Consider the following 115,343-nt stretch of genomic DNA (forward strand, 5'->3'; position numbering starts at 1 on the left):
GTTGGTACTGAAAATCTTACCAATGTTTCTTTTTACAATGGCAACAAATAAAGAAACAGTTACAACGACACTTATTTCGATTGAACTTCCAATCATCATCACAATGGTGCTTGTCTTTAGATTTCCACCAATCGTCATCACAATGGCGCTTATCTTTAGATTTCCACCAATCATCACAACAATGATTTTTCTTAGAACTCCAGCAATCATTATTCCAGGACATTCTTTTATACCTCCCTTCAATTAGGGTTAGTATTATTCTATGTTTTAGTAAAAAAACTGCTTGTTTATTAACCTATTATTATACTTTTATATGATAGAGAGCTTTCTACTAGATATAGAATTCATAAAAACTATGCTAATTTTCATGGGAGAATAGAAGAAATAAAAAAGTGCTAACAAGTTTGCAAACGAACTTGCTAACACTTATACGAAATAGACATAAATTACCGCTGATATATCATCTTCAATAATAGCCATAATCAATTAATACACACTAACAAGAAATAATCATAAAAACAGTCTTAATATCAAGAATATAATCATCCAGATATTCCTTTACTTTTCAGACGAAAACGAGGGATGATATTGATTTCTACCCCAGAGTTTGCATCAAATAATAAAAAAATACGGTTTGTAAAACTAAAAATGCAACAAGCTACAACCGGCATGAAATGGATTAAGATATTTAGAAATTTAAAAGATGATTTTCAAATAGGTGGAGATTTGGATTTAGACCATATTCTCCAATATCCGAAAGATTATATTGTCGGGGAAAATAAAAGGGTGTTATTTCCATACAATGAAAGAATATATAAAGTCCAAGGTACTAAAATAGAACCAGGTATAAAAGTAAAGGAAAGAGAGTATTTATTTAAAGAATTCCAGCGTAAATTCTCTTATTTCACAATACTTCCAGAATGTAAAAAGGTAGCAACAAATAACAAAAATGAATTATTTCCTTTATTTGCACCAAAAGGATTAGAGACATTAACATTAGAAGTTTGGTCTGAAAATATAGCGCTGGAAATAGAACAAGTATTACTTGATAGCGAAATTGTTTTGACTAAAATTGGTGAAAATTCTTATGTATTGAATACAGATTTCCCAGTATTATTAAAGATTGTGAGATACAATATTGAAAAGGTGTTACAAAATCCATATAAAATGCAATATTGTCAAAAATATAAAACAAATCTTGTAGATGATGTTACGAAAGCTGTCTATGCTACCGCGGGTGAGCGCAGTGATGCGACATTAGCATTAATCGCAATGAAAAATTGTGATGGACGCGAAAAAATTGATCCAAAACAAATCATTAGAGAGGGATTTGCACGAACAAATCGTATTTCAACATTTATTAATTTATTTATAGGCCAAAGTGTATCTCGTAAAACAATTGTAAATAGTGTTTTTAGTCTATTAGAACAAAAAGGATTTTTGAAGCGTAGTTGGAATAAGATAAATTTACCTTGTACATATGTTAATTTATCAATTGAACGAATATCGAAATTTGATTTCTTACCTATTCTTTCAAAAATAAAAGGAAAAGAAATTTTATATAAATTATATGGGAATACAGAGTGGCAAAAGATTGATTACGTATTATTAAATATAAATAAACATAATGCATTTTTATCACAACCATCAAAGAGAAATGATATGGGGGCTCTTTTTAAACAATATGTTTTCGAAACATTAATGGAAATTGTACAATATGCAAAAGAACAAAATGAACAAGTTTACTTCATTGTAGATGCAAATTTGAGAAAATATTGGATAAAAGAGTTACAAAATAAAGAAATTAATACAGATATTTTACCTGATATTGTTCCAGAGGTATTAAAGGTTCCCAACTTAAATATTATTAGAATAAATACAGGTTTTGATGTACCAAGCTACGGTGTAATAGAATGTGATGATGCTCTAGATAGAATAGGCTTATATGCAGATCAAAAAGGGATGTATTATAGCACTGGTGAATATTCACTTAATTGTAGTGAAGTTTTTCAGCGATATATAATTGAAATTCTACCATTAGGTGTAAAACCTGTAGAAAGGGATTATATCGCTAAAATGATACATTACATGTGCTGTAATTCTAGTATGCTTTCGAAAAAGAATGTACACATGACATATTCCGTACATATGGAAAAAGTAATAAAGAGTTATATTACTGACATAGATGCAAGAGAATTTAAAGAATTTGATGATGAATTGGATGTAGATGTAGTAAAAGTAGAAAAGAAAGATTCAATTATTCTACTTTAAATACTAGTAAACAAATCCTGCTCGTTATATCGATCAGGATTTGTCATTTTTTTATGCAAATAAGGATATCATTTGTCAAGTATCTTTTCGTTTACATATTTACTTTATGTGCAGACAGGATTAATATGTTTTTTAGAAATACAAAAACTATACCAAATGGAAAAGCGATTTTTATTAATTGAAAAAATTTGAAAGGAATGGGGAATGGTGAAGAAATTAGATGTGCTCTTAATGCTACTGAGCGTCCTCTTTCCAATTGCAGGACTTACAAAGCAAATCCCTCTAGAACAATCTGTATATATTGGAGGGCTTTTATTTTTTACTAGTTTCGGTAGTTATTTTGCTAAAAAGATGTATTCACGTATATGCAGCTGGATAGCGTATGCGCCATTTATAACATTACTGTTAGTTATTTGGCATCAGGATATTACAACAAGCTCAATCATAGCAAATGCGAAAATTGCTGCATGTGTCGCGTTAATTCCATGTTTATTTCGTTTTCGTACATATGGACTTACTTTGGGATTATTCTCATTATGGGCCGCTTTACTATGGGATATAAAAGAAGTACAGTCGTTAGTCATACTTGAACGCATGACGAGTTTAATGACAAGCCATTATGTATATATATTACTATTAATTGGAGGACTTGTATTAGGAGGATTACTTGCGATGTTCATTCACCGCAAAGAGAAAGATAATAATAAAGAAAATATAAATCTACTTGGACCAAAAAAGAAACGCAAAAGATTATCATTTAAGATTCGTCTTCCGAGATTACCGAAATTAAAGATGAAACTATTTAAGTTTGGTGGGAAAGAATCTAAAAGTAAAATTCCAGAAAAGATACATGAGCATAAGTACGAAGAACCAGTTGCAACATATAAAATGACAGAGAAAATAGATCCATACAAAGAAAATGAAGTTCAAGGTCAAACAAGGATGGAACGCCGAAGAAATAGGTTTAATGCATAATGAAGTTTAATAACCCCGTAATGACTTATCTTAATATTGATAAATCATTACGGTTTTTTTATGTAATTAAATAAAGGTTGCTAATGAGGGGGGGATAGCATATTTTATAGGTGAGAAGTTAAATAAAATAAGGGGAGGATAAAATGCTTATCATTACATATATATCTGCTTGTATATTATTCTTAGTTAGCTTTTTACATGTATATTGGGGTTTCGGAGGTAATTGGGGGACAAATAGTGTTATACCAACTAAATCAGGGGAAAAGGCGTTTACACCTCGTGCCGGAATGACATTGTTCATTGCATTATTATTAAGTATGGCAGCGATAATTTTGTTGCAACAAGCAAATATTGTTCATTTTGCAGTTCCTAATGTTATTATTCAAGTCGGTTCCTGGATTTGTATGAGCGTCTTTTCTATTAGAGTAATTGGTGAGTTTAATTATTTTGGTATCTTTAAACGACAAAAAGATACGCACTTCGCTAGAATGGATACTGGTTTATATATTCCACTTTGTGCATTTTTATCTTTATCTTTCTTATTAGTAATAATTTTGTGAGTAAATAATAGTAGTTTCTTTTCTCAAAATATATGTAAACGTGAGAAATCCAAGAGTAAATAAAAAAGGGTGTAAGCGCCTTCTTGTCGAAATGTAAATTATTATGAAAGGCGGTGACACTATGAAGTATGTAAAAGTTAGTATGAATGGTGGAAGTGAACACAAATTTTCAATGACTTTAGATCGGTTTGAAGAACTTATTACTACAGAGAATGGGATATTAGAAAATAAATTAGTATGTATTGAAAATGTAATGATTAATCCTACTAATATATCTTCTGTAGTTGAAAAAATTGGTGTACCGGCTAAGTTTATGGAAGCTTAAAATCGTTAGATAAAAAACATCCCCAATGGATGTTTTTTAATTTATAAATATGAAATTGTATAGTGAATATTTGAGTAGATTTTTTTAGCAATGACTATGCATATATTAAGTACCTGAACATGGTGCTTAATATATGCACGAAATAATAAGTATAAGCATATATTATGTAGTAGGACAAGATCTTCGTGTCCTACTTAATACTCAGAAAAAACCTCTAATCACATAAGAGCATCCAATTGCAGGGTGCTCTTATTTTTGTAAAAATTTACTGCAAGCCTTATTTTATAGTAGGATGCAAGAATAAAGGGCTATTTTTAAATAATGTTCTTTAGCCTTTAATGTTAAATTTATCTTTAACATTAGTAAATATTAAAAATAATATGATAGCAGAAATTAAGTTAGATAAGTAGAAATCTTGATGAAACAGTAGTTCGAAGATGACATAGAAAGTAACGAATAAGGCGATAACAGGTAGTATGCAAATAAATATAAATCTCCAATTTTTTAAGTAATGTCTATAATTAGTAAGTACTTTCTCCATAAATGTAGCTCCTATATTTTTGTTTTTATATAATTATACATTTAGATACAAGGATTTTCAAAGTAAAAATATTTAGCAATTCAAAAATATAAGGAAAGTATTTGACTTTAAAGAACTATACTAAAATGATACACTATAATCTACGTTATTTTTGAAATGAATAGAGGGATTTGTGTGATAGATAAAATTAAAAATGCTGTAGAGGATATGTACGAGGATGAGGTTAAAGATTTACTTCAAAGTATTCTCATACAGTTAAACTTATTAGAAGAAAACTATAGTGAAGATACAATTAAAAATTTGATGGATATTCCGAAACAATTAACGAGTAATCCTACTTATAAAAGAAATGTAAAAGAAAGTACGCACGTACATATTGCTTTTGATGATTCAACGGCTGGTTGCTTAACATATATGTTAAGTCAAGAAGAATTATTTGAAGAGAGTGTTGTTGCTTTTTCTGAATTCTTTTCAATTGGACCGATATATAAGTTGCATACGAATGGGGGGCAACTAGCAAGACAGAAGTGGTTAATAAATAATTTAACTGCTTATGATAGTTATTTTGAAGAAGAATATTTATCAAGATTTATAGCAACTATAGAAGAACTACATACTATTCCTGTTGAAACGCCTATTACAATTTGGAAGGCTGATAATGCACATGAACATGTAGGCCTAAGTTTTGTAATGGCACAATTAAAGGATAAGAAAAACATTCGAGTTATTAATACATCTGAAGCAAGTCGAGAAATATTAAAACAAGAGTATGATATTCGTGGAACTGGAGAATTACCACCTGAAAGTTTAGCTCTATTCCAAAAAAGTTTTGCAAAGTTACCTTATTTAACTGAAGAGAAGCGAATGAAGTTTGAACATGAATGGGATAGAATATCGGGAAGCGTAGAATGTTTAAGAGTGTGGAAAGAAAATGAAGTATATTCTGTACAAGAAGATTATTTTGATCAATTTATAATTGAATGCGCGAAAAGTGTGGGTGCTGATCGAGAATTCCTCAAAGCTCCTAGAGTAATTGGTGAAGCACTTGGTCTTGTTGAACAATTGGTTGGAGATACTTTCTTAGAATATCGCTTGAAACAATTAATTAAACAAGAAGTATTTGAATTTGAAGGTTCGTTAGATGAAATGCGTTTTTATAGTGTGAAGTTAAGGAAATAATAAACACCTTCTATTTTTGAAAGGCTCGTATTTTTAATAATACGAGCTTTTTAAGTTGAATTTGGGCTATAACATAAGCTTCCCAGAGAGGGCATATCACATATAAATGTTAAAGGTAATGAATGAAAAGTAGGTGATTTGTTAATATGTATAACCAACAAAATTATCCATATGATCAAGCGATGTATTATAATCCACAAAACTACGGGTATGAATCTGTAGATGAAGCGAGAGATATGGAACAAGAAGATTACAGACCAGATGATGCGGAAGATGCTCCAACGTCACCACCGCCGTCGCAAGCTCCGTCGTTACCGTCTACCTTTGCGTCTCCATCTCAAGCGGGCAATATGAAATCATGGATGTGTAATTGTCTAGGAAGATGGGGCTATTTACGTTTACATCGTCCTGGTCCTTTCGGAAGGGACTTATGGTTCTTTCCGACTGAAGTGAGAAGAAACGGAGTATCAGGTTACACTTGGCAAGGTGGTCGTCGTCGTAAAGTAAGTTATCGCTATCAACAAATTAGTAATTTTATGTGCTTCGCATAAAGAGTAGTGGGAGAGTGAAACGATTTTACTCTCTCACTTTTTTATTTTTCAATATACGAAGTAAGATTTTGGTTAAAAATTTACAATTTTCACGTTTTTATTAGAGTATAATGCATATGTTGGGTTGGTTTTCAAAAACAAATGAGAGTGAGGGAATACAATGTCAATGAAAAACAAGGTTGGACTAAAAATAGAGGAGGGCATTAATTTAGCTTCAGCTCAATTTAAAGAAGATGCGTATGAAATTTATAAAGAATCTAGAAAAATGCAACCTATCTTATTTGTGAATAAAACTGAACTAGGTGCGGAATGGCTTATCACAAGATATGAAGATGCTTTGCCACTTTTAAAAGATAGTCGCTTAAAAAAAGATCCAGCCAATGTATTTTCTCAAGATACATTGAATGTGTTTCTTACTGTTGACAATAGTGATTATTTAACTACTCATATGTTAAATTCAGATCCACCTAACCATAATCGTTTACGATCACTCGTACAAAAAGCTTTTACACCGAAGATGATCACGCAATTGGAAGGAAGAATACAGGATATTGCAGATGATTTGTTAAATGAAGTCGAGCGAAAGGGTTCATTAAATCTTGTTGATGATTATTCGTTCCCTTTACCGATTATTGTAATAAGTGAAATGCTTGGCATTCCAAAAGAAGATCAAGCGAAATTTAGAATTTGGTCTCATGCTGTCATTGCTTACCCAGAAACACCAGAAGAAATAAAAGAAACTGAAAAGCAACTATCTGAGTTTATTACATATCTTCAATATTTAGTTGATATTAAACGAAAAGAGCCAAAAGAAGACTTGGTGAGTGCTTTAATACTTGCAGAGAGTGAAGGGCATAAACTTAGCGCTCGGGAACTATATTCAATGATAATGTTACTAATTGTGGCGGGACACGAGACAACGGTAAATTTAATAACAAATACGGTATTAGCGCTCCTCGAAAATCCAGATCAATTACAGTTATTAAAAGAAAATCCAAAATTAATTGATGCCGCTATTGAGGAAGGACTACGATATTATTCTCCAGTTGAGGTTACAACTTCAAGATGGGCAGATGAACCTTTTCAAATTCACGACCAAACAATCGAAAAAGGAGATATGGTTGTCATTGCCTTAGCTTCTGCAAACCGTGATGAAACTGTATTTGAAAACCCAGAAGTATTCGATATTACTCGGGAAAATAATCGTCATATTGCCTTTGGTCATGGTAGCCATTTCTGCTTAGGCGCTCCACTTGCTAGGTTGGAAGCAAAGATTGCTATTACTACTTTGTTTAATCGAATGCCTGAACTACAAATAAAAGGGAATCGTGAAGAAATTAAATGGCAAGGTAACTATTTAATGCGTTCTTTAGAGGAATTGCCTTTAACTTTCTAGAATAGTAAAAGGAGACATGCATACATCGAAAATGATTTACATAGAGTATGTATGTGTTATTTAAATTCGAAACGGAAGGGTGAAGACATCCCAATGATCAACTAATTCTATTTGTAAGAGATCTTCGTTAAAAAACGAAATATTCTTCTGAATAGGGTTAGTCTGTACATTTATAGAAAAGGGATGTATTTCGCTCTGCGAATATATAGTCTTTTTATATGATTTGTGCTGCCTCCTGTTCAGAACATGAAATAGGAGGCTTTTTTATGTCGACAAATGTAGTAACGAAACAAAACAATGGGGTATCACAAGTATTAAAAAATCGGTTTGTTCAAGGGATTTTAGCATCAGCATTATTTTTACAAATAGGAATATGGGTTCGAAACTTTGCGGTATTACTATATGTAATGGAAATGACAAAAGGTGATGCTTTTGCTATTTCGATGATTTCAGTTGCTGAATTCGCTCCAATTTTTATTTTTTCATTTATTGGCGGTACTTTTGCTGATAGGTGGAAGCCAAAGAAGACAATGATATGGTGTGAGACGTTAAGTTCCATTTCAGTATTCGCTGTATTAATTACGCTTATGTTTGGAACGTGGAAAATTGTGTTTTTTGTGACACTCATCTCTGCAATCCTTTCACAGTTTTCACAACCATCTGGAATGAAGTTGTTTAAACAACATTTATCAACGGAACAAATTCAATTAGCAATGTCTATATATCAAACGATATTTGCAATATTTATGGTATTAGGACCAATCCTAGGGACATTTATCTTTCATAGTTTTGGAATTTATATTTCAATCATCATAACAGGCATCTCGTTTGTACTTGCGGCAGTTGTATTGTTATTTCTTCCGAAAGATCTTGAAAACGACGTAGAAAAGAAAGATATCACTCTGTTGCAGGAGATGAAGGACGGTATTAAGTATGTCAAAAAGAAAAAAGCATTAACTTTGCTGGGGCTTTGTTTTATGGCTGCAGGACTAGGTATAGGATTAATTCAGCCATTAGGTATATTTATTGTGACTGAGCAGTTAGGATTATCAAAAGAGAGTTTACAGTGGCTACTAACAGTAAATGGTGCGGGAATGATTGTTGGCGGGGCATTAGCGATGGTATTTGCGAAAAACGTTGCTCCGCAAAAGATGTTAATTATCGGTATGCTTGGTCAAGCAATTGGTATTAGCATTATAGGGTATTCTACAAATTTATGGGTTACACTTACAGCGCAGCTTTTTAGTGGTTTAGCTCTTCCTTGTATCCAAATTGGTATTAATACGCTTATTATTCAAAATAGCGATACCGATTTTATAGGTCGTGTAAATGGTATTTTAAGTCCGCTATTTACCGGTTCAATGGTAGTAACGATGAGTATAGCTGGCTCATTAAAAGAGATGTTTTCATTAAGTATGATGTATGAAGGGACGGCTTTACTTTTTATAATTGGATTATTGTTTATTATACCTATATACAATTTAAAGCCAGTAATAGCGATAGAAAGTGAAATAAGTGGTAAAGGAAGTGCTGTACAGAATGAATCCTAATCCAAATATTAAATACCCTATTGAAGGAAATCAAAACGTTCAATTTATAAAAAATACAATAACAAAATCTAATATACTTGTTGGTGAGTATTCTTATTATGATGCGAAAGATGGAGAAAAATTTGAAAATCGAGTATTACATCATTATGAATTTCTTGGAGATCGCCTTACTATTGGAAAGTTTTGTTGTATTGCATCTGGAGTTAACTTTATTATGAACGGAGCGAATCATCGGATGGATGGATTTTCGGCATATCCATTTAATATCTTTGGAAATGGGTGGGAGAAGTATACACCTAGTTTGTCTGATTTACCTTACAAAGGTGATACAGTTATAGGAAATGACGTTTGGATTGGTATGGATACAACTATTATGCCTGGAATAAAAATAGGGGATGGTGCAATCATTGCAGCTAAATCTGTTGTGACTAGAGACGTCACACCATATACAATCGTTGGTGGAAACCCTGCAAATAAAATAAAAGAGAGATTTTCAAATGAAATAATAGAAGAACTATTGCAAATTCAATGGTGGCATTTTGACATTGAAAAAATAACTGAAAATATAGATGTGATTGTACGAGGAGATATTGAATCATTAAGAAAACTAAAAAGGTAATAAAAAATGCATGACAAAGAGTATCATACCTCCGAATTTTGTTAATGATAATAGAACAAGGAGGTGTGATACTATGGCACAAGACGTTTTATGTGAAGTAAACAACTGTAAATTTTGGGCGAATGGTAATAAATGTAGTGCAGAGGCAATTTACGTAGTAAGTCATAAAGGTAAACATGCATCTACAACGGAAGAAACAGATTGCAAAACTTTCGATCCAGAAGTGTAAATTTTTGAAGGGTAGCCAAATCGTGGTTGCCCTTTTATTAATTATAGTATTGATAATAAATATCATTTTCATTCATTGTTTTTAAATTTTCTTGTTATTTTTTCATATTTTTTTCATAAGTGATGTAATCCAAGTCAACTCATGTTCAATTCGTGATTTACTAAATTCAATGACTTCAGTAATAAAAGATGAGGTAACCTCTAGAGACTGAATAGCAGTAAGCTGATTATGTAGTACGTTTTGGCGTATAGTTAAAATCTCTTTTCTAGCCTCATAGTCAAGTTTTTCAAATAGTGCGATACGAACAAGGAATTCTGCATTGTTTGTCGCAAGTTTTTCGGGAAAATCTCGTAACATTTCAGAAAAAATTTCTTCTCCTGTTTCTGTTATATCGTACATATTTCGGTTTGGTTTTCCGACTTGTTTATGTATTTTTTTCGTTATAGCACCCATATTTTCAAAGCGCCGAAGGGCAGGGTAAAGCATGTTGTGATTTAATTCAAAATTCTCACCTAAACGATTTTGAACATTTTTTTTGATTTCATATCCATGTTTTGGTCCTGTCGTTAATTCTGCTAGTAGTAAAATGTCAACGTACATAAAAATCCCCCTTATATATTTCTCAAGTTCTCTAATGAAAAATCTCCTTTAGTATATGTTAAAATAACATATGATAGTTTATACAACTTTGAACTGCCGACCTATCACTTTTATTGTAAAAGAAAAGGGAGGAAAGAACTATGGCTTCACCTGAAAATGTTATTTTAGTTCATGAAATTTCAAAGCTGAAAACAAAAGAAGAATTATGGAATCCATATGAATGGTATCGTTTGATGAGGGATAATCACCCAGTTCATTATGATGAAGAGCAGGATGTATGGAATGTTTTTTTATATGATGATGTAAATCGTGTTTTATCAGATTATCGCTTATTTTCAAGTAGAAGGGAGCGCAGACAATTCTCAATCCCTCCATTAGAAACTAGAATAAATATAAACTCTACAGATCCACCAGAACATCGCAATGCACGTTCCATTGTTTCTAAGGCATTTACTCCAAGAAGTCTAGAACAGTGGAAACCTCGAATACAGGCTATCGCAGATGAACTTGTACAGCATATCGAAAAATATAGTGAAGTTAATATCGTTGAACAGTTTGCTGCCCCTTTACCTGTTACCGTTATTTCTGATTTATTAGGAGTCCCAACAACAGATCGTAAAAAAATTAAAGAATGGTCTGATATTTTATTTATGCCGTATAGTAAAGAAAAGTTTAATGATCTGGATGCTGAGAAAGGGATAGCATTAAATGAATTCAAGGCATATCTTCTACCGATCGTTCAGGAAAAGAGATATCATTTAACTGATGATATCATTTCCGATTTAATTCGAGCTGAATATGAAGGAGAAAGATTAACCGATGAAGAAATTGTAACCTTTTCATTAGGTTTACTAGCGGCTGGGAATGAAACCACTACAAATTTAATTATTAATAGCTTTTATTGCTTTTTAGTAGATTCACCTGGAATTTATGAAGATTTAAGAAAAAACCCTAGCTTAATTTCAAAAGCGATTGAGGAAGTATTACGCTATCGCTTTCCTGTTACATTGGCCCGGAGGATTACAGAGGATACAAATATATTTGGCCCTTTAATGAAAAAGGATCAGATGATTGTTGCGTGGGTTAGTGCAGCGAATTTAGATGAGAAAAAATTTTCACACCCCTCTCAATTTAATGTACATCGAATAGGAAATGAAAAGCATTTAACCTTTGGGAAAGGTCCTCACTTTTGCTTAGGAGCACCACTTGCACGTTTAGAAGCTGAGATTGCATTAACTACCTTTATAAATGCTTTTGAAAAAATAGAGCTATCTCCATCTTTCTGTTTAGAAAAATGTATATTGGAAAATGAACAAACATTAAAATACTTACCTATTCGATTGAAAGCCAAATAAAAATCTCAACAAGGTGCATACATTTGCATCTTGTTTTTTGTTTCTCAATTGTGAGTTTCAGGTAATTACCTTAATATGGAGTTGTATAAAACGTAGAGGAGGATTCCTATGTTGACTTGTAATGGAAGTAAATCATTTCAAAAGTTTATTAAAGGTGTTACAGATCTTATGGAAAACGGTTTATTTGAAGAAGAAATAGTGTGTGGCATTGAAAAGTTACTAGAAGAACTTTTAGAAAAGAAAACATGGCTTCCGTTAGATAAACAGAAGGCGAATTCGACTCAATATGCACGACATTTATTGTATGAGGATCCGCTCAAACGTTTTGAAGTACTAGCTCTCGTATGGAAAGATGGACAATCTACACCTTTACATGATCATGACGGCACATGGGGGGTAGAAGGCGTCTTTTCAGGAAGGATAATGGTGCAGAACTTTATACAAACGAAACAACTTGGAAATTCACTTGTTTATTTAACACATACAGGAAATCTATATTTGGGAGAAGGAGAAACCGATAAAGTCATTCCACCTGCGGATTGTCATATTCTTGAAATTAGCAAAAAGGAAAGCGTTATCACAATTCATATCTATGGAAAACGGTTAGAAAAGTTTAAAGTATATATCCCAACTGAAGAAAAAAATGTGTACATGTGTGAGACAAAATACATTAGTTATAATTCATAGTTTGAAATCCAAAGCTTTTTAAAAAGAAAAGCTTTGGATTTTATTTTTAATTATTTCTTGACCTGAAACGCTTTTCATAAATTATAAATAAGAAGTACCTCACGAGGATTGTATGAAAACGATACCTAATAATTAATTAGAACTCGTGTATTTATAGAAAGTGGTGAAGAAATAATGAAATTAATCGCAATTGATTTAGATGGAACTCTTCTTTCGGGGAATAAAATGATTAGTAAAGAAAATGCAGAAGCAATTCGAACATGTCAAGAAGCTGGCCATGTTGTAGCAATTTGTACTGGACGTTCTATTGTTGATATTGAACGATTATTGTTAGAAGTTGATTTAGAGTGTCCAATCATTGCGGAAAATGGTGCGCTTATATATAAAGATAAGAAAATGATGAAGAGATATCCAATTCAAAATATGCAGGCACTTGAAATTGTGGAATATCTTGAAGAGAATGGTTTATATTATCAGCTTTATACTGATAAAGGTGTGTATGTACCGGATTATGGAGTAGAGAGTGTACGTAATGAAATTGAGTATGTGAAGAATTCAAAAGAAAATTTCGACTTGAAAGAGTTAAAAACAATCGCAGCATTATATCTTGAGCATACAGCGTTTCATAGTGCGGAAAGTTGTAAGCCAATTGTAGAAACAGATATACATGTGCATAAACTATTACCATTTTCTTATGATATTGAGAAATTAAAAAAACTAAAAGAAACATTTATTCATAATACAGATTTAGCAATTACATCTTCATATTGGCACAATTTAGAGATTAATCATAGAGATGCTCAAAAAGGGAATGGATTATATACTTTAGCAGAATATCTTAATATTCCAGTTGAAAACACTGTAGCGATAGGTGATGGGCTAAACGACGTTTCTATGATGGAAAAAGCGAACATATCAATTGCGATGGGTAATGCAGTTGAAGAAATAAAAACAATCTGTAAATACGAAACGTTATCAAATGAAGAACATGGTGTGGCACATGCTTTATATAAATATGTAATGTAATTAAAAAAGAAAAAAGAATCCAAAGGGATTCTTTTTTCTTTTTTATTAGGGGTAAGGTATTCTATGAGATTCATAGAAGCCTTATTACATTTCATTATATAGAATATATTGGAATAAATGTTTATATTTTTCATGAAATTTGTGAATATTTTATGAATTTTATACTTGTTGCATTTTTATACCGTTATTAGTGACGCGTATGACCCTCAAGGAAAAATTCAGTGAATGTAAGGAGGAATGAACGAAATATCTACTAATTAAAGGTATATTCAGTATATACATTCTTTTCTTATTTTAATTGAAAAATAAAATTTGTGCGAATAATTATTCTACAGCTATATACCTACACTAGCTTTCTTCGTATAATGGAGAAGTATGAATTTTAGATTTGTATTAATTTTACATATTGAGGTGAAAAAGGAATGAATTCGCGGCTAATGGAACTTATTGATGTGAGTACAATAGAAACCATGGCAGAACAATTTTATAAATTAACTAACATATCACATCAACTTCTTGATGCTGAAAAAGAGTGTATTTTTTCATTCGGAATGAATGAGATAATTAAGAGTAAACTTCCAAAGATTGAAATCCCCATTTTCTTATACAATCAACATTTAGGATCTTTTGTTGTATGGTCCAAAAAAAGCGAAATTTTCAGTTGTCAAAAATACTTTGAAATGCTCTCAAGTTTAATTTTAGATGGCGCAATAAAAGTAATTCAAAGTAAAAAAACAACGTTGCTTTCTCAGAAAGAGGAGGAACTACATACGATTTTACAAAACATGCCTGTTATGGTCGATGCGCTTGATTATAATGGAGATTTTGTTTTGTGGAACCGAGAATGTGAAATTGTAACAGGTTATACCGCTGAAGAAATAATTGGAAATCCAAATGCACTTCAATTATTATATCCTGATCATAGTTATCGCCAGCAAATACAAAAGAAATTTTTAACTTGTGGAAAAAATTTCAGAGATTGGGAAATGCACTTAACATGTAAAAATGGTGAAATCAAAACAATAATGTGGTCTAATATATCAGAACAGTTTCCTGTAACAGGATATAGTTATTGGGCTGTTGGTGTAGATATTACACATTTAAAAGCGATAGAAGAGCAGTTAAAACAACAAACATCTGAACTGGAATTAATATTTAAAGCTTTACCAGATTTATGTTTCTTAACAGAAGATGATGGCACAATTATAGATTACAAAGCAGGATCTCCTACAAAGTTTTACGTACCCGCAGAAGCTTTTATGGGAAAAAAGTTTTACGAAGTATTACCATCTTCAGTAGTACAGCAGTTTCAGGAAGCCATTAATCAAGTGAAGGAAAAAGGAACGAATGTAATTGTAGAATATCCACTCACACTTAATGGAAGTATTGATTTCTTTGAAGCTAGGTGCTTACCATTATTACATGATAAAATTATGATTATTGTACGTGACATTACAGAGCGAAAAAAGACAGAAGAATTGCTAAACAAATCAGATACGCTTGCAGCAATTGGTCAATTAGCAGCTGGGGTAGCTCATGAAGTAAGAAATCCCTTAACTGTAATTAAAGGTTTTATACAGTTATTCCAAATTAATAAAGAAGATCAAGAAAGATATTTTGATCTTATGCTTTCTGAAATTGAAAGGATAGAAGCGATCCTGCAAGAATTTTTGTCAATTGCTAAAACAGATGAGATAAATACAGAAAAGAAAAATATTTATCAAATTTTTAAAAATGTCGTATCGTTAATGAATACAAAAGCAATTATGACAAATATTCAAGTTGAACTATTTACGGATGACAAAGATATAATTATTGAATGCTCGGAAAATCAATTGAAACAAGTATTTATTAATATTTTGCAAAATTCAATCGAAGCTATGCCAAATGGTGGGGAAATTTCAATTCACATAAAAGAAATAAATGATGATGGTGTCATCATTCATGTAATAGATGAAGGAATAGGAATACCTGAAGAAAGAATTAAGAGATTAGGTGAACCTTTTTATAGTACGAAAGAAAAAGGGACTGGTATTGGATTAATGTTAAGTTATAAAATTATTGAAAGTCATCAAGGGACAATTAGTATCATGAGCGAGGTTGGTGTCGGGACAACAGTAACAATTTACTTACCGAAAGTACAAAGTAAACAATCTTTTTCTAATTGTGACGATAAATGTATAGCAATACGCACTAGTAGTAATTCTTAAATCAATTAATACCCAATAACAAAGCGATTAGTGAAAGCTAATCTTTTTGTTATTGGGTATTTTTTATATTTAATTTAGTAAACTTTATCTTTTCTTTACATTTGTTTTAATTTCTATTAAGTTTTAAACATTATATTAATATTTGTACAAAGCAATGTATAAAAATTGTACATTACTTTTAATATAGAAAAGTGATTATTATTTGGAATATTGTAAGGAGGAGATTATGACAAGGTGAAAAAACAAGAGAAGAAGAGTGGTAGAGTAGTACCTCTCCGGTTAAATATTTTATTCCTTTGTGTTTTTTTATTATTTTCTGGCATCATTATTCAGTTAGGAAAAGTGCAAATCTTTGATGGAGAAACATATAAAAATGAAGTAGAGAAGAGAGAAAATGCAACCGTGGGCCTTTCTGTACCACGTGGGAAAATATTTGATCGTGAAGGAAATCCAGTAGTTGATAATAAGTCTTTACGTACGATTACATATACAAAGGTGAAAGGTGTAAAACAAGAAGAAATATTAAAATCAGCAAGACAACTTGCAGACATTATTGAAATGCCGCAAGAAGATATAGATAAGTTAACTGAGACTGATAAGAAAGACTTTTGGATGCAATTAAATCCAGAACTTACTCAAGACTTAGTATCAAAAAAAGAAATAGATAAGTTCCGAGATAAGGATATTACCGGAAAAGAGCTAGACAAAAAAATAGAAGATTTAAAAAGGAAGCGCGTTACAGATAAAAATCTTCAAGAACTAACGGCTAAAGATATAGAAGTGTTAGCTATTAAAAGTAAAATGACCTCAGGTTTTCAGATGGCACCTCAAATTATTAAAAAGGACGTTAGTGAACAGGAATATGCGGTGATTAGTGAAAATTTAGCGAAACTTCCAGGGGTAGACGCATCAGTTGATTGGGAGAGAATCTATGTAAATGATGGTCTATTCCGTTCCGTTCTTGGTAACGTTTCAAATGCTGATGAAGGATTGCCACGTGAAAGATTAGATTATTATTTAGTGCGTGATTATAGCCGAAATGATAGGGTCGGCAAAAGTTATATCGAACAGCAATACGAAGATGTACTTCATGGTACGAAAAAAGAAGTAAGAAGCATTGCTGATAAACAAGGCAATACAATGAGAACGGAAACGGTTTCGGAAGGAAAAAGCGGTAAAAATTTAACTTTAACCATAGATATGGAATTGCAAAAAAAAGTAGAGGAGAGTATAGAAAAAATATTAAAACAATATAAAGGATCAGAATCAATGTTAGACCGTGCTTTCGTAGTGATGATGAATCCTAAAAATGGCCAAGTATTATCAATGGCTGGGAAAAGGCTTGTAGAAAAAGATGGGAAAATGGAAGTAGAAGATTATGCTTTAGGCACGCTGACAAGTTCATATGAGCTTGGATCAACGGTTAAAGGTGCGACAGTGTTAACAGGGTTTGAAACAAATGCAATAACTCCTGGAACACATTTTTATGATGCACCTATGAAGTTTAAAGGAACTAAGGAAAAGAAGTCTTGGAAAAATTTTGGTGATATAGACGATCTAAGAGCGTTACAAGTTTCTTCAAACGTTTATATGTTTAATATAGCATTAAAAATTGCTGGTGTGGATTATGTGAAAAATAGTTCACTAGATATTAAACAAGAATATTTTGATAAAATGAGATATTATTTCAGGCAATTTGGACTAGGCGTACAAACTGGTATTGATTTACCGAATGAAACTGCAGGACAAATTGGAAGAAAAGATAATCAGCCTGGTTTCTTATTAGATTATTCTATTGGACAATATGATACATATACACCACTTCAGCTTGCACAATATATTTCGACTATCGCAAATGGAGGGTATCGAATGAAACCACAAATTGTTCAAGAGATTAGAGAACAAACCGTTCAAAAAGATGAGGTTGGTAAAGTAGTACAATCAATAGAACCCGTTGTTTTAAATAGAATCGATATGAAACAAGAATATATTAATCAAGTAAAAGAAGGATTTAGAAAAGTATTTCAAGAAGGAGATGGAACGGGAGTAAGAGCGTTCCAAAAAGCACCATATAAACCAGCTGGTAAAACAGGAACCGCACAAACTGTATATGGTGGAGAAAATGAAATTGGGCGAAATGCGAAAGGCGATCGTAGAGAATGTTATAACTTAACATTAGCTGGATATGCGCCATATGATGATCCAGAAGTAGCATTTTCTGTTGTAGTACCGTGGGTTGAAAATGATAAATCGGGCATTAACTCCGATATTGGAAAAGAAGTTTTAGATGCTTATTTTGATTTGAAAAATAAGCGATTAACTGGTGAAGCGCCAAAAACAGATGCCTCTAAAGAGAATTAAAATGGACGAAACGTCTCTAGCATTCATGTGAACTAGAGGCGTTTTTATCTGGGAATAGATTAGAAATGAGGTATATATGAAGCCGTTTATTCTAAAATATTGGAGGAACATATGTAGCTACATCTTAATTATAATAGGGGTTATTTTTATTAATAAGTCATTTTTATTTTGTATGGTAGAAGGAATTTCGATGCAACCTACTTTGAATGAAAAAGATTATATACTTGTTAATAAGGTAAACGTCTGTTTATCGTCTTTTCATCATGGAGATGTTGTCATTATAAAAAAAGAAGACGAGCCTACTTACTATGTGAAACGAATTATTGGATTATCGGGGGATAACATACAACTAAAAGAGGATGAGGTATTTATTAACGGTAAAAAGCGTGATGAATCGTATATACATTTAGATATGTCACAAGTATCCAATCGTTTTTCAAATTTGAGAGAAATAAAAGTTCCTACGCATAAATTATTTGTGTTAGGGGATAATCGTAATCATAGTAAAGATAGTAGGAATACACTTGGACTTATTGATGAGTCAAATATAATAGGTAAAGTAGAAATGGTATTTTATCCATTTGATCATATAAAATGGAAAAAATAATTCTATTAACTATTCACGTTTTATAAAATAAATCATATATTGATAGCATAGGACAAGCAGAGAAGCTTGTTCTAACCTCACAGAACACTCCTTATCACGGTTAGGCATCTACATAGGTAGATGCTTTTTTTATGTTGATGACTGAAAATTATTTATCAACATAATGTAGCAAGCATTTTAGGACTATTAGGGGACGATTACATGTACAAATAACAGTATGCTTTAATTAAAACAGTGAAATGTAAGGAGTGAGGAATAAGTGCTAAATATTTTAGTAGTTAATTTTCCAGCAGAGGGACATGTAAACCCTACATTAAATTTAGTGAAAGCCTTTACTGAACGAGGGGATAACGTACATTATATTACAACTGCAAACTTTAAAGATAGGATTGAAGATTTAGGAGCTACTGTACATACACATCCGGATCTATTAAAGGAGATTTCTATTGATGCTGAAACCTCATCTGGGTTAAATGCTTTCTTTCATGTGCATGTTCAAACTTCTTTATATATATTAGAAATTACGAAACAATTAAGTGAAAGCATAAATTTTGATTTCGTAATTTATGATATATTTGGTGCGGGAGAGTTAGTAAAGGAGTATTTACAAGTTCCAGGTGTAGTGTCCTCGCCTATATTTTTAATTCCTTCAGAGTTTTTGAAGACATTACCTTTTCATCCAAATGCAGATATACCATTCCAACCAGAGGAGATCTCTGAAAAATTACTAAACCAGATGGAACATGAATTTGGAGTAAAACCAAAGAATAATCTTCAATTTATGAATAATAAGGGTGATGTTTGTCTCGTATACACAAGTCGTTATTTCCAACCTAATAGCGAATCGTTCGGAGAAAATAACATTTTTATTGGACCGAGTATTTCAAAGCGTAAAACAAATATAAAGTTTCCACTGGAATCACTTAAAGAGAAGAAAGTTATTTATATTTCAATGGGAACACTGCTTGAAGGACTCGAACCATTCTTTAATACTTGTATTGATACTTTTTCAGATTTTGATGGGATAGTTGTAATGGCAATTGGTGATAGAAATGATATTTCTAAAATTAAGAAAGCACCAGATAATTTTATAATTGCTCCATACGTACCTCAATCAGAAATATTAAATGAAGCGGATGTTTTTATTACACATGGCGGCATGAATAGCGTACACGATGCCATTCATTATAATGTCCCATTTGTAATAATACCGCATGATAAAGATCAGCCTATGATAGCGCAAAGATTAACTGAACTGGAAGCAGCGCGTAGACTATTGAAAGAACATGTTAATGTGCACTCTTTAAAAGAGGCTGTAACAGATGTTCTTTCAAACGAAAAGTATAAGCATGGTATACGAAAACTTAATGATAGCTTTTTAGAATGTGGTGGTTCAAAAGAAGTAATTGCAGTTATTGAATCTCTTTTAAATAAAGTGAAACTTTAATCGTTGGGGGTTTTACTGCCCGTAAATAGCGGGGGAAATAGTCGTAACTATATACAAGCATAGAGGTTCGTACCTTTATGCTTGTATATTCTTATCCAGCAAATTGCACAGCAGTATTTGCATGTAAAAAAGCAGTATCAAAAACGGGAACAGTAAGATCATTTTGGGAGATGAGTAAAGGTATTTCAGTACAGCCTAATAGTATACCTTCAGCGCCGTTTTGAATTAATGACTTTGTAATTTGTAATAGCTTTTCTTTAGATGCTTCTGAAATGATCCCTTTACTTAATTCATCTAATATGACATGATGGATAACTGTTCTTTCCTCTTCATTTGGGATAATTGTCTCAATGTTATATTTCGCTAATCGTGATTTATAGAAATCTTGCTCCATCGTTTGTTTTGTTCCTAATAGTCCGATACGTTTTATATTTTGTTTTACCATTTCTTTAGCACTTACATCGCCAATGTGAAGAAGCGGGATAGAGATTGCTTGTTCTACTTCTTCGGCAAATAGATGTACAGTATTTGAACACATTAATAAACAGTCAGCCCCAGATTTTTCAACCTTCTTTGCAACCGTGACTAGTTCATTTTTTACTTCTTCATATTGATGGTTTTGTAATAAAGTAGTTACTTCTCCAAAGTCCATACTATATAAAACTAGCTTCGCATTTTGATCGTATTGAGAGAGTGTAAGTGTATTAATATGTTTATAGTATAATGATGTAGATTCCCAACTTAATCCCCCAATTAAACCAATAACTTTCATAATGCATTCCTCCCGAAACGATTTTGAATTTATTATTTCATAATTCCGATAAGAATACAATGATTTAAATGTACTATTTAACGAAAAATAAAAATAGTTAGAAAAGTATTGAAATTTATGCTTTTTAGTGCCATAATACGAATTACAAATTAATACTTATCCAGAGAGGTGGAGGGAACGGCCCTAAGAAACCTCAGCAACCCCTATGCAATTTTATAGGAAGGTGCTAATTCCGCAGAGGACACGATGTGTTTTTTGAAAGATAAGAGGATTCTTGAACGTGAAAGAAAATGACCTCTTATGTAAGAGGTCATTTTTTTGTTGTATAGAAAGGAAGTGTCGATGCATAATTCATTTTCAAAATAAATATAGAATAATAAAAGTTGACCAATATGAGAGGGGAATTGTAATGAATAAATTATCAACAAAGTTAGTAGTAGCAATCGGGATTGGAGCAGCCTTATACGGGATATTAGGACTTTGGGGATTTTCTATTGCACCGAATACATTTATTAAACCAGCATTAGCTATATTAACTGTTTTTGGAGCATTATTTGGTCCAGTGGCAGGACTCTTAATCGGACTTATCGGTCATACCGTAACAGATACGATTGCTGGCTGGGGGATATGGTGGGGCTGGGTTATTAGTTCAGGGATTATTGGTTTTTCAATGGGTCTTATTCAAAAAAGAGTTGGTTTTAGTGTGAAAAACGGGTCATTTAACAAGGGAGATATTTCTTATTTAGCAATTACTGGGTTAGTTGGTATTGTCATTGCTATTATATTTGCTGGGGCATTCGATATTATTGTGATGGGAGAACCATTTGACAAAATTGTTATACAAGTATTAGGAGCAACAATTTCCGATGTTATCGTATTCTTAGTTCTTGGATTGCCACTTACAATTGGCTTGGCGAAATCCAATAAGAAACATGCACATTTAAAAATTGAAAAGTAGGGATGTTAACATGCAACCAATTATTTCGTTTGAACAATTCACCTTTCAATACGGGCATGCTGCGCAGCCTACTTTAAGTGATATTACCTTTCATATATACCCTGGGGAAAAAGTGCTAATTGCTGGACGAAGTGGTTCAGGAAAGTCGACATTAGCTCATTGTATCAATGGGCTAATTCCATTTTCTTATGAAGGGATTAGTACAGGTAACGTATTAATTGCCGGTAAAGACCCGAGGGAAGGCAGTATTTTTGAACAGAGTAAACATGTGGGAACAATTTTGCAAGATCAAGATGCTCAATTTATTGGTCTGACAGTAGAAGAAGATGTAGCTTTTTATTTAGAAAATGAATGTGTAAATCAAGAGGATATGAAAAAGATTGTTTCGGACTCATTAAGAAAGGTGAAGATGCATACGTTTCATAAACAAAGTCCACATGAATTATCAGGAGGTCAAAAACAAACAGTTTCTCTTGCTGGTTTATTAACAACAAATGCGGATATATTATTGTTCGATGAACCGTTAGCGAACTTAGATCCGCTAAGCGCCTTACATACGATAGAACTTATGAAAGATATACATGAGCAATATAATAAAACGATTGTTATTATCGAACATAGAATAGAAGAAATTTTAAAGCTGGATTTAGACAAAGTTATATTAATTGATGAAGGTAAAGTCATTGCAATAGGAACACCAAAAGAAATCTTAGCGTCAAATATATTACCATGTATTGGCTTAAGAGAGCCTATTTACATCGAAGCATTAAAGAGATTACATTTTGATAGTAATAATGACGTAATATATCCAATGGAAAACCTTCAAAAGGAAAAGGTAAGCAACGTTATAAGAGAGTGGATGGAGAAACAAGTCATATTAAAAGGTAATACTAAAAACAAGGAATTACTTAAAGTGGAGAATTTATCATTTTCATACCCTAATAAACAAAAAGTATTAGAAAATGTAAACCTTTCAATATATGAAGGAGAAATTGTGGCACTGTTGGGACATAATGGAGCAGGGAAATCAACATTAGCTCATAGTCTTATAGGCATAAACAAAATGAAAAATGGGGAAATCTTGTTAGAGGGTGAAGATATTAGTTCTTGGTCTATTCGTAAACGTGGGGAAACCATATCTTACGTGATGCAAAATCCAAATCATATGATTACACAGCCCACTGTTTTTGAAGAAGTTTCATTTACATTAAAATTAAATAATTTTTCTAAGGAAGAAATTAAGAATAGAGTAGAAGAAACTTTAAAAATTTGTGGTTTATATCCATTTCGTAATTGGCCAATTCAAGCGCTAAGCTATGGGCAAAAAAAGAGAGTAACAATCGCATCTGTATTAACAATAGATCCCAAGCTTATCATATTAGATGAACCGACAGCGGGACAAGATTATTATCATTATAAACAATTTATGTCGTTTATTAAAAAACTAGCTAAAAAGGGAATCTCATTTGTTTTTATCACTCACGATATGAATCTCGCACTAGAATATGCAGACCGTGCAGTAGTTCTACATGAAGGGAAAATTATTGCGGATAATACAGTGTCTAATGTATTTGGTGATCAAGAAACCTTACAAAGAGCCAACTTAAGAGAGAGTTCTTTAACCAAGCTTGTTAAATTTAGTGGGATTGTATGTCCAGAAAAATTTATGGAGCTTTATTTAGACAGTAATAGGAGGGAGGAAGGTGCATAGTACATATTTTCATCGTATGGATGGGGTAGTAAAATTGTTTTTATTTATTTTTTGTATGACGATTACTTTTTTGTTTTTTGATTTTAGGTTGTTGCTAATTTTATTTATTATTGGGTGTATTGGACTCGGAATTGCTAAAATTCCATTTCGTAAAATTTTAATTGTTTTTAGTGTCATATTTACATTTAGTTTATTAAACTCTGTCATGATTTTATTTATTACACCCACTTATGGATCTGAATTAACTGAATCATATACCTCGTTTTTACATATTGGATATGCAACAATTACATATGAAACATTATTTTATGCAGCTACACTTTCATTAAAGTATTTTACGTTATTACCATTTACACTTCTTTTTATTTACACGACAGATTCAAGTGAATTTGTAAGTAGTTTAAGTAAATTTGGTATTCATTATAAGATTACATATGCAATAAATATTGCACTGCGTTATATTCCTGACATCCAGTCTGAGTATAAAATTATTAAACACGCGCAAGAAGCGAGAGGAGTGGCTTTTGAAAAAGGAGAAGCAAGTTTATGGGTTCGTATGAAGAACCGTGTTTTAATTTTCTGGCCACTAATCATTCATTCTCTAGAAAGAATAGATACGGTTTCAAATGCAATGGATTTAAGAGGATTTGGAAAGAAGGATAAACGTACATGGTTTTATACAAGTAAGGCGAAACGTGAAGATTTCATCGCTTTATTTGCCGGTGTTTTCATATTCATTGTTGCCGTATATTTAAAATTAAACGTATTTCAAAATTTTTGGTATCCATTTTAAAGCACTCTTTAAACGAGTGCTTTTACTTATTTTTATGTAGACATGCTCAAAAAAGGGATATACACATAATGTATAATACGAACCAGTTAAAATGATCAACTACCTATTAGTTTTCAAACCAAAAGGAGGAGAAAATATGAGTTACGGTGGTTCTTGTGGTTTTGGTGGAGGTTTCGCTTTATTAGTTGTGTTATTCATTCTATTAATAATTGTAGGATGCAGCTGCTGGGGCGGAGGATACTAATTTTTAATTAGTCTTCACAAATGTAAACTAAAAAACATTGAAGATACTTATGTATCGAAACAAATAAAAAAGGAGCGACTATGCTCCTTTTTTATTTGTTTTAATGCGTATTCTTACTATATTTTGGGAACGTAATCGTTAAAGTCGTTCCTTTACTAACGATACTTCGGATTTTTAAACTTCCATACATCGTCTCAATAATCTTAACAGCAACCATCGTACCTAAACCGGTGCCTTTCGTTTTTGTACTAAAATACGGTTCACCGAATCGATGTATTTGCTCCTGTGACATTCCAACTCCACTATCTTCAATTCGTATTTCAACTTTACTATTATTGATAGATGAGGAAATATTTAAGGTACCACCATTAGGCATTGCTTCAATACTGTTTTTTATTAAGTTTAAAAAACATTGTTGAAAGTGTTGTTTATTACCAACAATGGTTGCCTCAGAAAAATCCTGTGTAATATGTATCGTATTCATATTACACAATGGCAATATCATATTAATAACTCGATTTAACTCTTGTTTTACTGAAATTTGATCTAATTTTTCTGGAGAAGGTTTGGCAAACGTTAAGTAATCATCGATAATTTCTTGGGCACGATTTAACTCTTCAAGTATATGTTTAATATATTCGTCTCTTGATTCAGGAGTTAAATTTGGTGTTTTTAAAAGCTGTGTAAATCCTTTTACAACCGTTAAAGGATTCCTTACTTCGTGCGATATACTTGCAGCGAGTTGGCTAACAATCTCCATTTTTTCCATTTTAATTAATTTTGAGCGCATTAATACAGCATCTTTAATAACTTCATTTATATAAACAATAAATAACATTAAAGTAGTCGGTAATACCATGAAATAAATAATATACAAATTATTCACTTCAAAATCTGATAAAGTTAATACAATTACAGTTGTAAATATTGCTAGGAAAAAGGTTAAAAACATGGAAAAAGCTACTTTAAGCTTTCTATTATATGTATTAAATTTTGAAGATGCGAGTGCTGTAACGATGAACATTATTCCGTAAACAACGACTGTTAGCATATTAAAGCCATAAAATATAAATCTTGTAATTAATAAAATTGTAAACAATATGATACCGACAGGGAATCCACCATAAAGCGTACCTATTATGACCGGAATTTGTCTTAAATCATGAATACAACTTTCATCCATATAGATAGGGTATCGCATACATAAAATAAGCGGGATACTAGAACAAAGGGTAATCAGTAATATTTTGTATTTTTTTAAATAATGCCTGCTATCATATATGAAATAAAAAACAAATATACTACATAAAATGTATAGAAGGTTATTTAATACGTTTTGGTTAATATAAACAAAGTCCATAATATTTGCCTCGTTATTCTGAATTTACTTAACATATGTATTATACATGATAACATGTGTTAGGATGTATAAACCTTGTTCATACAAGATTTATTTAGCTTTTTTTATAAAATGCAAACATTAGCTATTCAAAGATACTTTTACCAAAACTTTTTACTGCTTCTTTCTGCATGTTCGGTAAAACATGGTGGGTTATGTTGCTACTATAAGAAACGTAGGTATTCTTTTTTAAACTCATCCTTTTAATTTCTAGCCACTGAACGAGATAGTCTTTTAAAGTAAGCTTAGACGGTTCCACAAAAGTCCCTTCATTTAAATCCGTAATCTTTTTCGCCACATTTTTTACTGCTTCTTTTTTGTCTTATAACCAGAAAAACACTAAGTACTTATTTCCTCTTTTTCGAATATGTCCTTTCACTTAAAACACTCCTTCATTTTGTTTTGAATTATATTGTATAAGTCTAGTTGTAATGTTGCTACTTTGAAAATTGCATAGTTGGACATATGAGCGATGGATATATTTTACCATATATGAACAAATTCAGTTATAGGATATGATATGTAAGTTACTGCTAATTTTATATTTACAATATACTGAAAATTAAGTAATGCAAAAAATGGAAATATAAAATAATGCAAGGGGGAAAGAAAATGAAAAAGGTTTTTGTAGTGTTTTTTGTACTAGCATTCGCATTTATGTCTATCAATTCTTCAAAAGTTATGGCTTACGGAAATCATAAAGCGGATCTTTATACAAGCGGCGGATCTCAATTATTGAATTATGTTGGATCTAAACAACCTTTATATAATGATCCTGGTAACCCAAATGTAGTAGGTTATGTTGCTTATCAACCTGTTAAAGTAAAACAAGCATGGTATTTAATTAATACATTGTTAGGACAAAAATGGATAGGTTATAACCTTTAAAAAGCACTCATAATGAGTGCTTTTTTTATTTATATATAAGTCTAGTTATAATTTTGGTGCTATGAAAATTACATATTTGGACATATGAGTGATGGATATATTTTATCATATTTAGATTGTTATTAAGGAATAAAAAAAGAGCCATAGGACCTCTTTTTTTGCTGTATTCATGGAAATAAAATTAAAAGCGTTATTTTATTATAAAAAAATAGGTGACTCAACAATTGTGCTAGCCGAGTCACCTAGTACTATCGAACCAAATAATGTACTTTTTCTATATGTAGTTATGGGGAGTTCTTAGAGGCTAGCCCAATAGACAGTTAAGGGACAAATAAAATCATTTTAGAGAGTTTTACATTTTGTTATGTTAATGCTACAACAGCAAGAGTTAAGCCCAACGTATTTAATGTATTAGAATATGGTCCTACATTAACAGTAAGAGTACTTGTTATACCTGGAGGTGTAGTGAAAATTGCGGGTGCTGATACAGAAGTGAATCCGGCTGTATATCCTAGAGAAGTACCTGAGCCAATGATAGGATTATTATTCAGATACATAGTTATACCTGCCGAATTACCTCCTGGTTGAATAATAACTTGCACTTCATAGATTGCCAAATAGGTTCTTCCACCTTCAAGTAAAACAGTTGTTGGTGGTGTGAATGAGATTGCCGTACCATTAGAATTTACCACGGTATCTAGTGGAATCGCAGAGTTTACAGAAACTATTGATGGGGTAGTTTGAACAACATTTAAACTGTTAGCCGTGGGAGATGGACAAGAACAAGGTTTGTGAATGTTAGAGTTGTTATCATTTTGGTAATTCACAAATAATCAAGCTCCTTTGCGTAAGATAATTTTTTATCTTATATAAAACGTAGCCTTTTTGTATCTAAGTTATTTTTAATAAGTTTTTAAAGATAAGTCGAATATTGTTGGTCAGTCGACTTTTGAAATTATTTGAAACTCTGGGATTTTAAAGTGCGTTTAATAAATATATATGAAAAATTTTTTAAGGACATTACTGTAAGTTAGGAAACATAATAAAAAACGGTAAAATGAGGGGAGTAAAAGGAAAAGAACCCTTTATATAAAGGGTTTTTCTGGTGATTTAATATATCAATTACATTCGTGGTAATATTCATCACATGAATCGTTATTATCGTTACAGTATATACAAAATGTTTTTTGAACAAATAAACTAACTACACTAGTAGAACCTTCCTGCTTTGTAAGAGTAAGACTTTGAAAATCTTCAACTTGAAATATTTTTGTTTGAACAGGTTGTAATGTAGTAGTAATTGGTACGCTAGATCTTCTTGTTAGAATAGTTACTTGAACGGGTGCACTCATCCCGACAACGAATAACTGAATTAATGTTTTATTATGATTGTTTGTAAAATCCTCAAATACAGTTTGTGGAGCGGTGGTTTCAAGGAAAACTGACACAGGTATATTTCCATTTGCATTTTCTGCAGAACCAGCTATCGTATGAGTTTCAATAAAACAGTTATTTTTTTGATTGTTGGAATGTGATTGGTTTTTATAATATTTTTTACCATCTTTATAAAAGTAATCAGCCATATGAATTTAAAGCTCCCTTCTTTTGGATATCTATATAGTCTATTTAATAAAGTGAAGTAGTGCTTGTACAACATAATAAAATCCGCTCTCGTAATTATCTAAAAATGTTATTTGGAAATTAAAGAGCGCCATTCAAGGCGCTCTCGGATAAACATTAATATTGAAAAAGAAATACCACATTATATTTTATGCATGTTCTTAATAAATGTGTAGTTTTTTAGCAAAATCCTTATTTGAAAACAAGAAGCCCTAGAGTTAGGGCTCTAAGGCTTCTTATTTTGGTATTCTCACATGGTTTTTCAAAAAGAATAGAACATATTGAAGATAACATGTGAATGTTTCATAAATGTATCAAAAAAGTGAACAAAATTGCTAGTGGAGAAGAAGCAGAAATGAAGTTTCTAATACGTAAGTACGTGAAAGGTATTATTTCCGGTGAATAAAATGCGCATGGGACACCTAATCATTATTTTATCGGGGGAAAAGAATATGTTATGAACTTGGTTGAATGAAAAAATGAAAATTTTACTTTTAGAGTGAAACTAAACAAAAACGCTATTTTATTAGAAAAGGAGAATGAAAATGGAGGTCCAGTTAATTCACGAACAAACATATAAAAGTCAGTATGATTTAGAAAGTGCAGTAGAAAAATTCTACGATAGTCTCCGAGAAGAATTCGGAATGGTTGAGGACGAGGATATCAAGCAATTTGACCATATAAGCAGAGTATTTGAAGCGACGGCCGTAATGGAGAATGGTTTGAAATTGAAGGTAGAAATATTCTTTGCGGATGATGCAGACGAAGATGAATCATGGGTTTGTAAAGCTTATCAAGTAGCTTAATAAAAACTTCATTTGAAAGGAAAGTGATCAGGGTGGAAGTTCAATATGATGCGCAGGGCCGAATGAAGTATCATCCTGATTACGATCCGAATCATAAGAAGCCGTATACAACGAAAGAATTAGCCTACATATGTAAGTATTATGGATTCGGAAAGGTGAAGGGAATTGCTTTAGCATTAGGAAGAACGGAATTAACGATAAGGCAGCTAGTAAATACTCTCCGGAAGAATGGAATGTTTGAAAAATATAAAACTATGGGTGAGTAATTACAATAAAAATTTCATTTTATAGAAATAAAAACCCTAGTTTCCTAGGGTAATGGTATAACTGCCAAATATATTTTATTCGTTTATATCGTAACTTAATATTACGTTAAATACATCAGGTAAATGAAACCAATTGTAGAAAATAAGAGCAGTTAGCAAAAGCTAACTGCTCATCTCCAAGGGGGAACAAGGAGAAAATCTAATGTCATATATAGTATTGACGTAATATTTAGTTTTATTCGTGAAGAATTACATTTAACTTAATGCATAACCAACGATTAAAGTTAGTGTTAAAAACACTGATAATAACAATGTTAGCAGAACTGTTACTATGCTTCTAAGCATTGCTATCCAATTACCTGCTTTAGAGAATCCTTTAATACCAGCAAAAAATTTATATTATGCTTCATAGGTTGCTCCTTTGTTATCAAAATATTTCTATTAAATTTTAATGGAAAATATAAGAAAAAGATAGTGGTTATAAATTGGAATGAATCTTTTAACAAAATAATCCTTTTGTTTAAAGAAAAATAAGCTACCAAGTTACATTTATTAGAAATATTTTCTAAGGTATTCTTAAGAAGATGGGAATAGAAAGAATATCTTCGAGAGGAAAGGGATTAATTTATGTTAGGAAATTGGTTGGGTAAATTAAAAGAACCTAAATGTATACATAGATATAAACTTATTAATAGTCATGACAATGAAGATTTTAAAACTGGTAAGATGGGGATAGTTAGTTATTTCAAATGTGAAAAGTGTGGGAAAGAGAAGGAAATCAGCAAATATACTAATGATGTTAATAGTGACTATTGGGATATTTAAAACAACATTCGAATATCGTCCAGCTAGAAAACTAGAGGACACCAATTCATTAAAGCAGCAATTAAGGCTGTTTTACGAATGGGTGTCCTTTTTATTTTGAAAAGGGAGATGGGGTAATGGAGGGGTTAAAAAATCAGTTACATGAATGGAAAAAGAAATCCAAGCAAGAAAAGAAGAAAAAACCAAAAGAGAAATTAAGTACTCGTGAAATTGAGGATTTAATGGGGATGCATAGACCTTGTTATGAACGAAGACGTGGAGCAATAAGACAAAAATAATCTAAAAATAAAAAGGAGCGGTCTTATATGACTAAACAATTATCTTTCTTACCAAAAATTGATAGAACAGCGAAACAAGAGGAATTAGAAGGCGTGTTGGAAAGTGTACGTATACATAGGAAATGTGAAAATTAGAAACAGATTCTTTCTTCTAGTAGAAATTGAAGTGGAAGTTGGAAATGTAGCCATAGAGGAATTTGTTTTTATTCGAATATCTGAGCAAGAAGCTAGAACATTGTTAGTAGGGGGTATTCAACGTTGTACTATTTCTAATTGTATTCCTAGGTCTCATGATGATTTAGAAGTAGAATTCATTTGTGTTTTAATCGTGGGTGGGGAAGCATTTGCGGTTTTTGATGTAGAAGACGATGTTGATGAAGCTGTACTTGTTCCAATTTCATTAAGAGAAGCCGAGCGTTTAATCTGTAGAGGAGCAAGACGATGTACAGTTATTAATAGATAAGAGTAAGCCTTTTTATGTTGTATATGTTGAAGATCTTTTAAATGAAAACACCCTAAATCACGGATACATAAATCATTTGGTGCTACAGTTGGAATACACAGAGAACCATAGGTTCGATTATGTTGTTTCCCTGGACCTGTATGGATATATAGGAATTGTCCGCTTAATAGGTCATATTCAAGTTGAATTTTCATCCCAGCAGTATGGCTACATCCTCCAGCCCAGGATAAATGGTTGAAAATATATCTGGAAGCTGAAATGCAGTGGAATCTAAAATGCGAATACGCTTGAAAACAGAGGTGTATGGAGAAGAAAGTGGTATAGATGAAGTTAATTTGTTATTTAGAAGGTTAGTCAATATATGTTGCAAAAACTGAACGGCTGATTTATTAAACCTTTGATTCAGTCCTTCCTGACTGATGAGTACTTCTGTGGATGATTCTAAACAGCTAGATAACTGAGCTAAAGAGGTTGTAGCGATATTTTGACTCATCCATATACATAAAGCGACTAAATCTTACTGGTTCGTTGCACGAAACCAACATCTCTAGCAAGATCCCGTAAGGTATTTGGAGATAAAAAACTTTGAATCTCTTGAGCAAATAGTTGTAATTCATCAGATACAGAAATAGACATACAAAAACGCCATCCTTTCCTATGATTCTACAAAAAGAATAGCGTATTTTTTCATTTTAGGGGAGATTTTGTTGAATTAGCTTGATAGCGATTAGTGGTACCCCTTATAGGATAATAGAAGTTTTGCATTTTCAATTTTTTTACACTCTATTAACAAGGCAGTTATAGCATCCTGGTTTAGCGTTAAGAATATGAATATATTCTACTTCTTTATTATCAAAAATTTCATCTATATTTTCTCTTAAATTTACACCTTCTGTAACCCTTGCTTCTACAATCATTGAGTCAGCATTGTAGCCGTGTACAGATAGATACCTATGATGTAACATATGCGGAATTTCATTTACATCTAGCTTAGCAGTAGTTGCTCCCTTTCGTATAAATATAGGACCACTTGCTTTATAAGGCGAATTAACACTATGATATTGGTAATTCAGTAAAATTACCTCTTCTCCTACCTCTGCATCCTTCAAACTTACCCTGCAAGGATATCCAGGATTTTTATTTGCTATTATTTTGACTGCCCCGATATTTTTTAATACTTCTTCATTCATTAGAAATAGGTTATTAAACTCCTTCTCTTGTAACGCAACGATTTGAAAGTTATTTCTCATATTCTATCCCTCCTTAATTAGTTGTTATAAAGCAATTCACTAATGATGCTACCACTAAAGTTCATAAAACTTGTTCAATAATGCTGCCCGTTTGTTGAGGATTGAATTAAAAAGCCTACAATTCTATAACAGAGAAAAAATTGCTTATTATTGTTCAATACAAAGTTGTTTACTTTTAATCAATCAGTAATGATTTATCGAAAAATACGATGAGTACAAAGCACTCTTGTTAATTCATGCTATCTTTTGTTAAAGAACGTGAATTCAGTCAAGTTCTTGGTTTACGGTATTTCCACTATGGAAAGCCCGGAATTGACTCGGTGAAAATCCTGTATTTCTTTTAAATGCATTATAAAAGCTAGATACACTTTGATAGCCTGTTTGATAACCAATCTCTGTACTATTAAAGACCGTTGTCAAGAGCAGTTCCTTTGCTTTCTTAACTCTGATCCTTTCTAGATATATTCGAGGAGTATACCCTGTTCTTTCTTTGAAACTCCGATTTAAATGAAAACGACTAACTCCTACCCTTGATGCAATTTCATTTAAAGACATGTTTTGAACATAATTATTTTTTATCAATCGCATAGTATCTTCTAAAACGCATTCGAACGGGTCGTATATTTTTATATTTAGATCTGATCGGCATCTTTTGCATGGGCGATAGCCTGCCCTTTGAGCTTCTTGCGCATTTAAAAAAAAGGATACATTTTCATAATTAGGAACCTTAGACTTGCAAGAAGGCCGGCAGAAAATTCCAGTTGTCTTGACTGCGTAAAAGAATATCCCGTCATACGCTGAATCACATGATACTGTTGCTTTCCACATGGTATCTCTAGAAAGGTTATTTTGAGCTTTCATTAGATTTTAATCCTCCCTTGTAGGCGAAAATCTTATTACTTAAAATCATATAAATCACATATATAGCCACGACAATTAACGGAACAAATATATACAATTGAAAAAATGGAATCACCAGCAAACATAAAATGAAAGAGATTAACGATGCCCACCATGCCAGTGTGTTCTTCCTAAATAATTTAACGCCTGCCGCCATTGAAAGAACATAAACTAGAATCCCAAGAGAAGTCGGTATAAACAAAATATCATCAAACGTTAGTGACAAAGCTTTTGTCACTAACACACCTGCTACCGAAAAACAGATAACAAACAATACCATCTGTCTTGGAATTTGAGTAGTTGCATGCAGCCTTGAGAAAAATTTTGGGAAAGCACCATCTCTGCTTAATGAATATCCTAATTGCGTTAGGCTGGCTACAAAAGCATTCGCTGTCCCTGTACAAATAATTAAAGCTAAAACAGCTGTAACGACTTTGGCACCTCCGCCTACTGTACCTCCCATTATAACACCGATAGGAGACAGGTTGCTTTCTTGACTGCCATACGTGGCCGTTCCAATAGTGACAAGACTTAGCGCTAAAAATAATAATCCAATGACAACTGCACTAATAACTGCTCCTTTGACAATATCTTTTTCTGGCCTTTTAAAGTGCTCAGCCAGATTACAAATCGCCTCCCAACCGAAAAATGCCCAAAAGATAACCGTTATAGCGTTCCCGACAGAAAACCATCCATTTGGAACAAAGGGAGTAAAATTCCCCCATTGTATTCTTGGAAATGCCACAAATACAGCTGACGCTAAAAGAATCAGTAATAAGGAACTTAAAATCACTGCAACTTTACCACTAACATTTACGCCGTAATAATTGGAAACACCTGCAATTACCAAAATAAAGACGGCAATTATAATTGTTTCAAAATGCGAAAATCCAAATGCCTGACTGACGTAAAAAGCACCAGTTAAAGATACAATCGTTTGACCAACTGCTGCTGTTACAAAGTAAAACCACCCAACGATATTGCCAAGATGATATCCAAAAGAATTTCTAACAAAGGTTGCTGCTCCACCGGAATCAGGATATATCCGTGCCAAACTAGCAAAGGAATAAGCAAGCGGAAAACTAATTATAATAACGATAAACCAGGATACAATAGATGCAGGGCCCGCTATTGAGGCCGTTACCCCCGATAAAAAAAGGACACCTGATCCTAGAATAGCTGAAATGTATAACGCAATTCCTTGAAATAATCCAATGGCTTTATTGTTCATAATCTCCCCCCTTTTATAGCATTTAGTGTACTAGTAAAAAGGGGGGGAATTCTTCTTGTTTTTTGCGGTTTAATTCGTTTAATAAAACAATCAAAAGCATTTTTATTATATTTCTTCTTCAACAATCTGGCCCGATTGTTGAAGAAAGTAGCCTGTTCCAATAAAGAACTTTATTATTCAGTAAACAACTTGTCATGAAACCATAAAACGAACCGAAATTTTTCTTAAGAGTAGAAAATTCGGCTCGCTTTATGTTGGAATTTGCTTAGCGTATATTTTCGTTAAAATGTGGCCGGGATCCCATGCCTATCAAGCTAACATTTTGAGACATCTCCATTACGAGAAATCTTCAAGAAAACAGACTTTGAAGTAAGGATACTATATACACGTATAGTACTCGCTATCATTGGTGCTTTGGCTTTATGGATGCTTATAGTAATCTATATAAAATAATCTTTTTTTATAAATAAAAGGGCCTGATGTGAGAGAAAAGGCCTTTTCAAAAATTGCATATGAGGAAAATCAATGTCAATAGTTTAATACCAATAAATAAGAATTAATTCCAGGTATTAAGTATTGAGAAATAAAAAATATTTAACGCAACAAATTGGTTAACTTTATGAGCTAACCAATTGTTACACAAAAGAAAATTAGGCCCTCTAAGTAATAGATGTGTAACTTAAAGTTACAGTTGTAGTGTAAGCGAGATTGAAAATGTTATACGAAAGTAATTCTGTTAAAAAGTTTCATTTTGTCATAAATAAAAGAGCAGTTAGCCCAGCCTAACTGCTCGATACAGAGGTAATAATCTAGCTACATAGATATTATATGCTGAGTTATTGATTTTATTTGTGTAAAAAACAAAAGAGCAGCTAACAAAACCTAGCCGCTCTAAACAGTGATGTGTCTCTAGATGTAGTTGTAGTATAAACAGAATGCTGAGTTTTATTCATGGGGAGATAGAAATGAGCTTGAAAATAGAATATAGTCCGGCTAGAAAACTAGAGGACACCAATTTTTAGAGCCGCGATAAAATTGTTTTAAGAAAGGGTGTTCTCTTTATTTTGAAAGGGGGTTCGGGAAATGAAGGTATTAGAATAGAAATGTTTAAAAAACGCATAGATTGATAAAAAGTAAAGGGCGAATTCCTTATGAGAATAAGGAATATTATCATTTTTGTTACCATTTTCTTCTATCCTTATATATAATTGATTTGTATTTTATATATAAATTAGGAGGGAATTTATGACTACAAATAAGGACTACATTCGTTATATCCGGGGAAAAGTAGGGCATGATTTAATATTTCTTAATTTTGCTGGAGGTATTGTTTATAACGAACGAAATGAAATTCTTTTACAAAAACGTGGAGATAGAAATGAGTGGGGTCTACCAGGTGGTGCTATGGAACTTGGAGAATCTCTTGAAGAAACCGCTAAACGAGAAATATTTGAGGAGACAGGATTAAATGTTGAGGTTGAACATCTTATAGGTGTCTACTCTAAATATTCTGGTGAGTTTCCGAACGGAGATAAAGCTCAGACTATCACTCATTGTTTTCAATGTAAGCCAATTGGCGGAGAACTTACTGTAGATGGTATTGAGACTTTGGATTTAAAATACTTCCCAATAGACCAAATACCAAAATTATTCACAAAACTACACGAAGATGCCTTAGAAGATTGGCTTTCCAAAAGAAAAGGTGTATTTAGATAAAACACTTTCAAATTAATTATCCATAATCTTTAACTAACGGGCGCTTTAATTGAGTAAGAAAATAAAAACTTTTAACTTCCGCTAAAGATAATTATGTTAATGATTTAGTGATGGCAGTCCTGTTAAGGACAAGAAGAGAAACGTATAAAAATAGAGTTGTAGAAATAGAAAGAGTGGATTCCATGTGAGAGAATAGGGATCCACTTTTTTTCTTGCAACTGATAAAGAGACACTATATCTGACTTACATAAATATCCTAGTTGTTCAAATTTGTCCTTGCTAATGGTACCATTAGAGTCATGGAGGGATATTATGTTTACTTTTAGATAATGCTTTAAGTTAAGTCTTTACAATTAAGCCCATTAAACGAAAGCCTTTAAATATAGAGCGTACAACTTTCATGAAGATGCGCCCTAAAAGAAATATTAAGTATGTATTATTTCTTTTCTTTAACTTCGTATTTAGCTTCAATAAAATTTAATAATTTACCTTTTTGATCATCATTTTCTTATATTTCCTTATCGTGTTGTATAATTGATTACGAGTTACTCTTTCTATTTTGATGTTCCTCTACTTTCTTATCATATACCTTAGAGAAATCATCCTTGTTTTCTTTAGCTAATTGGTAAACTGCTTCTTTCCACTGTTCTCTATCCATGCCTAACAGGTGGGGAGAACTATTCGCAATAACTACACTAACTTCTTTTACATCTTTACCTTTAGCTTCTAATATTGGTTTTGTACCTTTTCTTGCATCCTCTACCCCTTCTAAGATGAGTTTATGCGTGTCTTTATACTTATCAGGTACTTTTACGTTCTCCATTCGATCTAAAGCTTCATCCAAAATACTTGCCGTTTTGAATACCTCTTTATACTTTTCATCACCTTTTAGTGCATAACCTAAACCTATTATTATGTCATCCTTATTAAAGTTAAAATCTAGTAATTGTTCATACATGTAACTTGGATACTGTTCCTCAGATATTGTAGTTTTCAACATTGCTTTACTAGTTTCTTCAGTCTTAGGAGTAGAATCTTTATCTCCTAGCCCACAACCGAACAATAATAGAACTGGCAATGTCAACGCTATGAGTTTCGTTGCTTTCATTATGTATTCCCCTTTTAGAAAGTATTGTAATTAATTAACATATTGTACCATAACATAAATTATGAATATTAGATATACAAATTCCCTATCTTTACCGTGAAATGCATTTATTGTAATAATGAAGAATATGATACACATGCTTGGAATTGAAAAAATTTATAGCTCGTGAAATAAACATATACAAAGAAAAAGACATATTTATATTGTCCTCACCCTTACCGTCCATTTTGTCTAAAATATGGGTAGTCAAACCCACACATTAGTACACAATTGGAAACATAATCAGTATATTAAGAAAAAATGTGTGAATTATTTAAACAAAAAAGTGTTAGCAAGTTTGCAAACGAACTTGCTAACACTTATACAGAATAGACATAACTTATTGCCGATATGTCGCCTTTGAAAATAGCTTTAATCAGTTACATCACACTTTATACGAAATCCTCATAAAAACAGTCTTAATATACATGATAACAGTATAAACTCTATATTTCTTTTAATAATTTAAGGTTATATCCTTTCTGCATTCGCCGCGTTTAACCACGAATCATAGAATTCTGTAACTGATGCATACCGTTCTGCCCGATTTTCATTTACAGCACGATACGCTACCTCATATAATTCCTTACTTGCTTCCCATTTTATAAAGGAACGATCTTTTTCACCGCCTAGAAGTGAGAAAGCCATTGCTCCCATATTAAATACATTTGTTCTTTCATCAATTATAGCGTTTAGTTCAAATTCCTCTGGTGACATAAAACGGGAGGAACCCCATAGCCGGCCCATTTTATTTATGTAAGGTTTCTTACTGTATAAATCTATATCACAAATTTTTGTTTCGTTTGTATTAAAATTATATAAAATACTACCGTCATAAAAATCTATCGCTACATAGTTTTTCTTTTCTACATAAGTATGGAAAGAAAAAATGGAATGTAAGGAATGAATTCGTTTTATAGCAGACAAATGTCTAAATTTATAAAATGGAGAGTTTGGATTTTTATATTTCTCAGGAGGTGGGAAACGCCAATGCGAATGAAGACATTCACCATCAAACCAATCGAAAATTAATACATATCCAGATTGAACTGGAAAATGATCGATTAATCTTATAAGCGAGTCATGCTTTAAATCTTCATAGATAGTAACTGAATTTTTTAGCCTTTCAATAGCATCCCTTGTTGTTCCTTCATATGCAATTGTTTGTGCTCCTGCGTATTTAATAAATTTCTTATGACCATCTTTTTCTATACCAAAACTTATATTACCTGAATCTTGCTGGTCAAAAACTGCAAATACGGTCCCTAATTTAATAAGCCAATCAAAATTATGATATTCTTTCAATTGGAATGTTACGTTATTTAACTGAATTTCCACGGAATTATCTTTCATAGATTACCTCACATTTAATATAATTAAGTTGTACATTCCACTATTTCGACATATTTTATGGAAATCCTATGCTAATAATATAAAATTTTATAAATATAATGATAAACACTTATAAAGAGGTGAATATAATGGACCAACAAATTGTTATTAAAGCATATCAAAAAGACTGGGTTGAAGAGTATATAAAAGAAAAAGAGAAATTCTGTTCCTTGTTAGGACAAGAAATAATTGCTGTTGAACATATAGGAAGCACTGCAGTAAAAGGATTAGGAGCTAAACCTCTTATTGATATGATGATTGGCGTAACGGACTTGCAAATTACTGAAAACTGGATAGAAATTCTATCTGAAATTGGATATGAGTTTGTTCCAAAAGAAGCTACGAATTGGCGCTTTTTTAGAAAGGGAAAATGGAGAGCAGGTACTCATCATTTGCATGTTTATATTTATAATAGCGAAGAATGGAGAAACAATATTTTATTTCGGGACTTTCTAATAAGCCATGAATGGGCACGTGAAGAATATAGAGAATTAAAAGAGATGCTTGCTATTACATATACTTTTGATCGTGTGTCGTATACAAAGGCAAAAGCGCCGTTTATTCGAAAAATATTAGAATTAGCTAGAACTTAATAAATTTATAGATTCTTATCTAACTAGTTTTGAAACCTCTTCCTATACTTTTTATAGGGAGGGGATTTTTTGTTTTTTTCATGACAAAATATATAAGTTCTAATTATTGGAGGCAAACTATTTTATTTATTTTGATATTTCGAGTACATTGGAAATATTAAGGGGGAATTAAGCAATGAAAGCTATTGTACATCAATATAAAAAAGGATTAGAGGGATTAGAATATAAATTTTCACCTGAGATAAGTCCTAATGCAGGTGAAGTAAAAGTAAAGTTAAAAGCTGCAGGATTAAATCATAGGGATTTATTTATTATAAATAATAGAAAAGAAATGGATCTATCATTAGTAATAGGGTCAGATGGATCAGGAGTTGTTACAGAAATAGGAGAAGGAGTTTCAAATATTAAACTACATACAGAAGTTATTATTAATCCTAGTATTGGATGGGAACATGCTACTGAAGTACCGGAGTTACCGGAAGTGCTAGGTGGACCGAAAGATGGAACGTTTGCTGAATATGTAATTGTACCAGCTGAAAATGTAGTAGAAAAGCCTTCATATCTTACTTGGGAAGAATCAGGTGTTTTATCTTTATCCGCACTAACTGCATATAGAGCGCTTTTTACAAAAGGTAGACTGAAGTGCGGCGAACACGTTTTAATTCCGGGAATAGGCGGTGGTGTTGCTACATTTGCCATGTTATTCGCGAAAGCAATTGGCGCAAAAGTGAGTGTTACTTCTAGGGTAGAGAATAAAAGGGAACTTGCTGAGAAATATGGTGCAGATATTTCTTTTCATAGTGCTGGAAATTGGGAAGAGAGCTTACAAGGTGAAAAAGTAGATTTAATAATAGATAGTATAGGTCCGGCAACTTTTTTGAAATATTTTGATGTATTAAAACCAAATGGAAGAATCGTGAATTTTGGTGCAAGCTCAGGAGATAAAATTGAATTACCATTACGCGCGCTATTTTACAATCAAATTGATATTATGGGAACATCCATGGGTAGCGGTGAGGAATTTAATGAGATGATAAAGTTTATAGAAAAACATCAAATTAAACCAATTATTGATAAAGTTTACTCGTTAGAAGAAGCAATTCGAGCACTAAGCCGTATGGAACATGGAGAACAATTCGGAAATATTGTACTTCAAATGAATTAAAAAATATGATTTTGCAATTAGTATATTTAAATGAATATGTTATGTATCCCAAACATGAAAAAATACGAACCGCCTTATTATAAAGGCTTACCAGCTTTATACATAAATAGCGTATAAAATTTGTTTTATAATTGTCATATGAATAATAGTAAAATGAGAATTAGATGAAAAAAGTTTAAGCCTATTTTCATAATGGTATTGTATACTGTGTAAATCAAGAACACTTGTATGTAAGGAGAGAGTTTAATGAATTACACAGTATTTCAGTGGTTTAATAATTTTGCTGATTCATCCAAACTATTAGATACGTTAATGGTTGCTATTACAAATAGCGCTGCATACGTAGCCATTTTATTTATGCTTATCTTATGGTTTAATAATGGAAAGAAAGATAAGGCAATTAGAAAACAATATACAGTTTTATATACGACGCTTTCGGTTATTTTTGCATTATTAGTAAATGTTCTTATACACGCAGTATATTACCATCCGCGTCCGTTCGTATCACATGATGTACATCAATTAGTACCACATGCAGCAGATTCATCATTCGTTAGCGATCATTCTGTACTTGTATTTTCAATCGTCTTCGTATTTATTCTTAGAGGAGAAAAACTGAAATATATCGCGCTATTATGGGCAGTATTAGTCGGTATATCACGTATGTACGTAGGTGTTCATTATCCTTTAGATATACTTGGTGCAGCATTCTTAACACTTATTATGAGCGCATTAGTAATGCAAAGTGCACGTATGTTTGAACCAATAGCGAAACTTGTATTCAAAATGTATGCATTAGTAGCGAGACGAATTCCTTTCTTAGCGAAATATAACCATATCGCATAATTGTATTATAAAAAATTCCCCTTTGGACATCCAGAGGGGAACTTTTTTATAGGAAATACGAAAAGAGTTTAGAGTGCTCTGTAATCAAGTTGTACTAATTAATATTTTGAAATTTCACGCACCGAATTTAAATTATATAAAATAATGACACAAAATAACAACAGTTAGTTTTGCATTGTTTTAAAGGAATTAAAAAGAAAACTTCGAAACATATAGTATCGCAAACAAAAATTACAAATTTAAAAACGTATCTTCGTACGAATCCATTCCAAAAGAGAGGAGATAAGTATGCAAAAACTCCAAACGAATAAAGGCGCTCGATATATGATGATTGCTTTTATTGTTTTGTTTCTTATTATGATTTTGCGTATATTCTATATTCAGGCAGTAGGAGTCGTGCATAATGTGAATGTAAAGGATCTAGCGAATGAACAACATAATAAAAAAGGTGTTTTAGAAGCGAATCGTGGCACTATCTATGACCAAACCGGGAAGGTGTTAGTACAAGATTCTACAACGTATCGAGTTGTTGTGAATTTAAAAGGAAAAGATAAAGTGAAAAATAAAGATGAAACCGCACAACAATTAGCCGATGCGCTTGAAATTGATAAAGAAGAAGTATTGAAAAACTTGCATGAAGGGCGTACACAAGTTGAAATTGGAAAAATTGGTCGGAACTTATCTAGGGAAACGAAGGAAAAAATTAATGATTTAAAAATACCAGGTGTATCTTTTATGACGGAAAAAGCAAGAGTGTATCCGAATGAAGACTTTGCATCCTATATACTTGGTTTTGCTAGACCAGATGATAAAGGGAATACAGAAGGAAAGTTTGGGCTTGAAAAGAGTTTGGATAAATATTTGCGCTCTACAAACGGGAATATAGAATATGTGGGTACACGAAGGGGGATTCCGCTTACGAATGATATAGGTAAAGTAGAACCTGCTAAAAATGGGAATAACGTATATTTAACCCTTGATAAACAAATTAATAGCTTTTTAGAAGAAGCGATGAACAAAGCACAAGAGCATTATGAACCTTCTATGTTAATTGGAATTATTGCTGATCCAAAAACAGGAAAGGTTTTAGCAATGTCTAGTAAACCTAGTTACAATCCTAATGTAGGTGATATCGAATACTTTTTAAATGATCCGATTGCAAATGCATATGAACCAGGTTCAACAATGAAAGTTTTTACGTTAGCAGCTGCCATTAATGAAGGTGTATATAACGGAAAAGAATATTTTCAATCTGGAAAATATTCCGTGGGTTCATCTGATATAAAAGATCATAATGGTGGATTTGGATGGGGATCAATTACGTTTGATGAAGGTTTTGAAAGGTCATCAAACATAGCTTTCTCTATTTTAGAAGATCAGTTACTGAAACCAAATAAATTTAAGCAATATATGAATAAATTTGGATTCAATCAAAAAACAGGAATAGATTTACCTGGTGAAAGTAAAAATACTTTATTATTAAATACGCAAATTCAACAAGTTACAACTTCTTTCGGCCAAGGTTCTACAGTAACTCCTATTCAATTAATCCAAGCGGCTACTGCAATAGCAAATGACGGGAAAATGATGCAACCATATATCGTTGATAAAATTGTAAATCCAACAAACAAAGAAGTTATTATGGAAAATCAACCGAAAGAAATTGGGAATCCGATAAAAAAAGAAACAGCGGACAAGGTTAGAAGCTTAATGGAGCGTGTTATAACATCTTCAAAAGGAACTGGTACAATGTATAAAGTGGATGGTTATCCAATTGGAGGTAAGACAGGAACAGCACAAATCCCGAATCCTGAAAACGGCCGATATATGGAAGGGAAAGAGAATTACATTTTCTCCTTTTTAGGAATGGCTCCAATTGATGATCCGGAGTTAATCGTATACTTAGCTATTAAGCAGCCAAAGTTAAAAGGAGATGAGTATGGAGCTCAGCCTCTTGCTGAAATATTTAAACCTGTTATAAAAAACAGCCTTGAATATTTAAAAGTGAAACCGTATACAGAAAAACAAATAGCTGATGCAGCGAAACAATCTCAATTAAAAGTGCAAAATTATGTAAATAAATCGATGGATACAATAGAGAAAAGTGTAGAAAAAGAGAAGCTACAGCCGGTAATTTTAGGAGAAGGAAAAATAATAAAACAATACCCACAGTCTGGCGAGGTAATAAGTGAAGGAGATCGTATATTTTTATTAGGAAATAACGCACATATGCCAAATGTAAAAGGTTGGTCCATGCGTGATGTTATGTATTTCTCTAAGCTTTTGAAATTAGATTTGAAAACTTCTGGTACGGGTTATGTAACGAGCCAAAGTATTGAAAAAGGACAAGGTTTACAAGAAGGAGATACACTAGAAATAGAATTAGAACCGCCGTTACAACCGTTAACAGAGGCGAATACGAATTAATTCAGGTATTTGGAAGGAGCTATATGAAAATGGCTCTTTCTTTAGAGTTATAAGTAATTTCACGCACCGTAATTTTTAGAAAAAATAATAAATAAGTGAATTAATAATAATACGTTATTAAATATCTGATTATTTTTTATTTACAGTTAAAATCATTTGTGATAATATGGAAAAAATCAAATGCAGTGAAGAGAATAGTAAATAAAATGAATTTTTCACAGAGAGCTCCATTTAGCTGAAAAGGAGTAAAAATTCTTTATTGAATCAAGCCTCTGAGCAGTACACCGGAACCTGTTATGAAGGGGGTGGTGTGACGGGAGCTCCCGTTATAGAGCTATGGTATAAGCATGAATGAGAATGCAGTACCTGATAAGGTTAGTATGGTGACATATTAACAAACTAGGGTGGCACCGCGATGATAATCTCGTCCCTAAGATTAAAAGTCTTGGGGGTGGGATTTTTTTATTGTTGTAAAACAATTTGGAAAGCGGGGGCCAAAAATGAAAAACTTACTTAAAGATTGGAAATATCCTTTATTACTATTGTCCGGAGTTGGTATTGCGAATTTAGGGGCATGGATTTACTTAATAGCACTGAATGTACTTGTCTATAATATGGGTGGCTCAGCCTTAGCTGTTGCTACTCTATATGTAATAAAACCATTAGCCACTTTATTTACAAACGCTTGGTCTGGGAGTATGATTGATCGTTTAAATAAACGGAAGTTAATGATTCACCTCGATATATATCGTGCGTTATTTATCGCTATTTTACCTTTACTTCCGTCACTTTGGATTGTTTATGTATTCGTATTCTTTATAAGTATGGCCAGTGCAATTTATGAGTCAACTGCTATGACGTATATGACGAAATTAATTCCAGTAGAGCGAAGACAACGTTTCAACTCACTACGTAGTTTAATAGGATCTGGTGCATCACTAATTGGACCAGCAGTAGCGGGGGGATTATTAATTGCGGGTACACCAGAATTCGCTATATATATGAATGCTATAGCATTTCTCTTATCAGGATTAATTACATTACTTTTACCCAACCTTGATAAGAAAAAAGATTCGGATACAACTAGTAATACATTATCCCTTACAGTATTAAAAAAAGATTGGAGCACTGTTATAAATTTTAGTAGAAAACATGTGTATGTCGTATATGTGTATTTCTTATTTCAAAGTATGTTCGTATTAGCAACTGCTACTGATTCACTTGAACTATCGTTTGCGAAAGAGGTATTACTACTAACAGATAGTGAATACGGTTTTCTAGTTAGTATAGCTGGTGCAGGCTATATATTAGGTGCCATAACAAATACAATTTTGTCAAAGAAATTAGCACCTTCATTTCTAATTGGAATAGGATCATTATTCATCGCAATTGGTTATTTAATTTATGCCTTTTCAAATGTATTTTTAATAGCTGCTATTGGATTCTTTATTTTATCTTTTTCGATGGCATATGCAAATACAGGATTTTATACATTTTACCAAAATAACATCCCTGTTCATATGATGGGACGGATCGGGAGTATATATGGGCTTATTATTGCGTTAGTAACAATTTTTATTACAATATTATCTGGTGTTGCGACTCAGTTCATTTCTATACAACTTGTAGTTATTGTAGGGTCATTAATAATGTTATTTATCACTATCGTATTGTGTGTGTTTACTTTATTCCCATTGCAATCTAAGTTGTATTCTACTGAATCAATAAAGTGAAACTTTAATCAGTGGGGGTTTTGTTCATCCCCCGCTTAACTTCCACTGAATTTTGAGGTGGGGGTCTTACTGTCCGTTAATGCGGGATAAATTCGAAATAAACTTTGTGTTCTCATTAACAATTTATCGTATTCAATAAGAGGGTTCTTTCCCCTTTATATGGAAAAATTAATAAGGGGAAAGAATAATTTGGAAAGATAAGGGTGGTTGTCGTGATAAAAACAAAAGATGAGATTAATAAAATTGTAAAAGAAATACAAAAGGAAATAGATTTCTCTGGAGTAGTTTTAGTAAAAAAAGAAAAAAACCTAGTCTATGAAAAAGCATTGGGTTACGCAAACCAAAGTGAATGTATAAGCAATACGATACAAACAAGATTCGGCATTGCCTCAGGATGTAAAATTTTCACTGCAATTGGCATCTGTCAACTTGTTGAAAAAGGTGTTATTTCTTTTCATACAAAATTAAAAGATTGTCTAGAGATAAAATTTCCAAACTTTGATGAAGATATTACAATACATCAACTACTAACGCATAGCGCTGGTATACCAGATTATTTTGATGAAAGTATTATGGATAACTTCGAAGATCTTTGGAAACAAACACCTATGTATCTATTAAAGAGCTTAAAAGATTTTTTACCATTATTCCAAAACAGTAATATGATGTTTACACCTGGAAGTAAGTTTCACTACAACAATGCAGGTTTTATCATACTCGGATTAATAATAGAAGAACAGACGGGATTTAAATTTACGGAGTATATAGAAAAGAACATATTTAATCCAATTGGTATGAATGATTCTGGCTATTTTTCTTTAGATAGATTACCAAGACATACAGCACTAGGATATATAAAGGATGAAACTAACCAAAATTGGAGAACAAACGCCTACTCTATACCAATAAAAGGAGGAGCTGATGGAGGTGCATATGTTACTGCACCAGACATGCTGAAATTTTGGGCGGCACTATTTAATAATGAAATTTTAGGAAAGGAATATACAAAGTTACTTTTAACTCCCCACATTCAAGTAAATGATAAACAGTCTTACGGCTATGGAATATGGATTGAAACACGAGAAAACAAGGTATTCAAATATCATATAATGGGATATGATCCAGGCGTCAGTTTTCGCTCGTCTATATATCCAGAATTAGGAATCACTTTAGTTATTCCATCGAATAAAGGGGCAGGACCCGAAAAATTAATGACAGAAATAGAAAGAGCTTTTTAATTATATGGATATTAAAGAAGAGATACAAAAATAATTTAAACGGGTTCATGATAGTTTCTATTTTGAAAAATATTTTAGTTAACGAGAAACCCTTTATTTAGTAAATAAAGGGTTTTATAATTTCATAAAAATATATACAATTATATAGATTTTGGAATTCGAAAACATTACTATATAGTTGTAAATTTTAATTATTCATTCATATGAAAGGGCGTGTTAGCAATTTGTATATGATCAACGGTAGTTTGTTTATTATTTTAGGGGTTATTTGTTATTTAATTGTACGTGGAATATTAATTGGTACCAAAAATAAAAAACATGTGATTTGGTGGAAAGAAATAATAAGTTTTTTATTCGTGGTCTACATTTGTATGGTTGTTGCAGTAACTTTATTCCCTTTACCAATTGGTTTTCCTTCTAATGTTGAAAATCTGAATCGCTCGGTCAATATAATACCATTTGCATCAATTATTAAAGACATCAATCAAATTGGTAGTGCTTATGATGGGGATGCCCTGTTTATGATTGGTCTAATTGTAAGAAATGTAGGCGGGAATATTTTATTATTAATGCCTTTAGGATTTTCAGCACCAATCTTATGGGATAAATATACGAAATTCAAAAATAATATTTTATTAGGATTTGCTATATCAGTTAGTATTGAATTGCTACAATTAATTGAGTCTTTATTTAGTGGAGTGGGACGTATTACTGATATTGATGATGTGATCTGTAATGTTATAGGTTCTATTGTTGGATATTGTATTTATAATATCTTTTTAAAAGCTATTAATAAATTTAACATTCGATTGTTGGGTAAAACTAATTCTAAAGGTGTGGAATTAGTTGATAAATAGGAGTTTAAACGAGTTATTAAAAGCGTACGAGTAAAAAGTACGTCTTTTTATTTTTATAAATAATGCTTAAGGCTGATGAGAACTCACATTTTCCATCTTACACTTGAAAGTAGCTATTGTATTTCAATTATGGAATGAAAAGAGGAGAATATAATCTTTAAAGATAAACAAGTTTATAGGAGGATTCTAAATGGATATTTTACTTGTTGTTCTTATTATTGTTTTGATGCAAAGTAAAGAACGAAAAGTGAAAATAAACCGTATTTGGCTCATTCCGGCTTTGTTGTGCTTTGTAACAGTTCAGTCCATTATTCGTATGGGACAAATAACTTTGCTGCAAGGACTACTGTTTTTTGTAATGCTTGGAATTGGCTTAGGTATTGGAATTATACGGGGGAAAGCTTTAACATTTCGATTAGATAGTGAAACGGGTCATGTACTACGGAAAGGAAATTGGGTAAGTACAATAATTCTTCTTGTTATTTTAGGAGCAAAAATTATTATTAAACAAAGTATGTTTTCTGGTAGCACGCACCAGACACTAATGGTTGTAACAAATGCCTTTTTATGTATTACATTAGGCACCGTAATTAGTAGACGTTATTATATTTGGAAAAAATATAATGAATTAACACAAAAAGCGTAAATACATGCATCCCTTGTTTAACATTGTTGCGAACGGTAATACTAAATAACATTGAACTTTTACAACAAGGGATGATAATATGATATACATTTACACAGACTTCGGCGGTACACATACAACATCACTAGCTGCAGCATATCATTTAAATAAATTACCAACGGATCGTAAGTTAACAAAAGAAGAAATTTTGAATGTAGATTACTTTAATAAATTGAAAACAGAAGATATGGGAAAAATTATTTTTCATGGAATAGACGAAAACGGTCATCCTGTATATACGATTGGATGTGGCGCATCAAAAGTTGTTGTACCAGCGATGAAGCATTTAGGAGAAATCTTGCAAAAACATTATCAAAGTCATGAAAAAATTATTTTTTCTAATACATCACCAACCGTACCTTTACCAATGACTTTTGGTGGTCTGTTTTCTAGAAGGTTCCATATCGATTTTATTGGCGTACCGTTACTCGTATGGGGAGCAAAAATTTGCTGTGATAATATACAAAGGCTTGTTAGTTATACAAAAGAGGCAGGAAGATTAACGAATGATTATGTTGTAATTTTAGATAATGAAACTTTTAAATAGTATATGAATAAGAAGAAAATCGAGCAAATTCCTTGATTTTCTTTTTTATTTGTGGAATAGACAAGAAATAGTCACATTTAATATACATCTACTATAGCCAAAATAATAAAGTCCTGTTACTATTACAGGGATATTCTCTTTTTATAACATAAATATATAGAAAAATTAGAAAAGAGGAATTGAATTAAGGGAGGAACAACATGAAGCGTGTTGCTTGGATTACTGATAGTACAACTGCGAATTTTAAAACAGAAGGAGATAACTTTGTTATCCCAATCGAAGTTATTATTGATGGAATTTCGTACAAAGATTGTGAAGAAGGTGTACGTGAACGGGTTTATAATGCGTTAAACGAAGGTAAAACAGTCACTACTTCACAACCTAATATTGGGGAAATGGTAGAGTTGTTTACAAAATGCAAAGAAGGATATGAAGAAGGATTTGCAGTTGCTATTAGCGGAAAAGTAAGTGGAACCTATCAAAATATGAAGTTAGCTGCAGAAATGGCAGGTTTTCCATTAACTGTATTAGACAGTGAAACAACAAGTTATCCAATGGATGAATTAATTAGAAAAGCGAAATCGTTATACAATGATGGTATGACTTTACAAGATATACACAAAACATTAGTAGATGAAAAAAGAAGACCTTTTCATGTATTCCCAAAGAGTTTAAAAGGTTTATATGCGAGTGGTCGTGTAAAGGGTATTCAATTTTTACTTGGAAGTTTATTAAGTGTGAACTTAATACTAGAAGTAAAAGGTGGAGAGCTTTTACTTGAAAAGAAAGTTCGTAAAATCCAAAAATGTCGAGAATATATTAAAAATGAACTTGAAAAAGAATTACCAAAAGTACTTCATATGTTCCATGCTAACGATAAAGCTGGAGCGGAAGAATGGATTGCAGATATTAAACAAGCATTCCCCGAAATGGATTTCAAATTATATCCATTACCAATTTCATTTGCGGTTCATGCAGGTGAGGGAACAATAGCAATTAGTTATTAAAGTAAAACCCGTGAATCATTCACGGGTTTTTTCAGAGTGTTGGGAAAGACCTTATATACTATAAGGTCTTTTGTACCTCTTAAAATGACTTGAATAGCGTTTATTTGAGGTCATTAGGTAGTTAGAGATTGATGACTATCTTTAACGAAAAAAGTTGAAGTCATATTTTTAAATGCTAATAATTCAGAATATTCTACCTTTTATTTCTACAGTTACAATCTATTTACATATAAGATTATTAGGATTATATTGACAATGAAAGAGAAAACAATAGATGGAAGGGGATGTTTTTTATGTTTAAAAAAGCAGCACTAGGGATTTCATCGTTAGCAATCACAGCGTTCGTCGGATTAGGGATGGCAACAGAAGCTTCAGCTGGACCAGCAGCACCACTTACTTCACTAAACGTCGTACAAGTAGAGTCTGAGCTGGGCGGAGTAGAAACAATTAACCAAAACAGCTTTAGCACAACACGTAACCACGGGGGAAAATACTTATATATTACAACGAAAGAGATGGGATACGGTCAAAATCCGTTTACTAAAATGAATGGTTCTAATGTAAAAAGTATTGGATCCACAATAATCGGCGGAAAACCAATCGTTGGCTGGTATTACAAATGGGATGCGTCTGGACATCAACAAGGAACATTTGAATACCAAAAAACATCTATAAACGCGCCATTTAATACAATGCGTACGTCAATTTATATCCAATAATTTTTGAAAACGTTCGCACATATAGAATAGTTAAAAAGGTACTTCTAGGAGTACCTTTTTTTGATTTGAATCACGTTCATCTATATTTACAATTCCGATTCCATAGCAAGAACACTTCCCATAAAACAAAATCCTTAACGTCTATAAAATTTATATGAACGCGTAGTACAAGTCCGCTACAGTTAAAGTACGTAACTTTACATATTTCAACTCAATAAAAAAGGAAGAAACTGCAGTACTTACGCCGCAGTTTTAAATTCATCCATGAACTCACAGTTTTTAGATATATAGACATAAACGTACTACCTGCTACTCTTTTTTAAATTCAAGATTAAAAAAGAGTAGCTAAACTTATATAAGCTTAGCTTAATGGGTATGTGGCGAAACTTTAAAATTAATTACATCTTTTTCATAGCATAAATAATTTTGTATAGGCAGATGAAAGGATTTTTTAAAATAATAAAGAAGTATGTATAAACAAATATATAAATGGTAGTGATTAGGATGAAAATCAGTAAGTTTGCAGAAGTAAATAATGTAAGTGTAGATACGATTAGACATTATATGGACCTTGGACTCGTTATTCCCGAGAAAAAAGGAAGTCACTATTTTTTTGACGAGTATTGTCAAAAGGATATAGAACTTATATTAGAGTACAAATGGCTAGGGTTTAGCTTGTATGAAATTAAAGAACTGTTTCTTTATAAAAATTTAGGGAAATCCTTAGACTATGAAAAGGATAATTTTTATCAATCTTTATTTAAAGTAAAATATGAAAAGATTGAACAAGAAATAAAAACTTTAGAGGAACGAAAATGCAAATTAAAGGAAGCGTTACATAATTTATCTATAGAAACTGAAATTTCGAGTTCAATTTTAGGGGTAGATTTAAAAGTACTTCATTTATTTAAATGTGTTAAGTGTAACGGAAATTTAATTCTTGAAGATGGCATTATTAATAAGAATCAAATTATTGAGGGAAAGTTAATTTGTAATTGTGGTGAAGAATACACGATTATTTCAGGGGTTTTAACAGCTGGCAACTCAGTGAAAGCGTATGAAAAGAAATCACTTGAAGATTCTATTTCGGATTATATTCATGAAACTGATACTGCTTTTTTGGAAAATGTTCAAAGAGGAGGAGAATGGGCGAAAAAGAAACTAATGCAATTAGATTTAAATGAAAAAATACTACTTGATTTAGGGTCTGGTATTGGGTTCTTTTTACGAAATATTTATGAAGAACTACCGGAAGAGTGTTTATATATTGCTGTTGATCGAGATTTGAATAAACTTTTACTTTTAAAAGATGTAATTGAGAGAAGAAATGTGAAAAGAAATATTGTATTTATCTGTGCCGACTTTCTAAACATACCTATTCAGAATAATTCTGTTGATATTGTAATCGATCAATCAGGTACAAGTAATTATAGTTTTGAATATGAGGAGTTCTTATTGTGTGAATTAAATTCCCTTTTTAAACACAATTGTTATTTATTAAGTTCATTTATTTTATTTAATAAATTTAGTATAAATAGCCAAATTGCACCTAGACTCAGAGAGAATTTTACATCTGCAAAAGTAACAAAAGAAATCGAAAATTTACAGTTTCAATCTATTGATGAAAGTACTTCAAATTATTTGATACGAGGGGGAAGGTACGAGGATTTCTTTGTTCAAGGAGAAGAAATTTATACATATTCATTTTTCGGAAAAAGATGGGGTTAACCCCATCTTTTATTTATTTTCCCTTAAAACTTTTCAAATAGTACATATTGCTATTGGGTTGACCCAAGAACTTACAATGTACGTAACACAAAGTTAGGCAGGGGGAAAAGTGATGGGAAGTTTACGATTACATATAGAAAATAAAAAAAGCAATCAAGAATTAAGAAATATTAGTTTATATTCAATTGCAAAAACAGTATCACTATTTGGTAGCTCTATTTATAGTTTTGCATTAGGATTGTATGTTTTACAAATAACCGGATCTGCGTTAAATTTTGCAATTTCGCTCATATTAGGAACGATTCCAATGATTGTTATGAATCCATTCGCCGGTGTCATTGCTGATAAGGTTGATAAAAAGAAACTGGTTATTTGTATGGATTTACTAAGCGGATTATTATTAATAACTGTTTATATATTAAGCAGCTATTATGGATTAAACTTATTCATCATTTATACTACTACCTTTCTTATGACAGTATTTACAACGTTTTTTGGAATAGGATTAGAGGCCGTAAAACCGAATATGGTTACTAAAGAACGGTTAATGAGTATTAATTCTATAAGTAAAATTATCGATTCTATATCTTTAATTTTAGGGCCTATGTTAGGGGGCATTGTTTTTGCAGTCTTTGATATGAAAACTTTTATAATTATTAACGGTATTTCATTTATCCTTTCGGCTATATCCATATTGTTTATAAACTTTAAATTGTGCGAGCAAAACATAAATGAGGAATGTTCAATTAGAGAAATTAATTTTATTGAAGATATAAAGGAGGGATACTCTTACTTATTGGAGCGGAAAAGCTTAAAAAATACTTTTAGTATTTTAATTTCACTTAATTTCTTTTTAGGCTTTGCTGTAACTGTTCCGTTGCCATACATTATTAACACAGTTCTCAATCTTAGTTCTAAGCAATTTGGTATGATTCAAGGGACTTTTCCGATAGGTATGATAGTTGGTGCAATATTAGTAAAAAAGATAACTGATTGTTTTTCTTATTCTTATCTATTGAAAAAAATAAGTTTTATGTTGGCAATTTTTATGATAGTTTCAGGAATACCTGTTTTATTTAAATCTATTGTAGTAAATAATTTGGTATATGTTACTACGTATTGCATGATTATGTTCTTTTTAGGGTTTATGATAGCACAAATTGATATTCCTTTAATGTATTTCATGCAAAATGAGATTCCTGAAGAATATAGAGGAAGAGTTCTTAGTATTGGATTAAGCTTAGGTAAAATAATGCAGCCAATAGCACTTGCAATATCAGGACTATTATTAAATTTCATTCCAGCCTACACGCTTCCCATTGCAGGGGGGATTGTATTTTTTACTTTGAATAAAATTTTAACAAATAAGTTAAATTTAGAAATTCATTCAAAAGATTATAGTGTTTAACGTAACTTAAAAAGCGCAGGATCAGCATCCTGCGCTTTTCTATCGTAATTCAGCTGTTTTTCTAATAACAATTTTATCAATATCATCTTCTTCATCACCAATAAATAATCCTCGTTCTTTTAAATACGCTTCAAAATATAAATCAGCTTCAGCGCGTTCATCATATGGCTTTACAGAGAGAACGAAACCTAATTTGTTTTGTTCTTCTAAATGAGAAGTGGAGATGTAAGCCGGTACATTATGGCGTAAAAAGAGTTCTTTAACCGGAATAATCATATCTTTCATTAATTTCGTTAGCATACCCATTTCAAACTCGAAATTAAAGCGATCTATACTAGACAAATCAGCGAATACTACACCGATAAAACCTGTATTAAATACTTCTTGATATTCTACATCTTCGTCATGGTCGCCGTAAAAATTCTTTTCGATTAAATAATTTACAAAATAAGCAACGCCATCACTTTGTTCAAATGGTTTCGTTGAAAGAACAAAACCAATTTTCTTTTGTTTATGTAAATACACACATGACATGTATGCTGAAATGTTATGTTCTTTAAATAAAGCACTTGTTGCTCCAGAGAGACCATCTAATACGTGATGAACAATTTGAAGTTTTTTACGAGCGAAATAATAGGATTTCTTTTGTAACTCCAATGTATCAATAAAGACAGAGCCGATAAAGCCTGTATTTGAAATAATAGGTGCTTGCTTTTTTCTTCCTCTGCGCTTTAATGGAGCCATTGTTAAAATCATCCCTTCATGTACGTTTAAAATAAAAAGAACATTTGTTCGTATATTTATATTTTACTATTAAAACGCTATAAAGTAAAGGGTTTTTGATGAAAATATAACAAAAAAGACACCTTATAAAAGGTGCCTTAAACGCTGTAAGGAATAGGGTTTACCCTAACTATTTATATTATGATACAGAAACAATCTCTTCTGTATCTTCTACATCTAAATGACAGTCCATAGTACGAACATCTTGATCTTCATGACTTCCGAAATAAATAGTAATTTTCATATGTATCGCTCCTTTATTCTAGGAATACCTAAAATAATTACTAGTAATGTTAATATTTATTATATACCACTTTTTTCATTCCGACAACGTTATATCATTTTTAATTATTTTAAACTATAGAGCACAATTTAAAGAAGTACTTTTTATAGAAAAAGGTAAATTTCTAATATGTTATATTTAATATAGAAGGATTCGAGTAGTACTTTTTATGAAAAGGAGAACTATTGATGAATTATAAACAATTACTAATAGATAACTTTGTGTTTAAAACTTCATATGTTGCGCAATTTGTGCCCGGAATGAGTGTAAAAGAAACGAAAGATTATATTTCTGTTGATTGCGGATTACCTGCCGATACATTCAATGTTATTACTCTACTAAATAATAATTTAACGGAAGGGATTGAGAAATTATATAAGGAGGTATTCTACTATAATCAAAAAAAATTTCCAATGAGTATTTGGTTATGGGATGAGGAGCAAGAGCGAGATATAAAAAGCGAGTTAATTAAAATCGGTTTAAAAGAAGCGGAACAGAATATTGCGATGGTAGCAGACTTAGAAACAATTTCTCCACCAATAAACATGCCAGTAAGTTTTACAATTCAAGAAGCATCTTCATCTGGAAAAATAAAAAAATTTGGAGAAACATTAGCTAATCTATTCGGCACATCAGAAGAAGGTATACATGTACAAGCATTCTATAATCAAATTTCTAATCTTGATTTATGGAACAGTGAGAATATGAAACTATTTTTAGGATTTTATGAAGGTGAAGTCGTAACTGTTGGTTCATTGATATGTTCAAAAGATAGTATTGGTATTTATGACATAGCAACTAAAGAAGAAATGAGAGGACGAGGATTCGGATCTACTATGTTCAATTTCCTTCTGCAAGAAGCACAAAAATTTAAAAATACTTATTGTGTATTACAAGCTTCACACGATGGAATCAATATTTATAAAAAATCGGGATTTCAAGCTATCGGTAAAATGACTGTATTGGAAAATCGACATTTAATTGAGTAAATCATTCTAGTTAAATCGTCTTTATATAGGAGCTTATAAATCGTTATGAAAAAGATATATCTTGTTACAATAATTTGTGCCTTTATAGTAATAAGTATCTTTGTTTTTCAGAAAATAAATGAACATAAGTATACTAAAGCTATTAATCAATCAAATCATATAAAAAATATCGCACATAGAGGTGCTTCTGCGTACGCACCTGAACATACAATAGCAGCATATAAATTAGGACAACAAATGAATGGAGATTATATAGAAATTGACCTCCAAATGACAAAAGATGGACATTTAGTGGCTATGCATGACGAAACCTTAAATCGTACAACAAATGGTACTGGGCTAGTGAAAGAGCATACATTAGAAGAAATAAAGCAACTAAATGCAGGTTCTTTTTTTAATGAAAAATATCCGAACTTAGCAAAGAAAGAATTTGAAAATGCTAAAGTCCCAACATTAAAAGAAATTATTGAAACGTTTGGGCATAACGCGAACTATTATATCGAAACAAAATCACCTGATGAATATTTAGGAATGGAAGAAAAATTATTAGAAATTATTAATTACTACGAAATACAGGATAAAGTTATTATTCAATCGTTTAGTGAAGAAAGTCTACAAAAGATTCATAGCTTAAATAGTAATATATCCATAGTACAATTATTACCTTATAAAAAAGCAGTTCAATTAACAAAATTAGAGATAGAAAAGTATAAAATGTACTGCATAGGTCTTGGTATGAATTACAAATATATCGATTCAGATTATGTAAAGAAAATAAAGAAAAGTGGATTAGAAGTTCATCCATTTACAGTAGATAATGAAAATGATATGAAAAAGTTACTTGCATGGGGAGTCGACGGGATGTTTACCAATTATCCAGATCATTTACATTCAATATTGGATTTGAAAAATCATGAATAAGTAGTGTTATTCATAAAGGGAAAATTTACACAACCTGTATACTAGGATTATCAATGCAAGAAGGCATGTATCATATCAAAAGAAAATACCAAAAACCGCAACTGGAAGACCTAGGTTGTGGTTTTTTATTGCTTTGATTTCAGTTTACAAAGTTTGAAGCTAGAAGTGAAAACCTTTTTAGATGAATTGGCTTCTTATGTATTTGTACTTCGTATCGTTCTAGGTATATGTACAACCCATGAGACGAATTTTGCATATGATAATAGAAAAGGAGATGTTGCATATTGAAATATCACAATAGAAATGTAAGTAATCTGAATAAATTAGCGGATAATACGAAAGCTGCCGCTTTTAAGTGGTATCAGTACTGCATTGACAATGGTATTGAAGTGTTAATTTACGAAACAATCCGTACGGTCGAGCGACAACGTGAATATGTTCGTAAAGGAGCATCGCAAACGATGCGCTCATATCACTTAGTAGGACAAGCATTAGATTTTGTTCCAATTCAGTCGAATGGTACAGAAGATTGGAATAGCTATAATAAAGAACCGTGGGCATCAGCAATTCGTTATGCTAAACAAATTGGCTTTGAATGGGGCGGTGACTGGAAAGGATTTGTGGATAGTCCGCATTTGCAATATAACTACAAAGGGTATGGAACGGATACTTTTGGAAAAGGTTCTCAAAACGTAGCGACTCCTCCTCCAACGAATGATGGTGTAGGGGTAGCTTATATTAACGGTAGCAATGTAAATTTACGAAAAGGACCTGGTACTGGATATGGTGTTATTCGCCAATTAGGGAAAGGAGAGTCCTACAAAGTATTTGGGCAATCAAATGGCTGGTTAAATTTAGGTGGCGATCAGTGGATTTATAACGATCCATCATATATTCGTTATACGGGAGGAAATGTACCCGCAACTTCACAATCATCAAACGATGGTGTAGGCGTAGTTACTATAATAGCGGATGTATTGCGTGTTCGTACCGGACCAGGAACAAATTACGGTATTGTGAAAAATGTGTACCAAGGTGCAAAATATCAATCGTTTGGATATAAAGATGGTTGGTATAATGTTGGTGGAAATCAATGGGTTTCTGGTGAATATGTTACATTTGTAAAGTAAAAATAAGAGCCGTCCCGTTGGGCGGCATTTTATTATAGATGTTCATAGGACGAGTGCTCATAATATCATTCGTAATATATAGAGTATAATTTTTCATTCTAATAATCAGAAAGTAATCAAAATGTAATTAATTTTAACTACGCTTTTTATATTTTTTTGATACACTGGCTACGAGGGGGATACCAATTAATGTGGGTAAAAACCAAAACCATATTGGCGGAAGTAAATTTATAATGGGAATATGGATGCCGACATTTACTAAAAGTGCGGTGACTGCACCTATATAAGAACCTAACATACCTCTAATGTGGTGATGGAGCCAATTTTTCCAACGTTTTTTTCGTGCGAGGTATCCATAAATTGCAAATGAATAAGAGAAGATTGCTACATAAAATAAATATGCGATTTTATCCCAGTTGATAATGGATAATATTATTGCCGTAAGGGTAATGACAACATAGGATGCATGATATATCTCGCCCCACTCAGTATGTTTTCCTTTCTTCTTTTGAGCAACCATCGCTACAATACCAGTGATTAAGCATATTGTTCCAAATAGTATGTGTATGGTTAAAAGAATGTTAAAAATGCTCATAATAATTCCTCCTTTTTTATTTTTATAGTATTGCAGTATAGGAGAAAAGTTGAAACATATTGTTTGTTGGCCTTAATATATTGAAATAAAGGTAATCCTAGAACAAATTTAAACGGACAAATTTTTCTTGATTTTAGTGAGCCACGTATTACGTGAAATGAAGGAGAGACTTCCATGTTTACATCTATTACATATTTACAATCAGGGAATGACAAACAACAAAAGGTATATGATGTTTTAAATAAACTAAACATAATGGAGGATTTAGCTTTGTATAGTCCCGTTCTTTGCGGGACAATCCCTATAAGAATTGATACTCTCCAATCTGACTTAGATATAGTAATGGAAGTACATAACTTTGATGTTTTTGAGCAGGAAATGAGGTCTTTATATGGTTCTTATAGAGGGTTCAATATAAAAAAGAAAAAAATGAAAGGTACTGAATCGATAAAGGTAAATTTTGAATTCGAAGGTTTTGAATTTGAATTATTTGCTCAGCCTAAGCCAGTGCGTAACCAAAATGCATATAGACATATGATAGTAGAGCACATGCTATTAATGCAGCATCCACATATAAGGGAAGAAATTCTTCGCTTAAAAGAGAACGGTATAAAAACAGAACCTGCTTTTGCTCAAGTATTAAACATTGAAGGAGATCCTTATGAAGGACTTATTGTGTTGGGGCAGGAAATGCGGTTGTGGTAAATAAGATACATAAAAACTCCTCTATAGAAAAAGAGGAGTTTTTATTATGCCATTAGCTTACGGATTAATTCACTCAGCAATTTAACCCCGTTAGTCATTTGTTCTGGAGAAGCATATCCATATGATAAACGAATGTACTGATCTGATTCTTCTTCATAAATACGTCCTGGATTTAAAAGAATTCCTTTTGATAGTGCCTCTGAAAATAGTTTTTTCATCGGAATGTTATGTACAACCTTTAGCCATATAAAAAATCCACCACTAGGAATATCCCACGATGCAACATCTGCACAATATTTATTTAAAGCCCGTATCATGATTTGTCTTCGTTCTTTTAGTTGAATTCTTACGTTTGCAACATGTTCTTCATAAAAACCTTTTTTTATCCATTCAGCAGCAACTCTTTGGGATAACGAACTCGATCCATAGTCTGTTTGCATTTTTATATCTGACAATCTTTCAATAACTGGTTCAGGTCCAATAATCCATCCAATTCTAAGTCCTGGGCTAAGTGTTTTAGATAGACTACCAACATATAATACATGTCCATGTTTATCTATTGATTTTAAAGGAGCTGGAGGGGGTTCATCAATCCATAACTCACGATAAATATCATCTTCAATAATAGGTAACTGTTCCTTTTCACATATCTTTATTATTTCTTTTCTTCGTTCTTGAGACATTAATATCCCAGTTGGGTTTTGAAAACTAGGAATAGAATATAAAATGTTTTTCTTTTGACTGTATTTAATGCGTTTTAATAATTCGTTAGGTAAAATACCGTGATGATCCATAGCTATACCAGATAAATTTATATTTGCTGATTGAAATACATGAAGTGAATATAAGTAAGAAGGTTGTTCAAGTAAAACAGTTGATTCTCTATGCAAAAGACCAATTGATATTAATTGCAATGCTTGTAATGCACCAGAGACGATTAATATAGAACCCGGTGATACATGTATTCCGAATGATTTTACGTATTTACTTATTGCCTCACGTAACGGTAAAAAACCTTTTTGTTCTTCGTATCCGAAATAATCTAATTCGTCACTTACGTTTTTCATAATGGACTGCATCGTTTTTAGCGGGAAAAGTTGAGGTGCAAGTTCACCTTTACTAAGATGGATAAGTGTTTTATTTGCTTCTGCTTCATTTATTTCTCGTACCATTAACTTGCTAGGTTTATGAATACCAGCTTTTACATATTCACTCCAATCAGGCGGGGGATTCGTCGCTAATAATGACCATGTATTATTTGTTACAACTGTTCCTGCTCCGATTTTCCCTTGAATTAAGCCATCTGCCATAAGTTCATCGAGCGCAGTTATTACAGTACTTCGATTTACATGAAATAATTTTGCTAACTGCCTTTGACTAGGGATCTTACTTCCGATCGGCCATTCTCCGTTTTCGATTTTTTCTTTCATATAATCTACTATCTGCCGATATTTAGGCAGTTTTTTATTCGTTGTCATAAAAAAACTCCCTCGTTCAATTTAAAAATGCCAAGTGGTTGGTTTTTACGATAAATAACTGGTTGAAGACATTGTATCAACTATTAAATATGATGAAAAGAAATAATTGGTAATTTAAAAATGGTTGGTTTTTTAGGGAAGGAGAAAAAACATGCATAATAAAAAATGGGATTTACGCATTATATGTGCTCACGCTTTTACAATTCTTATATGGGGAACTGCTTTTCCGGCAATTCGTATGGGGCTTGAATCTTATACACCTGAGCATCTTACTTTACTACGCTTATTAATCGCTTCATTTATACTTCTGTTGTTTTCTTTTATCTACAAGTTACGGCTACCGGATTTAAAAGATATCCCAGCAATTTTTATGTTCGGTGCTTTAGGATTCACTTTTTATCACATTGCATTAAACTACGGCGAAAAAACAGTAAATGCTGGTTCTGCAAGTTTAATTGTTTCGGTCACACCTATAGTAACGGCAATTCTTGCTTCTATATTTTTAAACGAAAAAATGAAATTAAATGGTTGGATCGGTGGTGTAATTAGTTTTATAGGAATTGCTCTCATATCATTTAGTCAAGGAGATAGTATTCAATTAAATAGTGGGGGATTATTTATATTATTTGCAGCAATTTCAGAAAGCCTATATTTTGTTTTCCAAACTTCTTACTTAAAAAAGTACGGCTTCTTACCATTTACCATATATACAATTTTATCTAGTACTGTATGTATGCTTATTTTCTTACCGGGAATGTATCAAGAAATACTAGCAGCTCCTCTTGAAGTGAATGTGAGTGTTTTATATTTAGGCTTATTTCCAACAGTACTCCCATATATCGCATTGGCCTATATCATATCTCATGCTGGTGCTGCTGAGGCAACAAGCTCTCTATATTTAACCCCAGTAACTGCATGTTTTATTGCTTGGTTATGGTTAGGAGAAGTGCCAACTTTAGTTTCGATAATTGGCGGAGGAATTACTATACTTGGAATTGTGATTGCTCATATACCAGTATTAAGAAAAGAAAAACATAGGAATTTAGCAAATAATCAATCCGTATAATGTAATTCAATAATGATTTTATGATACTTTTTCATATAGTTTCTTTCTTATGTTGATAAATATAATATTTTGTATTTCAGTTAAATATTGTATGTTACATTTTATGTAGTAAGCATTTTAAAAGGAGATGACAACATAATGAATGGAAAAAGAAAATTTTTCACATGTATTTCTATTATAGGAATCGGACTAGCTAGTTTTTCTAATTCTAGTTTCGCAGCAAATGTAACGGACAATTCAGTACAAAATTCTATTCCTGTAGTTAATCAACAAGTAGCTTCTGCAAAGGAAATGAAACCATTTCCCCAGCAAGTTAATTATGCAGGTGTTATAAAACCTACTCATGTTACACAGGAAAGTTTAAATGCTTCTGTAAGAAGTTACTACGATAATTGGAAAAAGAAATATTTGAAAAATGATTTATCTTCTTTACCTGGTGGTTATTATGTAAAAGGAGAGATTACAGGTGATGCGGATGGGTTTAAGCCACTTGGAACTTCAGAAGGTCAAGGGTATGGGATGATAATTACAGTATTAATGGCTGGTTATGATTCGAATGCTCAAAAAATCTATGACGGTTTATTTAAAACAGCAAGAACTTTTAAAAGTTCTCAAAATCCTAATTTAATGGGATGGGTTGTTGCAGATAGTAAAAAAGCACAAGGTCATTTTGATTCTGCTACTGATGGGGATTTAGATATTGCGTATTCTCTTCTTCTTGCTCATAAGCAGTGGGGATCTAATGGAACAGTTAATTATTTGAAAGAAGCACAAGACATGATTACAAAAGGTATTAAAGCTAGTAATGTTACAAATAATAACCGACTAAATTTAGGAGATTGGGATTCTAAAAGTTCACTTGATACGAGACCATCTGATTGGATGATTTCACACCTCAGAGCATTTTATGAATTTACAGGTGATAAAACTTGGCTTACTGTTATTAATAATTTGTACGATGTTTATACGCAATTTAGTAATAAGTACTCTCAAAATACAGGACTTATTTCAGATTTCGTTGTAAAAAATCCACCACAACCCGCACCTAAAGACTTCTTAGAGGAGTCAGAATATACAAATGCATATTATTACAATGCTAGTCGGGTACCATTGAGAATTGTAATGGACTATGCGATGTACGGCGAGAAAAGAAGTAAAGTCATTTCTGATAAAGTCTCTTCATGGATTCAAAATAAAACGAATGGAAATCCTTCTAAAATTGTGGATGGTTATCAATTAAATGGATCTAATATTGGTAGTTATTCAACTGCTGTATTTGTTTCACCGTTTATTGCTGCAAGTATAACGAGTAGCAATAATCAAAAGTGGGTAAATAGCGGTTGGGATTGGATGAAGAATAAGAGAGAAAGCTATTTTAGTGATAGTTATAATTTATTAACTATGTTATTTATTACAGGAAATTGGTGGAAACCTGTACCTGATGATAAAAAAATACAAAATCAAATAAATGATGCAATTTATGAAGGATACGATAATTAATTAAATTTGAGAATGGTTACTTAAGAAAGGAATTAGCATACGCTAGTTCCTTTTTAATATTTTGTAAAACATTATCCATTCTAAAATTCGCATAGATATACTTGCTTTTTTCATATACATAGTTATTGATGACTCTATGTTTTTATGAGGGGAGAGTATTTCTTGGAAAAAGTATTATTTTTCGGAGACCCAGGTATTGATGACTCATTTGCCATTATGTATGGTTTACTGCATCCCGAAATTGAAATTGTAGGTATTGTAACTGGATACGGAAATGTTGAGCATATACATGCTGCACATAATGCAGCGTATATTTTACAGTTAGCAAATAGACAAGACATTCCTGTCATTAGTGGTGCAACAAAACCACTTACAGAAGAAATTACTACGTACTACCCTGAAATTCACGGAGCAGAAGGATTAGGGCCCATCCATGTTCCAGAAAGCGTATTATCTATTCCAATATACAATTTTGGTAGTATCGCTGCGATTCTTGTAAAGTACGGAAAAGATTTAACGATTGTTGATGTAGGAAGATCTACCTCGTTAGCAATTGCTTTTAATTTATGGAATGATTTAATGCTAAATGTAAAAGCAATATATTTCATGGGTGGTGTTTTTTTAGAAGTAGGAAACGTTACGCCGTTAGCAGAGGCAAATGTGTATGGAGATCCGATAGCAAGTAAAATTGTTTTCCATCAAGCAAAGAATTTATTAATATTCCCTTTAAATGTAACAAACAAAGCTGTGTTAACACCAAATGTATTTAGCTATATTCAAGCTAATACAAAGAATCCATTTCATATGATAATGAAACCAATGTATGACTACTATTTATCTGCATACCAAAAACTTAATCCATCTATCGAAGGACCTTTGCTACATGATGTGGTTGCAATAAGTGGATTAGTAAATCCAAGTTTTTTTGAATTTGTGCATCGTACAGTAAATGTAGATACATACGGAGATACGAAAGGACAAACATTTGCTGATTTCCGCCCTAGCTCTATACCTGAAGGGGCCCATATAGCATTAGAAATAGATGAACAAAAATTCATTCAAGATTTTATAAAAATCATGTTATAAGTTGTTGTCGAAAAAGGGAATTATTTCAATGCGTTGAATATAAAAATACATCCCTCTAGATAAAGGAGCTTACAATATTGAATGTCCAGTTAAAGGTTGTTACGAGAGAAAATTGGGAAGAAGCATTAAAGCTACAAGTTAAAGAAAATCAGTTGAAATTTGTTCCATCCGTAGCAGTTTCGCTTGCTAAAGTATATATAAAACCAGATGGTGACAATGTAGAGTACATACCATTCTCTATATACGTTGGTGACCTTATGGTTGGTTTTGTAATGCATGCAGTTGTAAGAGAGACATCAGATATGTATTGGATTAACGGATTTATTATTGATCAAAAGCAGCAAGGAAATGGATATGGAAAAGCAGCATTACAAGAAAGTATTAATATAATAAAAAATACTTTTAAATCGTGTAAAGAAATTAGATTAACCGTACATAAAGATAATATCTCTGCAAAGAAACTATATGAACGATACAGTTTCAAATCATTAGAACAGGAGTATGATGGCGAGCAAGTATATCGTTTATTTGTTTAACTATTAGGAAGTAAAGGCGTGAAATGAAATATGCAATTTACTGAAGTGAAAATTGAAGTGTTCATTCCTGAAGAATATATTGAAACATTAAGGGATGAATTAAATAAAATTGGAGCATGTAAAACGGGCGAATATGACCATTGTCTTTCCTATAGTTCAGTGAAAGGATATTGGAGACCTTTAGACGAGGCATCTCCTTTTAATGGAGAAATTGGTCGAATATGCGAAGGGCAAGAATGTAAAGTTGAAATAAAGTGTAAACGAGAACTTGTAAAAGATGCTCTTGAAGTTATTAATGATATTCATCCGTATGAAACACCTATGATTTATATTATACCAATACTAAATGACTATTTTGAGCAACTATACATTGAATAACTAGGAGGAATATCAATTGAAAAGTAAATTTCATCATATTGTACGAGCAGTCATGATAAAAGATGAAAAATTATTAGTTGCTGAATATATTGGCCATCATTATTTTTTTACCTGGTGGCCATGTTGAAATTGGAGAATCAGCCGAGAATGCATTAATAAGAGAGTTAAGAGAAGAACTTGGAGTAAACTGTAGTATACAACAATTTTTAGGAGTCATAGAAAATCAATGGCAAGATAAAGAAGTGCTTCATCATGAAATTAACCACATTTTTGAAGTAGAGTCACAAGATTTACATACGGACTTACCACCGAAATCTAGCGAGTCTCATTTAGCATTTCAATGGATAGATTGTAATAAAGAAGCCTTAAATCATTATGAAATCATGCCAATGCCTTTAGTGAAGGAATTACTAGAAAGAAAGTTAAGTGATGAACTACTAAATTGTTGGATTAGTAATTTTTAAATCACTTTATTTATAGTAAATACGTCCATCGAATGAATATAAAGAAAATAGGCTGAAAAACAAGGTACATCACCTAGTGTAAGTTCATATTTTGTTGATGTACGCATTTAGTCTATAGTCTTGTTTCTACTTTGTTCACAAGAATTTATTAACTTTAATATTTGGGCGGAATTTATATTTATAAATGGAGGGGTTCTTAATGAATCAGTTTCAACATGAACTACAAACATTAAATCTTAATGATTATCAAACTGGTAATGTTGTGTATTGGGATCAACAACAAAGTCAATATCCATACTACTACATTCAAGACGATGCACGTCGTTGCGGAGGATGCGGAGGTTGTGGTGGACGCTGTGGCGGTTGTGGCGGCGGTAGATGTGGTGGCTGTGGTGGACGTTGCGTAGGTTGCGCTGGTTGTTTTGGTTGCTTTAATTGCTGGAACTGGTGGATTATTTAAATATAGTACATCATTAATATTTTATATGAAAGAAAGGTGTAAATACTGTTTATACTTTTCTTTCATGCTGTAATTTTGTATTAGTGTTAAGGGGGATTTATTTGTATACATACGAAAAGTTGATTTCTTGGGTAGAAAATATAAAAGAAAAAAATCAAAGTTCTGCTGCAGCACTTTGTATTATAAAAGATAATAAAATCGTGCTAGAGCATTATAGTGGTTATCACTCAAATACATCTACAAGCAAGAAAGTAACAGCACCTTCACAATTTAACGTTGCTTCTGCTAGAAAAAGTTATTTAGGATTAATAATAGCGTATGCGCTTTATGAGGGGAAAATAAACTCTATTGATGATGAAGCGATAAAATATTTTAAAGACTTTGATCCTGTATTGCTTGGTAAAACAACGATAAGACATTTAGTAACACATTCGCACGGATTAGAAGAAACGAATGACGGGACAATTTTTCGTGAATTTGAACCGGGACAATCATGGGCGTATAGAGATATTAATGTAAGAATGATGACACGTCTTATTTATCAGCTATATAACAAAAGTTTTCCTGAATTGTTAAAAGAGCGTGTTTTTAAACCTGCTAAATTTCAAGAAACAGGATGGAGAATACAGCAAGATGAAAATTTGGTTGAAATTATTAATAATCCAAATGAAGACCCGATAAGTGGAATTGGTACAGTAAATGATGGTACTGAAAAAAATCTATTTGTCTCAGCTAGAGAATTTGCGCAGTGGGGCAATCTTCATCTAAATCAAGGCATGATACATGATAAACAAATCGTTCCAAAAGAAGTTATAAAAATTGCTACGAGTTTGCAGAGTCCAACATTTATAAACAAAGAGCTACCACAAAATGGGGTGTTTTGGTTCATCCAAAATGAGCCTGCACAATTAAGCGAACTTGGTGAACGTATTCCAAAAGGGTCGTATCAAATATTAGGGATTACTGGACCGACTATTTTAGTAATACCTGAATATAATGTAGTTGTTGCAAAAATGTATAATAAAAGATATAACTACGGCGGTGATAATTACTTATATTATTTACGTGAATTTAGTAATTTAGTCGCTGATACATTTAGTAACCGTATTAGGGCATAATTACTCCTATAACAAAAAGGGGTGATTGAAAGTGAAAGATAAAGTGAACAAAAATAAAAAGCAAAATATAAAAGATGTAAATACAGAGCAAAATGCAATTTATAGCGATCCTAAAGATGCAGCTAATATGCAAACTGTACTGCAGCCGAAAGATTTTGATGAAATCGAATATTAATTTTTCATCCGACTATATGATGAATGAAAAATACGTCTTAAGTCTCATAACATTTAAGAAATTATTTGATAACATATATACATAAGCATTTGAAAATGTCTTATCTTAACAAAGCTTTCTTTAGAAATATCTGATATAACCTGCAAAAGGCACTTCTTTATGAAGTGTCTTTTTGTGTATATGAACTTAATTACCATTTTCCGTACAGTATCTTGTAATTTATGATGGATATACTAACTGTGAAAATTCATGTCAAGATAAAAGAAGGGGACAAGTTAGTATGAAACAAAGTTCTATAAATCCGTTACTAATTGTTCTAGGTACAATCATTGTTCAAATTGGCCTTGGAACAATTTATACATGGAGTTTATTTAATCAACCCCTTGTAAGTAAGTTTGGATGGAATCTTAATTCAGTAGCGATAACTTTCTCCATAACAAGTTTTTCTTTATCATTCTCAACTTTATTTGCAGCAAAGTTGCAGAAAAAATTAGGACTTCGAAAACTTATTGCTACTGCAGGAATTGTTTTAGGACTCGGCTTAATACTTAGTTCACAAGTTTCTTCTTTACCACTATTATATTTATTAGCTGGTGTCGTTGTTGGTTATGCGGATGGAACAGCTTATATTACATCACTATCTAATTTAATTAAATGGTTTCCAAATCGGAAAGGGCTTATTTCAGGTATATCTGTATCAGCGTATGGAATGGGCAGCTTAATCTTTAGATATATAAACGGAAATCTTATCGATAACCTTGGTGTATCACAAGCATTCTTATATTGGGGTATTATCGTGTTACTTTTAGTGTTAATCGGATCGTTCTTCTTACGTGAGGCAATTGTAAGTAATGCTGTAACTGAAACATTACACAATGACTATACTCCGCGTGAAATGATGCGAACGAAACAAGTATATCTGCTATTTTTTATGTTATTCACCTCGTGTATGGGTGGTTTGTATTTAATCAGTATGGTAAAAGATATCGGCGTACAACTCGTTGGACTTAGCGCAGCAACTGCTGCAAACGCCGTTGCTATGATTGCAATCTTTAATACAGTAGGTAGAATCATTCTTGGGACGTTATCAGATAAAATCGGCCGAATGAAAATTGTCTCTGCAACGTTTATTATTATAGGATTGTCAGTCTTTACTTTAAGTTTTATTCCGCTAAATTACGGAATCTATTTTGCTTGTGTAGCAAGTGTCGCCTTTTGCTTCGGTGGTAATATAACTATATTCCCAGCTATTGTCGGAGATTTCTTTGGATTAAAAAACCATAGTACAAATTACGGCATTGTCTACCAAGGTTTCGGATTTGGTGCGCTTGCAGGATCATTTATTGGAGCGATACTCGGGGGATTTCAACCAACTTTCATTATAATCGGTGTTTTAAGTGTTATTTCCTTCATTATTTCAATATTAATCCGTCCACCAACTGCAGAAAAGAAAAAGGAACTAAAACATTTACATCGGAAAGTTGCTTAATTTTAAAAAGAGTCCTCATGTTAGGGCTCTTTTTTATTCCATTAACTTTGCTTCTTTACTAACTCATTAAAGACAGGACAATATCATTATAAAATTGAATAGATAAGTAAAAAGGAGCGTGACACTTAAAATGAAAATAGTACAGCAGTGGGTACAAGAAGATAGTGATTACATAAGAGAGAAAGTAATTGAATATAATCAAAAATATCTCGCAGATGAAGAAAAAACACCTTCAGAAAAGGTTAGTTTCATAGTAAGAAATGAAAAAGAAGAAATCGTAGGTGGGGTAACAGCAATAATTTTTTGGCACCATGTACACGTTGACTTTCTATGGGTTTCTGAAGAATATAGGCATGAAGGTTACGGAAACAAGTTAATAAAGCTTATTGAAGAATTTGCAATTGAAAAAGGGTGTAGGTTAATTAATTTAGATACCTTTAGTTTCCAAGCTCCTGATTTTTATAAGAAACATGGATATAAAGTAATTGGAGTAAGTGAAGATCATCCGAAAGGACATAATCATTATTATTTAGAAAAACGGCTAAAAAGTATATAGAATTTGTTAACATTAGTATTTGGAATACAAATGTAATCAAGGCGAGGTTATTATTAATTTTAGTTTTAATTTAATCAATTTTCATGCTAAAACTTCAAGAACGTTCTTTGGATAATCTTCCTAAGATACGTTCTTTCTTTATATATCAGTGGCCCATTCTTATTAACTCCACCAATAGCGGTAAAGGCAAGACTTAACTAACTTATATATATTAAAAGGAGTTAATGGTAGAATGGATAGAAGACAGAAAATTCCTTTTATTAAAAATAGAGGAGGTACATATGAAAAAAGTTAATGTTACATACGCGATTTTGTACGATAAAACTAATGAAAAGATCTTAATGGTAAAAAACAAAGGGGAAAATGGTTCTTATTATACATTACCGGGTGGCGCAGTTAAATTAGGAGAAACCTTAGAAGAAGGAGTAATTCGGGAAGTAAAAGAAGAAACAGGGTTACATATAAACGTAAAAGGGATTTGTTCTATCAGCGAAGCCTTTTTCGAGGAAAGAGATCATCATGCAATTTTCTTTAATTTTCTAGGTGAAATAATCGGCGGAGAGACATATATATCAAGGCCAAAAGAAATTGAAGAGATTACTTGGATGGAATTACATATAGCAGCACCGTATTTACGCATACCAGAACATTTACTAGATTTATTACAAAGGAAAGAAACAGTACCTTATTTTTTTAACGGAACAATCGTTCATCAATCTTCATAAAAATATTATCTCATGTAAGGCGGGGAAAACATGGAGTTCATCGTTAATCACAAACAATTTACTCAAGCACTTTCAGAAGTTAACAAAGCGATATCAACAAAATCTTTAATTCCTATATTATCTGGTATAAAAATAACTGCAGATCAATCTGGAATTACTTTAATTGCAAGTAACTCGAATATTTTTATTGAAAAATTCATTCCTGTTTCAATTGAAGGCGAAAAAATTGCAACTATTTTAAAGGCAGGAACTATTGTTGTACCTGCAAAGTATTTCATTGAAATAATAAAGAAAATGCCAAGTGATATAGCAATAAAAAGTAAGAATGAGCAAATTATTAAGATACAATCAGAAGAAATCACATTAAGTTTAAATGGATTTCCTGCAGATGAGTTTCCGAATGTACCGCTTATAGACAATCATACAGAAATCAAGGTAGAGACAGAGCAATTGATTGAAGTATTTAAACAAACAGTCTTTGCGGTAGCGAAAAATGAATCTAGACCTGTTCTTACTGGGGTGCATATAGAGTTATCTAATAATAAGTTTATTTGTGCTGCAACTGACTCACATAGACTAGCGATACGTGAAACGCGACTTTCCTCAGATGTAAAAGCAAATTGTATTGTACCAAGCGCAACCATTAGTGAACTTCTAAAATTAATGAACAGCAATTCGGAATTCGTATATATTTACCTTTCAGAGAGTCATATTATATTTACGCTTGGAACAACTACATTATATTCAAGACTAATTGAAGGGAAATATCCTAATATTTCTAACCTTATTCCAAATGACTTTAAAACGATTATTAACATAGATAGAAAAAAGATATTACAAGGTGTAGACCGATCAAGTTTATTAGCAAGTGAATGGGCCAATAACAATGTTAACTTAGAAATCATAAACGAATCTACAATTAAAATTTCTTCAAACGCTTCTCAAATTGGGCAAATATCCGAAACGCAACAAATAGATGCGATTCAAGGTGAAAAACAATTAAATATATCTTTCGATGGGCGTTTTATGGTTGATGCTTTAAGAGCAATAAAAGAAGAAACGATTACTTTAAGCTTTGGCGGTTCTATGAGACCGATATTGATTGAAGCAGGAGAGCAATCTGCAGCAATCCATCTTATATCTCCAGTAAGAGCTTATTAAAAACGGAGGAAGGAATCACATTATGTACAAGCACACTTTATGTTTTATAAAAAGAAATGAAGAGATACTTATGTTAAATAGAGAATATGATCCGGTAAAAGGATTATGGAATGGGGTAGGAGGAAAGATAGAAAAGGGAGAAACACCTTTAGAAAATGCGATTCGTGAAATAAAGGAAGAGACTAATATAAAAGTTACGTATGACCAAATTCAATTTAAAGGCATTATTAAATGGGAGGATTCTTCATATTCTGGCGGTATTTATGTTTATCTAGTAGAGTTACTTCATGAATTTACATATCACACTCCAAAAAAAGTCTCAGAAGGAATTTTAGATTGGAAAGAGGTTTCTTGGATTCTTAGTGACTATAATTACGGTGTAGGAGAGATGATACCTAAATTTTTAGTTGAAGTGCTCCACAATGAATTAATATTAGAGCATAATTTTATTTTATCTAATCATAAATTAATAGATTATAGGAATAAAGAATTAGCTAAGCAAGACAACTCTATAGATAATATAATTCCATTATAAAAAGTAAGAATCGTAATCTATCATACACAGCAAAATAATTATCACCTAAATATAAAAGCCATAGATTATTCGAAGAGTAGCTAAGGAGAAAATTTATATGAGGATGAGTGTGATGAAGAAAATAATTTTTTTACTCATAGGTATCGTTTTAATTACTATTGCTTTTTATCAATACAACAAAAAAGAAGGTTTAGCTAAAAATGATAAGGTGTATGTAGAAGACTTTAAAGGTAAAAATGATTCAAACAAAATACAATCTGCTATTAATAAAGCAGAATCTAGTAAAATTAAAACAGTATTGCTTGATGATAAGAAGTATAAAATTACGTCACCAATCGTAGTGAAACAGGGTGTAAAGTTATTATTTGGTTATGGAACACAATTTGTTGTTGAAGGTAATTTTAGAGTTCTAGAATTAGAAAAAAACGCTTCTATTGAAGGAGCTTATATAGCTATAGATGATCCTAAATTTAATTCTGAAGTTATATATTTAGACGGAAAAAATAAGTATTATAACACTTGGCACAAAACACAAATAAAAGATATAAATATTATCAATTGGACAGAAACGAATAAAGGTACCGGCATTTCTTTGTATTCTGGTGGGAAGGAAAATGAAATTTCATTTATTAATTTTGAAAATATAAAAGTTGTAGGCATGGAAACTGGGGTGAAATTAGTAGCAAAGAAACCACAATTTGGACATGCATGGATAAATGCCAACCGTTTTATGAACTTCTCTCTCGAAGATTGTGTAAATATGATTTTTATGGATAGTAATGTAACAACGCCAAATGAAATTAGTGGTAACCTATTTACAAACCTTCAAATACAACCTACAAATAAAACGAAAAGTATTGTAAAGGTAAGTGGACAGCATAACGAGTTCCATGGAATGGTGTGGGATTTACAGAAAATCAATCACGAAAACGAACTCATTGAACTAACTGATAAAAGTATGAATACAGTGATTGAAATGTCCAGTGTACCAGCAAATAGAATTTTAGATAGCGGGAAATCAAATATAGTGAAATAAGTTTAAATACAGAAAAAGAGCGAATTCCTTATAAGAGAGTTCGCTCTTTTTCTATTTATAATTAAATTTCTCTCCACCAAGCTGTTGAAGGATAGTTTGTAGATTTTAACGTAATAGATTCGCCAATTTGAGGCGTTGTAATTTTAACTTCTAAACGGTTAGCTTCTTTCGTAACACGCTCTATCGGATCACTCCATTCGTGTAATGCTAATGTAAAAGCACCCCAATGAATCGGAAGAAGTAATTCTCCTTGTACATCAATATGAGCTTGTACAGTTTCTTCAGGCAACATATGAATCGCAGACCACCTCGGATCATATTGTCCGCATTCCATCAATGTAAGATCGAATGGACCATATTTATCACCAATTTCCTTAAAGTGAGGGGCATAACCGCTATCGCCACTAAAAAAAATTTTAGTCTCTTGACCAAGGATAAGCCATGAACACCATAATGAACAATCTCTATCTGTCATACTTCGTCCAGAGAAATGCCTTGCAGGCGCACATACTAACTTAATATTATCAAACGTAATTTCGTCCCACCAATTATGCTCACTAATTTTACTAGGCGAAACACCCCATTTAATAAGATATTGTGCAACTCCAGTTGGAACATAAAAGTGCTTTGCGCGATCTTTTAACTGCATAATACTTTTGTAATTCAAATGATCATAGTGATTATGAGAAATGATAATCGCATCAATTTCTTGAAGGTCATCACGTTCTAAAGAAAAAGCACCACTATAGCGTTTACTATTAAACAAAGGAAATGGGGAAGAGGCATCTCCAAACATAGGGTCTAATAACAGTTTTTTACCTTCTATTTTCAAAAGAGAAGCAGAATGGCCAAACCATGTAACACTCTCTAACGGTTCATTATCTTTATTTGATAAAACGATAGGCAAACCCTTTATAGGACGCAGCTTTGATTTTATTTTAAAGTAATCCGTCATTAAACTTATAATATCTTTCGGTTTAAAACTCATATCAGTATGAATTTGATTTGTATATTTCTTATTCATTCGTTCTCCTTTTTACGATTAACAATTTACGTATGTTGTTATTGTAGCTATTTGTAGTTTAAACTATATTATTTTACCTTTCATCTAAAATGCCTTGTATTTCATAAATCCGTCAAATTCATTATTTGTATCTATAAAGTACAAATCGCACAGCAGCAGCTAAGACAAATATTAAGTACATGTAAATTGTTTTTATTTAGTAAATTCCTTCTTATACGCAACAAAGAACATATGTTTCGTTGTATGTTATAGAAGAAAATATGTCTCTAATAAAAGAAAGGAAGGAGAGGATGTAAGTGCACATAGAGCGAAAAAAGAAATCAAAATGTAAACTATCAAAATCTGAAATCATACATTTGTATACTGAAGGGAAGAGCACCTCAGAAATCGCTGTGCTTGCTAATGTGTCTGCAAGGTATATTCGTATGGTTTTATCAGACAATAACGTACCAAGGCGCGCTATAGGGAGTTGGAAGAGAAAGTATGACATAACAGAAGATTATTTTAAAACGTGGTCAAACAATATGGCTTATATTTTAGGGTTTATAGCAGCAGATGGTGTTATACAGAAAGAGAATCAATGTGTCAGTATATCTCAAAAAGAAAATTACATTTTAGAAGATATAAAAAAAGAACTAAAAACAAACAAGCCACTTTATCAAAACAAAAAAATAGGCGTATATATGCTAAATATTAATAGCAAAACAATAAAAGACGACCTTATGAACATACACGGAATTATGCCATGTAAATCATTTAACATCGAATTTCCTTTTGTACCAGAAGAATATTTGCATCATTTTGTTCGTGGGTATTTTGATGGGGATGGTTACGTCAAGTATGAAACTTATACAGTTAATTTCGTAGGTGGATCATATAACTTTATGAATTCTTTACATCAAATTCTTCAAAATTGCAATTTACGAGCCGATTTACTAAATCAAAACAAACATTATCGCGTTATTTTATCTGGAAGAAAATCAATACAACTATTTTCAAATTGGATTTATAAAGACAAAGATATTTATTTGCATAGAAAATATGAAGTGTTTCAGAAAGAAAGTCTGAGTTTAGATCAATTACAAGATCGAAAATTAAAACAAACTCAAACTGCCGTTAAACAAAGAAAACAAAATTTCCTTGAAGAATATATGAAAAATAAATGTAATGCTACAACTTGTTCAAATTTAGAAATAAGCGAATCGGCTTTCAAACGTTGGCTAAAAAATGACAATCAATTTAAAAGAGATTATGAAAAGATTAATTTAACAATGTCCACTAGCGATAACTAAATATAAAATCCTAAAAAACCTTAGAATAGGTATGAAGATAGCTATTCTAAGGTTTTTTATTTTTAAACCATAAAGGATTCTTAATTTTATTGATTGAATATAGTGAATACAGAGATTTTACAATTTTCTTGATAAAAAAGGAGAGAGACACCTTGCAAAAGAAATTTATCAATCCAGAAACGATGCCACCAACTTTTGGATATTCACATGTAGTGGAAGTTAGTAACGCTAAACGAACAATTTACATATCTGGACAAGTAGCGATTAACACTGATGGTCAAATAGTTGGCATTGGTGATTTAGCTACACAAACGCGACAAGTTTTCGAAAATATTGAAAGTGCATTAGAAACTTCGGAATTAAGATTTAATGATGTAGTAAAATTAACATTTTTCCTAACAGATATTTCTCAAATGGCCATTGTTAGAGATATACGAGATCAATACGTTGACACTAAGAATCCACCAGCAAGTTCAGCTGTCGAAGTTAGAAAGTTAATTAACGATAACTTATTAATTGAAATTGAAGCAATTGCTATAGCAAACTAATTTTAAGAACTTAGCAATTCGTTTAATGCGTTCAGTTAAAACGAATTGCATTTTTTATTGTCTTAAATATAATTTATATCTGGAGACATTTTCATCAACAACTTATAAAACAAACAACTAAACAATCCATCACACAGAATGATTAAAAAGAACAAGGGGAGGCTAATCACAATAACTAAATTATTTATAATAAGTTAGTTATTTAAAGTTAGTTAACATAATATATATTATAGGTAGTTATAGAGACAAAGCGATTACAGGTATCAAAAACTAAGTAAACTATACTTAATGAGACGGAACGGAGATTTTTAGTGAGATTCATATGAAATCTTATCTAAACAAATTTCTTCGGTTTTTATCGTTTTTATTTGTTATAAATTCATCACAGCAAATCTTACTCAATAATCGCTTAAGATTTAACGAATCCAAATCATTTTTGATCGGCAAGAAATTTTTATACAGAAAAATTATTTCTATACAAAATATAAATTAGTAATTTTATTTTATGTTTTACTTAATGAACTTATTGCTATTTGCACACGTTTTACAACTTTACATTATTTGTTGTTATTTCTGTTATTTAGGCTTGACTTTCATTACACTCATTGTTTTTTATTCTAGTTAACATAACGCTTATTTTTAACATAAAAAATCCTCCTCACCTTCAGGAAGATTTTTTGTTTGCTATTAATTTATTTATATCTTCTAGTAACAATCCCAATTGTAAATGACATTGGAAAAATCTAGATTTAACAGCTCTTCCTTACGTATAAAGAAATTAGCAACCCCAGAATCGCCCCACATAATATTTAATGAATCGTCTGTATCGATTTGCAGCAATAATATGTCATGTTGCTGGTATTTTTCTTCCCATTCTCTGGGATCTGTCTGTGTGAAAAATGGATATCCACCAATTTTATGTCCTTGATCTTTACATAAATCATCATACAGTTCGCCTAATTCTATATTATTTTCTTCATCAACAATCTCTTCCCAATCAATGTTATCACTAAAAATCATTTCAAATCGATAATCTCTTGGTGTTACTGGTTGATATGCCAACTCAAACTTTAGTTTTGCTGCTTCGGGTATGATAAAATTCTCTAAATGTAAAGTGTTTAAATAACTAAAATCAGTAATCACCTTAGTTAAATCCGCTGTGATTGTAGAATGATAAACAATTCGAAAGTCTTTTTGGCTTGTGGGATGATCAAAATCTGCTCCAAAAAGATCTTCTTCAGGACTTACGAAAAACTGTAACAATCCCTTTTGAGGCATATATTCAACATGCGGCATTTCTTCAAAGTTTAACTGCGCAAGTAGCATCATAGGTTGTCCATTTGAGTCTTTAGGATGCTCTTGATCTATAGGTAAATACGGATAACCACCAAACTTACTTTCAAAAAGCGTTGTCTCTGCTAATGTTCCAGACACTTTAACATACGGTTTCACACTTTCTTCTAAAATACTACGATACTGTTCTAGTTCTTTCGGAATTTGAAGTTGATACGTATTCTTCACTACATTTGCCTCCCTTTAGTAACGAATTGAAAATGCCTAACTTAATTATATAGTAAGCGATAGCTTAATTGAAAATCGTTAAAAATCCATTTTCACCCTCATTTTTTGCGCGCTTGTCGGACAAAGTAAATTATGCTCTAAAACCTTTTTATTGATAGTTCGAATTAATTCCGCTGCTTCTGCCGTATTTGTATTTTCTTTTAGTCTTTCTTTTAAATCTTCAATTTCTTTTGAAAGCTCAATCCACCTAGGCAAAATATGATTATTTGCTAAAGTTCTATAAAGTTGCTTTTCAGGATTGTAAGAAAGATCTTTATCGAGATTAAGAGGTTTACCTTTACCAGGTAAATTATCAAAAGCTCCTTTCTGTTCTGCTTGTTTAACGATAGAACTAATATGATCCTCATACGTATACGACCAAACTTTTTCATCTTTTACTAAAATCTCTTGTTTCTTTAATTTTTTATCGAGTTCTTCCTGATTCATAGATTTTCTCTCCTTTTTATTTTATAGTGTGGTTTTTATCTATTTCAAAGCTTTCAATCCATCAAATAACTTTTTTCACCCTCACACGCTATCATGACCGTCTTGAAACTCTTCATAAGTGGTTTTGTACCCTTTATCTTTTAAAGCTCTATACAAGTGATTATTGGCCGTTAAAAGAGGTTTGTTTTCAAGTTGTCCTGCTACCATATAAAAGTGAAGTTGAGTTGCATTAGAATTTATAGATGAAATTTGATTTTCAATCCGAGGAATATCGTTTTCAAAAGTTAGTTCTTCTAGCTGATTAACATGATCTACAGCAATACATGGCGGTATTCCATTTTCGTAAATTAAATAATTGAGTGTTTTTGCGATTGAAGATTACTTAATGCATGGATTTTTATTAAAGACAATGAAATGTTCTTGAAGATGTGAAGTTTGAGAATAATTATGAGGTAGATCAAGATGTTTTGCCTTTGCTGCAATGTGGCAGTAAGGATATTTAATTTTGATAGAATGATATAAGAGTCTTGCTACACTTTTGTAATAAGACTCTTTAAATAAGTTATTTACTAGAATAATTGTCTATTGCCTGAATAGAAAGTTCCAACGATTTTATTCTTCTTTCTAAAAGCGTTCTTTGAGGACTCCCAAGCTTTGACTTAACATAAATCTTTTCAATTGATGGAAGCAAACCAATCAGAACATTACGAGCTTCTGCTAAATCTTCCTGAGTATAATGATGAGTTTCTTGCTTCCAAACACTTTCTAACATAGCTAAGCCGATACTAGCTGCTTTGAGTCTTTTTTTCACTAAAGTAGTATTTGATCCTTTTTGAGTCATCTGTGATAAGGCATTTTCAAGTTTACTAATTGTTGACTGTAAAGATTTTATTGATTCTACTTTATCTATATTTGATACGTTTTTCATGTTAATGTTATCCCTTCTACGTTGCTAACTTGTTTTGTTTAATGTTCAATGAAATCCTTAAAAGCTTGATTTCACTCGAAACATTTTAACATAAATAACTAACTGTATTCGAGTTGGACAATAACTTAAAGCAAAACAGCTATTCCTCTCTCCTTCCCTGTATCATTCTATTATATGTACTTCTTTCTTCTCATTAGAATTCCTATATAAACTAGTTGTTAATATTGAATGTTTTATGAACAAAAAACGTACAAGTAATGTAACCTGTACGTTTTCGCTTTTATTCAGTAAGGTAATAAAGTAATAGCTTCCTGGTCTTCTCATAACTTATGAAATCTCTATACAAAATGGGATAATTCACAATTTCTGTTTCTAGAAAACGATATTGCGGAAACCACTCAAAAAACGATTTTCTTAACCACTTTATTTGTTGAAACGTAATGTTCTGTTCGTTTCAATTTAGTACAGAATTTAAAGTAGCTGCTGTATGCATCCAATGATGATTAAAATCAGCGTTTATACAATCATCTTCGGTAAATCTACTTTCTAAGTTTCGCTGCAATTTTGCTGTAGCGCGATAAGGAAACGGTTTGTACAGCGGACTAGGCATTTTCTGCAATTCATTAAAAATAACCCTTTTTCCTAACTTCAACTTTCTCCTCCTTTATTTCTCTATCCAATTTAATAAGTTTTCATAATGATATTGAGCATCTATATAGCCAAGGTTATATAAATTAACAAGTTTCTCTTTATTTCTTTCTATTCCGCTTATTGGAAGCTGTACGCTAGGCTGAATGACATAAAAGTTGTCTTTTTGTTCTATTTGATTCATATAAGATATCGTCTCATTATAAAAACGATAATGTTCTACTAAAGATTCTGCGATATTCGGATATTTTCTATATAAAATTTTAGCCAGTCTAGAAAATTTATTCCGCTGCTTTTCGTATCCTTCTGGTTTTGTCATGATAACTACATTCTTTTCATAACCATCAGTTTGAGCTTTTAGAACTGGAATAGGATCTATAATTCCTCCATCTAACAACTTACGATTATCGTATTCTACAGCAGGTGCTATAAACGGAACTGAGCTAGATGCACGGATGATTTTTAAAATATCATTTCCATGTTCTATTTTATTATAATAAACAGCTCGTCCTGATTCGCAATCAGTCGTCCCTATAACAAATTGTTCATTACAGTTTAAGAAAGTTTGAAAATCAAACGGGACAATTTTATTAGGTACTTCATCAAATAAAAAGTCCATCCCAAATAATTCACGTTTTCGAATTAAATTTCGATAAGATATATACCTGTAATCTGATACTAGTTCTGTATTTACTTTCTTATTTCTCCCTTTTTGACGTGACAAATAGGTTGCCCCCATACAGGCTCCAGCTGATACGCCGACTACATACGGAAAGAATAAGTTCTTTTCCATGAAATATTCGAGTACACCTGCAGTATATAAACCTTTCATTCCTCCGCCCTCTAATACTAAACCGATATTCTTCATGTTATATCCCTCTGCTTCTTTTTTCTTAATTTCATATTAGCACAAGATTTTAAGATGAGGTTATATAAACTAATTACAACAATAACCAGAAACTACTAAAGTAATGTCATAATATCTTTGTGAGTAACATGTTACAATATAAGTAATTCATTCCACATATATTAAAGGAGGAATTTAATATGGGTTTATTTAGCGGTATTTTAGGAAATGCATCAAATACGAGTTCTGAAAGTGTAGAACGTGATTTAGAGAAGATTATGCTAGACGATGAAAAAGTAGAGCATGCTTATAAATTAATTCGTGATCTAATCGTATTTACAAATCGTCGACTTATTTTAGTAGATAAACAAGGAGTAACCGGCAAAAAAACAGAATACCATTCTATTCCTTATAAAAGTATTACACAATATAGCATCGAAACGGCTGGGCATTTTGATTTAGATGCAGAACTTAAAATTTGGGTGTCTAGTATGGAGGATCCAATTACGAAAGAATTTAAAGGTGACGATAGTATTTTAAGCATTCAAAAAGCGTTAGTGACATATACGACAAAGTAGTGGTTTCTTGTATTTTTATTCATTTCAGAAATTACTAACCCGAGTATTTTGGAAGAAAATACATCATTTTTGTATATTTAATCTAAAATAACATAAAAAGGTAAAGCGTGTTTTATATGCTTTACCTTTCTTTTTTGTAATAAATAAGTGTAGTTTTATCATTTAATTTCTTTATAACTTCTGTTCTTTTATACTCCATCTTTTCATACAAAAAACAATTTTTCTCTTCTTCTAAAATAGTAGCAAGTTCCCAGCTCGTTGCTTCAGTAAACATTTCCTCAATTAATGTAATCACCTTTTGAGCAATTCCTTTTCCTAGATAACCCGGATGAATAAACATTGGACTGATCCAAAATTTAGAGGGTGTTTCTTTTTGTGAAATGCATATCGCTCCAACAAGATTCATATCCACTATTATTTTATAGAAGCCACCGTTTACTTGATTTATTCTACAAATAGTTTTTTCGATAGTTTCATTTGCTGGATTTGTTTCATAGTCTTTATATTTATGTAATAAAGGGCTAAATGAGTCTATTTGCATTTGAAATATAACTTCTGCATCAGTTTCTGTCGCCTTCTCTAATATAATATCCATGTTACCAATTTAGACGCTTTCTTAAAGAAGTAATATGAGCGGTATGATGACGACCATGCCATGCGTATAGTCCTATTGCAACAGCAAGTTTTGTTTCACCAGTTTCAGGATGGTTAAATGTCTTTTCTAAATCTTCAATTTCTAGAGAATATAAAAGGTTAACCCATCTTTTATGTAATGAATCTAGCATTACTAGTGAAACATCTACCGGTAATTTTGAATCGGGTAACTCTGCCCACTTCTCTTCTTTATACGGCTTAATAGTTGGATTCTTTTCTGTCAGTGCTAATTTAAAGCGTATGTAGCTATTCATATGGCTATCAACGACGTGATGAACTACTTGACGTACAGTCCAACCTCCAACGCGATATGGTGTATCTAACTGCTTCTGATCTAAATCTTTAATTGCCTTTGTTAGTTCATTAGGTAAATCTTCAATTTCTTGAATCCATGTATCAATCATTTCTTCCGTTATAGGACGTTTGTATGTAAATTGGCCAATTGGATAACGCAAATCATTCATGAATAAGTCCTCCTTATTATAAGCGCGAAGTATTTCTCCAAATATAATGTACAAACTTCACATGTTCTCCATTTAATTCTACAGATGTTGTATCTGATTCGTTTTGATAAGAAGAAAATCCGCTTTTTTCTAGTACAATTTGTGATGCGAGATTATTAGTCGTTGTTTTAGCATAAATGTCAGTAATTTCATTATTTTTCGCTACATCTAAAATTAATTTTACGGCTGCTGTTGCAACTCCTTTTTTAGTAAATTTTTCTCCGACCCGATACCCTAGTGAACTAATTCGAGTTTCCGTATCTATATCTACTAAATTGATTCGCCCTACAATTTCTTTTTCTTCATTACGAATTAAATAAAAATAAGAATCTCCATCCGCTTGTTCTATTAATAAATCGTCTAGTAGTTTTTGGAAATATTCAAATTCAAAATATTTCGAGCCACGATTTGGTACCATTGTTTCAAAAAAAGATTTATTCGTAAGTTCAAACGTAAATAAATCCTTAACATCTTGTTTCTTTAGTTGCTCTATGTATATTTCCATCTCGTATTCTCCTTCTTGATTTACTAACTGTTATACATTCTTTTTTAATCAATTATATTCCTGCTATTTCTTTCGATTAAGCAATACAGATAGTAGCACTTTCGGATGAAAAAGATGAAATGGACTACGAATTAAATTCATCACTCGTACTAACCGAATATAAACATCAGAATTACTTGCGGATAGTCGATATATTTGTTTCGTATACCATAGCTGAAATTTTTGTTTTGTAGTTAATTCTCTCTTTAGCTGCGGGTGACGTGATATTTCTGTCGTTGTCATATCCCAAGGGGTTTCTATTATATTAGCTGTCTTTTTATAAAATTGTTGTGTAAATGTTTTATCAAGCTGTTTTCTGCCTTGCAGAAGTAATTGCAACTGGTGAGCCTCCATAGCAGCAACTGATACGCCTTGGCCGAAAACGGGATCAAAACGACATTGCGCATCTCCAACAACTAATAAGCCTTCTGGTACATTATTCACTAAATCAAATCGCCGGCGTACTTGATAAGGAATTTTGTATGTCTTTATATCAGTAATTCCCTCAGCCTTGTTTAGGAAGTCTGTAACATTAGAAATTGATAGGTTTTCAGCAAAATCATAAAACTCATCATCTGTTTGTGGTGCTTTCTCATTTGCGTATCCACTGAAAGTAACAAAATAACGATTATCTTCTATCGTTTGAATAAGAACGCCATAAGGGTTATCAGGGAAACTCGGAGACATTAGCATATTACAACAGTCTAACTCCTCATTTTCTTTAAGTTTGAACATTTTCGTTGCGTAAAATAAATCAATACGAACTTTCTCTTCTTTTACTTCAATTTCGTATTCTCGTAGCCATTCTATACTTTTTGAGCCAAATCCACTCGCATCAACTACAAGATCTGCATGAACTTCTTCTTGTGTGTCTGTCTCTAAATATTTAACTTTTACTCCACACACTTTGTTAAGCTTTGCATCTACCAATAACCCTTTAACCAATGTTTCATATTTAATAGTAATATTTGAAATTTGATGTATTCGTTTTTGAATATGCCATTCTAGCAAAGGACGACTTTGTTGAATCATATGTACTTCCCCTATGAACGGTTGTTTCCATAGACCGAATTGATGCCATTTCAAATCACGCGTAAAGTTGTTTATAATACTACCCGCTTCTATTAATTCGTTCGTAATATTAGGAAACAATTCTTCAATTGCGTTTTCTCCACCTTTTAATAACACGTGAGGATGATTACTTTGTGGAACTCTTTTTCTCGAAGACTTTCCATCCCATCTTTCACCAGCTTCTATAATGATTACTTCTTTAAAAGAAGTTGATAATGCTTTTGCTGCAAACTTTCCTGCCATACTTCCACCAATAACGATAGCCGTATTAAACATATTTTCCCCCTTAATAAAAAGAGATCCTGCCTTGTATGAATGAAACAGGATCTTAAACTAATTAACTTCTTTATCATTATACTTAAAATACATCAGTAAATTGCAACATTAAAATTAAAATACCTAATCCCCATACGTAATACGCGAATACTTTTAAGGAGTGACGTTTTAAATATTGAATCATCCATGAAACGGCTATGTATCCAAAAAACGCTGCTGATAACGTTCCGACAATTAAAGATGTACTAGAAATAGATTCTGCTTTCCCTTGAAAAACGTCTACAAATTGCAAAATAATGGCTCCGACAATGGCTGGCGTTGATAATAAAAAAGAAAAGTAAGCAGCAGTTTCACGGTCTAACTGCCTCCATAATGCAGCGACGATTGTCATACCAGAACGAGAAATCGCTGGGAAAATAGCAGCCGCTTGAAATGAACCGATAATTAATGCGTCTTTATATGTGATGTCATCCATTTTTTTACGACCATTCTTTTGTTTATCTGCCATGTAGAGAAAGAATCCGGTCACTAAAAACTCCCAACCGATCGTGATTCCTGTTTTTGAAATATCTTCAAAGAAGTCTTTAAACAATAAACCAATAACAACTGCAGGTATCGTCCCAACAATAAGTAATAACATGAGCTTTGAAAATGGGTTTTTAATTAAATATATAAATTCTTTTTTGTAATAAATAAACACTGCAAGTAAAGTCCCAATATGCAACATCGTATCTAAAAATAAGCCTGCTTTATCTAATTGAAATAAATGCCTTCCTAAATAAAGATGTCCGGTACTACTGATTGGTAAAAATTCTGTTAAACCTTGAATTATACCTAATATGAAAGCTTCTAACCAATTCATGATGGTCTCCTTTCTCTTTTGCTTGTACCAATATATGAGGGTTAAATTTTCGATATGAAAAAAACTATATTTCTCTATGAATTTACTTTTAATTTATGGATATATATGTAAAGAGAATTAAGGAGGGTTATTATGTGGAAGCACACAAAATTCGGTAATGTATTACTTTGGGTGGGCCCTATCCTTGTATTTTTAGGACTATGTATGACAAATGTTATTTCAGATATTCCTTTCTTTGAGGGAAAACATAAAACGCTTGGTATTGTACTTATATTTATAGGGATATTCTGTTTTATTGTGGCTAATCATTTGAAAAAAGGAGAAAGATATGAAGAATAAATCTAAATAAAAAACAATCCTGGCATATTAGCTAGGATTGTTTTTTATTAATGTTGATTATTTGTAGAATACTTTATCAACGTTATATTTCGCTTTGTATTCATTAATGATATATGTTTCGTAAATTTCTCTTTCTGTTGGATCTTCTACGATACATGCATCAATGCGGTATACTTCATCACGGTGATTTTTAATTGGTGAAACATTATCTTCAAAATGCTTCTTAATACGTTGTCTAATTTTACGAGCTTTACCTACGAAAAGTAGTTCGTCATTAATATTGTAAAACATAAAAATGCCGCCTTTATCTCTAGGGAACAAGTGGAAATCGATAAATCCATTAATTGGAGTAATGATTGGCTCGTCTCCTTTAATAACTTGTTTACGTTCAGTAATTGTAACATCAACTTCAGGGATACTAATTTTAATCAAGTTCATTCACGTCCTCTTTTATTATAAAGATAAATAATAGCATACATAAGTAAGAAAAGCTATGTTCAGAGGCATATTTCATTTTATAATTCAAATATTATAGGTGTATCATGTAAATTGTTCTTCCAAATCATATGATCACTGGATTCGCCCCAGTAATCTTTCAATACATAGCTAGGTTTTCCAAACTTTTTCGTCCATATACTTTGCGCATTTTTATATCCACTATCTAAACAATATTCTGTTATCCCTCTGCTAAGTAATGTAAGAAACATTGTATGTAGTAATAAACTCCCTATTCCCTTTCTTTGATACTCCGGAAGTATGAATACAGTTCCTATTTCATGCAAATTTTTAAGTACACCACCTGTACAACTATTAATCAATGTACTTGCTGGACCAATTTCGATTGTTCCAATGATTTTATCGTTACTTGTATCAATTGCTAATAAAAAGTAACGACTTTCTCCGTTACTATCAAAATCACTTTTCAAATACTGCTTTTTTGAGTTAATTTCATTTTCTATGTCATCCAATAATTGTGACAATCCTTCATTTTTGTATGTATTCGTAATAACTATCCGGAAAAATAAATATAGTTCATCTACATCATTCAAATTTGGTCTTCTAACTGCAACGTTAGTCATGAATGCATTCTCCAATCTTCATTATGCCATTGTCAATACAACACTTTACATAATCTATTCATCATTATTCTGCAAAAACCTGCATAAATCCAGCAGTATAGAAAGCTCAGTATAAATATTGATAAAATAATTTTTATGTCCATAGTTGTATGAACAGTAGGACCAAGTACCGGAAAACGGAAAACATCGAGAACGATCATAATCCCTATAAGTAGACAAGTCGCTGAAAAGGAAACAATCCAAATTCTCCTCTTGAATTTTAAAAAGGCTAGTCCTAAGGCTAGACCTAATAAGCCTGTAGTAAAAGGAAAGACAATTAGTTCACTTGGCTCAATAATAAATAATAGAAAAATAGTAAGAATATAAGAAAGTATTCCCTCACGAATAGAATAGAGAATAGCAAAAAAAATCGGCAATGTCGAAAATGGACTAATGAGCAAACCTATACCAGGAATTAAGTTCCCCGCCGCTTGAAACATGGTGGCCAATGCACTCATCAAAGCTGTAAGTACTAACTTATTCGCAAGGGACAATTTTCTTTTATGAACAAAGCTTATATCATGCTCTATCATCAGTTGATACCAATAACGTACAAAACGATTCATTAAAATACCCCCTAAAGATACCTCATTCATTACTTTCTATATTATTCGTACACATATGGTTTATGAGTTACTTTCTCCAAGTTAATAGATGCTAATACATTGAAGATTTTTAGGGGGACAAGTTAAGTCTTGCGTTTTGGAAACAGAATAAATTCCTTATGTTTTTAGACTGAGCATTTGTATCGTATCAAGGAATAATTTCAAAAATGGTACCTTTGTTAAAATCAGTTACTTTCATAGAACCGTAAACTCCTAAATATAACCTAGTTTGAGCCGAATTTGTTCCTAAACTCATATAATAAGCTGCTTGCGTACCAAAATCATAATTGGTTTCAATAGCATGAAAGTCAGCATGTTTACCGTCTGTACCGGCTCTAGTATAAGCTAAAACACCCTTAACTGGCGGTCGAGAATCTTCTTTCTTAGCAAGGTCGGTAAAAACAACGCTACCCGTTAAATTTGAAATTGCATTTCCCATATATGGCTGAACTCCTGTAAGTGAAGTTCCTCCAAACTTATCGGTTCTAAAATCTTTATGAAAATAACTAAGTAGAGGCAGAATACGCTTCACTGAAGTTTGTATTGTTTCATCATAATAAACTATTGTTCTCTCATCCAAAGTCTGATTTTCGGAACAATGTCGTATAAAAGAAGTAGGTAAATCCCCTTCCCATCCTCGCCACCCAAAATTGATAAAACCATCTTGATTGGGAGTTAACCTCATAAAATGCATTTGAACAAGTTCTGTAACTGGTATAGGTTTATATTGAACAAATGAAAAAATAGACTCTACAATATCCTGTCCGACATTTCCGGTGTATTTGATATATTGATTATAAAATCTTTGAAATGAAATGCCGGTTATATTACGTACTCCTTTTGCAATTACTGTAAGTGTTTCTTGTATAGATAAAGGAAGGTCATAAAAGCGTGTAACTACAGGAGGGTTATTTATAAATGTATTTTTATTTACATCGATTTCAATTATTTTTCCTGCTATTTCTAAATCATCTTGGCTTAAATTAAATGGATCATAACCTGATCCGCCATCTCCATTTGTAAAAACAAGTTTTCCAGTCTCAGGTGAAAAGTTTAAACTATTGACTCCGTTATGATTAAAAAATGGTCTTCTTACATTCAGTAATGTTCGTCGCTTTTGAGCTTGGCCGTTAGATTGTAAAGTCCATTCTTCCACTGTATCAATGTGATCATATTGCGTATTTCTATTAACCCACTTTAAATTTAACGTTTTAGGGTCACAAGGATTCGGTTTAAATTGTTCAGAAAGTGCACCTGGACCTTGAGTTCCGGCTACTGAATAATGAAGATAAAATAAACCGTTTTGATAAAATTGTGGATGAAATGCAAGTCCTAGTAATCCTCGTTCATCATAACCGCTACTAGAAACACCTTCTTCAGATGTACCTAATTTAATAATTAGGTGACGCATATCTAAAAATTTCTTTATAACTCCGTCCCCTATGTAAAAAATCTCTCCTAATTGAGTTGCGATAAATAGTCTTTCGGTCGATTCACCTGGAAGTATCGTTGTTTTCAATACGGTTGGTAAATTTACGTTATGAACAATGGGTCGTAAATTAACTTTAACTTTTGTCAATTAACTGTACACCCCTTTTTCTTCTTTTTTATAGAAGAATATGATTAGAGTAGTTCTGTTAGTATTAAATAAGTCGCATTCCTTTTTATTACAATTTTGTATATAATATAAGTATCAATATACTGGGGGGACTAATTATGACACTCTTATTACAAATCATCGTACCACTTATATGTGCAATATACTTATTTACCCTCTATCATAACGGGACGTATGGATCAGCTTCATTTATTTTAGCAGTCATGATAGGAATTTTCGGTTTAGAGAATATTTTTCAATATGCTAGTCTAACAGATCATACTATTTATCCATATTGGGGAAGTTTGAAGGCTGTTGTTATCGTTTTATCAGTCGTATTTCTATTTAAAAAAGGTGGTTTAACAGGGAAATATTGATTTTTAATGAGGTACATGTTTTCTTGTTAAATTGCTTTTATTTTATAAAAGAAGAAATATTTATGTAAAAACAAGAAGGGATGTGATACATATGTCTATAAATATTATTTCAATAGTCTCTATCATAATATGGATTGTGTTAATTACAGAACTTATAAAACCTTCAAAAGAACAGAATGGACGAAAAATAGTAACTTTAGTAACTGCCGGTTCCGTATCAACACTTATTTTGACGGTTTCATTTATTCAAAATATCCCGTTTTGGAATTGATAGTGATATAACTAACAATAATATGTATAAATAAAAAGATTAGGATTCACTCCTAATCTTTTTATTTTGGGGTAGCACCACACATCCATCAATTTAAGAATAAACGCCACCAAAACAAAAAAAGCCCCAACTTATTTTTCTTGAAAATAAGTTGGGGCTTTTGAAACAGTAAAGTATATTTTTAACTATGAAAACTACGATAAATTTTTCCTTTTTTCCTACTTGCTAAATTCAGCAAGTAAAATTTTTTTAAAAGGATTAGGACTGCCAATTCTACCCAAACTATTCCAATTGACGACCAACGTATGCTTGCCTCCAAGTTTACCTCCAACAAGAGTAGTAAACCCTAGAATGCCACCTGTGTGTCCCCATATCGAGACACCGCTTGGAAGCTTAGTTTCATAGATTCCAAGACCATATCCATCGATTCCTTCTTTTCCTGTAGGAACTGTAGTAAGCATTTGTTTTAGTTGCTGTTCTTTCAGTAATTTGCCACCGAGCAAGTAAGAGAAGAATTTGTTTAAGTCTTCAGCCGTAGAAATCATATCTCCAGCAGAGCTAGCTGCACTTGGGTTATAATAAGTAACGTCTTTTAGCTCACTTGCTCCGTCTGGTTGGACATACCCACGGGCATGGTTAGTGCCTGGAATAACACTTGAGTTGCCTGGTAGGAATGTATTCGACAATTCAAGTGGTTCAATAATTCGATTTTCAACCTCTTCCGCATAGCTGTTTCCAGTTACTTTTTCAATAAGGATACCCAGTAATACGTATCCTGTGTTTGAATAAGACCAGCCCTTTCCTGGAGCAAAGTCTGGGGGAAGAGAGATCCCAATCTTCACTAACTCTTCAGCCGTATACGATTTTTTTGTATCCGTAAAATCAACGTCTTTTGACCTTGAGTATTCAGCGATACCACTTGTATGGTTCAATATCTCCCGGATAGTAATCTTGTTACCATCATATCCATTTCCTTGAATGACACCAGGCAACCAGTCTTCGATGTAGTCGTCTAGCTTCAGGCGATTCTCTCCAACTAATTGAAGTACAACTGTTGCGGTGAACGTCTTCGTCACACTCCCAATGCGAAAGCGAAAATCTGTTTTCATTGGTTTCTTGGTTCTCAGATCCGCTATTCCAGCGGCATTCCCCCACGTTTTTCCACCCTCAGAAGTTTTAGCAAGTATCCCCGGGTATCCAAGTTGCAATGTATCCCGCATTGCTTGCTTGACGGAAGTACGATCTCGTTGCGTATTTGTTTGTAACGAACTAGATACATTTTGAGTGGGCTCTGCTTTTACAATTGAGGTTGGTGTTGTATATAACAGGGAACTTCCAGCTATTAAAAGGGCCAGACTTGCACATGTAATTTGACTACGTATTTTCATAAGGCATTCCTCTCCTCTATTCATATTGTATAAGTGTTTGCATACTGTTCCTTACTTTCCTGACAAGACTTAGGGAAAGGCCCTCACGCATATAGATTAAAGCCCCAGTACAAAGGTATTTATCAATACCAACATAAATCTCCATCCCTCCTATAACAAAATTATTCAAAGGTATGAAAGCATATTATGTACCCTTAGTTATTGTTAGTATTAACACAATATGAGACATAACCCTAACCCATATTTTACTTTATTTATCCATAATATGTATTGAGAAAGAATGTAAATTCGAATCCTTTCCGTAACCCAACTATTGATTATTTTTTCACCTATTATAATTAGTTATTTTGAATTTCATAATAAAAAAACTGTAAAAAAATAACGATTCCCTTAACGTACAGGAAGCGGTTGAAAAATATGTCTATACGCACAATTTTCTTGTTTTGATATGGTGAACCCATCGCCATTAAGCTAAGGTTTTGAAGTACCCACTAAATGAAATTTTTCTTTCTCTACAGTTAGTTACTTTGAGAAGTCATCTCATTTTTTTGTTTTTTGGGGTGTTTCTTTTTCTTAACTTGATGGATGTGGGGTCTCGCCATATCCATCAAGTTATCTAAATAAAATGCCTTCTAAAAATTAAGAATATTCAAAAGTAAAAATAGACATTTATTCACTTCGTTCATTATAATTCAAACAAAATAAAAAATCGTTTATATTTTACATTTAACGATATCAAATTTACTGGAGGGGATAAAGATGAAAAAAGCACTTTACATCAATATAGGTGGAGAAGGACACTTAAATCCAACATTAGGATTAGTACAGGATTTAGTACAACGTGGAGACAACATTGTCTATTATTCATCAAATGATTTTGAAGAAAAAATCAAAAAAGCAGGTGCGCAATTCCGTCCCATCAATCAAGAGGCACAAAGAGAGCTTTCGGAAACTATGAATCTTATGACTTCCCATCCTCAAGAGTACTTATTACACTTCCTTCATGCTATGGAAAGAATTACTGATGCCATTTTTGAAGAAATCTCCAAAGAAACATACGATTACATCCTCTATGATGCACAGTCTTTACCTGGAAAATGGGTTGCATATTTCTATGGGAACCATAATTAATAATCAGCCTGAATTCTATCAAAAATGTTTCGTCGGTTTAAAAGATCTCAATGCGAAAGTAGTACTTAGTATAGGCAAACAATTAACAGTGGAGCAGCTAGGAGATATACCTGATAATTTTATTGTTGGTAACTATCTTCCACAATTAGATATACTGCGTCAAGCGGATGTATTTATTAGTCATTGTGGAATGAATAGCACAAGTGAATCACTTTATTTTGAAGTACCTCTAGTTATGCTCCCATTTATAAATGATCAGCATACGATTGCTGAGCGAGTATACGAACTTGGCGCAGGATTTATGTTAAATATCCAGCAATTATCGGCCGAGGATTTAAAACATGCCGTTAATGAAGTGTTGCAGCATTCGATTTACAAAGAGAATGCCAAAAAAATTAGTCAATCATTCCGTGAGGCAGGTGGTTATATCAAAGCTGTTGATGAGATTATTACATTTACTCGTTAATTCTGCTATGTATGCCACTCAAGGCCTATTAACTTAAGAATTTTATAACACCCTACAACAAGAATATAGAAGATAGTATCCCATACTCATCAAGATAAGAAATTAAATACCCCATTACTATCAATTCTTAAGTTGATAGTAATGGGGTAGCACCATATACCCAGCAAGCTAAGGTCTTGAAGTAGCCCCTAAACAAAAATTTAAATTTTTCTACAGTAATTTATGTGAATTCAACTCGTTTTTGGGAACATATGTGGTCCTTTTATAATTTGAATTTCTTTTTAAGCTTCTTATATTTTCTGTACGAACGTCTAACAATGTTTAACATAAAATACGGTATTTTAACGGGGAAAGGCAATTTATAAATGAAAGGAAAATAAAAGGTGAAATATGCCTTTTCTAGGTCTCTCCACTTACTATCTTCTTTTGTTTTTAAGAAATCAGATACATCGACCACATATCCCCTTCCTTTTTCCATCATCACATTTTTCCCGTGAACATCACAAGGAGTTAACCCTTGTTCCCTCGCATACTCCAAAGCCTCATTGATATCAAGTATTACCTGCTTAGGAATTTTAATCCCCTTATGAATAGCATCATATAAAGTAATTTCTTTTAAACGTTTCAATACTATGAAATTTTCTCCTTTATATATAAGCTTTGAATAAGAAGGATGATTTCCAATTCTTCGGTATGCTTCTGACTCTTTTTCAATTCCTTCTCCTTCTCGCACGTAAACTTTCACTACCCAATCTTTGTATTCTCTGTGCATGAATACTGCGGCATAATTACCTGTCCCTAAACACTTCCAAAGTCTAGGAATATCTTTAACTACTACAGGCTCGAATTCATCCTCACTTCGTATGCTTACCTCTTTTAATAATTCGTCCTTTATTAATCCCACAAAACTATTTATACTCATCATTCCCACTCCGGTTTTGCTAAAAGGGGCCCACCCACATTTTAACGAAAATATACACTAAGCGAATTTTAGCATAAAACGAGTCATCTTTCTTCTTAAAATAAAAAGATGACTCGTTCTATTTGAACTGTTGAATACTTAATATTTATTCCGCTATTCATAGCCAAAAACTGTACAACATAAAAATATTTCTAACTATTTTCATTTTTTCACAGGCAACTGTATAGGGCTTTTCTTAGTGCAAGTTCTCTTAGTTCATTACCCATGCCAAATCTATATTACTCTATTTTATAATCTAAAACACTGTTTAGAAGTGTAGCAAGGTTTTTTTAATTGTTCAAATTCTTGTTCCACTAATATCTTTGTTAGCTAAAACTTTTATTGTTTTAATAGCCTTTTGTTTAATTCCCACAATGCTGTTTTGTTGCTATCCCATTTCAAAAACGTTACTGCTTCCTCGAAGCATAACCATTTATAATTGAAGTGTTCTTTAGATAATGATATGTTTTTTGTAGGGACTTTAACTCCAAAAGAAAATTCTTTTATTACATAAACCTCTTCTCCCCAAAGGAATCCTCCAACTACATCCTCTACTGGTAGTGAAGACACAGAATCTAATTGTATATATGGACATTCTCTTGTAATACCAGCCTCTTCAAACGCTTCCCGTTTTGCTGATTCAATAGGAATCTCACCGTCTTCTCCGCCACCAGCTATTCCTTGCCAATAACCATAATCACTTCGGTTAAAAATACCATATTGAATAGAATCGTCAGTTTTTATATAAGGAAATATCAATACTTGATATGGTGCTCTCATTACTCAACCTCCTCTCGAAAATAAGTTTTAAATCAATATGAATAAAGAGCCGACATCACAATTCTACATTATTAATGCAGGTTTATAATGTCGGCCCTCTATTTTTAAAGAATTTTATTTTTCATAAACAGGCATACTCTTAACAGAGGAAAAACTGTTTATTCCTTGTCAAATTTGTTTAGCATGGTTTTCCTAAATGTTAGCAGTACCCAATATTATTCAATTGCTCCAGCAACGTCATAATCATTTAAATCTAATTCAATCGGTTGTCCGAGCGCTAGTTTAGCAAGTTCCGCTCCTAAGTATGGACCAGCTGTTAAACCCGAAGCTCCTAATCCATTCGCAACGAGAATTCCTTCAAAGTTAGGTAGCGGTCCGATAACAGGTAAGAATCCTGGTGTGAATGGTCTGAATCCAACTCTCGTTTCAAGCATTGTAGCATTTTCTAAGCCAGGTGCAACTGCTAATGCTTTATGGAATACTTCATGTAGACCACCTGCTGTTACACGATGATCGAAACCCGTATCATTCTCATGTGTTGCACCAATTACGACATGACCATTGTCGAACGTTAAAATATATTGATCGTTTGGTGGCATAACAACTGGCATATTTTCTGTTGCTGTATTTTCAATTTGCAGATGAACAATTTGTCCTTTTTGGAATGTAACTAAGAAATTAATTCCTAATGGGTTCAAGATTTCATTCGCCCATGCACCTGCAGTTACAAGAACCTTTTCTGCTAAAATTGTTTCATCGTTTACTATAACTCCAGTAATATGATTTCCTTCACGGACTAATATGGCATCGCCTTTTATAAAAGTTGCACCATGTTTTTTCGCAGCACTTATTAATGCATTGCGTAATAATCTTCCATTTACTCGTGCAGCACCACTAATATGAACAGAACTATATTCGTCTGATAATGCTGGGAATAATTTTTTTGTTTCTTCAGCTGATAAGCGAGTGATTTCACCAATCTCTGGGGCATCTTCACGTCGTTTATAAGCTCGCTCTTCCATTTGATCTAACTTTTTCTCGTCAGTATGTAAACTAATTGCACCTACACGATTATATCCTGTGTCAGTTTCACCGTCTTCTTCTAATTGCTGAATTAACGAAGAATAGTAACGTGCACCGCCTTTAACGATTTTATACCATGCTTTATTACGACGCTGTGATAGCCATGGACATACAATACCTGCTCCTGCATCAGTTGCTTGCCCTAATTGTTGGCGATCCACGATAGTAACATTCGCACCTGCCTTAGCAAGATGATAAGCAGTAGACGCTCCTAAAATTCCAGATCCAACTACAATATACGATTTCATTTCAAACACCTTTTCTCTTTTGCTAATTATATAAATATAAGAACATTCCTTAGTATAATAGAAGGAATGCTTTTTTCAATGTACTCATCACAATTAATTGTTGCAGCATTGTGACTTTCTTAGTCATTATTTTTTCTTCTTACGGAATAATTCAATTGTTTTATAGCCTTGTGAAAGGATTTCTATCATTTTCTCTAGACGTTTTTCACGTGTTTTTTCTTGTTTCACAGAAAAAAGATTACGTGCCCAATCTTTTTGGTATCCAGGCGTTAAACTTTGATAAAACTTAAGTTCATTCGGATGATTAGCTAATAATGCTTCAACATCTTTAATTCGATCTGCATAATCGGCAACACATTGACTCATAGCAGATGTTTTCATTGTTTTTTTCTTTTCACGTTTTAAACCTACAACAGTAAAGACTTCATCCATACTTACCATTCGTGCAAATTTAATATTGCTTTCTCCCACATAACCATCTTCTCCAACGTTTAATGCCGGAAACATCTCATCACGGTGAATAACCGTACTATAACGAGCATTACCTTTTTTCGGATATGCGAAGAACACGTAACCTTTTTCAATTAGTAATTCTTCATTACTAATAATAAAATTCGTTTGTTTCACCATTTCATCAAGCGTTTCTACAAATATAAAGATAGCATCGTGTTCTTTTGAGAATACAGTTTCTTTACCTGTAAAAATGTCATAATTACTTGGTTCGTTAATTACGACCATATTTGTATACTTATTAAGTTTCAATTTATCAATAACTGACATAATAATCTTCCTTTACATTCAAAATTCATTGTACATACTTTTTCGTACTGTTCTAGTGTATTATATGTATTAAGAAAATCAAACTTTAAATCATATTATTCTGCTGCAAAAGAACCAGTTTTTCATACATATGAAGAAACTGAGGAAACATTAACTATACCGCAGTTTCCGAAACATATTAGACGAAAACCATTTACACCAAAAAATAATAAAGATAGCCGCCTCTGATTAAGTACCGGCTATCTTTATTATTTCATAACTTAATAGCAAATAAAGTATATAAAAGCTCTCTATATTGCTCTTCTGTAACCTCACGCTTAGTTTTTGCTCCATAAATAATTTCAGTTACACTATTATTCGTTAAAGAGACATGCCCAGAGTCCGTCAATTTCACTGCAATTGGTCCCTTATTAAAAATAGATTTCTCATCTTCTATTACTCTTCTTTGAACATCGTTTACTACTATCTCATCAATAATATGTTTATAAAAGGCATGACAAACTTTCCATTCTCCTTCAGCATCTATTCTTTCTAAAACATAATTTCCTTTACTCGTATCTTTTCGTCTCACCCGGTACGAACCATTCTTTGAAGAAACAGACTCATCAGTAAAAGGTACAGGAACAAGAGGTACTAATGAAGCTATACCTACATCAATTAAATACTGTAGATTATCATAAGTTAAAATAATTGTTATATGGCCATCCTCAAGTGCCCATGCATTTATATCATTTTTATAAACCGTACCTAATGCCAGTTGTACATCATAGCCACAGTCTTTTAAGAAATAGTAAAAAAGGGTGTTTAATTCGTAGCAAAGTCCACCACGGGAACTAGTTAAAATTTTCTCTCGTAAGTTTTCCAGAGAGATTTGATTCGTATTTTGTGCTATAACGTCTAAATTCTCAAATGGTATAGTATGTGCAAATGAAAAGAGTATAGTAGGTAATTCTTCAAACGTTACTTCATTACGTTTTTTAAGATTTAATCTTGCGAAAAGCTGATCTTGTAAACTTGTCATATTTAGCACCCCTTAAAATTTTATAAGTTTAAATAATATATGCTGATTGTAAGTTTTAAGGGGTACTGTAACAACGTACATTTTATGTAACTGTACCGGTACAAAAAGTCTAACCGACAAGATCACTAAAGATAAGAAGCTACAAATACAAATTTAATAGTTTGTCTATAGGTAAATTATTACAATCGCTTAAATCAACAAAATACTGAAGTTGCCACATTTGGCTCTTTTTAGCTTGATTGCTGACAGGCTTATCCCATATAGGATAAATCCTCATAGCCATCTTGCCTTTTTGATTTTGTGTTCTCAAGATTTTTTCCTTAAGAAGAATCTCTTTAGGCAAAATGAATTGTCCTAGTTTATGATCATCTATACAAGTAATAACTAATAAATCAGGAGCAGCGTCATAAGAAAATGCTTGATTTTGCATATTGTCATCTTTCTCCCAAAAAGAAACAAATTGACCAATTTTATTAGGAGTAACTTTTGATTTTCTAAAACGAATGGTTTTGTTATTTAAGTGGAATAAACATCCTGCATATTCTGCGTTTTGCTTTTCTTCTTTTAGATTCGTAATCATTAAATTGTTAGGTTGGTAAACTATATTATTTAAATTTCGGATCGTATCATTAAAATTGTTCAAAAAAACTCCCCCTTTATTCATCTCTTAGTTTACCACAAACATCAGTTCTTCTATATCGTATATAATCATGAACTAAGTGAAATGGGGGAATTTAGCAGGATATAATTTTTACTTTAATGTACTTAGTTTTTCAATTGCTTGTTGCTCAGTTACTAAGTAAAAAATGTCATTCCCTTTATTACATTCATAAATAAAGTCTTTTAAGCTTTTACTAGTGTAAATAGAGAAATCCCCAATGATAGCAATCTTTACCTTGTAGTTTATAAACTTTTGAAGGATATCACCCGCAAGACGTGTTTTTAAATCAAAGAAGCTTTCACTTATTAATGACTTGTGGATAATAATATGCTTCGCATCTACCTCGTATTGAACTGTTGCCATAGTATCTAATGCAGACTGAACATCCGATATTAATACCTTATCGTTTCTAATGACCGCAATATTGATTCCATCGATTACTACTTTCTTTATGTCCATAGTCCCACCCCTTTATAATGTGCACCGTATGAGTAAAATTGTTTTACAAAACTTCGTATTAATCATAGATTAAATTAGCCGCAGCTATTAAAATCGCCTCTATTCTTTATTACTAATACGGTCAATGAAATTAATGATAGTTTCTCTTTTTTATATTTTTGAATATATATATGAAATTGCTTTTACTTGTTATAAAAATATTGTGGAGTAACATAACTTAACAAACTATCCAAAGTGTTAATCTCGGCATATGGTTGTATTTTGGTAGTATTCTTGATTTTTTGAGGGTTAAACCACACACCTTTTATATTTATATTTTGAGGACCAGCAATATCCTTTTCTAAGTCATCCCCAACAAATAAAGTATTTTCCGGCTGTAAATTTAGCTTATTTAACGCTAGTTCGAATATACGTTTATCAGGTTTACTAAATCCCACTTCTTCAGAAATAATGATTGTTTCAAAATACCTATTTAAATTCGTGTTAAATATTTTAGCTTTTTGCCTCTGAGTTGAGCCATTTGTTATAATTCCAACTTTAAAGTGCTTCTTTATTTGATTTAAGAAATGAATAGTATTTTGGTCTATTGAAAAACATCTAGGGAAATTATTATTCCAAAAATCTTGGATATAATTGCGTGGCAATCTATACTTCGGCGTGAATTCATCAAACAATGATTCTAAAACTGTCGTTTTATTACTTATGCCATATTCTCTTTTATCGTATTCTTTGAATTTCTGTAACATGTTGCTTTTAGCCGCACCATCTACATTTTCATAACACTTTTCTAAAACAATTAAAAATAATGCCGCTACTGCCTTATCCCTATCAAGTAAGGTATCATCTAAATCAAACAGCATACCTTTATAACACTTCAAATCATTTCACAACCTTTCTAACATTATATAAATCTCTCCAAGTTTGCACCTTTAAACTTTTGGTTTAGCCAGAACATTGTTATGTAGTGATTAACGATTAAATAGAAACTAGATGAGAGAAATCCAAAGTTCTTGGCACACACTCTAGTATTACTGTAGCTTCTTCTATATTAAAATTCCTTTCCCTCTTTTGGTAAAGAAGCACAAGTATATTTTCACAAACTTTAAGAAATCACATACAATTCACATTATTATACATTAGTTTTTCGTAAATATTATTCATACATCAATTCATACGATAAGTTTTTTAATCAATTATTTCTCCATAAAAAAGTAATATAGCTAATAATACTTTTTGGTAGTAAACGTCCTATGAAGTTTACTACTGTATCTCCACATAAACTCCAGATAGTACGGCTATAATGACTACCAGAGGTGATATTATGAAAAACTATCATATTCTCGTGGTAGAGGACGATCAAGAAATTCAGGAATTAATTAAACAATTTTTAATGACACAGCATTATACAGTGGTAGTCGCTTCAGATGGACTAGAGGGTATGACACAATTTAATAAGCAATCCTTTGATTTAATTCTCCTAGATGTCATGATGCCCAATCTTAATGGGTTTGAAGTTTCTAAAATGATTCGAAGTCAGTCAAACGTACCAATTATTATGCTAACTGCGTTGGAAGAAGAGGAAGATCAAATGAAAGGATTCGATCTTGGGATCGATGATTATATAACAAAACCCTTTTCATTTCATGTTTTGATTAGACGAGTCGAAGCTGTACTTAGAAGAAGTTATGATAAAAATGTAAATAATCATTTGATATTTAAAGAAGTTCGTATCGATGTGGATGCATATAGAGTCTATGTAAATGATGTTGAAATTATATTAACGACAAAAGAGTTTGAAATTCTACAACTACTATTTCAAAATGAGAGAAAAGTACTTACAAGAGAAAATATCGTAGAGAAGGTTTGGGGGTACGATTATTTTGGAGAAACACGAATAATTGATACACATATTAAAAACCTACGCAAAAAATTAGCTATCCCTTATATTAAAACAATAAAGGGTATTGGTTATAAAATTGATGAATAGTATTGTGAAACTCATGAAGATGAAGCAAATTACTTATAAACTCTTTATGACTACATCTCTCATTTTGTTATCCTTTGCAGTATTGATTTATTTAACTTTATACTTCTTTCTCCCTACGTTTTATGAGCAATATAAAACAGATCAACTTCAAACAGGGATAAACGAAATCATTGATAAGTCTAAAAATCTTACGTTTCAAGATGCGATACCACTTTTTGATGAATACGCAAAAAAAAATAATGCGATGCTTTACCTTCAAAATAAAGAAGGAGTAATTATTTACTCTCCTTCATTTTCTTTTATTCAAAGTGGTACGCAAAAAACAGTAGTTACTAAAGCAACACGATTCGAGAATGCAAGTACCCTTAGCAATTCATATAACGTTACGAAACCAATTCAATTCCAAGATGGTAGTTTAACACTTATAGTCTTTGCTACATTTCAACCGATTGATGAAGCTTCACAGGTTTTAGTACGATTTCTCCCCTATATTAGTATCATTGTGCTCATTATTGGTATAGGAAGTGCTTATTTTTATTCCAGGTTTATTACAAAGCCACTTATTTATATTAATGAAGGTGCACAAAAGATGGCAAATTTAGATTTCTCCGAAAAAATTGAGGTTCGCTCTACAGATGAGTTAGGAGAATTGTCTAATAGTTTGAATGACATGTCTATTAACTTACAACAAGCTATGTTTGATTTAAAAAAAGCAAATGAACAATTAAAAAATGATATTGAAAAAGAAAGAGAAATAGAAACAAAACGCAGAGAGTTTTTTGCGATTGTAGCACATGAATTAAAGTCCCCTCTTACTGTAATGAAAGGATACTTAGAAGGGATGATATACAATATTGGCCCTTATCAAAATCGCGATCAATATTTAAAGAAAAATCATCAAATTATTGAAAGGATAGAACAATTAGTTCGTGAAATTTTAAGCGTATCGAAATTAGAACAACACACCTTCAAACTAAAAGTAGAGGAAGTTAATCCTTCAAAGTTAATAGGTACAATCACAAAAGATCTCGAATTTTTTGCTTCTCAAAAAAGTATCGAAATAATAAAAGAATTTGATTCTGACCTTTCTATTTATACAGATTGTGCTCTTTTAGAAAAAGCATGCAAAAATATTATCCACAATGCGGTTATGTATTCATCACATAATGAAAAAGTCTATATAAAGTTAAGAGAGAATTCTAAACAAGATCAAATCGAAATGAAAATTATAAATACAGGTATCAATATTAAAGATGAAGATATTCAACAAATTTTCAAACCATTTTATCGAATTGAAAAATCAAGGAATCGAAATACTGGAGGAAGTGGTTTGGGGCTATATATTGTTAAACAAATTCTTGAAACGTTAGATATAAAGTATTCAATAAAAAATATGGAACATAGTGTGCAATTTTGCATGAGTATTCCGCTATCTAAACATAAAAACAAATAAACTCTCCTTTAAATAGGACGAGTTTATTTGTTTTTGTAGTAAGTATAAACTTATTAACAGGCTTTTCGTTTAATGACGTATGCTACTTTTTAAATGGCGATTGTCATAAGTAGTGACAAACTGTATTCAACTTAAATGTTTACCTATAACAGCAAAAAAAGCGAAATTACGCTTAGCAGCAAATTAGATTCTCTTATTTGAGATACATTTCATCTATGAAACTGAAAAGGAGGATGAAAAATGTTTATTCACCTCCATTTTTCAGATTAATTTGGAATTCTTTTATGATAAGCTATATGTAAAGATTAAACATAAAGGATGATTCGTATGGAAATAAGACCAAAGGTAAGTGAATATAACTCCTATTATGCAACGTATACCAACTTGGTATCAGACGGAAATGTCATACATATTCTAGAACAACAAATGAAGGAAACGAATCTTTTATTAAAGGGAATTTCTAATAGTAAGGGACTTTTCCGGTATGCTCCTACTAAATGGAGTATAAAAGAAGTAATCGGTCATATAGCAGATACAGAACGTATTATGGCGTATCGATTGCTATCTATCGCTCGAGGCGAGACAGCAGAACTTCCAGGCTATAATGATGATATGTATGTTCTTAGAGCTGCTTTTGATAAGCAATCTATGCAAGATCTTCTTGAGAATTTAATAGTTGTTCGCCAATCTACCCTGTATTTACTTAGAAGCTTAGATAAAGAAGCCTGGTCACAAAGAGGAAATGCGAATAATTCTGAAGTTACAGTTCGTGCATTAGCATACATCATTGCCGGTCATGAGCTTCATCATCTTCAAATTATAAAAGAACGTTATCTTGGTTCTGATGCATATCCAGCAAGTTAATATTTGAAGAACAAGAGTCCTATTTATGTAGGGCTCTTGTTCAGTATTTATAACGTATTAGCACTTAGAATCATGGCAATTAAATGCATTTATTTATAAAATTCACCACATAATATATATGCTATCCTCTTTTATTCTGTACATAATTTTCTTTAGGTTGATATACTATAAACACAATAGTTCTGGAAAGGTGATGATATTATGTATGAACAACAAAATAATAGAGATAGAGATCAAAAAATGATGTTTTCGATGCAAGGAGTTCCCACAAATAAAATTAACATGAATCAATTACCTAAATGGATTAAAATTTTTGGATATTGTGCGTTTGGTTGGATGATAGTATTTAGTTTAATTATGATTGTAGGTTTAATTCTGCAATAACTATACAGATACATAGATAGGTAAACGGGACGATATTTAGATTATACATCTAGTTAATGTTCCGTTTTTTATGTATGATTATCCCATGATATAGGTAACCAATTATACTAAAAAGAACTTGTAGAATATCCTACAAGTTCTTTTTCAAATATTATTAAAACGGGAACAACAAACTATTTTAACATTCAGTACAGGGAGACCATTTTGATTATGGCTTGATTTTATTATAAAACAAATATAAGCTTTTGAAAGGTCTAGATTTTGAAAATTATGTGAATTGAACAGCTACGATGTTTATATTAGATTTCATTTACAACCAACTTCTTCTTACTTAAATACACTGCACGATCTGATTTTTTAGCAACCTCCTGTGAGTGCGTCACAACAATAATACATTTATTCTCTTTATGTGCAAGTTCTTGAAACAGTTCTATAATATCCATTGCGGTTTCCTCATCAAGGTTTCCTGTTGGCTCATCCGCAATCAATAAATCAACATTACAAGATAGTGCTCGAGCAATTGCTACACGCTGTTGTTGCCCACCGCTTAGTTGCAGGACGTTTCGTTTCGCTTCAGCTTCTGAGAGTCCTACCCTCTCTAATAACTGTAATGCTCTTGCTGTTTTATTTTGCACTTTAACACCTGTAATTTCCATTGCTGTTAAGACATTTTGAAGAGCTGTCATATAGGTTATTAAGTTATAAGATTGGAAAATTACAGATACATTTTGATTACGGTATCGATCCAAACCAATTTTTCTAATATCTTTGCCATTATACAGTACATAACCATTTTTAGGGACATCTAGTCCACAACCTAAGCTTAGAGTTGTGGTTTTACCAGATCCAGATGGTCCTAAAATCGTGTAGAAATGTCCTTTTTGAAAAGAAAAGTTAACATTTTCTAGTATCGCTACATTTTTTCCATTACTTTCATAATAATAATCTAAATTTTTAAACTGTAAAATTGTCTCCATATCGAGCCTCCTCATTCATCTTTTAAAAGAATTTGTTTTGGGTTTAAACGTAGAATAGATAATGCCGGAAGAAGCGTTGCTATTATAGCAATAGCTAGTCCAATTCCACCCATTTTTCCTACATCTTCTCCTGTTACACTTACATCAATTTTATTAATCGGATCTTCTTTTTGATTTTGTAGAGTACCACCAGGTCCAGCCATCATTACAGTACCATGTTGCGAGGTATCTGTTTCTTCGCTTGAAGTAGCAATTTCATTCGAAAGTAAATTATCCCCGATATATTGAGAAACTTTAGCTCCTGTTGTTATGGATAATCCAAATGCTAAAATAGCGACACACACTACTTCTACTACGAATTGCGCCATCAGCTTCCACTTTTTCTCTCCAATGGACAATAGAATTCCCATTTCTTTACGACGCCCTTTAATTGATAGCATTATGATTAATCCTAAAATGATCGCACCTGCAATCGATACAATATAAATAATCATTTGAGAAGTCGAAGAGATATTTTCGATAGGACCAATCATTTGCTTGTACAATGAATCATGCGCATCTAATTTATAATAATTAAAATCAATATTAAATTTTCTTGCTTCTTTTTTAAATGCATCAATATATTGTGGATCATTCAAGAAATACACGACTTGAACACTACTTATACCTTGGTCTACTTCTAATTTTTTCATAGTTGAATGCGGCATATATAGTTTATTAGCTGGATCCATAATAGGAGGAGCCTGTTGACCCATTGCTTGCTCATTTGTTTCGTAAATACCGATAATTTCAACCTCAAGGGTTTCCTTCTTATCCCCTGATTGCACTTTAACTTTGTCTCCTACTTTCAAATTGTTTAATTCCGCTAATCGTTTTTCCATTAAAGCTACATTCTGATCCTTCATTTGCTCTGTTATTGGTTTTCCATCAATGATTTTACTTTTTCCGTTTTTAAAGCTTTCTTGTAATGCAGTCTTGCGAACTCCCTCAATCATAAAAGAAGCGTTCATATCGATTTCTGTACCAGAGCTTGAACCGCCTCGCGCAGCCGCCATTCCCACTTTACCTTTTCCTTCTTCTTCTCCTTCTGAAGCTCCTACTAGTTTAAGCCCATCAGAAATACCGAAAGTGTTAGCTATGTAATTATAATCTTTTACATACTTGGACTTCGCTAATTGATCTGTTTCTTTTGCATCGAGCTGCGGCGGATTTGGCATTTCTCCAGTTTCCTTAGCTTTTTGACCTAATTTGTCGAAATCAAGACCTAAAGTAACATCTGCACCAAGTTTTTTTCTTGCAGCATCCGCTGCTTTTTTTGATGCATTTTGGATTGTGAAACCTGAAAGAACCAAATTTGTAACAATCAGAAAAACTGCCATCAAAATTAATGATGTTCCTATCCTTTTTTTCATACTGAGAATTGCTCGTTTCATAAAATTCATTTTTTCTTACCTCCTTGATAACTTGTATTCTATATAGGTTATCTAGAGTTTATATGGAGCTAATCGGTAGTTTAACTAGAGATATAAGGAGTTTATGTGTAGTTATTCATTTACCTGTTCAAGAAAAGCTAGAACACAAATTCAAAAATACAGTCGTTTTTGAATATTGGTAAGGAGTTATTCCGTTTAATAAATTTATATAAGGTTAAGATTAATTTAATGTATGTAGCACAAAAAATATTTACTGTGTAATTTCTATACAATAAATATAGAGAAACCTATTTGGATATCTATAATAGGGATTTTAATATAGTTACTGTATCTCATACAAATCACGTCGCTTTAAAAGGTGCATCTTTTAATACGAAAATAAGCAAGTTAATATTCTCTTATATGAATAAGAATATTAACTTGCTTTTTAGATTTTAGTATAATTTATTTATAGTTTTATTTTATTGCAAGCTTTATAATATGATATACAAATTTATTACCTACTATTAGGAAAAGAGAATATTTTATAATTAATTTACAACATAAATTTTGTCCATGTTTTAAACAATATGTATTTTGGAGGAGGTTAATTTGATTTTTTCAAAACTTATTGATCGGTACGCCTTATATGATTTACATAAAAAAAGAAGTGTAGCATTTCAGTTTACTTCCCTTTCTAACACTTCATTAAATATAAAGAACATAGAATCTTTTTATAAAGTACAACCATCACATTTTCATTTTGACATTAAGCATTCAAAGCAGGAAAATGAATACATGGTTGGGCAATTCAACTATAAAAGTTCGGTTCAATCCGGTGATTCACGCAACGACTCTGTAACTGGGGAATTATTCTTACATAAAAATGAAAATGCACCTCATGTTATCTTTGTTCACGGTTGGAGAATGGATTCTAACGAACGTGTGAAAAAAATATTCCACGATCATATGACCAGCCTAAAGTGGAATATGTATTATTTCACTCTACCCTATCATTTTGAAAGAAAACCCGATCAATCCTTATTCAGTGGAGAGTATATGGTAAGTGCAAATATTGAACGAACATTACAAGCAACTAGACAAGCGGTAGCTGATTTACGAGCTTTGATTAAATGGATTAAAGCAAATAAAAATGGGCCCCTGATTCTAATAGGAATTAGTTTAGGCGGATTTATTACTAACTTAACCTCTCTTGTTGAAGAAGAAATTGATGTGTTAGCATCCATTTTCTATACAAATCGACTTTCTTATTCTATTTGGAATACAACTCCAGGTAAATTTATTAGAGAAGACTTGGAACATCATGGTGTTACGTATGATGATTTAATAGATTATTGGAAAATCACTGAACCGAGTCAAGCATTGCCAAAAGTAAAAAAAGAAAATATTTTATTAATTTCAGGTAAGCATGATCTATATGTGCATTCTGAGGATACAGACTACTTGTGGGAATCTTGGGAAAGACCTCCACGATATATTTATAAATGTGGGCATGCCGGGATCGTTCTTAAACGTAAAAAAATTGCAACTGATACTATTGATTTTATTCAAAATCGATTGAACTCCCCGCACTTATCCAATGTCATGCCTTAAATCGCGAGATTACTAAGTACAAAATCTTATACTTATATTGTTATATTTTTTACTAGTCACCTTTGTAAATCTTCGCCCCTAGCCTTACACGATTGAAAATGAAATAAAATAAATAACTAAGGAACTAATTTACCATATGGAAAAACATTGCTCAACATTTTCACTAGTAGTCCCTGTATATGCAATATTACATATAAAAATCTTTATGTATTCCGTTATTAATTTAAAAGGAAATTATTCATCCATTAATCTATACCATCCGTATTTGCAGTTAAGGATACCCTAATTACATATGAAAAAGAGAGAAGAACATTGGTTAGTTCTTCTCTCTTTGTTTATTTTTAAGATAACTATCTATAAAATTTTGCTTTTCATAATTCTTCATGAGTCTAGAAAAGAATCTAATCCTTTTCTAGACTCAAAAAGAAATTTTTCTAATGTACATAATTACAACGACATTAAACCACTTTGCTCTTAAATCCAATACTTGTATTATTAATTGCATGAAAGTCCTTCTTGAGAAAGGTTTTAATTCCTGAATATTCTGTTGACCGTTATAACATATCCAATTTACAATTTAATTGTGGTGTTCTTTCACAATTAAACTACTTAGAATACACTTCATTTATTTGAAAACAATTACAAATAGAGGTGCTAAAATGAAAACTAGAGTAAATCCAGAATTATTACAAGGGTTAGAGATGTTTCCGGATCTCGATTTACGCCCAGAAAATTTGCAATCAATCAGAGAAGGAATAGCTCAAATGAGACCACCTACCGTTGTTGATGACTCTCTTTCTTTAACAGATAAAGTCATTGTTGGGCCTGATGATAATCCGTTACCATTAAGAATTTATCGTCCAAAATCAAATCATGAATCTTTACCTGTCTTATTATGGATACATGGTGGTGGTTATATCTTAGGTTCTATAGATGATAACGATGATACTTGTATGAGGTTTGCAAAAGAAGCTGGCTGTGTGGTTGTATCTGTAGACTACCGCTTAGCACCTGAACACCCTTACCCAGCACCAATTGAGGATTGTTATTCAGCTTTAAAATGGATTGCTGATAATGCAAAGTCATTAAACATTGATTCAAATCGTATTGGGGTTGCAGGAGTAAGTGCCGGCGGTGGACTAACAGCAGCATTATCATTATTAGCCCGAGATCGAAAATATCCTTCAATTTGTTTACAAATGCCACTATATCCAATGATTGATGACAGAAATGATACACCTTCAGCGAATGAAATTAAAGAGGGATTTGTTTGGAATCAAAAGGCAAATGAAGCTGGCTGGAAAATGTATTTAGGAGAAATGTATGGAACGGATCAAATCCCTGCCTATGCAGCACCTTCTCGAGCTGAGGATTATAGTGACTTACCGTATACTTACACATTTGTTGGTCAATTAGATCCATTCCGCAGCGAAACATTAACCTATGTAAGCAAACTAGCGCAAGCTGGTGTTGATGTGGAGTTTCATTTATATCCAAATGCCTATCACTGGTTTGAAGGGTTAAATCCAAATGCCGATGTATCTATTTATGCTGTGAACGAAATAGTACAAGCAATAAAGACTGGTTTCAAACGAGTATCCAAGGTTGAGGCTTAATCCCATTACAAGATAAATACTTATAAATAGTATATATGTTATCATTTAAACATAATAGCCGATTCTAAATGAGAATCGGCTATTAATATGTAAAATCCGCCTAATATATCAAGGTTGAGAAACAGATATAAGATGTTTAGGCGATGTGTTTATTTCCTCTGCCAATGCTTTTATGTTCATCATGATTTGAAGTATTTCTTCTTTTGTTGTCCTTGGGTTGATAGAGCAAAGTCGAATTACTACTTTTTCTTTTAATTTAGTAGTACTTAGCATAGCAAATCCTCTTTGATTAATTTCTTCCACCAATTTTTTGTTTATTTCATGAATTGTATCTGTAGATGTTAGCTCACATGGAATATAACGAAAAGTAACAATTCCTAATTGGGCGGGTGTTACTACTTCCCAATCTTTTTCTTTCCTTAAAAACTCTTCAACTTGTTCAGCTAGCATAATGCCATGATCAATTGCCTCACGAAAAGCTGTAACTCCGAATGCTTTAAAAGAAAGCCATACCTTTAATGCTCTAAATCTACGAGAAAGTTCAATTCCACGCTCCCCAAAATTCACTTTTTCTTCTATATTAGTTTCTGTATCCTTAATATACTCTGGGATCATACGGAATGTTTCACTTAAATATTGGCTATTTCGAATGAGTACACAACCAACATCATAAGGCTGAAAAAGCCATTTGTGCGGGTCTAACGTTAAAGAATCGGCACGATGAATTCCACTTAATAACTCCCTTCCTTTTTCACTGAGAATTGCTGCAGCCCCATAAGCTCCATCCACGTGTAGCCATATATCTTCATCATTACAAAGATCAGCCAATTCGTTGAGGGAATCAACCGCTCCGCAATTCGTTGTCCCTGCATTAGCAATAACACAGAATGGTTTTTTCCCTTTTAGTCGATCTTCTTTTATTTGCTTTCTTAAAGTACTAACTGAAATTTTTAAATCTTCATCTGTCTCAATTCGGCAAATTTGATGCTGTTTAAAACCTAATACTTTAAGTGCTCGATCTACAGAAAAATGAGTTTGGTTAGAAAAATAAACAATCGCCTTTTCTACGTCATTATTCAGCTTGACCTGTCTCGCTACAGTAAGTGCAGTCAAATTAGCCATGGAACCGCCACTGACAAATAGGCCCTCAGCTGAATCAGGGAATCCTAGCATTGATTTTAACCAGTTAATTGTCGTTAATTCAATTTGTTCAGCACCTGCACCTACTATCCAAGCTGTAGGAAATACATTAAACCCACTTGCTAAAAAATCTGCTAATACACCAACATAATTGTTAGGACCTGGCACAAAAGCCATAAAATGAGGATGATCCACATGAGTAATTTGATTAAACACATTGTTATTAAGAAAATGAAGTAATTCTTTTGGATTAGATCCGTTTTCCGGAATCGTTTCAATTAGCTTGTCTCTAAAAATATTACTATCAATCGTTTCTGAAACTGGTTTACTTTTTAAATGATTCATATGATCAACAATCAAGTCAACCGCTTGATATCCTAACTGACGCATCTCTTCGGCTGATAGCTGCAAGTTTTTTGTCATTTGATTTACCCCTATTCTATTTAAAAAGGCGAGTTCTTGCTCGCCTTTTCATTTTTTATAATTTGTAATCACAAATTGTTTGTATTGGATTTTGAAGAATCATGTTGATTAAGCAATGGATGTGATTTAATATTTCCTGTATTTTCTTCGCTTCATATAAAGTTTGATCATATCCAAACTTTATTGTAAGTCTTTCTTCAGGGAAGCACATAATTCCATACTTTACATGTGGCTCATCAACAACTTCGTAATCCGTGATAGCAAAATGTCTGTTTTCATTTGAAGAAAAGATTGCTGGATTAGTTGGATAGTTTTCAAAAACCCAAAGATGGTCAGTCAACTCAGTTTTTAATTCACTTTGCTTTTGTATATCAACAAATGAATAGTATGCATACTCATTACATTTCAATGTCTCTAGTTGTACCTTTTGCAGGAAGTCCACAAAAGACTGCGTTTCTGTCCATGCTAATCGGATAGGCAAAACATTTGTGAACAGACCGAACATACTTTCAATTCCTTCTACTTCGGGAGGTCTGACTGATACGAGATTAGGCAATACTACTTCTCTCGTTCCGTTGAATTTGCCAAGTAATATTCCCCATACAGCTAGTAGTGCTGTATTCATAGTTATATTGTTTTTAGTTACAAATGTCTGTAACTGATTAGTCAAATCCTTGTCTAATGTTAAATCCATAAAAGTGAAGTTTAACCCTTCACTTTTAGATGGGACTTTCTTTTTAGGAATACTAATTTTCTGATTGTATCCTGATAAATAATCCCTCCAAAAATGACGTGCTTTCTCATGATCTTGTACCAAAGTCCAGTCTATGAATGTTTCAAAAGGTTTTACTATAGGTAACCCCGCCGTAGTTCCCGCATTTGTTGTTTCATAGAGCTGGAATAATTCGTCTATCAAAATGCTGACGCTCCAACCATCACATAATAGATGATGGGAACTCCAAATTACCTTATGCTCGTTATTACCTAGTTGAAATATACAGAGACGTGTCATAAGTTCATCATTTTTAAATCCTCGACTTAAATTTTCATTCATCCACTGTTTTAGGAATTCTTGCTGTTCTTGTTTCGTCATCTCAATCAAGTTTTTTATTTCTGAATTTATTTGAACATCATATAGAACAGCTTGCCAAGGTTTTGCTTGTTCATCTTGCACAATTATTGTTCTTAAAGAATCATGACGATCAACTAATTGTTGGAAACACTGAATAAAGAGTTTAATATCCAACTCCCCCTCAAGTGCCCAAATTGTTTGTTCAAAATATGCATTTGTATCAGGTTCATTCGTAGCATGTTCATAAATAACTTCTTGGAAAGGTGCTAACGGGTAAATACGTTCTATTTTTATATCCGGCATTTTTTCTTGTATTTTGGTAAGTGTTTGTTGATTAAGTTGTTTATCTTTAATATTTAGTAATGTAGCTTTATTATCGTTCATTATGTTTACATCATTTGTTTGTGAACTTGAAAAATGGTCTAGCTTTTTAACAAATTGAACCATGTCCCTTAATATAGGAAATGAAAATAGATTTTTTGGTTCAAGCTCAAATCCTTGTCGATACAGTCTGACGGACACTTGAATCGCTTTTATCGAATCTCCACCTAAGGCGAAGAAATGATCATTTACTCCAACTTGATCTATTTTGAGTACTTCTTGCCAAATACTAGTTAATATTTTTTCCATTTCAGTTTTTGGAGCAATAAATACTTCATTTGTTTGTTTCTCGGGAGTAGGGAGCGCTTTTCTATCTAATTTACCGTTTGGAGTCAAGGGTAATTGGTCCAAATAAACAAAATAAGAAGGAATCATGTAATCTGGCAAGTGATCTCGCAAATGCTTTCGTAGTTCTGTTGTACTAATATTTTGCTCAGTTACCACATATGCAACTAAAAATTTTATTCCGTTCTCATCTGTTTGATCAATTACGACAGCATGTTCGACTTGTTTATAAGTTAGAAGACAATGAGCGATTTCTTCTAGCTCTACTCGATACCCTTGAATTTTTACTTGGTAATCTTGGCGGCCTAAAAATTCAATATATCCCTCAGAATGCATTTTTCCACAATCTCCTGTTTTGTATATAAGACCAAAATCAGGATGTGACACAAACGCTTCATTTGTTTTCTTTTCATCATTTAAATATCCTTTAGCAAGGCCCACTCCCCCGATATATAAATCTCCAATTACACCAACAGGGCACATTTTCTTTTCATAGTTCAACACATAATACGTTTGGTTTGCCAAGGGCATCCCGTATGGAATACTATTCCAATGTGATTCCACCTGTTTGACCGGATAATAAATTGACCAAATCGATGCTTCTGTTGCTCCTCCTAGTGAAACTACTTCTGCAATCGGAAAATGTCGTTTTATTTTTTCTGGTAAAGAAAGGGGAATCCAATCTCCACTATGTAAAACTAAACGTAAAGAAGAATGTTCAAAATGAGAACCTACTTGATCCAATGCCAAATCCATGATTGCAGGCACTGTATTCCAAATTGTAATCCCTCTACGTTCGACAGTGCGGATTAATTCTTGCATGTCTCTCGGATCACGAATCATTACTAACATTGCACCTGTGCTTAAAGCTCCGAAAATATCGTATACAGATAGGTCAAAACACATGGAAGAGATACCAATAATACGATCATCTTCATTTACCTCATATTTTTGATTTATGTCTTGAATCGTATTTGTAACCGCTTGGTGAGTAATAATTACTCCTTTTGGTTTTCCTGTACTTCCTGAAGTGTATATAATATAGGCAATATCTTCTGGACCAGCAATAGCGGGCATGTCTTCTGTTGTATAAAATGACAAATCATTTTCTTCATAAAGACTAGGTTCTAATAAAAGCTTGCATGAGCTATTTTTTAAAATATATGTTTGGCGATCTAAAGGATGATTGGGATCAATCGGAACATAAGCAGCACCTGCTTTTAAAATACCTAGCATATTAACAATTGTGTCAACTCGTCTTTTGGCTAAAAGACCGACTTTGTCACCAAGACCAATGCCCTGCTCTTTTAAGAAGTGGGCAATTTGATTGGAGCGTTTATGAAGTTCCGAGTATGTTAACCATTTTTGCTCAAATACCACCGCTACTTCATTCGGTGTACGTTTTACTTGGTCTGTAAATAATTGATACAGAGTAGTTGAAGGTATTTTTTCTGTTGTTTCATTATATTGTTCAATTAAAGTTTGATCCGATTCTTTCATCTGCAAAGATGTTATATCGCTTTGTTTCACCAATTGTTCCAATAAGTCAACAAATTGGGAAAACATTGCTTCTATCACATCAATATCAAACAACTCTTCAACATAATTCCAGCTAATTAATAACTCACCATTTTTTTCAATTACTACATTATCCAAATACACTTGTGGAGTCCGAGCATGAATATAGCGAAGAGAACCAAGTTGTTCCCAAGAGAAAGCACCTGCACCTGCTAACATCGAGGTGAAAACGATTGGCATAACTGCTTTTGGCGTCATTTGATGATATCGAGTAAAATCTCGAATAAAGTTAACTCCATCGTAATGACGATGTTCAAGGCCATCTAATAAAGTAGATTGCGTTTCTTTTACTCTAGTAAAGAAAGTTTGCTCTGGTTTTACATCAACATCCAACAAAATAAGCGATGTGAAATCTCCTACAATCTGTTCTACTTCATCATGAACAGGATAACGGTTAAATACAGTCAAATTAATTGCTAATCGACGTTGATTACTCCAATATGCCAACACATCACCATATATTGTACAAAGTAGAGCGGAAGGCGTTACCTCTTTCTCTTGTGCTAACTTTCGTAGCTTTGTCCATTTTTCATTGTCCAGGATTTTTGTAAGTGATTGGAATTTAGGAGTAGCAATCTCTGCTGGATCCTTTTTTAACAGCAAAGAAGGTGCAAACGGAAAGTCAGGAAGCTTACTTGTCCAATAATCTTTTGCTGTTTTATATTCTCCGATTTGTTTCATTTCATCATAGATAAACATATAATCTTGAAAATCAAAAGATAAAGATTCTAATTTTTGATTTGGTTTATAATAATAATGCAACAAATCCTGTCCAACAATGTTCATGCTTGCTCCGTCCATTAATAAAGCATCGTATCGAAAACATAATAAATACGTGTCTTCTTTTAAAAGAAAAGCTTTCAATTCAAACAAAGGCCATTGCCCCAAAGGGAATACATGGTTAGTCATTCGAGAACGCTCTTCTTGCAAGCGAGCATTTTGATTCCTATCATCTAAATCTATGAGACTCACTATTTCAATCTGGTAATCAGGAACGCTTTGTAATATTTGCTGTTTTCCCTCTGGTAAAATTACAGCTCGCAACATTGGATGACGATGGATTACCTTTTGAAAACTTTTTGAAAGACGATTGATATCCAATGTTGTTTCATATTCAAAATATGTTTGAGGTGAAATACCACTTAATTCAAACTGTGAATTCCTTCCTAACATATACGCTGTCTGAACTTCTGTTAAGGAAAATGGATTAGATAAATCTTTAACATGAGTTGGTCTACTTTCAAAGTTTTCCTCTTTATGCTCTAACTTTACACAAGAACTCAGTTGAGCGATTGTAGGGTGCTTAAAAAAATCTGTTGTACTTATTTTTAAGCAGTCTTTTCTTAGTAAATTAATTACTTGAAGTGCTTTAATGGATTCTCCTTTTAATGCAAAAAAATTATCATGAATACCGATTCCCTCAATCTCCATAACTTTTTCCCATGCACACACTAATTTTTGTTCAATTTCATTGCGCGGGGCAACGTATGGGATTGATACATAATCCGTTTGTGTTATATCCAATAACCTTTTTCTATCCACTTTTCCATTTGGATTCAATGGAATCTCTTCTACCTGAATCATTTTTTCAGGAATCATAAACTCAGGTAATTTATCACTTAAATATTTTCTGATTTCACCAAAAGACACCTTGTTATCCGATACATAGTAGGCAGCTAATAATTTCCTATTTCCATACACTTGATCAACAACGATAGCCTGGTTTATTTCTGGATATTCCCTTAATTGAGTTTCGATTTCTCTTAATTCAATCCGATACCCCCGAATTTTCACTTGATGATCCATTCGACCTAAATACT

The 115,343-nt window shown here is 32.2% G+C and carries 116 protein-coding genes, 7 pseudogenes, 1 riboswitch and 1 other annotated feature (1 of these 125 running past the window's edge); of the genes and pseudogenes, 77 read left to right on the forward strand and 46 right to left on the reverse strand.

What is annotated here, in order from left to right; all coding sequences use genetic code 11:
• The 5 genes from MR167_RS33265 to MR167_RS00025 all read left to right on the forward strand — a co-directional run.
• Positions 1 to 247 (forward strand): hypothetical protein (locus tag MR167_RS33265; RefSeq protein ID WP_346657764.1); only part of this gene is annotated, 247 nt, incomplete at its 5' end.
• Between the two features lie 341 nt (positions 248 to 588).
• Complete coding sequence (locus tag MR167_RS00010) at positions 589 to 2,271, forward strand: RNaseH domain-containing protein (RefSeq protein ID WP_140159731.1); 1,683 nt, start codon at positions 589 to 591, stop codon at positions 2,269 to 2,271.
• A gap of 207 nt (positions 2,272 to 2,478) precedes the next feature.
• Positions 2,479 to 3,246, forward strand: coding sequence for a DUF3959 family protein (locus MR167_RS00015; protein ID WP_014894749.1), 768 nt, complete (start codon positions 2,479 to 2,481; stop codon positions 3,244 to 3,246).
• A gap of 143 nt (positions 3,247 to 3,389) precedes the next feature.
• Positions 3,390 to 3,806 (forward strand): DUF3995 domain-containing protein, encoded by a 417-nt coding sequence (locus MR167_RS00020; protein ID WP_000905579.1) that lies wholly within the window; start codon positions 3,390 to 3,392, stop codon positions 3,804 to 3,806.
• Positions 3,807 to 3,927: 121 nt separating this feature from the next.
• Positions 3,928 to 4,131 carry a hypothetical protein gene (locus MR167_RS00025; protein WP_000878369.1) on the forward strand — a complete coding sequence of 68 codons (204 nt, stop codon included), beginning with the start codon at positions 3,928 to 3,930 and terminating at the stop codon, positions 4,129 to 4,131.
• A 328-nt stretch (positions 4,132 to 4,459) separates the two neighbouring features.
• Here the strand turns inward: MR167_RS00025 and MR167_RS00030 are convergent, their stop codons facing one another.
• On the reverse strand, positions 4,460 to 4,672 hold the full coding sequence (locus MR167_RS00030; protein WP_000416837.1) for a hypothetical protein: 213 nt from the start codon (positions 4,670 to 4,672) through the stop codon (positions 4,460 to 4,462).
• A 174-nt stretch (positions 4,673 to 4,846) separates the two neighbouring features.
• Between MR167_RS00030 and MR167_RS00035 the strand changes: the two genes are divergently transcribed.
• The 6 genes from MR167_RS00035 to MR167_RS00060 all read left to right on the forward strand — a co-directional run bounded on the left by MR167_RS00035 (position 4,847) and on the right by MR167_RS00060 (position 10,196).
• A complete protein-coding gene (locus MR167_RS00035; RefSeq protein ID WP_016098570.1) occupies positions 4,847 to 5,851 on the forward strand; it encodes a DUF1835 domain-containing protein in 1,005 nt (334 codons plus the stop codon).
• 146 nt (positions 5,852 to 5,997) lie between these two features.
• A complete protein-coding gene (locus MR167_RS00040) occupies positions 5,998 to 6,402 on the forward strand; it encodes a hypothetical protein (RefSeq protein WP_000282691.1) in 405 nt (134 codons plus the stop codon).
• A 160-nt stretch (positions 6,403 to 6,562) separates the two neighbouring features.
• Complete coding sequence (gene cypA, locus MR167_RS00045; RefSeq protein WP_000062093.1) at positions 6,563 to 7,798, forward strand: cytochrome P450; 1,236 nt, start codon at positions 6,563 to 6,565, stop codon at positions 7,796 to 7,798.
• A 266-nt stretch (positions 7,799 to 8,064) separates the two neighbouring features.
• Positions 8,065 to 9,348, forward strand: coding sequence for an MFS transporter (locus tag MR167_RS00050; protein ID WP_000106404.1), 1,284 nt, complete (start codon positions 8,065 to 8,067; stop codon positions 9,346 to 9,348).
• Complete coding sequence (locus MR167_RS00055) at positions 9,338 to 9,967, forward strand: Vat family streptogramin A O-acetyltransferase (protein ID WP_137000442.1); 630 nt, start codon at positions 9,338 to 9,340, stop codon at positions 9,965 to 9,967. The genes MR167_RS00050 and MR167_RS00055 overlap by 11 nt, the downstream gene beginning before the upstream one ends.
• Positions 9,968 to 10,040: 73 nt before the next feature.
• Positions 10,041 to 10,196 carry a DUF1540 domain-containing protein gene (locus tag MR167_RS00060; protein WP_000046095.1) on the forward strand — a complete coding sequence of 52 codons (156 nt, stop codon included), beginning with the start codon at positions 10,041 to 10,043 and terminating at the stop codon, positions 10,194 to 10,196.
• A gap of 102 nt (positions 10,197 to 10,298) precedes the next feature.
• On the opposite strand, the gene MR167_RS00065 is transcribed toward MR167_RS00060, so the two are convergent.
• Positions 10,299 to 10,796: a PadR family transcriptional regulator gene (locus tag MR167_RS00065; RefSeq protein WP_000289119.1), complete on the reverse strand. Its 498-nt coding sequence runs from the start codon at positions 10,794 to 10,796 to the stop codon at positions 10,299 to 10,301.
• 140 nt (positions 10,797 to 10,936) lie between these two features.
• Here MR167_RS00065 and MR167_RS00070 point away from each other — a divergent pair, with 140 nt between their 5' ends.
• From MR167_RS00070 to MR167_RS00100, 7 genes are all read left to right on the forward strand, one after another.
• Positions 10,937 to 12,151, forward strand: a complete 1,215-nt coding sequence (locus MR167_RS00070; protein ID WP_017763211.1) for a cytochrome P450 — start codon at positions 10,937 to 10,939, stop codon at positions 12,149 to 12,151.
• Between the two features lie 108 nt (positions 12,152 to 12,259).
• Positions 12,260 to 12,838, forward strand: coding sequence for a cysteine dioxygenase family protein (locus tag MR167_RS00075; protein ID WP_000954440.1), 579 nt, complete (start codon positions 12,260 to 12,262; stop codon positions 12,836 to 12,838).
• Positions 12,839 to 13,012: 174 nt separating this feature from the next.
• Positions 13,013 to 13,864, forward strand: a complete 852-nt coding sequence (locus MR167_RS00080) for a Cof-type HAD-IIB family hydrolase (RefSeq protein ID WP_000766389.1) — start codon at positions 13,013 to 13,015, stop codon at positions 13,862 to 13,864.
• 422 nt (positions 13,865 to 14,286) lie between these two features.
• A complete protein-coding gene (locus MR167_RS00085; RefSeq protein WP_001088546.1) occupies positions 14,287 to 16,074 on the forward strand; it encodes a PAS domain-containing sensor histidine kinase in 1,788 nt (595 codons plus the stop codon).
• Positions 16,075 to 16,308: 234 nt separating this feature from the next.
• Positions 16,309 to 18,435, forward strand: a complete 2,127-nt coding sequence (locus MR167_RS00090) for a peptidoglycan D,D-transpeptidase FtsI family protein (protein ID WP_000743779.1) — start codon at positions 16,309 to 16,311, stop codon at positions 18,433 to 18,435.
• Between the two features lie 76 nt (positions 18,436 to 18,511).
• A complete protein-coding gene (lepB, locus tag MR167_RS00095; protein ID WP_242313645.1) occupies positions 18,512 to 19,042 on the forward strand; it encodes a signal peptidase I in 531 nt (176 codons plus the stop codon).
• 259 nt (positions 19,043 to 19,301) lie between these two features.
• Positions 19,302 to 20,489, forward strand: coding sequence for a macrolide family glycosyltransferase (locus MR167_RS00100; protein WP_242313647.1), 1,188 nt, complete (start codon positions 19,302 to 19,304; stop codon positions 20,487 to 20,489).
• Between the two features lie 91 nt (positions 20,490 to 20,580).
• Here MR167_RS00100 and MR167_RS00105 read toward each other — a convergent pair whose 3' ends face one another.
• Positions 20,581 to 21,261: an aspartate/glutamate racemase family protein gene (locus MR167_RS00105; protein ID WP_000864388.1), complete on the reverse strand. Its 681-nt coding sequence runs from the start codon at positions 21,259 to 21,261 to the stop codon at positions 20,581 to 20,583.
• Positions 21,262 to 21,414: 153 nt separating this feature from the next.
• Positions 21,415 to 21,530: riboswitch (SAM riboswitch) on the forward strand.
• Between the two features lie 140 nt (positions 21,531 to 21,670).
• On the opposite strand from MR167_RS00105, the gene MR167_RS00110 reads away from it, so the two are divergent.
• The 4 genes from MR167_RS00110 (at position 21,671) to MR167_RS00125 (ending at position 24,967) form a co-directional block, all read left to right on the forward strand.
• Positions 21,671 to 22,219 (forward strand): ECF-type riboflavin transporter substrate-binding protein, encoded by a 549-nt coding sequence (locus MR167_RS00110; protein WP_001038209.1) that lies wholly within the window; start codon positions 21,671 to 21,673, stop codon positions 22,217 to 22,219.
• A 10-nt stretch (positions 22,220 to 22,229) separates the two neighbouring features.
• Positions 22,230 to 23,930 carry an ABC transporter ATP-binding protein gene (locus MR167_RS00115; RefSeq protein ID WP_001182502.1) on the forward strand — a complete coding sequence of 567 codons (1,701 nt, stop codon included), beginning with the start codon at positions 22,230 to 22,232 and terminating at the stop codon, positions 23,928 to 23,930.
• Positions 23,923 to 24,723 (forward strand): energy-coupling factor transporter transmembrane component T family protein, encoded by an 801-nt coding sequence (locus tag MR167_RS00120; RefSeq protein WP_000556368.1) that lies wholly within the window; start codon positions 23,923 to 23,925, stop codon positions 24,721 to 24,723. The genes MR167_RS00115 and MR167_RS00120 overlap by 8 nt, the downstream gene beginning before the upstream one ends.
• 136 nt (positions 24,724 to 24,859) lie before the next feature.
• The gene (locus tag MR167_RS00125) at positions 24,860 to 24,967 is read left to right on the forward strand and encodes a YjcZ family sporulation protein (RefSeq protein ID WP_000120182.1); all 108 of its coding nucleotides are present in this window, start codon (positions 24,860 to 24,862) and stop codon (positions 24,965 to 24,967) included.
• A gap of 100 nt (positions 24,968 to 25,067) precedes the next feature.
• On the opposite strand, the gene MR167_RS00130 is transcribed toward MR167_RS00125, so the two are convergent.
• Together MR167_RS00130 and MR167_RS33270 are read right to left on the reverse strand one after the other, a co-directional pair.
• A complete protein-coding gene (locus MR167_RS00130) occupies positions 25,068 to 26,327 on the reverse strand; it encodes a sensor histidine kinase (RefSeq protein ID WP_000348332.1) in 1,260 nt (419 codons plus the stop codon).
• 169 nt (positions 26,328 to 26,496) lie between these two features.
• Positions 26,497 to 26,745, reverse strand: a pseudogene (locus MR167_RS33270) (tyrosine-type recombinase/integrase); the annotation flags it as partial.
• Between the two features lie 233 nt (positions 26,746 to 26,978).
• Here MR167_RS33270 and MR167_RS00140 point away from each other — a divergent pair.
• Positions 26,979 to 27,254 carry a hypothetical protein gene (locus MR167_RS00140; protein WP_000755350.1) on the forward strand — a complete coding sequence of 92 codons (276 nt, stop codon included), beginning with the start codon at positions 26,979 to 26,981 and terminating at the stop codon, positions 27,252 to 27,254.
• Between the two features lie 362 nt (positions 27,255 to 27,616).
• Here the strand turns inward: MR167_RS00140 and MR167_RS00145 are convergent, their stop codons facing one another.
• Together MR167_RS00145 and MR167_RS00150 are read right to left on the reverse strand one after the other, a co-directional pair.
• The gene (locus MR167_RS00145; RefSeq protein WP_001109242.1) at positions 27,617 to 28,081 is read right to left on the reverse strand and encodes a hypothetical protein; all 465 of its coding nucleotides are present in this window, start codon (positions 28,079 to 28,081) and stop codon (positions 27,617 to 27,619) included.
• A gap of 291 nt (positions 28,082 to 28,372) precedes the next feature.
• A complete protein-coding gene (locus MR167_RS00150) occupies positions 28,373 to 28,837 on the reverse strand; it encodes a hypothetical protein (RefSeq protein WP_000796390.1) in 465 nt (154 codons plus the stop codon).
• A gap of 582 nt (positions 28,838 to 29,419) precedes the next feature.
• Between MR167_RS00150 and MR167_RS00155 the strand changes: the two genes are divergently transcribed.
• Together MR167_RS00155 and MR167_RS00160 are read left to right on the forward strand one after the other, a co-directional pair.
• Entirely contained in the window at positions 29,420 to 29,680 is a 261-nt protein-coding gene (locus MR167_RS00155) for a hypothetical protein (RefSeq protein ID WP_000453679.1), read from the forward strand.
• A gap of 32 nt (positions 29,681 to 29,712) precedes the next feature.
• On the forward strand, positions 29,713 to 29,946 hold the full coding sequence (locus tag MR167_RS00160) for a hypothetical protein (protein WP_000453747.1): 234 nt from the start codon (positions 29,713 to 29,715) through the stop codon (positions 29,944 to 29,946).
• A 255-nt stretch (positions 29,947 to 30,201) separates the two neighbouring features.
• On the opposite strand, the pseudogene MR167_RS33575 reads toward MR167_RS00160, so the two are convergent.
• Positions 30,202 to 30,488 (reverse strand): annotated as a pseudogene (locus MR167_RS33575) (hypothetical protein).
• 85 nt (positions 30,489 to 30,573) lie between these two features.
• Here MR167_RS33575 and MR167_RS00165 point away from each other — a divergent pair.
• The 3 genes from MR167_RS00165 (at position 30,574) to MR167_RS00175 (ending at position 31,512) form a co-directional block, all read left to right on the forward strand.
• Positions 30,574 to 30,771: a hypothetical protein gene (locus MR167_RS00165; protein WP_000901426.1), complete on the forward strand. Its 198-nt coding sequence runs from the start codon at positions 30,574 to 30,576 to the stop codon at positions 30,769 to 30,771.
• 116 nt (positions 30,772 to 30,887) lie between these two features.
• Positions 30,888 to 31,049 (forward strand): hypothetical protein, encoded by a 162-nt coding sequence (locus MR167_RS00170; protein ID WP_002082702.1) that lies wholly within the window; start codon positions 30,888 to 30,890, stop codon positions 31,047 to 31,049.
• 103 nt (positions 31,050 to 31,152) lie between these two features.
• Positions 31,153 to 31,512 carry a hypothetical protein gene (locus MR167_RS00175; protein WP_098437260.1) on the forward strand — a complete coding sequence of 120 codons (360 nt, stop codon included), beginning with the start codon at positions 31,153 to 31,155 and terminating at the stop codon, positions 31,510 to 31,512.
• A 2-nt stretch (positions 31,513 to 31,514) separates the two neighbouring features.
• On the opposite strand, the pseudogene MR167_RS00180 reads toward MR167_RS00175, so the two are convergent.
• From MR167_RS00180 to MR167_RS00195, 4 genes and pseudogenes are all read right to left on the reverse strand, one after another.
• Positions 31,515 to 32,148, reverse strand: a pseudogene (locus MR167_RS00180) (IS4 family transposase); the annotation flags it as partial.
• A gap of 140 nt (positions 32,149 to 32,288) precedes the next feature.
• Positions 32,289 to 32,762, reverse strand: coding sequence for a DUF1203 domain-containing protein (locus tag MR167_RS00185; protein ID WP_001245407.1), 474 nt, complete (start codon positions 32,760 to 32,762; stop codon positions 32,289 to 32,291).
• Positions 32,763 to 33,026: 264 nt separating this feature from the next.
• A complete protein-coding gene (locus tag MR167_RS00190) occupies positions 33,027 to 33,623 on the reverse strand; it encodes a bifunctional transcriptional activator/DNA repair enzyme AdaA (protein ID WP_242313649.1) in 597 nt (198 codons plus the stop codon).
• A complete protein-coding gene (locus tag MR167_RS00195; RefSeq protein ID WP_242313651.1) occupies positions 33,607 to 34,893 on the reverse strand; it encodes an APC family permease in 1,287 nt (428 codons plus the stop codon). The genes MR167_RS00190 and MR167_RS00195 overlap by 17 nt, the downstream gene beginning before the upstream one ends.
• A gap of 1,245 nt (positions 34,894 to 36,138) precedes the next feature.
• Here MR167_RS00195 and MR167_RS00200 point away from each other — a divergent pair.
• The gene (locus MR167_RS00200) at positions 36,139 to 36,609 is read left to right on the forward strand and encodes an NUDIX hydrolase (protein WP_000210489.1); all 471 of its coding nucleotides are present in this window, start codon (positions 36,139 to 36,141) and stop codon (positions 36,607 to 36,609) included.
• Between the two features lie 538 nt (positions 36,610 to 37,147).
• Here the strand turns inward: MR167_RS00200 and MR167_RS00205 are convergent.
• A complete protein-coding gene (locus tag MR167_RS00205) occupies positions 37,148 to 37,717 on the reverse strand; it encodes a hypothetical protein (protein ID WP_242313653.1) in 570 nt (189 codons plus the stop codon).
• A gap of 510 nt (positions 37,718 to 38,227) precedes the next feature.
• Positions 38,228 to 39,109, reverse strand: coding sequence for a protein kinase domain-containing protein (locus tag MR167_RS00210; RefSeq protein ID WP_000654529.1), 882 nt, complete (start codon positions 39,107 to 39,109; stop codon positions 38,228 to 38,230).
• A 128-nt stretch (positions 39,110 to 39,237) separates the two neighbouring features.
• Here MR167_RS00210 and MR167_RS00215 point away from each other — a divergent pair, with 128 nt between their 5' ends.
• From MR167_RS00215 to MR167_RS00275, 13 genes are all read left to right on the forward strand, one after another.
• On the forward strand, positions 39,238 to 39,741 hold the full coding sequence (locus MR167_RS00215; RefSeq protein ID WP_000372681.1) for a GrpB family protein: 504 nt from the start codon (positions 39,238 to 39,240) through the stop codon (positions 39,739 to 39,741).
• Between the two features lie 175 nt (positions 39,742 to 39,916).
• The gene (locus tag MR167_RS00220) at positions 39,917 to 40,906 is read left to right on the forward strand and encodes a zinc-binding dehydrogenase (protein WP_000644526.1); all 990 of its coding nucleotides are present in this window, start codon (positions 39,917 to 39,919) and stop codon (positions 40,904 to 40,906) included.
• A gap of 246 nt (positions 40,907 to 41,152) precedes the next feature.
• Positions 41,153 to 41,752, forward strand: a complete 600-nt coding sequence (locus MR167_RS00225; protein ID WP_001110130.1) for an undecaprenyl-diphosphatase — start codon at positions 41,153 to 41,155, stop codon at positions 41,750 to 41,752.
• A gap of 288 nt (positions 41,753 to 42,040) precedes the next feature.
• Positions 42,041 to 44,179, forward strand: a complete 2,139-nt coding sequence (locus MR167_RS00230) for a penicillin-binding protein (protein WP_242313655.1) — start codon at positions 42,041 to 42,043, stop codon at positions 44,177 to 44,179.
• Between the two features lie 176 nt (positions 44,180 to 44,355).
• Positions 44,356 to 44,614, forward strand: a binding site (T-box leader).
• Between the two features lie 65 nt (positions 44,615 to 44,679).
• Positions 44,680 to 45,912 (forward strand): MFS transporter, encoded by a 1,233-nt coding sequence (locus tag MR167_RS00235; RefSeq protein ID WP_000793350.1) that lies wholly within the window; start codon positions 44,680 to 44,682, stop codon positions 45,910 to 45,912.
• Between the two features lie 212 nt (positions 45,913 to 46,124).
• Entirely contained in the window at positions 46,125 to 47,150 is a 1,026-nt protein-coding gene (locus MR167_RS00240; protein ID WP_000598055.1) for a serine hydrolase domain-containing protein, read from the forward strand.
• A gap of 224 nt (positions 47,151 to 47,374) precedes the next feature.
• The gene (locus tag MR167_RS00245) at positions 47,375 to 48,007 is read left to right on the forward strand and encodes a VanZ family protein (protein ID WP_000281840.1); all 633 of its coding nucleotides are present in this window, start codon (positions 47,375 to 47,377) and stop codon (positions 48,005 to 48,007) included.
• 190 nt (positions 48,008 to 48,197) lie between these two features.
• Entirely contained in the window at positions 48,198 to 48,653 is a 456-nt protein-coding gene (locus MR167_RS00250) for a DUF1453 family protein (protein ID WP_000353715.1), read from the forward strand.
• Positions 48,654 to 48,732: 79 nt separating this feature from the next.
• Positions 48,733 to 49,239, forward strand: coding sequence for a DUF3189 family protein (locus MR167_RS00255; protein WP_000639423.1), 507 nt, complete (start codon positions 48,733 to 48,735; stop codon positions 49,237 to 49,239).
• Between the two features lie 200 nt (positions 49,240 to 49,439).
• On the forward strand, positions 49,440 to 50,246 hold the full coding sequence (locus MR167_RS00260) for a DegV family protein (protein ID WP_000831922.1): 807 nt from the start codon (positions 49,440 to 49,442) through the stop codon (positions 50,244 to 50,246).
• Positions 50,247 to 50,539: 293 nt separating this feature from the next.
• Positions 50,540 to 50,965, forward strand: coding sequence for a DUF4879 domain-containing protein (locus MR167_RS00265; RefSeq protein ID WP_000472921.1), 426 nt, complete (start codon positions 50,540 to 50,542; stop codon positions 50,963 to 50,965).
• A gap of 504 nt (positions 50,966 to 51,469) precedes the next feature.
• Positions 51,470 to 52,693 carry a MerR family transcriptional regulator gene (locus MR167_RS00270; protein ID WP_000703286.1) on the forward strand — a complete coding sequence of 408 codons (1,224 nt, stop codon included), beginning with the start codon at positions 51,470 to 51,472 and terminating at the stop codon, positions 52,691 to 52,693.
• Between the two features lie 112 nt (positions 52,694 to 52,805).
• Positions 52,806 to 54,101 (forward strand): MFS transporter, encoded by a 1,296-nt coding sequence (locus tag MR167_RS00275; protein ID WP_000535181.1) that lies wholly within the window; start codon positions 52,806 to 52,808, stop codon positions 54,099 to 54,101.
• Between the two features lie 39 nt (positions 54,102 to 54,140).
• Here MR167_RS00275 and MR167_RS00280 read toward each other — a convergent pair whose 3' ends face one another.
• Positions 54,141 to 54,845 (reverse strand): hypothetical protein, encoded by a 705-nt coding sequence (locus tag MR167_RS00280; RefSeq protein WP_000035353.1) that lies wholly within the window; start codon positions 54,843 to 54,845, stop codon positions 54,141 to 54,143.
• Between the two features lie 510 nt (positions 54,846 to 55,355).
• Between MR167_RS00280 and MR167_RS00285 the strand changes: the two genes are divergently transcribed.
• From MR167_RS00285 to MR167_RS00300, 4 genes are all read left to right on the forward strand, one after another.
• Positions 55,356 to 56,156, forward strand: a complete 801-nt coding sequence (locus MR167_RS00285; protein ID WP_001107084.1) for a GNAT family N-acetyltransferase — start codon at positions 55,356 to 55,358, stop codon at positions 56,154 to 56,156.
• Positions 56,157 to 56,201: 45 nt separating this feature from the next.
• Positions 56,202 to 57,077, forward strand: a complete 876-nt coding sequence (locus MR167_RS00290; protein WP_000725654.1) for a glycerophosphodiester phosphodiesterase — start codon at positions 56,202 to 56,204, stop codon at positions 57,075 to 57,077.
• 117 nt (positions 57,078 to 57,194) lie between these two features.
• A complete protein-coding gene (locus MR167_RS00295; RefSeq protein WP_000232343.1) occupies positions 57,195 to 57,365 on the forward strand; it encodes a hypothetical protein in 171 nt (56 codons plus the stop codon).
• Positions 57,362 to 58,207, forward strand: coding sequence for a M15 family metallopeptidase (locus MR167_RS00300; protein WP_000873744.1), 846 nt, complete (start codon positions 57,362 to 57,364; stop codon positions 58,205 to 58,207). The genes MR167_RS00295 and MR167_RS00300 overlap by 4 nt, the downstream gene beginning before the upstream one ends.
• A gap of 133 nt (positions 58,208 to 58,340) precedes the next feature.
• On the opposite strand, the gene MR167_RS00305 is transcribed toward MR167_RS00300, so the two are convergent.
• The gene (locus MR167_RS00305; protein ID WP_000021744.1) at positions 58,341 to 58,802 is read right to left on the reverse strand and encodes a DUF2306 domain-containing protein; all 462 of its coding nucleotides are present in this window, start codon (positions 58,800 to 58,802) and stop codon (positions 58,341 to 58,343) included.
• 174 nt (positions 58,803 to 58,976) lie between these two features.
• Between MR167_RS00305 and MR167_RS00310 the strand changes: the two genes are divergently transcribed.
• Positions 58,977 to 59,507 carry a DUF4269 domain-containing protein gene (locus MR167_RS00310; protein WP_000495184.1) on the forward strand — a complete coding sequence of 177 codons (531 nt, stop codon included), beginning with the start codon at positions 58,977 to 58,979 and terminating at the stop codon, positions 59,505 to 59,507.
• A gap of 44 nt (positions 59,508 to 59,551) precedes the next feature.
• On the opposite strand, the gene norG is transcribed toward MR167_RS00310, so the two are convergent.
• Entirely contained in the window at positions 59,552 to 60,985 is a 1,434-nt protein-coding gene (norG, locus tag MR167_RS00315; RefSeq protein ID WP_242313657.1) for an efflux pump transcription regulator NorG, read from the reverse strand.
• A 151-nt stretch (positions 60,986 to 61,136) separates the two neighbouring features.
• Here norG and MR167_RS00320 point away from each other — a divergent pair, with 151 nt between their 5' ends.
• The 15 genes and pseudogenes from MR167_RS00320 (at position 61,137) to MR167_RS00390 (ending at position 73,270) form a co-directional block, all read left to right on the forward strand.
• A complete protein-coding gene (locus MR167_RS00320; protein WP_242313659.1) occupies positions 61,137 to 62,051 on the forward strand; it encodes a DMT family transporter in 915 nt (304 codons plus the stop codon).
• Positions 62,052 to 62,189: 138 nt separating this feature from the next.
• A complete protein-coding gene (locus MR167_RS00325; RefSeq protein ID WP_242313661.1) occupies positions 62,190 to 63,551 on the forward strand; it encodes a family 8 glycosyl hydrolase in 1,362 nt (453 codons plus the stop codon).
• Positions 63,552 to 63,713: 162 nt separating this feature from the next.
• The gene (locus tag MR167_RS00330) at positions 63,714 to 64,637 is read left to right on the forward strand and encodes a nucleoside hydrolase (RefSeq protein ID WP_098900435.1); all 924 of its coding nucleotides are present in this window, start codon (positions 63,714 to 63,716) and stop codon (positions 64,635 to 64,637) included.
• Positions 64,638 to 64,714: 77 nt separating this feature from the next.
• Positions 64,715 to 65,173 carry a GNAT family N-acetyltransferase gene (locus MR167_RS00335; RefSeq protein ID WP_086390554.1) on the forward strand — a complete coding sequence of 153 codons (459 nt, stop codon included), beginning with the start codon at positions 64,715 to 64,717 and terminating at the stop codon, positions 65,171 to 65,173.
• Between the two features lie 30 nt (positions 65,174 to 65,203).
• Positions 65,204 to 65,551, forward strand: coding sequence for a divalent cation tolerance protein CutA (gene cutA, locus MR167_RS00340; RefSeq protein WP_001160789.1), 348 nt, complete (start codon positions 65,204 to 65,206; stop codon positions 65,549 to 65,551).
• A 16-nt stretch (positions 65,552 to 65,567) separates the two neighbouring features.
• Positions 65,568 to 66,015, forward strand: a pseudogene (locus MR167_RS00345) (NUDIX domain-containing protein).
• Positions 66,016 to 66,214: 199 nt separating this feature from the next.
• Entirely contained in the window at positions 66,215 to 66,475 is a 261-nt protein-coding gene (locus tag MR167_RS00350) for a heterocycloanthracin/sonorensin family bacteriocin (RefSeq protein ID WP_001071342.1), read from the forward strand.
• A 101-nt stretch (positions 66,476 to 66,576) separates the two neighbouring features.
• Positions 66,577 to 67,593: a serine hydrolase domain-containing protein gene (locus MR167_RS00355; RefSeq protein WP_000288927.1), complete on the forward strand. Its 1,017-nt coding sequence runs from the start codon at positions 66,577 to 66,579 to the stop codon at positions 67,591 to 67,593.
• 31 nt (positions 67,594 to 67,624) lie between these two features.
• Positions 67,625 to 67,768 carry a hypothetical protein gene (locus tag MR167_RS00360; RefSeq protein ID WP_074602971.1) on the forward strand — a complete coding sequence of 48 codons (144 nt, stop codon included), beginning with the start codon at positions 67,625 to 67,627 and terminating at the stop codon, positions 67,766 to 67,768.
• A gap of 280 nt (positions 67,769 to 68,048) precedes the next feature.
• Entirely contained in the window at positions 68,049 to 69,257 is a 1,209-nt protein-coding gene (locus MR167_RS00365) for an L-lactate MFS transporter (RefSeq protein ID WP_000814378.1), read from the forward strand.
• A 130-nt stretch (positions 69,258 to 69,387) separates the two neighbouring features.
• Positions 69,388 to 69,813 carry a GNAT family N-acetyltransferase gene (locus MR167_RS00370; protein WP_000706899.1) on the forward strand — a complete coding sequence of 142 codons (426 nt, stop codon included), beginning with the start codon at positions 69,388 to 69,390 and terminating at the stop codon, positions 69,811 to 69,813.
• 281 nt (positions 69,814 to 70,094) lie between these two features.
• A complete protein-coding gene (locus MR167_RS00375; protein WP_106082082.1) occupies positions 70,095 to 70,538 on the forward strand; it encodes an NUDIX hydrolase in 444 nt (147 codons plus the stop codon).
• 30 nt (positions 70,539 to 70,568) lie between these two features.
• Positions 70,569 to 71,699 carry a DNA polymerase III subunit beta gene (gene dnaN / locus MR167_RS00380; protein ID WP_242313662.1) on the forward strand — a complete coding sequence of 377 codons (1,131 nt, stop codon included), beginning with the start codon at positions 70,569 to 70,571 and terminating at the stop codon, positions 71,697 to 71,699.
• A 22-nt stretch (positions 71,700 to 71,721) separates the two neighbouring features.
• On the forward strand, positions 71,722 to 72,234 hold the full coding sequence (locus MR167_RS00385) for an NUDIX hydrolase (RefSeq protein ID WP_002082688.1): 513 nt from the start codon (positions 71,722 to 71,724) through the stop codon (positions 72,232 to 72,234).
• A 97-nt stretch (positions 72,235 to 72,331) separates the two neighbouring features.
• A complete protein-coding gene (locus tag MR167_RS00390; RefSeq protein WP_242313664.1) occupies positions 72,332 to 73,270 on the forward strand; it encodes a hypothetical protein in 939 nt (312 codons plus the stop codon).
• A 61-nt stretch (positions 73,271 to 73,331) separates the two neighbouring features.
• Here MR167_RS00390 and MR167_RS00395 read toward each other — a convergent pair whose 3' ends face one another.
• Positions 73,332 to 74,294, reverse strand: coding sequence for an MBL fold metallo-hydrolase (locus tag MR167_RS00395; protein ID WP_242313666.1), 963 nt, complete (start codon positions 74,292 to 74,294; stop codon positions 73,332 to 73,334).
• Positions 74,295 to 74,590: 296 nt separating this feature from the next.
• Here MR167_RS00395 and MR167_RS00400 point away from each other — a divergent pair, with 296 nt between their 5' ends.
• Both MR167_RS00400 and MR167_RS00405 read left to right on the forward strand, forming a co-directional pair.
• The gene (locus MR167_RS00400) at positions 74,591 to 75,586 is read left to right on the forward strand and encodes an LAGLIDADG family homing endonuclease (RefSeq protein ID WP_242313667.1); all 996 of its coding nucleotides are present in this window, start codon (positions 74,591 to 74,593) and stop codon (positions 75,584 to 75,586) included.
• Between the two features lie 152 nt (positions 75,587 to 75,738).
• A complete protein-coding gene (locus MR167_RS00405; RefSeq protein WP_106082086.1) occupies positions 75,739 to 76,134 on the forward strand; it encodes a RidA family protein in 396 nt (131 codons plus the stop codon).
• Between the two features lie 705 nt (positions 76,135 to 76,839).
• On the opposite strand, the gene MR167_RS00410 is transcribed toward MR167_RS00405, so the two are convergent.
• The 6 genes and pseudogenes from MR167_RS00410 to MR167_RS00435 all read right to left on the reverse strand — a co-directional run bounded on the left by MR167_RS00410 (position 76,840) and on the right by MR167_RS00435 (position 80,585).
• Positions 76,840 to 77,655, reverse strand: a complete 816-nt coding sequence (locus MR167_RS00410; protein WP_000799798.1) for a YwqG family protein — start codon at positions 77,653 to 77,655, stop codon at positions 76,840 to 76,842.
• Between the two features lie 78 nt (positions 77,656 to 77,733).
• The gene (locus MR167_RS33580; protein WP_001070924.1) at positions 77,734 to 78,141 is read right to left on the reverse strand and encodes a DnaJ family domain-containing protein; all 408 of its coding nucleotides are present in this window, start codon (positions 78,139 to 78,141) and stop codon (positions 77,734 to 77,736) included.
• Between the two features lie 39 nt (positions 78,142 to 78,180).
• Positions 78,181 to 78,594, reverse strand: a pseudogene (locus tag MR167_RS33585) (hypothetical protein); the annotation flags it as partial.
• Between the two features lie 109 nt (positions 78,595 to 78,703).
• Positions 78,704 to 79,069 (reverse strand): hypothetical protein, encoded by a 366-nt coding sequence (locus tag MR167_RS00425; protein ID WP_029442483.1) that lies wholly within the window; start codon positions 79,067 to 79,069, stop codon positions 78,704 to 78,706.
• 280 nt (positions 79,070 to 79,349) lie between these two features.
• A pseudogene (locus tag MR167_RS00430) lies at positions 79,350 to 79,721 on the reverse strand (YxiJ-like family protein).
• Positions 79,722 to 79,733: 12 nt separating this feature from the next.
• Positions 79,734 to 80,585, reverse strand: coding sequence for a patatin-like phospholipase family protein (locus MR167_RS00435; RefSeq protein ID WP_000789282.1), 852 nt, complete (start codon positions 80,583 to 80,585; stop codon positions 79,734 to 79,736).
• Between the two features lie 179 nt (positions 80,586 to 80,764).
• On the opposite strand from MR167_RS00435, the gene MR167_RS00440 reads away from it, so the two are divergent.
• Positions 80,765 to 81,142, forward strand: coding sequence for a PH domain-containing protein (locus MR167_RS00440; RefSeq protein WP_000522474.1), 378 nt, complete (start codon positions 80,765 to 80,767; stop codon positions 81,140 to 81,142).
• 121 nt (positions 81,143 to 81,263) lie between these two features.
• Here the strand turns inward: MR167_RS00440 and MR167_RS00445 are convergent, their stop codons facing one another.
• The 5 genes from MR167_RS00445 to MR167_RS00465 all read right to left on the reverse strand — a co-directional run bounded on the left by MR167_RS00445 (position 81,264) and on the right by MR167_RS00465 (position 85,052).
• Positions 81,264 to 81,737, reverse strand: coding sequence for a GNAT family N-acetyltransferase (locus tag MR167_RS00445; RefSeq protein ID WP_242313668.1), 474 nt, complete (start codon positions 81,735 to 81,737; stop codon positions 81,264 to 81,266).
• A 1-nt stretch (position 81,738) separates the two neighbouring features.
• The gene (locus tag MR167_RS00450; RefSeq protein WP_000999070.1) at positions 81,739 to 82,260 is read right to left on the reverse strand and encodes a YfiT family bacillithiol transferase; all 522 of its coding nucleotides are present in this window, start codon (positions 82,258 to 82,260) and stop codon (positions 81,739 to 81,741) included.
• Positions 82,261 to 82,276: 16 nt separating this feature from the next.
• Entirely contained in the window at positions 82,277 to 82,804 is a 528-nt protein-coding gene (locus tag MR167_RS00455; RefSeq protein WP_000409250.1) for a GNAT family N-acetyltransferase, read from the reverse strand.
• Between the two features lie 63 nt (positions 82,805 to 82,867).
• Entirely contained in the window at positions 82,868 to 84,190 is a 1,323-nt protein-coding gene (locus MR167_RS00460; RefSeq protein ID WP_000483450.1) for an FAD-dependent oxidoreductase, read from the reverse strand.
• An 82-nt stretch (positions 84,191 to 84,272) separates the two neighbouring features.
• Entirely contained in the window at positions 84,273 to 85,052 is a 780-nt protein-coding gene (locus MR167_RS00465; RefSeq protein ID WP_001104288.1) for an undecaprenyl-diphosphate phosphatase, read from the reverse strand.
• 132 nt (positions 85,053 to 85,184) lie between these two features.
• On the opposite strand from MR167_RS00465, the gene MR167_RS00470 reads away from it, so the two are divergent.
• Complete coding sequence (locus MR167_RS00470; RefSeq protein WP_000265474.1) at positions 85,185 to 85,391, forward strand: hypothetical protein; 207 nt, start codon at positions 85,185 to 85,187, stop codon at positions 85,389 to 85,391.
• A 57-nt stretch (positions 85,392 to 85,448) separates the two neighbouring features.
• Here the strand turns inward: MR167_RS00470 and MR167_RS00475 are convergent, their stop codons facing one another.
• The 4 genes from MR167_RS00475 to MR167_RS00490 all read right to left on the reverse strand — a co-directional run bounded on the left by MR167_RS00475 (position 85,449) and on the right by MR167_RS00490 (position 88,693).
• Positions 85,449 to 85,829, reverse strand: a complete 381-nt coding sequence (locus MR167_RS00475; RefSeq protein ID WP_001048947.1) for a nucleotide excision repair endonuclease — start codon at positions 85,827 to 85,829, stop codon at positions 85,449 to 85,451.
• A 77-nt stretch (positions 85,830 to 85,906) separates the two neighbouring features.
• Positions 85,907 to 86,470 (reverse strand): GNAT family N-acetyltransferase, encoded by a 564-nt coding sequence (locus tag MR167_RS00480; RefSeq protein WP_242313669.1) that lies wholly within the window; start codon positions 86,468 to 86,470, stop codon positions 85,907 to 85,909.
• Positions 86,471 to 86,502: 32 nt separating this feature from the next.
• Positions 86,503 to 87,075, reverse strand: a complete 573-nt coding sequence (locus MR167_RS00485) for a hypothetical protein (RefSeq protein ID WP_106082088.1) — start codon at positions 87,073 to 87,075, stop codon at positions 86,503 to 86,505.
• Between the two features lie 187 nt (positions 87,076 to 87,262).
• Complete coding sequence (locus MR167_RS00490) at positions 87,263 to 88,693, reverse strand: PQQ-dependent sugar dehydrogenase (protein ID WP_242313671.1); 1,431 nt, start codon at positions 88,691 to 88,693, stop codon at positions 87,263 to 87,265.
• 137 nt (positions 88,694 to 88,830) lie between these two features.
• Here MR167_RS00490 and MR167_RS00495 point away from each other — a divergent pair, with 137 nt between their 5' ends.
• Positions 88,831 to 89,088 carry a hypothetical protein gene (locus MR167_RS00495; RefSeq protein ID WP_000173569.1) on the forward strand — a complete coding sequence of 86 codons (258 nt, stop codon included), beginning with the start codon at positions 88,831 to 88,833 and terminating at the stop codon, positions 89,086 to 89,088.
• 91 nt (positions 89,089 to 89,179) lie between these two features.
• Positions 89,180 to 89,359: a hypothetical protein gene (locus MR167_RS00500; protein WP_098582558.1), complete on the forward strand. Its 180-nt coding sequence runs from the start codon at positions 89,180 to 89,182 to the stop codon at positions 89,357 to 89,359.
• Positions 89,360 to 89,577: 218 nt separating this feature from the next.
• On the opposite strand, the gene MR167_RS00505 is transcribed toward MR167_RS00500, so the two are convergent.
• The gene (locus tag MR167_RS00505) at positions 89,578 to 90,747 is read right to left on the reverse strand and encodes a serine hydrolase domain-containing protein (protein WP_242313673.1); all 1,170 of its coding nucleotides are present in this window, start codon (positions 90,745 to 90,747) and stop codon (positions 89,578 to 89,580) included.
• 759 nt (positions 90,748 to 91,506) lie between these two features.
• Here MR167_RS00505 and MR167_RS00510 point away from each other — a divergent pair.
• Both MR167_RS00510 and MR167_RS00515 read left to right on the forward strand, forming a co-directional pair.
• A complete protein-coding gene (locus MR167_RS00510; protein ID WP_242313674.1) occupies positions 91,507 to 91,878 on the forward strand; it encodes a glycosyltransferase in 372 nt (123 codons plus the stop codon).
• A complete protein-coding gene (locus MR167_RS00515) occupies positions 91,862 to 92,344 on the forward strand; it encodes a nucleotide disphospho-sugar-binding domain-containing protein (RefSeq protein WP_242313676.1) in 483 nt (160 codons plus the stop codon). The genes MR167_RS00510 and MR167_RS00515 overlap by 17 nt, the downstream gene beginning before the upstream one ends.
• 262 nt (positions 92,345 to 92,606) lie before the next feature.
• Here MR167_RS00515 and MR167_RS00520 read toward each other — a convergent pair whose 3' ends face one another.
• From MR167_RS00520 to MR167_RS00535, 4 genes are all read right to left on the reverse strand, one after another.
• A complete protein-coding gene (locus MR167_RS00520; protein WP_000026523.1) occupies positions 92,607 to 93,266 on the reverse strand; it encodes a protein kinase family protein in 660 nt (219 codons plus the stop codon).
• A 378-nt stretch (positions 93,267 to 93,644) separates the two neighbouring features.
• The gene (locus MR167_RS00525; protein WP_001202616.1) at positions 93,645 to 94,085 is read right to left on the reverse strand and encodes an NUDIX hydrolase; all 441 of its coding nucleotides are present in this window, start codon (positions 94,083 to 94,085) and stop codon (positions 93,645 to 93,647) included.
• A 215-nt stretch (positions 94,086 to 94,300) separates the two neighbouring features.
• A complete protein-coding gene (locus tag MR167_RS00530; RefSeq protein WP_002082676.1) occupies positions 94,301 to 95,416 on the reverse strand; it encodes an NAD(P)/FAD-dependent oxidoreductase in 1,116 nt (371 codons plus the stop codon).
• 126 nt (positions 95,417 to 95,542) lie between these two features.
• Positions 95,543 to 96,196, reverse strand: a complete 654-nt coding sequence (locus MR167_RS00535) for a YdeI/OmpD-associated family protein (protein WP_242313678.1) — start codon at positions 96,194 to 96,196, stop codon at positions 95,543 to 95,545.
• Positions 96,197 to 96,223: 27 nt separating this feature from the next.
• On the opposite strand from MR167_RS00535, the pseudogene MR167_RS33590 reads away from it, so the two are divergent.
• A pseudogene (locus MR167_RS33590) lies at positions 96,224 to 96,428 on the forward strand (hypothetical protein).
• 21 nt (positions 96,429 to 96,449) lie between these two features.
• Here the strand turns inward: MR167_RS33590 and MR167_RS00540 are convergent.
• From MR167_RS00540 to MR167_RS00555, 4 genes are all read right to left on the reverse strand, one after another.
• Positions 96,450 to 97,217, reverse strand: coding sequence for an arylamine N-acetyltransferase family protein (locus MR167_RS00540; RefSeq protein ID WP_242313680.1), 768 nt, complete (start codon positions 97,215 to 97,217; stop codon positions 96,450 to 96,452).
• 139 nt (positions 97,218 to 97,356) lie between these two features.
• Positions 97,357 to 97,860 carry a MepB family protein gene (locus tag MR167_RS00545; RefSeq protein WP_001058784.1) on the reverse strand — a complete coding sequence of 168 codons (504 nt, stop codon included), beginning with the start codon at positions 97,858 to 97,860 and terminating at the stop codon, positions 97,357 to 97,359.
• A gap of 108 nt (positions 97,861 to 97,968) precedes the next feature.
• Entirely contained in the window at positions 97,969 to 98,337 is a 369-nt protein-coding gene (locus tag MR167_RS00550; protein WP_242313682.1) for a DUF4180 domain-containing protein, read from the reverse strand.
• 182 nt (positions 98,338 to 98,519) lie between these two features.
• A complete protein-coding gene (locus tag MR167_RS00555; protein WP_000895696.1) occupies positions 98,520 to 99,197 on the reverse strand; it encodes an HAD family hydrolase in 678 nt (225 codons plus the stop codon).
• 461 nt (positions 99,198 to 99,658) lie between these two features.
• Here MR167_RS00555 and MR167_RS00560 point away from each other — a divergent pair, with 461 nt between their 5' ends.
• The 4 genes from MR167_RS00560 (at position 99,659) to MR167_RS00575 (ending at position 103,025) form a co-directional block, all read left to right on the forward strand.
• Positions 99,659 to 100,324, forward strand: coding sequence for a response regulator transcription factor (locus MR167_RS00560; protein ID WP_000800727.1), 666 nt, complete (start codon positions 99,659 to 99,661; stop codon positions 100,322 to 100,324).
• On the forward strand, positions 100,317 to 101,777 hold the full coding sequence (locus MR167_RS00565) for a sensor histidine kinase (protein ID WP_242313683.1): 1,461 nt from the start codon (positions 100,317 to 100,319) through the stop codon (positions 101,775 to 101,777). Before MR167_RS00560 ends, MR167_RS00565 begins: the two co-directional genes overlap by 8 nt.
• A gap of 327 nt (positions 101,778 to 102,104) precedes the next feature.
• Positions 102,105 to 102,641: a DinB family protein gene (locus MR167_RS00570; RefSeq protein WP_242313685.1), complete on the forward strand. Its 537-nt coding sequence runs from the start codon at positions 102,105 to 102,107 to the stop codon at positions 102,639 to 102,641.
• Between the two features lie 201 nt (positions 102,642 to 102,842).
• Complete coding sequence (locus MR167_RS00575; RefSeq protein WP_000273237.1) at positions 102,843 to 103,025, forward strand: hypothetical protein; 183 nt, start codon at positions 102,843 to 102,845, stop codon at positions 103,023 to 103,025.
• 299 nt (positions 103,026 to 103,324) lie between these two features.
• On the opposite strand, the gene MR167_RS00580 is transcribed toward MR167_RS00575, so the two are convergent.
• Together MR167_RS00580 and MR167_RS00585 are read right to left on the reverse strand one after the other, a co-directional pair.
• Positions 103,325 to 104,002, reverse strand: coding sequence for an ABC transporter ATP-binding protein (locus tag MR167_RS00580; protein WP_000447864.1), 678 nt, complete (start codon positions 104,000 to 104,002; stop codon positions 103,325 to 103,327).
• 11 nt (positions 104,003 to 104,013) lie between these two features.
• Positions 104,014 to 105,444 carry an ABC transporter permease gene (locus tag MR167_RS00585; protein ID WP_242313687.1) on the reverse strand — a complete coding sequence of 477 codons (1,431 nt, stop codon included), beginning with the start codon at positions 105,442 to 105,444 and terminating at the stop codon, positions 104,014 to 104,016.
• A gap of 582 nt (positions 105,445 to 106,026) precedes the next feature.
• Here MR167_RS00585 and MR167_RS00590 point away from each other — a divergent pair.
• Both MR167_RS00590 and MR167_RS00595 read left to right on the forward strand, forming a co-directional pair.
• Entirely contained in the window at positions 106,027 to 107,028 is a 1,002-nt protein-coding gene (locus tag MR167_RS00590; protein WP_242313688.1) for an alpha/beta hydrolase, read from the forward strand.
• Positions 107,029 to 107,687: 659 nt separating this feature from the next.
• Positions 107,688 to 108,644, forward strand: coding sequence for an alpha/beta hydrolase (locus MR167_RS00595; RefSeq protein WP_000857939.1), 957 nt, complete (start codon positions 107,688 to 107,690; stop codon positions 108,642 to 108,644).
• Positions 108,645 to 108,752: 108 nt separating this feature from the next.
• Here the strand turns inward: MR167_RS00595 and MR167_RS00600 are convergent, their stop codons facing one another.
• Both MR167_RS00600 and MR167_RS00605 read right to left on the reverse strand, forming a co-directional pair.
• Entirely contained in the window at positions 108,753 to 110,207 is a 1,455-nt protein-coding gene (locus MR167_RS00600; RefSeq protein ID WP_199670222.1) for a pyridoxal phosphate-dependent decarboxylase family protein, read from the reverse strand.
• 55 nt (positions 110,208 to 110,262) lie between these two features.
• Positions 110,263 to 115,343: the 3' portion of a non-ribosomal peptide synthetase gene (locus tag MR167_RS00605; RefSeq protein WP_242313689.1), read on the reverse strand. Its footprint extends 1,939 nt past the window's final position; the window shows 5,081 of its 7,020 coding nt (coding positions 1,940-7,020); its start codon lies beyond the right edge, outside the window; it ends in the stop codon at positions 110,263 to 110,265.

The organism is Bacillus cereus group sp. BfR-BA-01355 (assembly GCF_022663675.1).
GTDB classification, from domain to species: Bacteria; Bacillota; Bacilli; order Bacillales; family Bacillaceae_G; genus Bacillus_A; species Bacillus_A thuringiensis_S.

What these genes read in the sequence shown, in the direction of transcription:
- MR167_RS00370 (WP_000706899.1), top strand. Translation starts at nt 69,388, where the DNA reads ATGAAAATAGTACAGCAGTGGGTACAAGAAGATAGTGATTACATAAGA.
- MR167_RS00165 (WP_000901426.1), top strand. Translation starts at nt 30,574, where the DNA reads ATGTTAGGAAATTGGTTGGGTAAATTAAAAGAACCTAAATGTATACAT.
- MR167_RS00475 (WP_001048947.1), bottom strand. Translation starts at nt 85,829, where the DNA reads ATGAACTTGATTAAAATTAGTATCCCTGAAGTTGATGTTACAATTACT.
- MR167_RS00470 (WP_000265474.1), top strand. Translation starts at nt 85,185, where the DNA reads ATGTGGAAGCACACAAAATTCGGTAATGTATTACTTTGGGTGGGCCCT.
- MR167_RS00525 (WP_001202616.1), bottom strand. Translation starts at nt 94,085, where the DNA reads ATGAGAGCACCATATCAAGTATTGATATTTCCTTATATAAAAACTGAC.
- MR167_RS00395 (WP_242313666.1), bottom strand. Translation starts at nt 74,294, where the DNA reads ATGAATAAGAAATATACAAATCAAATTCATACTGATATGAGTTTTAAA.
- MR167_RS00455 (WP_000409250.1), bottom strand. Translation starts at nt 82,804, where the DNA reads ATGGAAATATACATAGAGCAACTAAAGAAACAAGATGTTAAGGATTTA.
- MR167_RS00110 (WP_001038209.1), top strand. Translation starts at nt 21,671, where the DNA reads ATGAATAAATTATCAACAAAGTTAGTAGTAGCAATCGGGATTGGAGCA.
- MR167_RS00445 (WP_242313668.1), bottom strand. Translation starts at nt 81,737, where the DNA reads ATGGATATTATATTAGAGAAGGCGACAGAAACTGATGCAGAAGTTATA.
- MR167_RS00350 (WP_001071342.1), top strand. Translation starts at nt 66,215, where the DNA reads ATGAATCAGTTTCAACATGAACTACAAACATTAAATCTTAATGATTAT.
- MR167_RS00480 (WP_242313669.1), bottom strand. Translation starts at nt 86,470, where the DNA reads ATGACTAACGTTGCAGTTAGAAGACCAAATTTGAATGATGTAGATGAA.
- MR167_RS00200 (WP_000210489.1), top strand. Translation starts at nt 36,139, where the DNA reads ATGACTACAAATAAGGACTACATTCGTTATATCCGGGGAAAAGTAGGG.
- MR167_RS00280 (WP_000035353.1), bottom strand. Translation starts at nt 54,845, where the DNA reads ATGGCTCCATTAAAGCGCAGAGGAAGAAAAAAGCAAGCACCTATTATT.
- MR167_RS00210 (WP_000654529.1), bottom strand. Translation starts at nt 39,109, where the DNA reads ATGAAAGATAATTCCGTGGAAATTCAGTTAAATAACGTAACATTCCAA.
- MR167_RS00235 (WP_000793350.1), top strand. Translation starts at nt 44,680, where the DNA reads ATGAAAAACTTACTTAAAGATTGGAAATATCCTTTATTACTATTGTCC.
- MR167_RS00030 (WP_000416837.1), bottom strand. Translation starts at nt 4,672, where the DNA reads ATGGAGAAAGTACTTACTAATTATAGACATTACTTAAAAAATTGGAGA.
- MR167_RS00540 (WP_242313680.1), bottom strand. Translation starts at nt 97,217, where the DNA reads ATGACAAGTTTACAAGATCAGCTTTTCGCAAGATTAAATCTTAAAAAA.
- MR167_RS00460 (WP_000483450.1), bottom strand. Translation starts at nt 84,190, where the DNA reads ATGTTTAATACGGCTATCGTTATTGGTGGAAGTATGGCAGGAAAGTTT.
- cypA (WP_000062093.1), top strand. Translation starts at nt 6,563, where the DNA reads ATGTCAATGAAAAACAAGGTTGGACTAAAAATAGAGGAGGGCATTAAT.
- MR167_RS00260 (WP_000831922.1), top strand. Translation starts at nt 49,440, where the DNA reads ATGAAGCGTGTTGCTTGGATTACTGATAGTACAACTGCGAATTTTAAA.
- MR167_RS00255 (WP_000639423.1), top strand. Translation starts at nt 48,733, where the DNA reads ATGATATACATTTACACAGACTTCGGCGGTACACATACAACATCACTA.
- MR167_RS00060 (WP_000046095.1), top strand. Translation starts at nt 10,041, where the DNA reads ATGGCACAAGACGTTTTATGTGAAGTAAACAACTGTAAATTTTGGGCG.
- MR167_RS00075 (WP_000954440.1), top strand. Translation starts at nt 12,260, where the DNA reads ATGTTGACTTGTAATGGAAGTAAATCATTTCAAAAGTTTATTAAAGGT.
- MR167_RS00375 (WP_106082082.1), top strand. Translation starts at nt 70,095, where the DNA reads ATGAAAAAAGTTAATGTTACATACGCGATTTTGTACGATAAAACTAAT.
- MR167_RS00515 (WP_242313676.1), top strand. Translation starts at nt 91,862, where the DNA reads ATGGGAACCATAATTAATAATCAGCCTGAATTCTATCAAAAATGTTTC.
- MR167_RS00250 (WP_000353715.1), top strand. Translation starts at nt 48,198, where the DNA reads ATGGATATTTTACTTGTTGTTCTTATTATTGTTTTGATGCAAAGTAAA.
- MR167_RS00570 (WP_242313685.1), top strand. Translation starts at nt 102,105, where the DNA reads ATGGAAATAAGACCAAAGGTAAGTGAATATAACTCCTATTATGCAACG.
- MR167_RS00565 (WP_242313683.1), top strand. Translation starts at nt 100,317, where the DNA reads ATGAATAGTATTGTGAAACTCATGAAGATGAAGCAAATTACTTATAAA.
- cutA (WP_001160789.1), top strand. Translation starts at nt 65,204, where the DNA reads ATGCAATTTACTGAAGTGAAAATTGAAGTGTTCATTCCTGAAGAATAT.
- dnaN (WP_242313662.1), top strand. Translation starts at nt 70,569, where the DNA reads ATGGAGTTCATCGTTAATCACAAACAATTTACTCAAGCACTTTCAGAA.
- MR167_RS00425 (WP_029442483.1), bottom strand. Translation starts at nt 79,069, where the DNA reads ATGAAAAACGTATCAAATATAGATAAAGTAGAATCAATAAAATCTTTA.
- MR167_RS00040 (WP_000282691.1), top strand. Translation starts at nt 5,998, where the DNA reads ATGTATAACCAACAAAATTATCCATATGATCAAGCGATGTATTATAAT.
- MR167_RS00535 (WP_242313678.1), bottom strand. Translation starts at nt 96,196, where the DNA reads ATGTCAGTTATTGATAAATTGAAACTTAATAAGTATACAAATATGGTC.
- MR167_RS00450 (WP_000999070.1), bottom strand. Translation starts at nt 82,260, where the DNA reads ATGAATGATTTGCGTTATCCAATTGGCCAATTTACATACAAACGTCCT.
- MR167_RS00115 (WP_001182502.1), top strand. Translation starts at nt 22,230, where the DNA reads ATGCAACCAATTATTTCGTTTGAACAATTCACCTTTCAATACGGGCAT.
- MR167_RS00580 (WP_000447864.1), bottom strand. Translation starts at nt 104,002, where the DNA reads ATGGAGACAATTTTACAGTTTAAAAATTTAGATTATTATTATGAAAGT.
- MR167_RS00195 (WP_242313651.1), bottom strand. Translation starts at nt 34,893, where the DNA reads ATGAACAATAAAGCCATTGGATTATTTCAAGGAATTGCGTTATACATT.
- MR167_RS00065 (WP_000289119.1), bottom strand. Translation starts at nt 10,796, where the DNA reads ATGTACGTTGACATTTTACTACTAGCAGAATTAACGACAGGACCAAAA.
- MR167_RS00510 (WP_242313674.1), top strand. Translation starts at nt 91,507, where the DNA reads ATGAAAAAAGCACTTTACATCAATATAGGTGGAGAAGGACACTTAAAT.
- MR167_RS00155 (WP_000453679.1), top strand. Translation starts at nt 29,420, where the DNA reads ATGGAGGTCCAGTTAATTCACGAACAAACATATAAAAGTCAGTATGAT.
- MR167_RS00440 (WP_000522474.1), top strand. Translation starts at nt 80,765, where the DNA reads ATGGGTTTATTTAGCGGTATTTTAGGAAATGCATCAAATACGAGTTCT.
- MR167_RS00285 (WP_001107084.1), top strand. Translation starts at nt 55,356, where the DNA reads ATGAATTATAAACAATTACTAATAGATAACTTTGTGTTTAAAACTTCA.
- MR167_RS00080 (WP_000766389.1), top strand. Translation starts at nt 13,013, where the DNA reads ATGAAATTAATCGCAATTGATTTAGATGGAACTCTTCTTTCGGGGAAT.
- MR167_RS00105 (WP_000864388.1), bottom strand. Translation starts at nt 21,261, where the DNA reads ATGAAAGTTATTGGTTTAATTGGGGGATTAAGTTGGGAATCTACATCA.
- MR167_RS33580 (WP_001070924.1), bottom strand. Translation starts at nt 78,141, where the DNA reads ATGAATCAGGAAGAACTCGATAAAAAATTAAAGAAACAAGAGATTTTA.
- MR167_RS00575 (WP_000273237.1), top strand. Translation starts at nt 102,843, where the DNA reads ATGTATGAACAACAAAATAATAGAGATAGAGATCAAAAAATGATGTTT.
- MR167_RS00225 (WP_001110130.1), top strand. Translation starts at nt 41,153, where the DNA reads ATGAATTACACAGTATTTCAGTGGTTTAATAATTTTGCTGATTCATCC.
- MR167_RS00290 (WP_000725654.1), top strand. Translation starts at nt 56,202, where the DNA reads ATGAAAAAGATATATCTTGTTACAATAATTTGTGCCTTTATAGTAATA.
- MR167_RS00495 (WP_000173569.1), top strand. Translation starts at nt 88,831, where the DNA reads ATGACACTCTTATTACAAATCATCGTACCACTTATATGTGCAATATAC.
- MR167_RS00555 (WP_000895696.1), bottom strand. Translation starts at nt 99,197, where the DNA reads ATGCTGTTTGATTTAGATGATACCTTACTTGATAGGGATAAGGCAGTA.
- MR167_RS00275 (WP_000535181.1), top strand. Translation starts at nt 52,806, where the DNA reads ATGGGAAGTTTACGATTACATATAGAAAATAAAAAAAGCAATCAAGAA.
- MR167_RS00020 (WP_000905579.1), top strand. Translation starts at nt 3,390, where the DNA reads ATGCTTATCATTACATATATATCTGCTTGTATATTATTCTTAGTTAGC.
- MR167_RS00500 (WP_098582558.1), top strand. Translation starts at nt 89,180, where the DNA reads ATGTCTATAAATATTATTTCAATAGTCTCTATCATAATATGGATTGTG.
- MR167_RS00385 (WP_002082688.1), top strand. Translation starts at nt 71,722, where the DNA reads ATGTACAAGCACACTTTATGTTTTATAAAAAGAAATGAAGAGATACTT.
- MR167_RS00190 (WP_242313649.1), bottom strand. Translation starts at nt 33,623, where the DNA reads ATGAAAGCTCAAAATAACCTTTCTAGAGATACCATGTGGAAAGCAACA.
- MR167_RS00125 (WP_000120182.1), top strand. Translation starts at nt 24,860, where the DNA reads ATGAGTTACGGTGGTTCTTGTGGTTTTGGTGGAGGTTTCGCTTTATTA.
- MR167_RS00485 (WP_106082088.1), bottom strand. Translation starts at nt 87,075, where the DNA reads ATGAATCGTTTTGTACGTTATTGGTATCAACTGATGATAGAGCATGAT.
- MR167_RS00320 (WP_242313659.1), top strand. Translation starts at nt 61,137, where the DNA reads ATGCATAATAAAAAATGGGATTTACGCATTATATGTGCTCACGCTTTT.
- MR167_RS00270 (WP_000703286.1), top strand. Translation starts at nt 51,470, where the DNA reads ATGAAAATCAGTAAGTTTGCAGAAGTAAATAATGTAAGTGTAGATACG.
- MR167_RS00215 (WP_000372681.1), top strand. Translation starts at nt 39,238, where the DNA reads ATGGACCAACAAATTGTTATTAAAGCATATCAAAAAGACTGGGTTGAA.
- MR167_RS00205 (WP_242313653.1), bottom strand. Translation starts at nt 37,717, where the DNA reads ATGAAAGCAACGAAACTCATAGCGTTGACATTGCCAGTTCTATTATTG.
- MR167_RS00305 (WP_000021744.1), bottom strand. Translation starts at nt 58,802, where the DNA reads ATGAGCATTTTTAACATTCTTTTAACCATACACATACTATTTGGAACA.
- MR167_RS00050 (WP_000106404.1), top strand. Translation starts at nt 8,065, where the DNA reads ATGTCGACAAATGTAGTAACGAAACAAAACAATGGGGTATCACAAGTA.
- MR167_RS00185 (WP_001245407.1), bottom strand. Translation starts at nt 32,762, where the DNA reads ATGAGAAATAACTTTCAAATCGTTGCGTTACAAGAGAAGGAGTTTAAT.
- MR167_RS00140 (WP_000755350.1), top strand. Translation starts at nt 26,979, where the DNA reads ATGAAAAAGGTTTTTGTAGTGTTTTTTGTACTAGCATTCGCATTTATG.
- MR167_RS00465 (WP_001104288.1), bottom strand. Translation starts at nt 85,052, where the DNA reads ATGAATTGGTTAGAAGCTTTCATATTAGGTATAATTCAAGGTTTAACA.
- MR167_RS00025 (WP_000878369.1), top strand. Translation starts at nt 3,928, where the DNA reads ATGAAGTATGTAAAAGTTAGTATGAATGGTGGAAGTGAACACAAATTT.
- MR167_RS00220 (WP_000644526.1), top strand. Translation starts at nt 39,917, where the DNA reads ATGAAAGCTATTGTACATCAATATAAAAAAGGATTAGAGGGATTAGAA.
- MR167_RS00595 (WP_000857939.1), top strand. Translation starts at nt 107,688, where the DNA reads ATGAAAACTAGAGTAAATCCAGAATTATTACAAGGGTTAGAGATGTTT.
- MR167_RS00390 (WP_242313664.1), top strand. Translation starts at nt 72,332, where the DNA reads ATGAGGATGAGTGTGATGAAGAAAATAATTTTTTTACTCATAGGTATC.
- MR167_RS00530 (WP_002082676.1), bottom strand. Translation starts at nt 95,416, where the DNA reads ATGAAATCGTATATTGTAGTTGGATCTGGAATTTTAGGAGCGTCTACT.
- MR167_RS00550 (WP_242313682.1), bottom strand. Translation starts at nt 98,337, where the DNA reads ATGGACATAAAGAAAGTAGTAATCGATGGAATCAATATTGCGGTCATT.
- MR167_RS00520 (WP_000026523.1), bottom strand. Translation starts at nt 93,266, where the DNA reads ATGAGTATAAATAGTTTTGTGGGATTAATAAAGGACGAATTATTAAAA.
- lepB (WP_242313645.1), top strand. Translation starts at nt 18,512, where the DNA reads ATGAAGCCGTTTATTCTAAAATATTGGAGGAACATATGTAGCTACATC.
- MR167_RS00435 (WP_000789282.1), bottom strand. Translation starts at nt 80,585, where the DNA reads ATGAAGAATATCGGTTTAGTATTAGAGGGCGGAGGAATGAAAGGTTTA.
- MR167_RS00365 (WP_000814378.1), top strand. Translation starts at nt 68,049, where the DNA reads ATGAAACAAAGTTCTATAAATCCGTTACTAATTGTTCTAGGTACAATC.
- MR167_RS00560 (WP_000800727.1), top strand. Translation starts at nt 99,659, where the DNA reads ATGAAAAACTATCATATTCTCGTGGTAGAGGACGATCAAGAAATTCAG.
- MR167_RS00505 (WP_242313673.1), bottom strand. Translation starts at nt 90,747, where the DNA reads ATGAAAATACGTAGTCAAATTACATGTGCAAGTCTGGCCCTTTTAATA.
- MR167_RS00130 (WP_000348332.1), bottom strand. Translation starts at nt 26,327, where the DNA reads ATGGACTTTGTTTATATTAACCAAAACGTATTAAATAACCTTCTATAC.
- norG (WP_242313657.1), bottom strand. Translation starts at nt 60,985, where the DNA reads ATGACAACGAATAAAAAACTGCCTAAATATCGGCAGATAGTAGATTAT.
- MR167_RS00230 (WP_242313655.1), top strand. Translation starts at nt 42,041, where the DNA reads ATGCAAAAACTCCAAACGAATAAAGGCGCTCGATATATGATGATTGCT.
- MR167_RS00085 (WP_001088546.1), top strand. Translation starts at nt 14,287, where the DNA reads ATGAATTCGCGGCTAATGGAACTTATTGATGTGAGTACAATAGAAACC.
- MR167_RS00600 (WP_199670222.1), bottom strand. Translation starts at nt 110,207, where the DNA reads ATGACAAAAAACTTGCAGCTATCAGCCGAAGAGATGCGTCAGTTAGGA.
- MR167_RS00150 (WP_000796390.1), bottom strand. Translation starts at nt 28,837, where the DNA reads ATGGCTGATTACTTTTATAAAGATGGTAAAAAATATTATAAAAACCAA.
- MR167_RS00265 (WP_000472921.1), top strand. Translation starts at nt 50,540, where the DNA reads ATGTTTAAAAAAGCAGCACTAGGGATTTCATCGTTAGCAATCACAGCG.
- MR167_RS00310 (WP_000495184.1), top strand. Translation starts at nt 58,977, where the DNA reads ATGTTTACATCTATTACATATTTACAATCAGGGAATGACAAACAACAA.
- MR167_RS00325 (WP_242313661.1), top strand. Translation starts at nt 62,190, where the DNA reads ATGAATGGAAAAAGAAAATTTTTCACATGTATTTCTATTATAGGAATC.
- MR167_RS00055 (WP_137000442.1), top strand. Translation starts at nt 9,338, where the DNA reads ATGAATCCTAATCCAAATATTAAATACCCTATTGAAGGAAATCAAAAC.
- MR167_RS00070 (WP_017763211.1), top strand. Translation starts at nt 10,937, where the DNA reads ATGGCTTCACCTGAAAATGTTATTTTAGTTCATGAAATTTCAAAGCTG.
- MR167_RS00585 (WP_242313687.1), bottom strand. Translation starts at nt 105,444, where the DNA reads ATGAATTTTATGAAACGAGCAATTCTCAGTATGAAAAAAAGGATAGGA.
- MR167_RS00170 (WP_002082702.1), top strand. Translation starts at nt 30,888, where the DNA reads ATGGAGGGGTTAAAAAATCAGTTACATGAATGGAAAAAGAAATCCAAG.